Consider the following 114,302-nt stretch of genomic DNA (forward strand, 5'->3'; position numbering starts at 1 on the left):
ACCCCCCCCCCCCCGCTCCCCCCCCCCCCCCCCCCCCCCCCCCCCCCCCCCCCCCCCCCCCCCCCCCCCCCCCCCCCCCGCGGTGGGTAGGGGTGGTGTGGTGTTACGGCGCCATCTCGTACGCGCCGGACAGCGCCTCGACGCGCTCCCAGACCCGGGCCGAGCGGGCCTCGTCGACGACCGGGCGGCGGACCGCGCCCAGCGCCCAGAGCTGCTGCTGCTCGGTGGCGGAGTCCTTGCCGTGCAGTTCGACGGCGTGGGCGGAGAAGTCACGGACGAGGACGGCGAACAGCTCGTCCAGCACGTCCTGGTCGAGGCCGGTGAGGCCCGCCTGCTCCAGGATCAACTGGCCGTGCACGACGAGCGCGAAGAGCTGGCCCACGGCGAGCAGGAGGTCGAGGTCGCGGCTCTGCTCCTCGTCGGGCGCGGCCGTCGTGACGAACTCGCACAGGGCGTCGGCCTGCTCACGGAAGCGGGCGACGTTGGGCAGGTGGGCGTACGCGTCGAAGGCGGGACGCCAGTCGTGGAAGCGTACCGAGCCCAGGCCGCGCGCCGGGCCCTGACGGAACAGGAAGTCGTCGTCGGCCGCGTCGAGGCGGGTGGGGACGGGCTCGTACTCGGCCGGGTTCAGCAGGTGGTTGTGCATGAACTTGAGGATCAGGGCGAGGTTGACGTGGACCGTGCCCTCCAGCTTCGGCAGGCCCCGGATCTCGATCGCCGCCTGCGCGAAGTAGTTGTCCTTCTCGAAGCCCTTGGCGGCGATGACGTCCCACATCAGGTCGATGACCTTCTCGCCCTCCGTGGTCACCTTCATCTTCGTCATCGGGTTGAAGAGGAGGTAGCGGCGGTCGTCGGGGCCGGCGGAACGGAAGTAGTCCACGGCACGGTCACTGAACAGCTTCATGCCGACGAGGCGGACGTAGGCGTCGGTCAGCTCGCGGCGCACGTGCGGGAAGGCGGTGACGGGGCGGCCGTAGAGGATGCGGTTGTGGGCGTGGGTGACGGCCTCGTACATCGCGTGCTCGCAGATGCCGATGGAGGCGGTGCAGAGGTTGAACTTGCCGACGTTGACGGTGTTGAGGGCGGCGTCGAAGGCGGCACGGCCGGTGTGCAGGACGTCCTCGGGGGCGACGGGGTAGTCCTCCAGGCGGAACTCGCTGACGTACTTGGAGGAGTCGACGACGTTCTTGACGAGGTGGTACGCCGGGTGGCGGCTGTCGGCCGCGAAGAAGACGTAACCGTCCGGGCCCTCGACGTCGGTGCGGCGGCCGAAGACGGAGACCAGCCCGGCGGCGTTGCCGTTGCCGATGTAGTACTTGGAGCCGGTGGCGCGGAAGCCGCCGGCACCGTCACTGTCCGGCTCCAGCAGCATGTCGGTGGAGTAGATGTCGGCGCCGTGGGCCTTCTCGGAGAGGCCGAAGGCGAACACCTCCCCCTCGGTGAGGAGTTCGGCCGCACGGGCGCGTGCGGCGGCGTTGTCGCTCTGCCAGACGGGGCCGAGGCCGAGGATGGTGACCTGCCAGGCGTACCAGTAGTCGAGCCCGTAGAAACCGAAGATCTCGTTGAGTGCCGCGATCCGGGCCGTGTCCCAGCGCTTGTCCTGCTGCCCGCCGGTCTGCTCCCCGGCGGCGGAGGCGGGGGTGAGGAAGGTCGCGAACAGGCCCTCCTTGGCGGCGAAGTCGAGGAAGTCCGCGAGCCAGGCGCGGGAGCGGTAGTCCTCGATGAGCTTGCGCTTGCCGCGCGCCTCGAACCAGTCGACGGTGGCGCGCAGCAGCCGGCGCGTCTCGGGGTCGAAGTGCGCCGGGTCGTAGGTGCGCGGGTTGAACAGCAGCGGGTCGGCCATGGGTGTCCGCCTTTCCGGAGAGGGGTGTGCGTGAGGGTGGTTCAGCGTTCGGCAGCGAGCCGGCGGAGGGTGTCGAGTACGTCGTCGAGCCAGGCGAGCGTCATCCGCTCGTACGCGATGCCGCCGCGCAGCACCACGTGCTGGAGCTCGCGCCCCGCGTCGGGCGGTCCGGGGGCGTGCGGTGCCTCCGGTCCGGTGAAGTCCCGCCGCTCCCCCGCGAGGTAGTGCGCGAGCCGCTCGGTGTGGACCCGCCGGTACCGCTCGACCTCGCGGATGAGGGCGGCCGGGTCGTCGAAGGCCGCGCCACGGATCTTCACGGCGAGGTCGTGCCGGACGCTCTCGGGTTCGATCGGCTCGTGCAGCCACGCGGAGAGTGCGGCCCGCCCGAGGGGGGCGACGGAGTACTCCTTCTTGTCCGGGCGGCCCTGCTGCGGGACCTCGCGGACGTCGATCCAGCCGTCGCTCTCCATGCGCTTGAGCACGCGGTAGATCTGCTGGTGGGTGGCGGTCCAGAAGTAGCCGATGGACCGCTCGAAGCGCCGGGCCAGCTCGTAGCCGGAGCCCGGTTTCTCCAGCAGGGACACGAGGATCGCGTGGTCGAGCGCCATGCCCCCGATCCTTCTATGCAACTTGTTGCATAGACAAGCGCCACAGGCCGGGTGAGACGCGGCTCACCCCGCTCGCCACCGGGGACGGCAGTGCGGCACGACCGTGAACGCCGACGGCCGGCGAGCCGTACCTTCCACGGCGGCCCGGGCTCGCGAGCCGGGCGCCGCCGGGTCATGGGCTCCGTACGGAAGGACCTCGGGTGTCGATCGGAACGTCTCGTCCGCTCCCGCGCGTGGCGGTGTCGCGCGTCGTGGTGTCGCGCGTGGCCACGGGGCTGGCCGCCGTGCTGGTGGCCGGTGCGCTGCTGCTGCCGAACCGGCTGGAGCGCCTCTCGCCCGGCGCGTTCGCGCGCATACCGGTGGAGGCGATAGCCGGGGCCGCGCTGCTGCTCCTACTGCGGCCCGGGGCCAGGCGGGTGGTGGCGGTGGCGGCCGGTGTGCTCCTGGGGGTACTGACGCTCCTGAACGTCCTCGACATGGGCTTCCACTCCGTGCTCGCGAGGCCCTTCGACCCCGTGCTCGACTGGGTCCTCTTCGACGACGCCGAGGCGTTCCTGCGCGACTCCATCGGCGGGGCCGGCGCGACCGCGGCCGTGATCGGCGCCGGGCTCCTCGTCGTCGTGCTGCTCGTGCTCATGGCCCTGTCGGTCGTCCGGCTGAGCCACGTCGTGGTGCGGCACAGCGCCGTGACGGTCCCGACGACCCTGGTCGCCGGGACCGTCTGGGTCCTGTGCGCGGCGCTCGGCGTGCAGGTCTCGGGCGCGGCGGTCGCCTCCGGGAGCGCGGCGGACGTCGTGCGGAGCCGGGTGCAGCAGGTGCGCGCCGGGATGGCGGACCGGGAGGCGTTCGCCGAGGAGTCCGCCGTGGACGCCTTCCGCGACACGCCGGGCGACCGGCTGCTGACCGGGCTGCGCGGCAAGGACGTGCTGTTCGTCTTCATCGAGAGCTACGGCCGCAACGCGATCGAGGACCCGGAGACGGCGCCGGAGGTCGGCGCGGTGCTCGCGGACGGCTCCCGCCGGCTGCGCGCCGCGGGGTTCTCCTCCCGGAGCGCGTTCCTCACCTCCCCCACGACGGGCGGCGGGAGCTGGCTGGCGCACTCCACCTTCGCGTCGGGGCTGTGGATCGACAACCAGCGGCGCTACCGCGACCTCACCTCCAGCGACCGCCTCACCCTCACCAGCGCCTTCCGGCGGGCGGGCGCCTGGCGGACCGTCGGCATCATGCCGGGCGTCACCCGGGCCTGGCCGGAGGGGCGGTTCTACGGCCTGGACCACGTCCACGACTCACGCCACCTCGGGTACCAGGGCCCCAAGTTCAGTTGGACGCCCGTGCCCGACCAGTACAGCCTGGCGGCGTTCGAGCGCCTGGAGCACGGCAAGGCGGGCCGCGACCCCCTGATGGCCGAGATCATCCTCACGTCCAGCCACAACCCGTGGGCGCCCATCCCCACCATGCTCGGCTGGGACGAGATCGGTGACGGCTCGGTCTACGAGAGGGTCAAGGAGGCGGGCAAGGACCCCAAGGAGGTGTGGAAGGACCCCGCCCGGGTGCGCACCGAGTACCGGCGCTCGATCGAGTACTCGCTGAACAGCCTCATCTCGTACGTGGAGACGTACGGCGACGACGACACCGTGCTGGTCTTCCTCGGCGACCACCAGCCGGTGCCGACCGTCACCCGGGACCGCCACGGCCGGGACGTTCCGGTCACGGTCGTCGCCCGGGACCCCGCCGTGCTGGACCGGATCTCCGGCTGGGGCTGGCAGGAGGGGCTGAAGCCCGGCCCGGACGCCCCGGTGTGGCGGATGGACGCCTTCCGGGACCGCTTCCTGACCGCCTACGGCCCGCGGTGAGCCACCGTGGGAGTGCGGTGGCTCACCGCCTGCCGGACCCGGACGCGCCACAGCCACCGGACGTCCCGGCCGAAGGACCAGACGAGCAGCGCCAGGGCCACCGCGACCGCCGCGTACGCGGGTACGCGCGGAAGGAGGCCCGCGCCCGCCACCAGGAGGACGACGCCCTGCACGGCGGCCACCGTCTTGCGGGCCATGCTCGGCGGCAACGGCCCGTTCAGCCACGGCAGGAACCGGGCGGCCGCGACGAAGACGTACCGCATGGCGCCGATCGCGAGGACCCAGGGGCCCATCGCCCCGGCCACGTGGACGCTCAGTACCAGGATGAGGAAGGCGTCGACCTCCATGTCGAAGCGCGCCCCGAACGCGCTCGCCGTCCCGGTGCGCCGGGCCACCCGCCCGTCGACCGCGTCGAGGGCCAGCGCCACCGCGGTGAGCCCGGCGAGGACCAGGACCGGGGGCCGGCCCACGAAGAGCTCGGCGACCAGCGCCGTCACCCCGCCGACGAGCGTCGTCCGGGCCAGGGTGACCGCGTTGGCGGGGCCGAAGGGCGCAGGACCGGGCCACGACCGGCACAGGGCGCGGGTGAGCACGGCCCAGGTGGCGACCGTGAACGCCAGCCCGGTCAGCCATCCCACGGGCCCCAGTCCCGTCACCGCGCCGAGCAGGAGCAGCAGCACGAGCTGCGCGGCCGCGCCGAGCGCGGGCTCCGGGCGCAACGGACGTGCCGCGGGACGCGCCTGGAGACGTGCGTCGAGACGTGCGTCGGACATGTCGCCCACGGACACGGGAACCCCTCCGGATCAGTGACAGAGTCAAGGGCCGCCGCCCCCTGCCGTGCGCGCGGCCTCGTCACCCTCACAACGTGCACCGACACCCCAGCGTTCAACAGGAGATGCCGATGAACCGCACCGCGCTCGCCTTCTGGCTCCGCTCCCCCGGCCACGGCGAGATACGCGATGTGACACTGCCCGTCCCGACCGCCGACGACGTCGTCGTACGCACCCTCTTCTCCGGCGTGAGCCGGGGGACGGAGAGCCTCGTCTTCCGCGGCGGCGTCCCGGAGAGCCAGCACCGCGCGATGCGGGCGCCGTTCCAGGACGGCGAGTTCCCCGGGCCCGTCAAGTACGGGTACCTCAACGTCGGTCTGGTCGAGGAAGGCCCGCCGCACCTGGCCGGCCGTACCGTCTTCTGCCTCTACCCGCACCAGACCCGGTACGTCGTCCCGGCCGGCGCCGTGACGCCGGTGCCGGACTCCGTGCCCGCCGCGCGGGCGGTGCTGGCCGGGACGGTGGAGACGGCGGTGAACGCCCTGTGGGACGCGGCGCCGCTGGTCGGCGACCGGATCGCGGTCGTGGGGGCGGGGATGATCGGCTGCTCGGTCGCCGCGCTGCTCGCCCGCTTCCCCGGCGTGCGCGTCCAGCTCGTCGACGCCGACCCGGCCCGGGCCCACGTCGCCGCCGCGCTGGGCGTGGACTTCGCGCTGCCCGGGGACGCGCTGGACGGCTGTGACCTGGCCGTCCACGCGAGCGCCACGGAGGCCGGCCTCGTACGCTCCCTGGAACTCCTCGCCCCCGAGGGGACGGTGCTGGAGCTGAGCTGGTACGGGGACCGGCGGGTCAGCCTGCCGCTGGGCGAGGCGTTCCACTCCGGCCGTCTGGTCGTGCGCGGCAGCCAGGTGGGGCGGGTGTCGGAGGTCCGGCGCTCCCGGCGGACCTTCGCCGACCGGCTCGCGCTCTCGCTCGACCTGCTCGCCGACCCCGTCTTCGACGCCCTGGTGACGGGCGAGTGCGCCTTTACGGAACTGCCGTCGGTGCTGCGCGACATCGCGGGCGGTGACCTGCCCGGACTCTGCCACCGGGTGCGGTACGACGGGGCCTGAACGCGCCGGGCCCGCGGGCCGTACTGATCAGCGGGGGCCGCGACCGGCCCCACAGGAGACGTACCGACGGACCGGGAGGTCACAGCCGTTGTTCAGTGTCACAGTCCGCGAGCACCTCATGATCGCCCACAGTTTCCGGGGGGAGGTGTTCGGGCCCGCGCAGCGTCTGCACGGGGCGACGTACCTCGTGGACGCCACCTTCCGCCGCGCCGAGCTGGACGCCGACAACATCGTCGTCGACATCGGGCTGGCCACGAAGGAACTGGGCGCTGTGGTGGCCGAGTTCAACTACCGCAACCTGGACGAGGAGCCGGAGTTCGCGGGCGTCAACACCTCGACGGAGTACCTGGCGAAGGTCATCGCCGACCGGCTGGCCGACCGGGTGCACGCCGGGGCGCTGGGCCAGGGCGCGCGCGGGCTCGCCGGCATCACGGTCACCCTGCACGAGTCGCACATCGCCTGGGCGAGCTACGAGCGGCCCCTGTGACCCCCGGGGTGGCCACGCCCGCGCGGTCGGTACGGATGGTGATGCCCGGCGGCGTGGACGACCCGGCCGCGCCGAGCGGCGGCAACGTCTACGACCGCCGGGTGTGCCGGGACCTGCCGGGCCTCGGCTGGCGGGTCCACGAACACGTCGTGGCGGGCGACTGGCCCCGGCCCGGGGCCGCCGCGCGCACGGAACTGGCCCGGGTCCTGGCCGGGTCGGCGGACGGCGACCTGGTCCTGCTGGACGGGCTCGTCGGCTGCGGTGTGCCCGACGTCGTCGTCCCCGAGGCCGGCCGGCTGCGCCTGGCGGTGCTGGTGCACCTGCCGCTGGGCGACGAGACGGGGCTCGCCCCGGAGCGGGCGGCGGTGCTGGACGCGGCCGAGCGCCGGACGCTGCGGGCGGCGGGCGCGGTCGTCGCGACCAGTCACTGGGCGGCGGGCAGGCTCGTGGAGCACCACGGGCTCGCCCCGGAGCGGGTCCATGTCGCCGTGCCGGGCGCCGACATCGGGCCGCTGGCGCCCGGCGGTGGGGCGGGCGATGAGCCGGGCGGTGGCCCGCGCCTGCTGTGCGTCGCCTCGGTGACCCCGCGCAAGGGGCAGTACGAGCTGGTGGAGGCCCTCGCGACGGTGGCGGATCTGCCGTGGAGCTGCGTGCTCGTGGGCGGCCTGGGCCAGGACCCCGGCTACGTGGCGCGGCTGCGCCAACTGATCGCCCGGCACGGCCTCGACGACCGCGTCCACGTGGCGGGCCCACGGGGCGGGCCGGCGCTCAACGCGAGCTACGCCGGTGCCGACCTCCTGGTGCTCGCCTCGCGCGCCGAGACGTACGGCATGGCCGTGACCGAGGCGCTGGCGCGCGGCGTCCCCGTTGTGGCGACGGCCGTCGGCGGGCTCCCGGAGGCGGTCGGGCGGGCGCCCGACGGCAGCGTGCCGGGCGTCCTCGTACCGCCGGACGACCCGGCGGCGCTCGCCGGGGCGCTGCGGCGCTGGCTGGGCGAGCCCGGCGAGCGGCACCGCGCGAAGGTGGCCGCGCGGCGGCGGCGTACCGCGCTCGCCGGCTGGGAGACGACCACCCGGAGCCTGGCCAGTGCACTGGAACAGCTCCGGCGCGAGCCCGGGGAGGCGGCATGAGCAGCGTCACGGCAACCCCGGGAGACGGCATGAGCAAGGTGACGGCAACCCCGGGAGACGGCATGAACGTGAATGGCGGGCCCGGCTACGCCCCGGAGTGGCTGGCGCTGCGCGAGGCCGCCGACGCCGCCGCCCGCGCGCCGGAACTCCTCGGCCCGCTGCGGTCGTACCTGGCCGGGCGGACACAGCCGGGCGCCGTACTGGTGATCCGCGACCTGGGCTGCGGCACAGGGTCGATGGGGCGCTGGCTGACGCCCCGGCTGGCGGGCCCGCAGCACTGGGTGCTCCACGACCACGACGCGCGTCTGCTGGGGCTGGCCGCCGAGCGGCTGCCACGTACCGGCGGCGACGGCGCACGCGTCACGGTGACGACCCGGCAGGAGGACGTCGCGCGGCTCACCGCGGGCGAGCTCGCCGGTACCGGGCTGGTGACGGCGTCCGCCCTGCTGGACCTGCTCACGCGCGAGGAGGTGGACCGGCTGGCGGCCGCCTGTGCGGGGGCCGGCTGCCCGGTGCTGCTGGCCCTGTCGGTGGTGGGGCGGGTGGAGCTGACCCCGGCCGACCCGCTGGACGGCGCGATCGGCAGCGCGTTCAACGACCACCAGCGCCGCCTGGACCACGGCCGCCGGCTCCTTGGGCCCGACGCGGTCGCGGCGGCCCGCGAACTCTTCGCCGGCCACGGCATGACGGTCCGGGTGCGGCCGAGCCCCTGGCGGCTCGGCGCCGACGAGTCGGCGCTGACGGCCGAGTGGCTGCGGGGCTGGGTGGGCGCGGCCCGTGAGCAGCGGCCGGACCTGGCGCCCCGTGCCACCGCGTATCTGCGGCGCCGTCTGGAGGCGTGCGAGGCGGGCGAGTTGCGGGTGGTGGTGCATCACAGCGATGTGCTGGCCCTGCCGGGACAGGTGGGTGACGCGTCGTGATCGCACGCGTGGTGCGCGGGCGCCTGGGGACGGTGGCGGGTGCGGCCGTCCTCGGGGCGGTGGTGTGGTGGCAGGGCGGCGGTGCCTTCGTGGCCGGGCTGCGCGGCGTCGACGTGTCCACCGTGGTGGCGGCGTTGGGCATCGGCCTGTTCACGACCGTGCTGAGCGCGTGGCGTTGGTGCCTGGTGGCCCGCGCCCTGGGCGTCCGGCTGCCGTTCGGCCGGGCGGTCGCCGACTACTACCGCGCGTTGTTCCTCAACGCGGCGCTGCCCGGCGGTGTCCTCGGTGACGTACACCGCGCGGTACGGCACGGGCGCGCCGAGGGCGACGTCGGCCGGGGGGTGCGCGCGGTGGTCCTGGAGCGGGTCGCGGGCCAGGTGGTGCTGGTCGCGGCCGGTGTGGTGCTGCTGTGCGCGCATCCCTCGCCGCTTCCGGCGGAGGCGGGCCGGGCCGTCACCACCGCGGTGGCGGTCGTGGCGGTCGTGCTGGTCGCGGTGGTCGCCGTGCGGCGGCGCGGCAGGCGGGGTGCCCCGGCGGACGCCCCGCTCGCCGTCGCCCGGCGGGCGCCGCGGACGCCGGCGGGGTGGGACCCGGCGAGCTGGGCCGGGGTTCTGGGGGCGTCCGTCGCCGCGCTGGCGGGGTACCTCGGCATGTTCCTCCTGGCCGCGCGTGCCGCCGGATCGACGGCGCCGGCCGGCGAGTTGCTGCCGTTGATGGTGCTGGCACTGCTCGCCATGGCTCTGCCGCTGAACGTCGGCGGCTGGGGGCCTCGGGAGGGTGTCACCGCGTGGGCCTTCGGCGCGGCGGGCCTGGGCGCGGCCCAGGGGCTGACCGTCGCCGTGGTGTACGGGCTACTTTGCCTCGCCGCGAGCCTGCCCGGTGCCGGTGTGCTCGTGGTGCAGTGGCTCGCCGGGGCGCGGCGGCCGCAGGTCGAGCTCGAAGAGGGTGTCCTCGCCGAGGACGGTGCGCCGCGTCGGCGGGCGGAGCGCGTCGCGCATCAGCGCCGGGCCCGGGAAGCCGAGTCCGGGCACGCCGTCGCCGAGCAGGACGGGGGCCACGGTGACGTAGAGGCGGTGCAGCGCGCCCTCGTGGAGGAAGCGCGACACGGTGACACCGCCGCCCTCCACGAGCACCCGGCCCAGGCCGCGGCGCGCCAGTTCCCGCACCACGTTCCGGGGGGCGAACGCCGCGCGGTCGGGCAGCGTCAGCACGTCGACGCCGTCCGGCTGCCGGGCCGCCCGCCCGCGCACGCCGTCCGCGCCCACCACCCACAGGGTGGGCGCCGCACCGTCGGTGAACACCTGGTGCCCCTGTGGGACGCGGCCGCGCGGGTCCAGGACGACGCGCACCGGGTTGTCGCCCGGGCAGGCGCGGACGGTCAGTCGCGGGTCGTCCGCGACGGCGGTGCCGGCGCCGACGACGACCGCGTCGGCGAGGGCGCGCAGGCGGTGCAGGTGCTCCCGGTCCTCCTCGCCGGTGACGTAGTCGGCGTCACCGGTGCGGCTGGCGATGAAGCCGTCCAGGCTCTGGCCCAACTGCGCGAAGGTGACGTGCGGCCCGGCCAGACACAACGGCAGGTAGCGGTCGGCCAGGGCGTCCGCCTCGGGCGAGCCGTCCCGCCACCGTGCCCGGCCGTCCGCGCCGCGCACGAGCCCGGCGGCCTCGGCGTCCGCGACGGACCGGATGGCGCGCAGCCGCTGCCACGCCTCGGCGGGGCCGATCCCGTGACCGCCCTTCACCGCACGCCCCGCCCGGAGTCGGGGGCCGGCAGGGAAAGGTATGCGGTGAATGAGTCGACCAGGGCGGCCAGCAATTGTCTTCCTTTCTCGGCCGACGCCTTCGAAGGGCGGCCGATCACTCCGGATTCCGTATAGGCCCGCATACCGAGCGACAGCAAATGCTGACGTTCGTCGGCGATCCAGTCGGAGGTCTCATAACCGGTCCGGACCAGTTCCGGATGGTCGTGCAGCAGGATGGAGGTCTCCACTTCGCCCGCATGCATATCGCTGTACGACGGCGTCAGCACACCAGCCCTTTCCCTCGCGGCTTCCCAGTCGGCAGGCCCGGGGAACAGGGCCATTCGCGTGCCACTTCCGGCCGATTCCTGAACCACATTGCGCAGCACATAGTTCCCGCCGTGCCCATTGACCAGAACCAGGTTTTCGATACCGGAGCGGCGCAGCGATCCGGCGATGTCCCGGACGAGGGCGTAAAGGGTCGCGGCGGAAATGCTGACGGTGCCCGGCCAGTCGGCATGCTCGTGCGAGCAGGAGATCGTCACTGGTGGGAGCAGGTGTACGGGGTGTACGGCGGCGACCTCGCGGGCGATCGCGCAGGCGATGACCGTGTCGGTCATCAGGGGGAGAAACGGACCATGCTGCTCGAAACTCCCTATCGGAAGAAGAGCCACCTCGGCCCGACTGTCCGCCACATCCCGTGTTGTCGTGTCCAGCGGCAGCATACCCAATGCCGGTATCCGCGGTCGCGGCACTCCACTCATCTTCCCCGCCCCTTTCCTCTCGTCAGTTTCCCACCCACTGCCGGAGGTTACCCGATACGATCGCGCCATGATAGACACCGATGACGTACTCCGTGACACCACTCGCCGAACGGGCATCGAGCACGTGGTGAATGTGCGGTTGTCCACCGAGTTCGGCGAATTTCTCGCCGCCGGCTATCTGGACCACGACCGGGGCGAGGAGCAAATAGCGTTGGTGTACGGCGATATCAACGCCGACGACGTCCTCACCCGCCTCCATTCCGAGTGCCTGACCGGGGACGCCTTCCGGTCCCGGCACTGCGAGTGCGGGGAGCAGCTCTCCGCCGCGCTGCGCGCCATCGTGAGCGAGGGGCGGGGCGTCCTGGTCTACCTGCGCGGCCACGAGGGCCGGGGCATCGGCCTGTTGGCCAAGCTGCGCGCGATGCGGTTGCAGGCCGAGGGGCTGGACACGGTCGAGGCGAACCTGGCGCTCGGGCTGCCGGACGACGCCCGGGACTACCGGGCGGCGGCGGGGGTCCTGCACGACCTCGGCGTGCGGTCCGTGAGGCTGCTGTCCAACAACCCGCGCAAGCACGACGCGTTGGAACGCCATGGCATCGCGATCAGCGAGCGGGTGCCGCTGCTGATCCCGCCGCGTGACGAGAACCTCTTCTACCAGTGGACGAAGCGGGAACGCCTCGGTCACCACCTGCCGCATCTGCCCGGATGAGACAAGCTCGCTCGCGTTGCGTATTGCCTGACGACGGAACACCACGGATGGCATGTACCGCGCGAGGAGCACCACCGTGCACGATGACGACAGCATCATGAAGTCCTTCCAGCGGGTGCTGGACGACCTGGACGCCGCACGCGCCGAACTCCAGGGGTTCGGTCCCCAGGGGTTCGGTCCCCAGGGGTTCGGTCCCCGCGACGGGCGCGGCGGCGCCCCGCCGCACGTGACCGTCGAACCGTTGTGGGCGCGCGACGCGCCGCACGGCACCACCCCACCGGCGGACGCCCGGCCGGCCGGGACGCCGTTCCGGCGGGGGCGCTGGGCCGGGGTGGGGGTGTGCGGGGCGGGCGCGGTGGGGGGTCTGCTCGTGGTGTCCTCGGTGCTGGCCAACGGCACCCTGGGCCCCGGTGGGCCGGGCGGGTCCGGCACGTCCACGCGGCCGGACCGGCCGGCGCACCAGGACGTCCAGGGGCCCCAGGGTGCCGGCGGCGCCGAACGCGAGGTGCCGAGGCGTACGTACCGCATCCCGCAACCGCACACCGGCGGTTGGTCGCACGGCCACCACGCCATCGAGGTCCGGGCCGTCGCGGCCCGGTTCCAAAACCCAACGGCCGGACCCCGATGACGCCGGCGCCGAACACAACGGCCGCGGCGCACGTACTGGTCCAGCAAGCAGGCCGGAACGGGCGCGAGACTGATGAAGGACGGACGAGATGACCGCAACCTCAACCACCAGCAGCGGACGGACAGGGCGACGGAGCCGGACCCGGAGCGTGGCTCTGCTCACCTGTGCCGCGCTGGCCGCCGGGGGGCTCGCGGCCGCCGGCGCCGGAGTGCTCCAGCCCGGGACGGCGACCGCTTCGAGCCATAGGGAGGCGCCCCTGATATCCGGGCAGCCGCAGTTCGACACCACGGACGTGTACGCGTTCGTCAGCCCCGACCATCCCGACTCGACGACACTGGTGGCGAACTGGCTGCCGTTCCAGGAGCCGGCGGGCGGACCCAACTTCTACACGTTCGCCGAGGACGCGCGCTACGACATCCACATCGACAGCGACGGTGACGCCCAGGACGACCTGCTGTACCGGTTCACGTTCAAGGACCACCGCAAGAACGAGAACACCTTCCTCTACAACACCGGCGCGGTGGAGAGCCTGGACGACCCGGACCTCAACTTCACGCAGACGTACGACATCGAACTGCTGCGGCTGAAGCACGGGAAGCCGGCCGCGCGCCACGAGCTGGCGAAGGGCCTGCCGGTCGCACCGTCGAACGTCGGCAAGGCGTCGATGCCCGACTACCAGAAGCTCCGCGACCAGGCGGTACGCAAGGTCCCCGGCGGACTCAAGGCGTTCGCGGGCCAGGCCGACGACCCGTTCTTCCTCGACCTGCGGGTCTTCGACCTGCTCTACGGCGGCGATCTGTCGGAGGTCGGCAACGACACGCTGAAGGGCTACAACGTCAACACGATCGCCCTCCAGGTGCCCAGCTCCTACCTCCGGGAGTCGGCGGAACAGCCGGTGATCGGCGTCTACGCGACCACCGAGCGCAAGAACGCGCGCGGCGACTGGACGCGGGTGTCCCGGCTCGGCATGCCGCTGGTCAACGAGGTGGTCAACCCCGTGAAGGACAAGGACAGGTTCAACGCCTCGTCGCCGGAGAACGACGGGGACTTCCTGAAGAACGTCACCGAGCCGGAGCTGCCGAAGCTCATCGAGGGCATCTACAAGATCAAGGCCCCGGCGGAGCCGCGCAACGACCTGGTGTCGGTGTTCCTGACCGGGGTCAAGGACCTCAACCAGCAGCCGGGCGGCAAGCCGTCGGAGATGCTGCGCCTGAACACCTCCATCAAGCCGGTGGCCGAGCCGAAGCGGCTGGGTGTGCTGGACGGCGACAACGCGGGCTTCCCCAACGGGCGTCGGCTGACGGACGACGTACTCGACATCGCCCTCCAGGTCGTCGAGGGCGAACTCGTGGGCGCCAAGAACGACTTGGGCGATGCCGTCAATGCCAACGACAAGGAGTTCGGCCGCACCTTCCCGTACGTGGCCCTGCCCGCCGCCGGTTCCGACACCAAGGCGGCGGAGGTGTCCACCAAGGCCGACGCCACCGGGCTGACGGGTGGCGTGTCCTCGCTCACCTCGTCGTGGGACGACAACACGGTGATGTTGGTCTCGGCCGCCTCGGGCGCCGCGTGCGTGCTGCTCGTCGGCCTCGGCAGGGCGATGTGGTCACGCGGCCGCCGTCAGCCCGAACGCCGCTCCTGGCTCGGCTGACACCCCCATGACGGCCCGGCGGCGTCCCCCTTCCCCCACGGCGCTGCCGGGCCTCCCCATCCAGAAGCCGAAGACCGAGGAAGGCACAACGCATGCTCGTACGGAAGCCGCAGTTCGCCCGATGGGACGGGCGGCCTGGGTGGTGGCGGATCGCCGCGGTCGTCGCGGTGGCGCTCGGGCTCACCGCCGGCTCGGTGGCGTCCGGGACCGACGGCGACGCGGGCCGCGCCCAGCGGCGGGCCGTGCCCGCGCTCGCGGCGGGCGTGCCCGTCGAGCGACTGGCGGCCGGGGACCTCGCCCGGGGCGTCTCCGCCTTGCAGCGGCACCTCAAGGCGCAGCCCCGGGACGCCTCCGGGTGGGCGACACTGGGCGCGGCGTACGTCGAGCAGGCGCGGACCACCGGTGATCCGACGCGGTACCCGCAGGCGGACAAGGCGTTCCGGCGTTCGCTGGAGCTGCGTCCCGCGAGCGGGAACGACGCGGCGCTCGCCGGACAGGCTGCCCTGGCCGCCGCACGCCACGACTTCGCCACGGCACTGAGCCTGTCGGACCGGGCGCTGCGGGTGAACCCGTACGGCGAGCGGGCCCTTGCCACCCGGGTCGACGCCCTCGTCGAACTCGGTCGCTACGACGAGGCCTCGCGGGCGGTGGAGCTCGCCGACCGGCGGCGCCCCGGCATCCCGGTCTTCACCCGGTACGCGTACGTCTTGGAGCTGCGCGGTGACGTGCGCGGAGCGCGCCAGGTGCTGCTGCGCGCGCTGGACTCCGCGTTCACCCCCGCCGATGTCGCCCACGTCGCCACTCTGCTCGGCCAACTGGCCTCGTCCCAGGGCGATTTCGACGAGTCCCTGAAGCACTACACGACCGCGCTGCGCGCCGAACCCGGTCACCTGCCGGCCCTGGAGGGGCGAGGGCGCGCCCATGCCGCACGCGGTGACGACACACGCGCGGTGAGCGATCTGGAGGAAGTGGTGCGTCGCCACCCGCTGCCGGGGCAGCTCGCCGCCCTCGGGGAGCTGTACGAGACGCTCGGCCGGCGTGAGCAGGCCGAGGAGCAGTACGCACTCGTCCGGGCCTGGACCCGGCTGGCCCGCGCCAACGGCGTCGCCACCGACCTGGAGTCCGCGCTCGTCGAGGCCGACCACGGCGACGCCGCCGGGGCGCTGACGGCGGCGCGTGCCGAGTGGGCCCGCCGCCGGAGCGTCCACACGGCGGACGCGCTCGCCTGGGCACTGCACGCCAACGGCAAGGACGCGGAGGCCCTGACGTACGCCCGGAAGGCCGCCGCCCTGTCCCCCGGCTACCGCAACGCCTCCTTCCTCTTCCACCGGGGCATGATCGAACGCGCCCTCGGCGACGACGCGGCCGCGCGCCGCGACCTGCGCGCCGCGCTCGACCTGAACCCGGGCTTCTCGCCCACCGGCGCCCGTGCGGCGAAGGCCGCCCTGTCCGGGCTTGAGGGGGAGTCATGAGCCGCCGCACCGCCGCGGGTGCCCTCGCCACACTGGTGACGGGAGCGGCCCTGGCTCTGCTTCCGGCCCAGACGGCCCACGCCCACCCGCTGGGCAACTTCACCGTCAGCCAGTACGACGGTCTCGTCGTCGCTCCCGGCAGGCTGACGGTGGATCATGTGGAGGACCTGGCGGAGATCCCCGCCTCGCAGGAACGCAAGCGTATCGACGCCGACGGGGACGACCGGCTGGCGCCCGCCGAGCTGTCGGCGTGGGGCCGGACGCGGTGTGACACGGCGGCGAGGGGCGCGCGACTGGCGGTCGGGGGCGGTGACGCACGTCCACTGGCCGCCGCGGGAGCGAAGGCGGAGGTGCGTCCTGGACAGGCAGGGCTGCCGACACTGCGCGTGACCTGTGCGTTGACGGCTCCGCTGCCGCGCGAGGAGGGCACACGCCTGCGTTATGAACCGGCGGCCGTGGCGAGCGGCCCGGGGTGGCGGGAGATCACCGCACGTGGCGACCGCATGACGCTCTCGGAGGCCGGTGTGCCGGGCGACTCGGTCTCCGGGCGGCTGACCGCCTATCCGGACGATCTGCTCTCGTCACCGCCCGACTCGCGGTCGGCCGCGTTCACCGTCCGTCCCGGCGGGCCGGCGCTGGCCGGGGGCGAGGAGGGAGCGGCGCCCGCACCGGCGACGGGCGTGCTGCCGCGCGGCGCGGACCGCTGGGCGCAGGCCCTGACCGGGCTGGTGGCCCGGCACGAACTGACGGCGGGCTTCGCCGTACTCGCGCTCGGCGCGTCCCTGCTGCTGGGCGCCATGCACGCGTTGGCCCCGGGGCACGGCAAGACCATGATGGCCGCTGCCGCGGCGGCCGGAGGGCGGAGCTCACGGCGCGACATGCTGGCCCTCGCCTCGTCGGTGACGCTCACCCACACCCTGGGTGTCTTCGTCCTCGGGGCCCTGATCACGGCGGGCTCGGCGGCGGCGCCCTCGGTGGTGTCCTGGCTGGGGATCGCGAGCGGCACGTTGGTCGCGGTGGCGGGCGCGCTGCTGCTGCGCCGGGCGTGGCGCCGACGCCATCACGCCCACGGCCACCACAGTCACACGCACGCACACGACCACAACCACACGCACGCGCACGGCCACTCGCACTCCCACCTGCCTCCCGCTCCCGGCCTGCGCGGTGTGATCCTCCTCGGGCTGGCCGGCGGGCTGGTGCCCAGTCCGTCCGCCGTCGTCGTGCTGATCGGGGCGGCCGCCCTCGGCCAGGCGTGGTTCGGCTTCCTGCTGGTCCTGGCGTACGGGGCCGGGGTGGCGCTCACGCTGGCGGGGGCAGGGTTCGCGGTGGTGCGGTTGCGGGAGACCACGCGGCGCAGGCTGGTGCGCCGGCCGCGGGGGCGGGTCGTGGCACTCGCACACCGGATGGCGCCGCTCACCACGGCCGCCGTCGTCCTGGCGCTCGGGTGCGGTCTGGTGGTCAGAGGGGCCGCGACCGCCCTGGTGTGACGGTGGGCAGCGCCTGTTCGGTCCAGATGGTCTTGCCGTCCCGGGTGTAGCGGGTCCCCCACCGCTCGGTGAGCTGGGCGACCAGGAACAGTCCGCGCCCGCCCTCGTCGGTGCTGCGGGCACGGCGCAGGTGCGGCGAGGTGCTGCTGGTGTCGGACACCTCGCAGATGAGGTGGCGGTCACGGATGAGCCGCAGGGTGATCGGCCCGCCGCCGTAGCGGTAGGCGTTGGTGATCAGCTCGCTGACGATCAGTTCGGTGGTGAAGAGCAGTTCCTCCAGCCCCCACTCGGTGAGTTGCTCCGCCGTCAGGGTACGGGCGCGCGCGGCGGCGGTGGCCTCCACGGGGAGTTCCCAGGTGGCCACCTTCTCCTCCGCGAGGACCCGGGTGCGGGCGACGAGGAGGGCGACGTCGTCGGTGGGGTGGTCGTGCAGCAGGGCGTCGCGCACCGCCCCACAGGTCTCCTCCAGGGTGCGGGCGGGCGTCTTCAGGGCCGCGCACAGGTCGGCGACCCGCTCGTCGACGTCCCGCTCGCCGGCATGGCGTTCGCCCGCCTGGACGAGGCCGTCGGTGTAGAGGGCCAGCAGGGTGCCTTCGTCCAGGTGCAGTTCGGCGGACTCGTACGGCAGCCCGCCCAGGCCCAGCGGCGGGCCGGCGGGGAGGTCGAGCAGGCGCACCTGCCCGTCGGGGGCGACCATCGCCGGTGGTGGGTGGCCGGCGCGGGCGAGGGCGCAGTGCCGGGAGACCGGGTCGTACACCGCGTACAGGCAGGTGGCGCCGACGACTTGGCGGGAGAGGTCGTCGGCCGGTTCCTGTTCGGCGGCCAGCCGGTCGACGAGGTCGTCGAGGTGGGAGAGCACCTCGTCGGGGGTGAGGTCGAGGTTGGCGAGGGTGTGGACGGCGGTGCGCAGCCGGCCCATGGTGGCCGCGGCGTGGATGCCGTGGCCCACCACGTCGCCGACGACGAGGGCGACCCGGAGCCCGGAGAGCGGGATGACGTCGAACCAGTCGCCGCCCACTCCGGCGGTGGCGTCGGCCGGCAGGTAGAGGTGGGCGGCGTCGACCGCCGGGTGCCGGGGCACCGTGTGCGGGAGCAGGCTGCGCTGGAGGGTGAGCGCCGCCTCGTGCTGCTGGGTGTAGCGGCGCGCGTTGTCGACACAGACGGCGGCGCGGGAGGCGAACTCCTCGGCGAGCGTGACGTCGTCGTCCTCGAACGGTTCGGCCCGCTGGGACCGCCACAGGCTCAGCAGGCCGAGGACGAGGCCGCGCGCGACCAACGGGACGACCAGGAGGGAGTGGAGGCCCGTGCCGAGGGCGTGCCGGGCCCGCTCGGGCTCCATGGAGAGCCAGGCGGCCGGGTCGGCCGGCCGCGCTTCGAGGATCGGTTTGCGTTCGGCGAGGCAGCGGGCCTGGACGGTGCCCGGTGGGACGTGGATGGTGCTGCCCTCCGGGCGCATCAGCCCGGCCGCGTCCGGCGGCACGCTGAGGACGGCCGTGCGGAGCAGGGGTCCCACCATGTCCTGGCGGGGCTCCTCGCCGCGGGTGACCGGTTCCAGCAGGTCCACCGAGACGCGGTCGGCGAGGTCCGGTACGGCGGCCCGGGCCAGTTCCCGTGCCGTCTCGGTGATGTCCAGGGTGGTGCCGATGCGGGCGCTGGCCTCGTTGAGCAGGGCGAGCCGGCGGCGGGCCCGGTACCGGTCGGTGACGTCCTCGACGGTCTGGGTCACGCCGAGGATGCGGCCGGAGGGGTCCTGCATGCGGAACGCGGACACGGAGACGACCAGCTCGCGGCCGGGGTCGCTGCGCAGCACGCAGGGCTGTTCGGTGAAGATGGACGACCGGCCGGTCTCCAGGACCTCCCGGAGCTGCCGCTCGACGGTGTCGGTGTCCCGCTGGATCACGAAGTCGCTGGTGCGCATGCCCCGGTGCTGTTCGACCGGGAGTTGGCTGAACCGGGCGATCGCCCGGTTCACCCGAAGGATGGTCAGGTCGGGGGCGTGGACGGACAGGCCGATCGGCGAGCGGCTGAACAGCCCGTCCAGGACCGACCGGTCCGTCTCCCACTGGATCACTTCCTCGGCGGGCGCGCCGACCAGGAACCATTCGCGGCCGGCGCCGTTTCTGACGATCGGGCGCGCCCGGCACCCCACCTCGACGCGCCGGCCGTCGCGGTGGCGGACGGGTACGACGCCGAACCAGCCGAGGCCGTCGCGTACGCACGCGGCCACGGCGTCCATGACGACGTTCCGGTCGCCCGGGTCGACCAGGAACCCGACCGCCGGTCGTCCCAGCGCCTCCTGGGCCGGGTAGCCGAGCAGGGCTTCGGCCCGTTCGCTCCAACCGACGACCGTGCCACGGTCGTCCAGCACGGCCGAGGCGGAGCGCCGCACGGCGAACGGGTCTTCGGGACCCTCGCTGAACGTTGTCACCGGTGTGTCCATCGTTACCACTCTTGCACCTTACGTGCTGGTATGTGCAGGTGGTGGCGGTCGGCGTGGCTCGCCGTGGAGCCGGTCGGGCGCAGGGCTCTGGCGAGGAGGACGGCCACGTCGTCCTGCGCCGCCGCGGGGAGCATGCGGCCGAGGATGCGGTCGCAGATGTCGTCCAGCGGGCGGTCGAGGTGGAGCAGCGAGCGGGCGAGCTGGTCCATGCCCTGGTCGAGGTCCCGGTCGCGGGCCTCGATGAGGCCGTCGGTGTAGAGCACGAGGAGGCTGCCGGGCCCCAGCGGCACGTGCTCGGTGCGGAAGTCCCGTACGCCGGTGCCCAGCGGCGTACCGGGGGGACCGTCGAGGAACGCGATCGTCCCCCGGGCGTCGGCGACGGCCGGGGGCGGGTGGCCGGCCCGGGCGATCAGGCAGTCCCCGGTGGCGGGGTCGTGGATGGCGTAGACGCAGGTGGCCATCTCGTTCTCGCCGAGGTCGGCGACGGCGGCGTCCAGGGAGAGCAGCATCCGGGCCGGGGGGATGTCGTGGCGCGCCAGGGTGCGCACCGCCGTGCGGAGCTGTCCCATGACGGCCGCGGCGTGGATGCCGTGGCCCATGACGTCCCCGATGACGAGCCCGGTCCTGCCGCGCGGGAGGGCGATGGCGTCGAACCAGTCGCCGCCGACCTCGTGGTCGCTGGTGGGCAGGTAGCGGCCGGTGAGTTCCAGGCCGGTCACGTCCGGCAGGGCGTTGTCGGTGAGGCTGCGCTGGAGGGTGAGGGCGGCCTCCCGCTGGCCGGTGTACATGAGCGCGTTGTCGATGTTGAGCGCGGCCCGGGCGACCAGTTCGTCGATGAGCACGCAGTCCTGCTCGTCGAACGGCTCGCGGTCGACGGTGCGTGTCACGATCACGGCGCCGAGCACCTTGCCCCGGGCGACCAGCGGGACCAGCCGGGCGGAGCCGAGCCGGGTGCCGAGGTAGGTGCGGAGCTGATCGGCGCGCGGGTCGCTGATCAGGGCGGGGATGTCGGTCCGGTAGAGGTTCATGGGCTGCCCGTCGGCGATGACCCGCTCATAGACGGATCCGTGGGGCAGCCGGTAGGTGAGCCCGACGGCCAGTTTCTCGGCGGGGGCGGCCGGATCGGTGAAGGCCATCGCGACGCGGCGTACCACCCCGTGGGTGGAGACGGTGGCCTCGTCGGGGTCCAGCACCTCTTCGCGGATGTGTACGTCGGCGGAGTCGGCCAGCCCGGGCACGAAGACGTGGACCACCTCTTCGGCGGTCCGGTGCAGGTCCAGGGTGGTGCCGATGCGTGTGCCGGCCTCGGCCAGCAGGGCGAAGCGGCGGCGTGCCCGCTCGGCCTCGACCTGTGCCTGCTGTCCGTCGGTGATGTCGATCAGGGAGGCGACCACGCCGAGGCGCCGGCCGGTGGTGTCGAGCAGCGGCGCGTACGAGCAGGACCAGGTCCGTTCGTGGCCGGGGTCGGCCGGGGTGTGGCCGGTGCGGCGTACGTCGACGACCGCCTCGCCGCTGTCCAGGACCCGGCGCATCACCGTCTCCAGCGCCGCGGCGTTGATTCCCGGCGCGATCTCGGTGAGCCGTTTGCCGAGGTGGTCGCGGGCGGGGACGCCGTTCATCCGGGCCAGCGCCTCGTTGACCCGGACGAAGCGGAGGTCGGGGCCGAGCAGGGCGAGGCCGATCGGGGACTGGGTGAACAGCCCTTCGAGGGCGGCGAGCGAATCGCGCATGCGCAGAACGGCGGAGGTCTCCACGGCGATGGCGAGGATGCCGGTCCGTCCCTGCCGGTCGGCGGCCGGACAGATCCACATCTCCATCTGTACGAGGTGCCCGTCGCGGTGCCGCACCGGGAGGGTCGCGACGACGGCCTCGCCCGCCAGGACCCTGGCGGCCAGCCGCTCGGCCAGCTCCCAGTTGGGTTCGGGGACCAGCATCGGCTTCGCGTGCCGGCCGACGATCTCCTCCGGCGACCAGCCCACGAGGTCCTGGGCGGCGAGCGACCACTCGACGATGTGGCCGTCGGCGTCGGCCCGCCACAGCGCGATGGGGAGCAGGTCGCGGAGCACTCCCGCGTACCCCACCGCGGTCAGGGGCTGATCCGGTGCGCCACTGGTCGACTCGTGCGTGTCCAAGGCGATGACCTCACCACGGGGGCGTGCCGCTGCTGCTCGCCAGCCTCTCCTGCGATTACGTCCTGCGATCGCGTCCAGCGATTGCGTCCAGCGATTGCGCTCAAATGCTGGTAAATCATCCTATCCGAGGCATCAGCGACCGCGCGTGGTGGCGGGCCTCCGTACCAGGTGGAGCGCGATGGCGGCGACGAGGAGGGTCACACAGGCGGTGAAGGTCAGCCCGGCGCGTTGCAGGCCGAGCCACATCGTCAGCGCCCCCACGCCGACGACGGGCAGCGAGATGCCCGCGTAGGCGACGACGAAGAACGAGGAGACGGTGGCGGCCCGGTGCGCGGCAGGCGCCGCCTCCCCCACGGCGGTCAGCGCGGCACGGAACGCGAGGCCCTGGCCGAGTCCGCCGCAGACCGCGCCGGCCACCATCAGCGGCAGGAGCTTGGCCCACAGCGACGCGCCGACCAGGAGGAGCCCCACCACCAGCACCAGGCACCCGAGCGGCAGGGCGGCCCCGGCCGCCACCCGGCCGGTCAGCGACTGCCCCACGGTCGAGGCGAGGAACACGGAGAACACCACGAGCCCGGACAGGGCCAGATTGGTGATCCCGAGCGTCTGGGCGACGAAGCTCGGCGCGACCGAGGTGAACAGGCCGAGCAGTGAGAACCCGGCGAAGGCGGCGAGCGATGCCGGAGCGAAGACCCCGCGCATCCGCGACGGCACGTACAGCCCCTGCGGCCTCGGCCGGGCCCGCAGCCGCGCCCCGTCGACCGGCTCCGGCAGCAGCAGGACGATGACGCAGGCCACGGCCACCAGCGCGAGGTGGGCCAGGAACGGCAGGGACAGCGGGTGCGGGGCGTACTCGGCGAGCAGCCCGGACAGCAGGGGGCCGCAGCCCAGGCCGCCCATGTTCGCGGCCGTCGCGGCGAAGCCCGCGCGGGACTTGTGCTCCGGCGCGGCCAGCTCCAGCACGGTGACCGTTCCCGCGCCGCTCAGCAGCCCGGCCGAGAAGCCCGACAGCACCCGCCCGGCGAACAGGGCGGGCAGTCCCCCTTCGAGCAGGAAGCACACCGCGCTCGCCGCCGCGAGGCCGAGCGCGTACAGCAGGACGGGGCGCCGTCCGGCCACGTCGGAGTAGTTGCCCACCAGCAGCAGGGTCAGGATCACGCCGACGGCGTAGGTGGCGAACACGACCGTCACCATCAGCTCGGAGAAGCCCAGCTCCTGGCGGTACAGCCCGTACAGCGGGGTGGGGAGTGTCGTACCGGCCATGCCGATGGCGAAGACCGCGGCCGCGGCCGCGTAGCGGGGGCGCCTTGCCGAGTGGGTGCCGCCGTGCCCGGGCTGGGGGGATGTGCGGGTCATGACGATCACACTAGGGAAGCGAACCGGTCCTTCCCCGTAAGCCGGCATGCCCAAAGCGTCCAACAATGGACACGGAGGATGCGCCGTGGGAGAGCACACCGTCAGGGAAGGCACCTTCCGGCACCGTGGGGCCGCGCTGTCCTACGAGGACGTCGGCGAGGGCCCGCTCGCCGTGTACGCGCACGGCGGCTTCGCCGGCCGGGCCGCCGAGGACCGGATGGGCCTGTTCGACTGGGCCCCGGTCGTGGCCGCGGGGCGGCGCCTGGTCCGTTACGACGCCCGCGGGCACGGCCGGTCCACGGGCGAGCCGGTGGACGGTGACTACACCTATCCCTCCCTCGCGGGTGACCTGCTGGCCCTGCTCGGCCATCTGGCCCCCGGCGGGCCGGCCCACGCCATGGGCGCGTCCATGGGGTGCGCGACGGTGCTGCACGCCGCCGTGCGGGCGCCGGAGCGGTTCTCCGGGCTGGTCCTCCTCATCCCGCCCACCGCCTGGGCGACGCGGGAGGCGTACGCGCGCGCCAACCGGGAGGCCGCCGGCACGGTCGAACGGGACGGGGTGGACGCCTGGCTCGCCGCCCGGGCGCGCCGGGCCCGCCCCCCGGTCGTGGCCGACGTCCCCGACGTACCGCCGACCCCCGCCGCGCGGGTGCTGCCGTCCGTACTGCGGGGCCTGGCCCGGTCGGACCTGCCTCCGCCGACGGCGCTCGCCCGGCTGCGCCTGCCGTGCCTGGTCCTGGCCTGGGCGGACGACCCCGGCCACCCCCTGTCGACCGCCGAGACCGCGGCCCGGCTGCTCCACGCGGACCTCCACGTGTCCCGGACCCGAGCCGACGTCCGCACCTGGGGCGAGCGCATCGCGGAGTACCTGTCCCGGCCCCGGCCGTGATCGCGCCCTGACGGCACATCAGCCGCGCCTCGGACAGGACCACTTGCCCGTTCGCCACCCGATGGGCCCAGCACCGCGTGCCGCGAGTGGCGCCCGCCCCTACGGTCGTAGACACTCAGCCGCCCACGGTCAGGGGGCGGCGGAACCGAGCGGAGACGACCTGATGCCCAGTCACCATCCTCGTACCACCGGCGCACTCACCACGACGGCCCTGTGCGCGTCGGCCTTCCTGATCCTCCTCGCCCCGGGCGCCCAGGCCGCCGCTCCCCGCCCGGGCGAGCGCGTGGACTGGGACGCCATCGCCAAGTGCGAGTCGGGCGGCGACTGGGACGCCAACACCGGCAACGGCCATTACGGCGGGCTCCAGTTCAAACAGTCGAGCTGGATCGCGGCGGGCGGCCGCAAGTACGCGCCGCGTGCCGATCTGGCGACGAAGGCGGAGCAGATCGCCACGGCCAGGAAACTCGCGGCGATCCAGGGCATGGGCGCCTGGACGTGCGCCCGGCGCCGCTAGGCCGCCTCCGCCCGGGCGCGGCCGCCCGGGCGCGGCCGCTCAGAAGTTGCCGTAGTTGACCTGCCACGTGGGCAGGCCCATGCGGCGCCACACGGCGACGACACGGTCACGGTCGTCCAGCGAGACCCGTACCGCGAAACGGTCGCGGACGTGCCGGTCGAACAGCTCGGCCTTCACCACGTCGTCGCGCCGGTGGTCACCGGCCGCCCGCATCCACAGCTCGTCGTAGGGCACCTCGTGCCGCCGGAGCCACTCCTCCGTCTTCTCGCGGTGCTCCTCGCCCCGCCCGGAGAGCAGCACGACGACGTCGCCGTCCGCGCGCCGGAAGGAGTGCAGGGCCTGGCGCACCGAGACGTTGAGCAGGTCCTCGTCGCAGCGGGTGAAGTCGTACGGACCCCGGTCCCCCCGCAGCGCGAGGGTGCCGTCGATGTCGCACAGCACCGCCGAGGGCAGCGCCGGGTCCGCGACGTACGGCGCCACGGGCGGCTGGTCGTTGAACCACTCGTCGGTGAGCCGCCACCCGCCCTTGCGGGCCTTGGTGTGCTTGTCGGCGAGCAGCCGGATGATCTCCTCCCCGACGGGCCGCTCCCGCGCCCCGTCGCGCCGTATGCACTCCTCCACCGCGACGCCCGTGAAGTCGTGCACGACGAAGGTCGCCTCGCCGGCGACGGCGGCCTTGATCCGCTTGGGGATGTGCGGGGTGAGGTGGGTGTTGTCGACGACGACGTCGAAGCCGTCGTCGACGGCCGCCCGGACCGCCGCGTCCTGGATCGCGAGCACGGTCTGCTCGTGGGCGCGGGAGTTCCGCTCCCCCGTGGGGATGTCCAGCATGGTGCGCAGGTCGTCGAGGTTGACCCGGCGCATCCGGCCGCCGGACTCCGCCTGGAGCCTGCGCGCCTCGGTCGTCTTGCCCGATGCGGGCAGGCCCGTCATCACGTGTACCACGGGCACGGGTCAGTTCTCCTCGTCGTTCTTGAACGGGTCCGACGCCTCCGGGCGTACGGAACGGTAGGTGGCGAGTTCCGTGGGGCGCCCGTCCAGGCGCAGGAACATGGCGGGGCGGACGGCGGGGTCGGGCAGGGCCTTCGCGGCGCGGGCGAAGGCGGCCCGGTCGCCGGCGAGCGGGGCGAGCGTCCGGTACGCCTCGTCGATGGCCCGCTCCCGGTCCGCCACGTCCTTCTCGATCCGCGCGATCACCTCGCGCACCCAGGCGTCGAACTCGTCCGGCACCTGCTCCAGCAGGGCGTCCAGCGGCCGGCCGCCCGACGCGGCGATGTCCGCCGCCGAGCAGCCGAGCACCTGGGCCACCTGTTTGGCGGGCAGGTGCGCGAAGCGCTGGATGCCGTGGCCGCGCCAGATGTCCCGCTCGGTGACGCCGGTCAGGACCTTGTGGAGGCGTACGTACTCCGCCAGTTTGGCCTTCGCCCGCACACCGGAGGCGAAGCGCAGGACGAAGCCCTCCGCGTCCGTCCCGGTGGCGGTCCGGCCACCGGGCAGGGTGCCGGCCTCCGTCAGCGCCAGCAGCTCGGCGAGCGGCATGGGCGGGTGGAGCGTGACGACCGAGCCGACCGGCCGCCAGGCGGGCGCGGCCTCGGCGAGGGGTATCTCCGTGCCGTCCTTGGCGAAGGCGGCCAGCAGCACCAGGTCCCGGCGGTCGCCGTAGTCGACGACGATACGGTTCTGCGGGTACAGGATCTCGGCGAGGTAGGTCACGCCCGGGGTGAGGGCCGAGGTGTCCTTGCCGTCGAGCCGGCGCTGCGCCCAGGTGGCCTGCGTGCTGATGAACGAGCCCTTGGACGCGACCCGCCACCGGCCCGCGTAGTGGAAGACGACGGCGAGGCTGCCGTCGACCTTGTCGTACACCTCGAAAGGCTCGTCCGGCAGGGCGGGCGCGTACGGCCGGCCCGACTGGTGTTCACCGACGTTGAAGAACTTCGGGAGGGGCAGCGCGACGATCTCGCCGGTGACGTCGTCGGCGACCAGGCCGCGGCAGCGCATGGTGACGCGGTTCCAGTTGCCCTCGTACTGGCACACCCGGGTGTACGTGTAGATGGACAGCGGCAGTTCGGGGTGTGCCTTGCGCGTGACGTGACCGGCGTCGAGTGCCGTGGCCAGTTCACCGGGCGGCAGAAGCTGATGGAGAGTCAGGTAGGCCTGGCTCATGGCTGTGGGTCCCTCCCGTTCGAGATGCCGCATTCTCACCTCTGGGAGGCCCGGGACGACAGCGAATTAGCCCGGCGAAGCCGGCCCCGCCACCGGGCTACGAGCGGCGGCGGGGCTTGCCGCGCTTGCCGCTCCTGCCGCCCTTGGGGGCGCCGGAGCCGCCGCGGGAGCCCTGGCCGGCCGGCTTGCCGGCGGCGGGCTTGCGCCGGCCGGCGCCGTCCTTGTCCGGTCGCTTGGCCCTGGGCTGGGCGGCGCCGTCCTTGTCGGGTCGCTTGGCCTTGGACTGGGCGGCGGGCTGGGGGCGGCCGCGGGTGCTGTTGACGGTCCGCCCGCGGACGATGCCGATGAACTGCTCCACCAGGTCGGTCGTCTCCTCCTCCGGCCACGACAGCGCGACGCGCGACTGGGGGACGTCCGACAGCGGCCGGTAGGTGAGGTCCTTGCGGTGGTGCAGGCGGGCGAGGGACTGCGGGACGACGAGCAGCCCGATGCCGGCCGCCACCAGTTCGATCGCGTCCGCCGTCGTGGCGGGGCGCTCCTTCGCGGGCAGCCCCGGCGGGCGCTCCCAGTCGAGGGTGTCGTCGAGGGGGTGCAGCACGATCTCGTCGGCGAGCTCCCCGGCGGACACCTCCTCGACAGCCGCCACGATGTGGTCCTTGGGGACCACGACCACCGTCGTCTCGGTGTAGAGGGGGATCGCGCTGAGGTCCGTGCGGTCCATCGGCAACCGTACGAGACCCGCGTCGGCGCCGCGGTCCCGCAGCACGCCGGGCGCTTCGGCGGCGGACAGCGGGACGAGGGTCAGCGGGACGTCGGGCAGCCGCTCGTTCCAGATCCGCACCCACTTGCTCGGCGTCACACCCGGGACGTAGGCGAGCCGGAACGAAGGGGACGCGTCGGAGCCTGTCACCCCGCCAGGTTACCGGTCGTGGTCGGCGGTCGTGGTCAGCGGTCGCTCGCACGCTCGATACCCTTGTCGCATGAAGTCGCACCAGACCGCCCAGACGATGAAGCCCGCCACAGCGGCGAAGAAGCTGGGTGTGTACCTCGAGGCCACCCCCGCCGAGTTCCAGGAGGGTGTCGTCTCGCGCAGCGAGCTGAGTGCGCTCCAGGCCGACCCGCCCGAGTGGCTGCGCGAGCTCCGCCGCAACGGCCCGCACCCCCGGCCCGTGGTCGCGGCGAAGCTGGGGGTGTCCATCTCCGGCCTCGCACGGGGCGGCGTCACCGAGCCCCTCACCACCGAGCAGATCGAGGCGCTGAAGGCGGAGAGCCCCGAGTGGCTGGTGCGGGAGCGCGCGGTCCAGGCCGAGGTCCGCAAGGAAGTGGTACGGATCAAGGAGAAGAAGGCGGAGCGGGCCCAGCAGGCGCCCAAGCCGCAGCACTGACGCCGCGGTCGTCCCCCTCCGGGCCCGGCCCGACGGGCGCCGCGTGCGCAGCGGGCCTACGTTGGGTGTGTGGAGGTGTCTCGCCCATGCGGTGAGGGGGACGACCATGCGTGCCCATGACCTGGCTGAGCCGTATCCGTACGTCACGACCGACGACGACGCCATCGACGCGGCCCGGCTGCTGGCCGAGAACTCCTTGCCCGCCCTGCTCGTGCTGGACTCGGACGGTCAGCCGCACGCCATCGTGCCCGGCTCGCAGCTCCTTCGGCAGCTCATCCCCTCCTACGCGGTGGACGACCCGCTGCTGGCCTCCTCCGTCGACGACGGGGTGGGTTCGGAGATCGCCGAGCGGCTGGAGGGCCTCACGGTCGCCGAGTGGGTGCCGCGGCGGCTCTTCCCGCCTCCGTACGTCGGGCCGGACGCCACACCGATGGAGGTCGCGGCGCTCATGGCGCGTACGCACAGTCCCCTGGTCGCGGTGATCGAACGCGAGGGTGAGGGGCGGGTGCGGCTGCTGGGCACCGTGACCGCCGCCCGCCTGATCAGGTACGTCCTGGTCCGGCTGGGGCTCCAGGGTGGGACGCACGCCGGGTCGCAGGGCTGAGTCCCCTCAGGTGAGCGTGGCTCCGCGCCACACCAGCATGGCCACGTCGACGCCCGCCACGACGATCGCCGCGACGAACGGCAGCCCGGCCCGGCGGCGGCCCATGACGGCGCCCGTGACGGCCGTCGCCACGGCCACCGCCACCGCGCCCACCGCCACCGCGACCGGCGCGACGGCGCCCGGGCCGCCCGGTGGCGGTCCGGCGAGGGCGAGGACCACGGTGGCCGCCACCAGCGGGAGGGGGAGCAGCAGCCGTACCCGGGCCGGGCCGAGGCGCTGCGGCCAGCCGTGTACCCCGGTGGCCAGGTCGGAGCCGATGTCCGGCAGGACGTTGCCCAGGTGGGCGCCCACGCCCACGAGCGCGCCCGCGACGACGGCCCACCAGGCGGGCCAGGGACTGCCGGGCAGGCTCAGCGTCACGAAGGCGGGCACGGCGGCGAAGGCGGCCGCGTAGGGCAGCCAGGAGAGCACCGTCGCCTTCACGCCCAGGTTGTACGCCCACGCGGCGGCGACAGCGGCGAGGTGGACGCCGCCCGCGAGGGGGCCGCGGGCCAGGGACAACGGCACCGCGAGCGCCAGGGCCACGGCGGCCGCGGCCCACACGGTGCCCTCCCCGACGGACCCGGACACCACCGGTTTGCGGTACCGCCCGGTTGCCCGGTCCCGTGCGGCGTCGACCGCGTCGTTGCTCCAGCCGACCGAGAGCTGGCCGGCCAGCACGGCGGCGGCGACCAGCAGGCAGGTGCGCCCGTCGTGCCCGGCCGCCGCCGCCAGCACCGTCACCAGTACGGTGACGGCGGCCGCCGGGCCGGGGTGACAGGCCATCAGCAGGCCGCGCGCGGCACCGTGGTGTGCGAGGGCGGGCCGGTCGGTGACGTCCACGGGCCCGAGCGTAGGCGCCGACGGCGCCCAACGGGCGAACCGGCGATACGGCGGCACGGCGGGAGGGCACACATGGGGGACCGATGTCCCCGACGTGGAGCCTTGATGACCCGGATCGCAGCCGTCCACGGAGTCCTGCCGCCGCACCGGCACCCCCAGCGTGCGATCACCGACATGGTGGCCCGGCACTGCCTGCCCGCCGGTGCCGACCGGCGCGTGCTCGACCGGCTGCACGAGGGCGCGCGGGTGGCCGCCCGCCACACCGCGCTGCCGCTGGACCGGTACGGCGAGCTGGACGGCTTCGGCGCGGCCAACGACGCGTTCATCGCGGGCGCCGTGGAGCTGGGCGCCGAGGCGGTCACCGGGGCGCTGCGCGAGGCGGGGCTGTCGCCGCGGGACGTGGACCTGCTGATCTTCACCTCGGTGACCGGCATCGCCGCGCCGTCCGTGGACGCCCGGCTCGTCGGGCGGCTCGGGCTGCGGCCGGATGTCAGGCGGCTGCCGGTGTTCGGCCTGGGGTGTGCCGCCGGGGCGGCCGGGATCGCCCGGCTGCACGACTATCTGCTGGGCCGGCCGGACGACGTCGCCGTGCTGCTCTCCGTCGAGCTGTGCTCGCTGACCCTCCAGCGGGCCGAGACCGCGCCGTCCCAGCTCGTGGCGACGGCGCTGTTCGGCGACGGTGCCGCGGCCGTCGTCGCCTGCGGGGCCCGGCGCGGCGCACGGGCGGACGGCGGCAACGGCAACGGCAACGGCGACAACAACGGCGGTGGCGGTGGCGGGCCCACGGTGGTGGCCAGCCGCAGCAGGCTGTATCCGGACACCGAGCGGCTGCTGGGCTGGGACATCACCGGTTCGGGTTTCCGCGTGGTGCTCGATCCGGCGGTTCCCGAAGTGGTGCGCAAGAACCTCGCCGCCGAGGTCGACGGCTTCCTCACCGACCACGGCCTGGGCCGCCGCGATGTGACGGCCTGGGTGAGCCACGCCGGTGGCCCCAAGGTCCTGGACGCGGTCGCGGAGGCGCTCGACCTGCCGGATGGTGCCCTCGCGGTCAGCCGGAGGTCCCTCGCCGAGATCGGCAACCTCTCGTCGGCCTCCGTGCTGCACGTCCTCCGCGACACCCTGGCGGCGGCCCCGCCCCCGGGAACCGCGGGGGTGCTGCTCGCGATGGGCCCGGGTTTCTGCACCGAACTGGTCCTGCTGCGCTGGTGAGAACGGGGAGAGACACATGATCTGGTACGCCCTGCTGGTGCTGGCCGTCGGCCTGGAGCGGCTCGCCGAACTCGTGGTCGCCCGCCGCAACGCGCGCTGGAGCCTGGCGCGTGGCGCGGTGGAGTCGGGGCGCGGCCACTACCCGGTGATGGTGGTGCTCCACACGGGTCTCCTCGTCGGCTGCGTGGCCGAAGTGTGGGCGCTGGAGCGGCGGTTCGCCCCGGGGCTCGGCTGGGCCATGCTGGGCGTGGTCGTCGTGGCGCAGGGCCTGCGCTGGTGGTGCGTACGGACGCTGGGGCCGCGCTGGAACACCCGCGTGCTGGTGGTGCCCGGCCTGCCGCTGATGTCCGGCGGCCCGTACCGGTGGCTGCGTCACCCCAACTACGTGGCGGTGGTGGCCGAGGGGCTGGCACTGCCGCTGGTCCACGGGGCGTGGCTGACCGCCGCGCTGTTCACGGTCTCCAACGCCGTGCTGCTCACCGTGCGCGTCCGCTGCGAGGAGGCGGCGCTCGGCGGGGCGACGGGCGGCGACGGGGCGCCAGGTGGCGACGGGGTGGCGGGCGGCGACGGGGTGGCGGTGCCGGGCGGGGCCCGGTGATCGACCTGCTGGTGGCGGGCGGCGGGCCCGCCGGGCTGGCCACGGCGATCCACGCCGCACTGCGCGGGATGGAGGCCGTGGTGGTCGAGCCGCGTCCGGGGCCGGTGGACAAGGCGTGCGGCGAGGGGGTCATGCCGGGCGGTGTGCGGTCCCTGGCGGCCCTGGGCATCGGTCCGGCCGGCCGGGAGCTGCGCGGCATCCGGTACGTGGACGGCCGGCACCGCGCCGAGGCCGGTTTCCGTGACGGTACGGGGCTGGGCGTGCGGCGGACCGTGCTGAGCGCCGCGCTGGCCCGGCGCGCCGCCGAACTGGGCGTACGGGTCGTGCCGGGCAGGGTCGGCGAGGTGCGGCAGGGACCGGACACGGTGACCGCGGCGGGGCTGCGCGCCCGGTGGTTCGTCGCGGCGGACGGCCTGCACTCCCCCGTGCGCCGGGCGCTCGGGCTGGAGCTGCCGGACCGGCGGCCCCGGCGGTTCGGGCTGCGGCGGCACTACCGCATGGCGCCGTGGTCGGACTTCGTCGAGGTGCACTGGTCGGGCGGTGGCGAGGCGTACGTGACGCCGGTCGCGGAGGACCTGGTCGGGGTGGCGGTCCTGAGCGGCGCGAGGCGCCCGTACGACGCGCACCTGGATCACTTCCCGGAGCTGGCGGCCCGGCTCGGCGCCGGGGCGGCCGTGAACGCCGTGCGCGGTGCCGGGCCGCTGCGGCAGCGGGTGCGCGGCAGGGTGGCGGGCCGGGTGCTGCTCGTGGGCGACGCGGCCGGATACGTGGACGCGCTCACCGGCGAGGGCGTCTCGCTGGCGCTGGCGTCGGCGGAGGCGGCGGTGCGGTGCCTGGTGGCGGGGCGGCCGGGAGCGTACGAGAGGGCGTGGCGGCGGCTTTCACGCCGGCACCGGCTGCTGACCGAGGCGCTGGTCCGGTTCGGCTGCCGGCGGGACACGGCGCGGCTGGTCGTACCGGCGGCCGCGCGGATGCCGCCGGTGTTCGCGGCGGCCGTGCGGGCGCTCCAGTGACGGGGCCGGTGCCGGGGCCGGTGGTGCACGGCTCTCCCCGTGAGCCCGGCCCGGGCGGATACTTGCCGCATGGACCATCTGCGGGAGCGTCTCGGACGGAGCCTGTTCACCCGCGTCGCGGGTCCCGCCGGGCCGGTCAACCGTGCCCGGATACACGGCACGCCGGGGCCCCGCTGGTTCGGCCCGGAGCGGCCGATCCGTACCGTCCACGGCGACGCCTCGATGTTCATCGGCGGGCTGAGGGCGCTGTTGCTTCAGTCCTTGCACCCCCTGGCGATGGCGGCGGTAGCGGCCCATTCCGGTTACCGCGGCGACCCGTGGGGGCGCCTCCAGCGGACCAGCACGTTCCTGGCCTTCACGACGTACGGCACGGCGGAGGACGCCCAGCGTGCGGTCGACCACGTGCGGGCCGTGCACGCACGCGTGCGGGGGACCACCGCGAGCGGGGAGCCGTACCACGCGGCCGATCCGCACCTGCTGGGGTGGGTGCACGTCGCCGAGGTGGACAGTTTCCTGACCGCCCACCAGCGCTACGGCGCCCATCCGCTGGACGCCGTCGGCTGCGACGCGTACGTCGCCGACACCGCCCGCGTGGCGGCCGCGCTCGGCGTGCCCGACCCGCCGCGCGACCGGGCCGGGCTGGCCGACCGGCTGGCCGCGTACCGCCCGGAGCTGCGCGCCACGCGGGAGGCGCGCGAGGCCGCCCGGTTCATCCTGCTCCACCCGCCGCTGCCCTGGATCGCCCGGGGCCCGTACGCGGTCCTGTGCGCGAACGCGGTGTCCACCCTCCCGCTGTGGGCGCGGCGGCAGCTCGGGCTGCCGCACCTCCCGGGTGTCGAGGAGACGTTCGTGCGGGCGTCGGGGCACGCACTGACCCGGACCATCCGCTGGGCCATGCACCCTCCCCCGCCCACCGCGAACTCGGCCTGAAGCGGCACCGGTCCGGGCCGACTTGCGCAAAATCGCGGTGCGGTGCGGGTGGCCCGCGGCGCAGTGGGCATGCCGGACGGGGACGCCCCTGCGCCACCGTCGCGGAGGGGCACTCGTGGGAAACCCGCTCGACGGGCGATCATCGGCCTGTACTGATCGCACCGGCCGAGTCCTTGACGGACTGACGGACCGACGGACCTGACCGACATGGAGGAATGGACGGATGCCGAACGAGCGCGCGGGGCGGCCGGCGCGGCCGGAGGACCTGATCGACGTGGCCCGGCTGGTGACCGCGTACTACGCCCTGCACCCCGACCCGGCGGAGCCGGCCCAGCGCGTCGCCTTCGGCACGTCCGGGCACCGCGGGTCCTCCCTGGCCGCGGCCTTCAACGAGGACCACATCGCCGCGACGAGCCAGGCCATCTGCGAGTACCGGGCCCGGCAGGGCATCGACGGGCCGCTGTTCCTGGGCGCGGACACCCACGCGCTGTCGGAGCCGGCCCGGGTGACCGCCATCGAGGTCTTCGCGGCCAACGACGTGACGGTCCTGATCGACGCGGCCGACGGCTACACCCCGACCCCGGCGGTGTCGCACGCCATCCTCACCCACAACCGGGGGCGCGACACGGGCCTGGCGGACGGCGTGGTGGTGACCCCCTCGCACAACCCGCCGGCCGACGGCGGGTTCAAGTACAACCCGCCCAACGGCGGTCCCGCCGGTTCGGAGGCGACCGGCTGGATCCAGGAGCGCGCCAACGAGATCATGGCGGGCGGCCTGAAGGACGTACGGCGGCTGCCCTACACGCGGGCGCTGGCCGCCCCGGCCACGGGGCGGTACGACTTCCTCGGCGCGTACGTGCGGGACCTGCCGTCGGTGCTCGACCTCGACGCGGTGCGGGCGGCGGGCGTACGGATCGGGGCGGACCCGCTGGGCGGGGCGTCCGTGGCGTACTGGGGCCGGATCGCCGAGGAGCACCGGCTGGACCTGACGGTGGTCAATCCGGTCACGGATCCCACCTGGCGGTTCATGACGCTGGACTGGGACGGGAAGATCCGGATGGACTGTTCGTCCCCGTACGCGATGGCGTCGCTGATCGAGGGGCGCGACCGGTTCCAGGTCGCCACGGGCAACGACGCGGACGCCGACCGGCACGGCATCGTCACGCCGGACGGCGGGCTGATGAACCCCAACCACTACCTGGCGGCCGCCATCGCCTATCTGTACCGGCACCGTGACGGGTGGCCGGCCGGTGCCGGGGTCGGCAAGACGCTGGTGTCGTCGGGCATGATCGACCGGGTGGCGGCCGACCTGGGCCGACGGCTGGTGGAAGTCCCCGTCGGTTTCAAGTGGTTCGTGGACGGGCTGGCCGACGGCTCGCTGGGCTTCGGCGGTGAGGAGTCCGCCGGTGCCTCGTTCCTGCGCCGGGACGGGTCGGTGTGGACCACGGACAAGGACGGCATCGTCCTGGCGCTGCTCGCCTCCGAGATGCTGGCCGTGACGGGGCGGACGCCCAGCGAGCACTACGCCTCGCTCGCGGCGCGGTTCGGCGAGCCGGCGTACGCCCGGGTCGACGCGCCCGCCACCCGGGAGGAGAAGGCCGTCCTCAGCCGGCTCTCCGCCTCCCAGGTGACGGCCGGCACCCTCGCCGGGGAGCCGGTCACCGCGGTGCTGACGGAGGCGCCCGGCAACGGGGCGGCCATCGGCGGCATCAAGGTGACCACCGACAACGCCTGGTTCGCCGCCCGGCCTTCGGGCACCGAGGACGTCTACAAGGTGTACGCGGAATCCTTCCTCGGCCCCGATCACCTGTCCCGGGTGCAGGAGGAGGCCCGGTCGGTCGTGTCGGCGGCCCTGAACGGCTGAGACCTGCCCATTGGTCCTGTTTTCGACCGGTGATTCGGCCGGTGATTCGGCCGGTGGTTCGCCCGGAACCACCGGCCGAAGTGCCCCAAACACCCGGAAGCGTCCGATTGGTTACCCGGGGTGCTCCGGCAACGCGCGTGGCGCGTCATGCCGGTTGGGGTGCGAGAAAGCCTCTTCTTCACCACGCGACCGGCGCGGAATACCACGTTCCGAATACGGAAGCAACCTCTCCGATACTCCACTTGGCTGGTTATGATCGGCACCCGCACGCGTCACCGAAGCCGGACCGGCCGTCCCCCACGCCCTCTCCCCAGGGCTGTGCCGGTCCCGGTTGCCGGCCTGTCCCCGCTCCCGCTCCCGAGGGCTGATGTCTTCCATAGAACCCGAAGGTCCACGTGTACCGCCGACGCACCGTCGGCGGCGCACCGTGCGCCTCCGTACGCTGCTCATCCTGCTGGCGCTGATTCCCACCCTGGCGATGACCGCCCAGGTCGCCGTGACCGCGGAGCGGCTGCTGGCGCAGTCCGGTCACCTGCGCGACGACGTGGCGGCCGGTGAGCGGATCGGTCTTCCCCTGCACACGCTCATGACCGAGACGCAGGCCGAGCGGACGATGACGGCCGCCCGGTGGGCGGGCTCCCCCGTGTCCGAGACCGCGCTGAGCACCCAGCGCGCCGCCACCGACGCGGCGGCGGACGCCTTCCGCCGGTCGGCGGCCGCCGCCGGGCCGGGGACCGAGGAGACCGACCGCCGCCTCCGGGAGATCGTCGAGGGCCTCGACGACCTGGACACCTACCGGGACCGCGCGGACGCCCGGATCGGCGGCGCCGACAGCATGGTCGCCTTCTACGGCGATCTGATCAGCCAGATGATCCGCTACTTCCAGGACGGCTTCAGCCACACGGAGGACGCGGGGCTCACCCACGAGAGCCGGATCGTCGTCACCATGTTCTCGGCCTCGGAGATGGTGGCCCAGGAGGACACCATCCTGGCGCTGGCGGGCCCCTCCCGGGAGCTGTCCACGCGCCGGTTCGCCGACTTCGTCAACGCGGTCGGCGCCCATCGGCACCTGTACGACCGGTGGGTCGTCCCGTCCATGCCCGTGGAGGAGGGCGACCGCTTCTCGGGGATCGTCGGGTCGGACGCGTGGCAGACCAAGACCCGGATCGAGAACGAGGTCCTGTCCGACCACAAGGACACCGACTCCGGCGTGCGACTGCCCAAGACCATCAGTGGCTGGGCGGCCGCCCACCAGAAGTGGTCGGCCGAGCTGAACGCGCTCAACTCCGACCGCACCCGGGCACTGCTCGATCACGGTGATGTCAGGGCGTCCGAGCTGGAGACGGAGGTCACCTGGCTGATCGCGGGCAGCAGCGGCGCGCTGCTGATCGTCACGGTCGTCATCGTGTTCACCACCCGCTCGGTGCTGCGCCGCCTGCGCGTGCTGCACGAACGTACGGTGACCGTCGCCGAGCGGACGCTGCCGGACGTCGTGGCCCGGCTCCAGCAGGGCCAGCCCGTCGACGCGGAGGCGCTGCCGGTCGTGGCCGGCGAGCAGGACGAGGTGGGGCGGGTCAGCGACGCGTTCGCCCGGGTGGTGGCCGTGTCCGTCGACGGGCACCGGCAGCTCGCGGCCGAGCGCCACGGGTTCGGCATGTTCGCGGCCGGCATCGCCTCGCGGACCGGCAACCTGGTCAGCCGCCAGCTCACGCTGACCGAGGAGCTCCAGGACACCTTCGGCGGCGACGAGGCGCTGCTGGCCCAGCTCATGCGATCCGACCAGTTGACGGTGGGTATGCGGCGACAGATCGAGAACCTGCTCATCCTGGCCGGCGGCGAGATCCCCGACCCGCACACCGAGCCCATGCGCGTCGCCGACCTGCTGCGCGAGGCCGCCGCCGAGGTCGAGGACTTCCGCCGGATCGAACGCCAGGCGCTGGACGAGATCAGCGTGGAACCGCGGGTGATCAGCCAGATCAGCCACCTCCTGGCGGAGCTGCTGGACAACGCCACCCGCTTCTCCCCGCCCCGGTCGAAGGTGGTCATCCGGGCCGAGCTGGTCGCCGACGGCCTGTCGGTCGAGGTCGAGGACCGGGGCCCGCGCGTGACGGCCGCGACGTACGAGGAGATGAACGGCCGCCTGCACTCGGCTCCGCCGTACTCGGTCCTGGCGGAGAACGCGCACCGGCTGGGGCTCTTCGTGGTCGGCCACCTCGCCGACCAGTTGGGGGCCACCGTCACGCTGCGCCGCTCGGTGTACGGCGGCACATCGGCCGTGGTGATCATCCCTCGGACGCTCCTCGTCCCGACCGAGCGCGGGGCCGACCCGGTGGACGCCCCCGCGCCCGCCGCCCCGGCGGTGGACCGGCCCGCGCCCGAACCGCGCCGCTCCGAGGACGACCGGCCCGAACTGGTCCTGCACGTGGCGGACCCGCTGCCGGTCCGTCAGGCCACGCCCGCCGAGCACACACCGCTGCGGCAGGCGCCCGTGAGGCAGGTCCCGGCGCTGCCGGCGGCCCCCGGCGGCGGCGCCCGCCCGGCCCTGCCCGAGCGCGTTCCGCAGACCCACATGGCCGAGCAACTGCGCGAGCCGCGCACGACGGACACAACGCCCCGGCCGGACTCGGCGACGCCCCAGGAGGTGGCGGACGCCTGGGACGACTACGAACAGGGCACCCGGACAGTGGAAATCGAACTCCGACAGGATCAGCCATGACGACGACTTCGAACGACATGATCTACAGCGTTCTGGACAACAACCTGAGCCGCATCGCCGGCATCCAGGGGGCCGTGCTGCTGTCCAACGACGGGATCAAACTCAGCGCGTACCTGCTCGACCGTCCCCAGGCGGAGCGCATCGCCGCGGCGTCCTCCGGCATCGCCTCGACCATGAAGGCGATATCCCGCGAGATCGACGGCGGCCGGGTGATCCGCCAGCTCGTCGAGATGGACGACCGCTACCTGTGCATCGTCGGGTGCGGCGAGGGCAGCACGCTCATCGTCGTGACGTCGCGCAAGGCACGGCTCGGGGAGCTGGGCGGCGAAGCCGTACGGACCGCACAGGCGCTGGGCGAGTGGCTGAGCACACCTGAGCGCGCCCAGACTGCCACCTCCTGATGTCCGACGAACCGCGGCGCGGAAGCCGTCGCCGGACACGGCTGTACGCCCTCACCGACGGGCGTACAGCCGCGCCGCACACCGTGCTCACGATGGACACCACCATCACGGCGGCCGTGACCGAGGAGGCCCACGACGGGCTGCCGAGCGAGTGGCAGGCCGTCCTGAGCATGTGCCCGGCACCGAACGGACGGGCCGTCGCCGAGGTCGCGGCGCGGATGGGGATGCGCCTGACCCCGGTGGCGCTCCTCCTCGGTGAGCTCGCGGACCGCGGGCTGATCCACCACCGGCCGCCCCTGGAGGGAGACCGGACCACCAATGTCCACCTGCTCATGAGAATCAGGGACAACCTTGCCCGGATATGACATCCCTGCCCAGGAAACGGCCCCCGTCAAGATCCTGATCGCCGGGGGGTTCGGCGTCGGCAAGACGACCCTGGTGGAGACCGTCTCCGAGATCGAACCCCTGCGTACCGAGGAGCGGCTGACGGCCGCGGGGGTCGGCGTGGACGACCTCGACGGCATCGAGTCGAAGACGGCCACCACCGTGGCGATGGACTTCGGCCGCATCACCCTCGACGACGCCGGAGTCGTCCTCTACCTGTTCGGCACGCCGGGACAGGAACGTTTCTGGTTCATGTGGGACGAGCTGCTGAACGGGGCGCTCGGCGCGATCGTGCTGGTCGACACCCGTCGTCTGGACCGCAGTTTCCCGGCCGTCGACTTCTTCGAGAGCCGTGGGCTGCCGTTCGTGGTGGGCGCGAACTGCTTCCACGGTGAACAGCTCTACACGGAACGGGAAATCAGGGCCGCCCTGCACCTGCGCGACCCGCGCACGCCCGTCCTCATGCTGGACGCGCGTGCCCGGGCCGACGTGCGTGGCGCGCTGCTCGCGCTCCTGGACACGGTCATCACCAAGGCGCGGACCACGGCGCGCGTCTGAGGCGGCGCCCCGCCGTCCTCAGAGGCCGACGTCCCGGGTGCGGAAGTCGGCGAGCGACTCGCGGCGCACCAGCAGCCGGGCGTGGCCCTCGGTGACGGCGACGACCGGTGGGCGGCCGACGAGGTTGTAGCCGGAGGCCATGGACAGGTGGTAGGCGCCGGCGGCGGGGACGGCGAGGAGGTCGCCGGGGCGGATGTCGCCCGGCAGGTCGACGCCCGCCGCCAGGACGTCGCCCGCCTCGCAGTGCCGTCCCACGACGGTGACCGGGCGGGCGGCGGCCGTCGGCCCGCGGCCGACGAGGCGGGGCGTGTAGCGCACGCCGTACAGGGCGGGCCGTGGGTTGTCGCTCATGCCGCCGTCCACGGCGACGAAGACGTGCTCGCCCGTGCGTTTGACGGCCAGGACCCGGTAGAGCGCGATGCCGGCGGGGCCCACTATGGCGCGGCCGGGTTCGATGAGCAGGCGGGGCACGGGCAGTCTGGCGGCGGCGCAACTGTCGGCCAGCGCGGCGCGGACCGTGCGGGCGAGTGCGGGGATGTCCAGCGCCCGTTCGCCGGGGCGGTAGGCGATGGCGTGGCCGCCGCCGAGGTCCAGTTCGGGCAGGGTGACGCCGTGGGAGTCGCGGAGGCGTGCCATCAGCCCGACCATGCGGCGCACGGCGGTGGCGTACGGCTTGGCCGAGGCGATCTGCGAGCCGAGGTGGCAGTGCAGTCCGGTCAGTTCCAGCCGCGGGTGCCGGTCCAGGACGCGGGCGATGGCGTGCAGGGCCGACCCGTCGCTGATCGCCAGGCCGAACTTCTGGTCCTCGGTGCCGGTCCGGATCTTCTCGTGGCCGCCCGCGCTGATGCCGGGGGCGACCCGGACCATCACCTTCTGGCGGCCGTCCGGGCCCAAGGCGGCCGCCAGGCGGGCGATCTCGGCGGGGCTGTCGATGACGATGCGGCCGACGCCGAGCCGCAGCGCGGTGTCCAGGTCGTGCGGGGACTTGGCGTTGCCGTGCAGCACGATGTTCTCGGGCGGGAAGCCGGCGGTGACGGCGAGCTGGAGTTCACCGGCGGAGCACACGTCGAGGCCGAGGCCCTCGTCGTCGGCCCAGTGCACCATGGCGCGGGAGAGGTACGCCTTGGCGGCGTAGAACACCTCGGCGTCGGGAAAGGCGTGCCGGTAGACCCGGCACCGGGCGCGTACCTCCTCCTCGTCCAGGACGTAGACGGGTGTGTCGAACCGGTCGGCGATCGCCGCGAGCGGGACGCCGCCGACCGACAGGTCGCCGCCGGGCAGCCGCCCGGTCGAGGCGGGCCAGAGGGAGAGGTCGCTCTCGTCGGGCGCCGCCGGTTCGGCGGCGGGGGTGTCCAGGGTGGTCATGGGCGGTCCTTTCAGCCGGCCCGCAGGGACAGCGCGGGTACGGCCGCCTGGCGGGCGGGCTCCCCGAGGCCGGTCGCGGCGGGCGCGGTGAACCGGGGGTTCACGGTGACGGTGGTGACGCCCAGGGGTGCGGTGAGCGTCCGCAGGGCGGGGCGGGCGAGCCGTATCCATGCCTGGTGCGGTCCGAGTGCGGCGGCGAGCCCGTGTTCGGTGGTGAAGCCGACGGCGGTGCGGCCGCCGGGCGGGGTGCGGAACAGCCGTACCGCGTACCCCAGGGGCCCCGGCCGGACGGGGACGTACAGCGGTCCGGCCGGGACGGGTTGCGAAGGCTCCGGATCGTCACCGCACGGGAGCTCTGCCATGGGTTCCTCCTGGAGGATCCTCGATCGGAACGGGCGCCCCGGCGTACGAGGGGAGGCCGCCGGGGCGTGCTGCCGACGGTATGCCCGGCCGGCCCGGCCGGGTGCGCGCGTTGACGCGGTACTGACGCGACGTCGCCGCGCGTTGACGCGGTTCTTGCGGTGGCGCCGGCTTGGCTGTTTCCGGGGGCCGACGTCACCCGCCGGAGCCTCTACCATGGGCGGCTGTGACCGGTACCGGGTGCCATACGGAGCGTCAGCTCACCGCGCAGCTCGCCGGGCTGGGCGTGGAGCGGGGCGGGTTCCTGCTGGTGCACGCCTCGTTACGGGCGGTGGGGCCCGTGGCCGGCGGCGGGGAGGCGGTGCTGCGCGCGGTGCGCGGCGCGCTCGGTCCGGACGGCACGGTGGTGGTCCCGGCGTTCACGGCGCGCAATTCGGACACCTCGGCGGCGTACCGGGAGCGGGTGCGCGGGCTGGGTGCGGCGCGGCGGGCGGCCGTGCGGGCGGCGATGCCGCCGTACGACGCGGCCACGATGCCGTGCGACGCGGGGCTCGGGGCGCTGGCGGAGATCGTACGGACCCGGCCGGGCGCGGTGCGCAGCGCGCACCCGCAGACGTCGTTCGCCGCGCTGGGGCCGCACGCCGAGAAGGTCGTCTCGGACCACCGACCGGACTGCCATCTGGGCGAGGACTCGCCGCTCGCCCGGCTGTACGACCTGCGGGCGCAGATCCTGTTGCTGGGGGCGGGTTACGGCAGTTGCACGGCCTTCCACCTGGGCGAGTACCGGGTGGCGCGGCCGCCGCGCCGCAGGTACCGGTGTGTGGTGCGGGACGGCGGGGTGCGGCGGTGGTGGGAGTACGAGGACGTCGATCTCGACGACGGTGACTTCGCCGCGCTGGGGGCGGATCTGGAGCGGGACGGCGGTGGCGTCGTGCGGACCGGGGTGGTCGGGTCGGCGTGGTGCCGGCTGGTGGGCGTCGCCGAGGCGGTGGACTTCGCGCGGCTGTGGCTGGCGCGCAACCGCTGACCCCGTCCGGGTGGGGTGCGTTCCATACGGGTGACGCGGCCCCGCGGGGACCCGCCCCCAAATGGCGTAGGTTTCCTCATTCGTTCATGGTGGGGCGGTTCGTCACCGGCCGCGGCCGGGCAACTCTTCCGTGACCTGTGGGAGTTGCCCTTGACCGTGGGGGGACTGTGACCGTGCTGCGCGGCCGTGCGTTTCTGATGCTCCTTCTGGTGTCCTTGCTGGGCGCCTCCTTGGCGGGTGCGCCGTCCGCCGCCCCGGCACCCGTGTGGCAGCGGGTCGCGCCGGGGGTCGAGTACCGGTGGTTCGACATCCCCTCCTCGCGCGGCACCGCGCGGGCCCATCTGCTCTCGGTGGACCTGGGCAACGCGCGCGTGTCGGCGGGCCTGCTGTATCCGGGGGTGGTCGCGGCACGCTCCCCGCTGTCGGCGCTCGCCGACGGTGCCGGTGCGGTGGGCGGCGTCAACGGCGACTTCTTCCACCTGTCGGAGAACCAGCACCCGGGCGTGGAGGCGACCGGCGCCCCGGTCGGCCCCGCCGTGGCGGACGGCCGCCCGCTGAAGGCGGCCGTGCCCAACGGGCAGCGGTTCGGCCCCGCCCTGCCGCCCGGCACGAACACCCGCCAGGTGCTGGGCGTCGGCGAGGACGGTCTGGCGCGGATCGGTGAACTGTCGCTGGACGGGACGGTGTCGTCCGAGCAGGTCGAGCTGCCGCTGGGCGGGCTCAACCAGTACGCGCTGCCGGTGGGTTCGGTGGGGGTGTTCACCAAGGACTGGGGCGCCGCGTCACGGGTGCGCGCCACTTGCGGGACCGACACCCAGCGGGACGCGCCGTGCAGTACCGAGACGTACGAGGTGACGGTGCGCGGCGGCCAGGTCGTGGCGGTCGCGGAGACCCCGGGCCGGGGCGCGATCGAGCCGGGCACGGAGGTACTGGTGGGGCGCGAGGCGGGGGCGCGGGAACTGCGGAGGATGGCGGTCGGTGACCGGGTGAAGGTGACGTACGCGCTGGTCGCGGACGGGCAGGTGGTCGCGGACGGTGCGTTCCGCTTCGCGGTGGGGGGTTATCCGGTGCTGCGCGGCGGTGCGCCGCTGAGCGGGATGGACCGGGTGACGCCCGCGGTGCGCACGGCCGCGGGCATCCGCGACGGCGGGACGCGGCTGCTGCTGCTCGCGCTGGACGGCTCGCCGGGGTTCCGCAGCGGGCTGACCGTCGTCGAGGTGGCGGAGGCGATGCGGGACCTGGGCGCGAGTGACGCCGTCAACCTGGACGGCGGGGGCTCTTCCACGCTGGTGGCCCGGCAGAACGGCGCGGCGAAGGTCAGTGTGCTCAACCATCCCAGTGGCGGGCTCCAGCGGGCCGTGCCGAACGGCATCGGGATCTTCGTACGGGGAGAGGAAGCGCCCCAGGGCCGGGGAGCCGGGATCCCTAGGGTTTGAGGCTGCTGACGACGTCGGCCGTGGCGGAGACGCCGTTGTAGATGGTGGGCGCCAGACTCGTGCTGGCGAGGAAGAAGCCGAGCAGGCCGCACACCAGCGCGTGCGAGATCTTGAGCCCACCGTTGCGCAGGAAGATCACCGCCAGGATCAGCAGAAGCAGCACCACGGAGATGGATACGGCCATGTGTCGCCCTCCTCGGCCAGTCGCCGCACCCGGTGTGCGGCATTCGGCGGCCAGTCTGGCGGAGCCCGGGCGCCGTCCGGGCGTACGGCGTGTCGGCCGAACGGGTATTACCCGGCGGTGACCCGTTACTCGCCGTGGGTGCGGAGGAAGCGCGCGAGGCCGGGCAGGTCGTCGGTGCCCAGGTGGTCGACGCGGGCGGCGAGCAGTTCCGCCCAGACGGCGTCGCGGGCGGGGCCGGGGGCGTCCGGGGTGGCCCAGAACCGGACGCGCCGGCCCTCGCGGTGGGCGGCGGTGACGAGCGTGTGCAGCCGGGCCCGTTCGGCGTCGGGGAAGGGGCCGGTGCCCCGCCAGTGGAAGCTGTGGGTCCAGTTGGAGCTGACCAGCGGGATGAGGGAGGCGGGTGCGGCGGTGCCCAGGTCGTCGAGGCGGCCGTCGTAGAAGGCGTACCGGACGGCCTGCGCCTCCATGGGGGCGCGGGCCGCGCGGTCCCCGGAGACGACGGCCGTGACGGCGCCGGTCCGGACCCGGCCGTTGACGCAGCGGCTCAGCATCCGGCGGTGGGCGGCCAGTTGGCGGTGGAGTTCCCGGTACGCGGCGACGCCGTCGGCCTTGATGTCGATGAGCAGTCGCACGGGCCGGTGGTGACCGGCGTACACCGTGCCGTGGTTGGCCCTCACCCGGGCCGCCAGCGGGTTGAGGTAGAGCGAGCGCAGTGTACGCGTGGGGTCGAGCTGTGCCGGCTCGTGGGCGACGAGGAGCTCTCCGTCGACGAGGAAGACATCGGCCTCGACGCTGGTGAAGCCGTGCGACAGGGCGTCGTGCAGGGGCCGCCGGTGCAGGTAGTCGTTGTGCGCGTGGGCCCGTCGGAGGGGCCGCACCGACGCGGTCCGCGCGGCCGCCCGCTGGGCGGGCAGGGTGAGGGTGGTGGCCGCGGTGGCGAGGGTGACGACGGCGGAGCGGCGGGACAGCGGCGCCATGGATGACTCCCGGGGCACACGGGGGCGGAGGGACGGGACCGAGTATGCGGTCCCGTCGCTCCAACCGCCGCACGCGTGCGTGGAGTTGGCTGATACGTCACCCGGGGTTCAGCGGCGGCGGGCCCGTCTCGTGCCGGGGTCGAGGGCGGTGGCGTGCAGGTGTTCCAGCGCGTCGAGGACGACCGTACGGTCGTACCAGGCCAGCCAGCGGCCGACCTGGCGGCTGGTGTGTTCCAGGGCCTTGAGCTGGGCGGCGTGCAGGTCCTGGATGGGCCGCTCGAAATGGGCGGAGACCATCCCGAGGCAGCGCCCGCCGCTGATCAGCGGCACGCTGTGGACCGAGCGGCTGCCCGCCTCCAGGACGGCCCGGCGGGCGTCCTCGGCGAAGACCGGGGCGGTGGCGACGTCCGGGACGGTGACCTGGGCCAGGTCCTTCGCCGCCTGGGAACAGGCCGTGCCCTCCTCGCCGACGAAGTCGAAGAAGTTGACGAAGTCCTCGCTGAGCCCCGCGTGCTTCTCCAGCCACAGTCCGCCCGTCGCGTGGTCCCCGATCTGCACGTTGCCCATGTGCGTGGAGGTGATCGCGAGCGTCTGCGACAGGACCTCGCGCAGCACGGCACTGCGGTGCGCGTGCGAGGCGTCGTCGATGGCCAGCGAGTCGAGGGTGGGGGCCGGGTGCCGGATCCGGCCGGGGAACCACTGGTCCGCGCGGTCGTCGGGCCGCGCCAGCCGGACGATGGCTTCGGCGAGGGTGCGCAGCCTCACGTTGTAGCGCTGCGAGGTGCTCTGCATCAGCGCGAAGGCGGCTTCCGCGTCGGCCAGGAGGTAGCGCTCCCGGAGGATGCCCTGTGCCTCCGCGATCAGGGGACGGTTGCGGGCCTGGGCCCTCAGGTGGCGAACCTGGGCACGCAGCCGTACCAGCTCGTGCCCCGTGCCGTCGGTGTCCCGGGCACCGTCCTTGAACATCTCGGTCATGGGGTCGCGTCTGCCCGCTGCCGTGCAGGTCACACCCCTTCGGGAGCGTGGTCCGTCCATTCGGTCGTCCGGTCGCACCAGCGCTCCAGCAGGACGCGGTCGTGGCCGACGGCGAGGAGGCCCGCCCCCCGGTCGCGGCGGTAGGCCTCGACCACGGCGACCAGGGCGGCGGTCGTCGAGGCGTCGAGCATCGCGGTCATCTCGTCGCAGACGAGCCAGCGCGGCCGCAGCACCAGCGCGCGGGCGAGGCAGGCGCGCTGGAGCTGGCCGTCGCTGACCTCGTGCGGGCGCCGGCCGAGGAGGTCGTCGGTGAGGCCCACCGTGCCGGCCAGTTCGGCGACCCGGTCGGCCGCCTCGTCGCGGCGGCCGGTGGCCCGCAGCGGTTCGGCGATCAGGTCGCGCAGCCGCAGCCGGGGGTCGGCGGACATGCGCGGCTGCTGGAAGACGACGCCGATCGCCGTGCGCAGTTCGCGCGGGGCGCGGTGGCGCCAGGCGCGTACCTCGGTGCCGTCCACGACGACCCGGCCGGCGTCCGGGCGGTGCAGCAGGGCGGCGACCCGGGCGAGGGTCGACTTGCCGCAGCCGCTGGGGCCGAGGAGCCCGACGGCCTCGCCGGGCCGGATGGCCAGGGACACGGAGCGGAAGACGGGGCGGCGCGGGTCGTACCCGGCGGTGATGGCGTCGAGTTCAAGCACGGGCGGGCTCCTCGGCGGCGTGGGCGTGGTGGCAGGCGACACCGTCGGCGAAGCGCGGCGCCGTCCCGCAGGCGGCGCTCGCCCGGGCACAGCGGGCGGCGAAGGCGCAGCCGTCCGGGAGGTCGCCCAGCTCCGGGGGCATGCCGGGGATGGGGGTGAAGTCCCGTTCCGGGAGGGCGGCGAGCAGGCCACGGGCGTAGGGGTGCCGGGGCCCGGGGTCGCCGAAGAAGCGGTCGGCGTCGGCGAGTTCGACGATGCGGCCCGCGTACATCACGGCGACCCGGTCGGCGATCCGCCCGGCGGCCGCCAGGTCGTGGGTGATCATCAGCAGGGCGCGGCCGTCGTCGGCGTGGCGGCGCAGTTCGTCGGCGGTGCGGTCGACGAGGGCGCGGTCGAGGCCGGTGGTCGGCTCGTCGGCGAGCAGCAGCGGGGCGTCGCCGATGAGCGCGAGGGCGGTGGCGGCGCGCTGGGCCTGGCCGCCGGACAGCTCGTGGGGGTAGTGGTCGAGGAGGCCGGCGGGGAAGGAGGCGCGTGCGGCGGCCGCCACCGCCGCCGGGCGCAGCTCCGCCCGGGGCGTGCCGGCCAGTTCGCGCAGCGTCTCCTCCAGTTGGGCGCGCACGGTGCGTACCGGGGTGAGGTGGGCGGCCGGGGACTGCGGGACGAGCCCGATGCGCCGGCCCCGTACCGTGCGGGCGAGGGTGCGCTCGTCGGCCGCGAGGAGGTCCAGCCCGTCGATCACGGCCGTACCGGCGGTCTGGGCGTTGCCGGGCAGGAGGCCGAGCAGCGCGGAGGCGAGGACCGACTTGCCGCAGCCGCTCTCGCCGACGAGGGCCAGGCACTCCCCCGCGGCGAGGTCGAAGCTCGCTCCGGTGACGGCGGCGATGTGGCGGCCGCCGCGCATCCGGAAGCGTACGGACAGGTCCTTCACGGAGAGGACGGGGGCGGGGGCGGGGCTCACAGCATCAGCTCCGATCGGCGGCGCGGGTTGATCCGTTCCCGCCAGGCGCCGGCGAGGCCCGCGATGGCGAGCGTCGGAACGATCAGGAAGAGGCCGGGGAAGAGGGTGGGCCACCAGTCGCCGGCCAGCAGTGAACCGCGTGCCGTCTGCACCAGGTTGCCGAGGCTCGCCTGGTGGGCGGGCAGCCCGAGGCCCAGGAAGGACAGCGCCGACTCGTGCCACATGGCGTGCGGCACCATGAGCACGGCCGCCAGCCCGGCTCGCGGCGCCACGGCCGGCAGCAGGTGGCGGACCGTGACCCGCCACCGCGACGCGCCGCCGGAGATCGCCGCGTCGATGTACGGGCGCGAGCGCAGCGACAGCACCTCGGAGCGGACGATCCGGGCCGTGGACAGCCAGTGGGTGAGCGCGACGGACACGATGACCGGCCACACCCCGGGGCGGAACATCGCCACGACGAAGATGCCGAGCAGCAGGTGCGGTACGGACGAGAAGGTGTCGACGAGCCGCATGACGAGCCGGTCGGTCCAGCCGCCGAAGGCGGCGGCCGCCGCGCCCACGGCCGTACCGATGACGGTGGCGACGAGCGCCGCGACCAGGCCGACGAGGAGCGAGACGCGCAGGCCGTAGACGCAGCGCAGCAGCAGGTCGCGGCCGACGTCGTCGGTGCCGAAGGGGTGCGCGAGCGACGGCGGCCGGAGCTTGAGCGACAGGTCGACGGCCTGCTGGTCGAGCTGGACCAGCGGCGGCACGAGGAGCACGGCGAGGGCGACGGCTCCGACGATGGCCGCGGAGACCGAGACCCGGACGGTGCGGGTGGAGCGGCGGGTGCGCCCGTGGGACTTCCAGGTGAGCTCAGCCATCGAACCCCACCCTGGGGTCGGCGAGTCCGTACAGCAGGTCGGAGAGCAGGTTTCCCAGCAGCACCGCCGCCGTGGCGAGCACGGTCAGCGCGGCGAGCAGCGGGAAGTCGACGGAGGTGGCGGCCTGCACGGTGGCGGCCGCGATACCGGGCCAACTGAAGACCGACTCGACGAGCAGGGCTCCCGTGATGAGTTCGGGCACCCGCGAGCCGATGAGCGTGAGCATCGGCAGCATGCCGGAGCGCAGCGCGTGGCCGAGGAGCACCGTGCGTTCGGCGAGGCCACGCGCGCGTGCGCCCCGCACGGGGTCCTCGTCGAGCGCGTCGGCGACGCCCTGGCGCACGTACAGGAAGAACCAGGGCAGTTGGGAGACGCCCAGGACGAGCGCGGGCAGGACCAGGTGCGAGGCGACCTGTCCGAAGGTGACGGTGTCGCTGGCCGTGTCGGTGAGCCCGCCGGCGGGCAGCACGTCCAGCTCCAGGGCGAACAACCAGATGGCGAGCAGTCCCAGCCAGAAGGCGGGGGCGGCCTCCAGGGTGTACGCGGCGGAGCTGACGCACCGGTCCAGCCAGCCGCCCTGCCGTCGCGCCGCCAGGACGCCGAGGGCCGTGCCGAGCAGGACGGCGACGGCGAAGGCGGTGGCGGCGAGCAGCACGGACCAGCCGATGCGTTCGCCGATGACGTCGGCGACGGGCTGGCGCAGGACGCTGGAGTCGCCGAGGTCGCCGGTGAGGGCGGAGGTCAGCCAGTTCCACCAGCGCGCCACTAGGGGCTGGTCGACGCCCAGGTTGGCGCGGAGCTGGTCGAGGTTCTCCTGCGAGGCAGTGAGCCCGGCGGTGCCGGCGTACGCCTTGACGGGGTCGAACGGGGAGGCCGCGGCGACGGCGAAGACCGCGAAGGTCACCAGGAGGAGGACGGGGACGGCGAACAGGGCCCGCCGTCCCGCCATCCTCCCCATCGCGGCCCAGGGGAGGCGGCGGCCCGTTTTCGCGGCGGTCACTTCTTGGTGCCCCTGGGGATCCAGTTCTCGACGTTCCACCAGGGGCCGGAGGCGAGGCCGTGGTCGTGCGGCTCGACCTGGGTGGAGAGTCCGTCCCACGTGTCGTCGACCACGTACAGGTGGTCGATGTGGGTGAGGAAGGTGTATCCGGGGTTCTTCACCAGTTCGCGCTGGATGGTGTCGTAGGCGGCCTTGCGGGCGGCCTTGTCGTTGGTCTTGCGGCCGTCGTCGAGGGCCTTGTCGACGGCCGGGTTGTCGTACCAGGCCATGTTGTTGAACCCGTCGCCGCCGAGGGAGGACTTCAGCAGCAGGTACTGGTCGAAGTCGGGGTCGCCGGGCGAGCCGCCGCCGGCGAGGACGGCGTCGTGCTTCATGCGCGGCTCGATGACCTCCCAGGTGCCGGCCTGGGTCCTGATGTCGATGCCGGCCTTCTTGGCGTCGGAGGCGTAGGCGAGGGCGTGCTCCTGGCGGAGCTTGTCGCCGGAGAGGTACCAGAGGGGGAAGGAGGCGCGGACGCCGTCCTTGACGCGGATGCCGTCGGGGCCGGGCTTCCAGCCGGCGTCGTCGAGGATCTTCTTCGCCCCGGCGAGGTCGTGGGGGCGCTCGGTGCCCTTGGTGAACCACTCGCTGTCGGTGGGGACGGGGCCGTAGGCGGGCTTTCCGGCGCCTTCGAGGATCTTGTCGACCATGGTCTCGCGGTCGACGGCGATGTCGAGGGCGCGGCGGATCGCGGTGTCGCCGGTGACCTGGTTGTGGGTGGGCAGGGTCACCAGGCGGTAGTCGTAGGTCGTCGCCTCGTACGTCTTCTTCGCGCTGTCGCCCTTGAAGCCCTTGGCGAGGTTGGGGGGCAGGATCGCGCCGTCGAGGTCGCCGGAGCGGAGGCGGGTGGCGCGGACGTCGTCGTCCTTGATGATCGCCATGGTGAACTTCTTCACCTTGGGCGCGCCGCCCCAGTAGTCGGGGTTGGCCTTGAAGCTGATCTTCTCGCCCTTGGACCAGCCGGTGAGGACGTAGGGGCCGGTGCCGATGGGCCTGGTGGTGAAGGGGCCGCTGTTGACGTCCTGCTTCGCCGCGATGTGCTCGGGGGCGATGCCGAGGACGGTGCGCTCGGCGAAGGGCGCGTAGGGGTACTTGAGCGTGAAGACGACGGTGTCGTCGCCGACCGCCTTGACGTCCTTCAGGGCGTCCAGTTCGGTCTTGGAGGCGTTGTTCGTCCTCTTGTCGAGGATGGTGCGGTACGTGAAGACGACGTCCTTGGCCGTGAAGGGCTTGCCGTCGCTGAACTTCACGCCCTTGCGGAGCTTGTACGTGTACGTCAGGCCGTCAGCGCTCACCTCGGGCAGGGCGACCGCGAGGGCGGGCTTGAGCTTCATGTCGCCGTCGAAGGCGAGCAGCCCGTCGAAGATCTTGGAGTTGCCGTCCTTGCCGTAGCCGAGCAGGGGGCTGAGCGACTCGGGCTCGTAGGCGATGCCGACGACCGCGCCGTCCCCACCCGCCTGGCTCTTGCCGCCGGTACCCGGGTTCGAGCAGGCCGCCGCGGTGAGGGCCAGGGTTCCGGCCAGCGTGGCGGCGGCCATGCCGCGTATGGATCGGGCGGTCATGGTTCCACACCCCTCGTGAAGCTAGTGAAGATCCGCTGTTGTTGCGAACGACTCGCAATTAAACAGCATGTAGAGGGGTGGGTTCCTCCTGCGGTCCTTACCGGGTCATGCCCAGATCATGCCGGGGCGGGGAGATCCACCAGGTCGGCGAGGATCTGCTTGTGGTGCCCGGCCGAGCCGAAGGCGATCTGATCGCTTTTCGCCTGCTTCAGGTAGAGATGGGCGGGATGCTCCCAAGTCATTCCGATGCCGCCGTGGAGCTGGACGCACTCCTCGGCGGCGTGCACGGCGGCCCGCGAGCAGTACACCTGGGCGACGGCCACGGCGAGCGGTGCCTCGGGGCTGCCGGTGGCGAGCGCGTCGGCGGCGTTGCGGGCGGCGGCGCGGGCGTTCACCACCTCAAGCCAGAGCTGCGCCATCCGGTGCTTGAGCGCCTGGAAGGAGCCGACCGGCCGGTTGAACTGGTGACGCTCGCGGGTGTGCCGGACGGTCTCCTCCAGGCACCACTCCGCCAGGCCCAACTGCTCGGAGGCGAGCAGCCCGGCGCCCGCGAGGAGCCCCCGGCGCACCGCCTCCCGGGCGACCCCGGCGTCCGCGAGGCGGGTGCCCCCGGTGTCGGCGGTCACGGTGGCGAGCGGGCGGGTCAGGTCCAGCGGGGTCTGCGGTACGACCGTGGCGTCGGCGGCGTCGACCGCGTACAGCCCGTCGGGGCGCACCACGAGCAGGACGTCGGCGCGGGCGGCGTCGGCGACCCCGGTGACGGTGCCGGTGGTCGCCGGCTCGTGACCGGGCCCGGCGGAGAGCGGGACGGCGAGCACGGCGACCGTGCGGCCGGTGGCGAGGTCGGTGAGCAGGTCCCCCGCCCGGGCGGCCAGCAGCGTCTCGGTCGCGACGACGGAGCTGGTGAGGTACGGGACCGGCGTCACCGCGCGGCCCAGCTCCTCCAGCACGACGGCGGCCTCGCGGTGGGAGGCGCCCTGGCCGCCGAGCTTCTCGGGGACGAGGAGCCCGGCCGCCCCCATGTCGGCGGCGAGCGCCTTCCAGAGGGCGGCGTCGTACGGTGTGGCCCGCTCGATCCGGCCGGGCAGGTCCGCCGGGGCGGCGCGGTCGGCGAGCAGGGAGCGCACGGCGGCGCGCAGGTCGCCCTCGGCCTCGGAGTACAGCAGGTCCGGCTCGGCGGGGGTGTGGTCGGTCATCGCGCCAGGTCCTTCCATGCGACGTCCTTGTCGTTGCGCGGCTCGGCGGGCAGTCCGAGGACGCGTTCGGCGACGATGTTGAGCAGCACCTCGCTCGTACCGCCCTCGATGGAGTTGCCCTTGGAGCGGAGGTAGCGGTAACCGGCGTCGCGGCCGGTGAAGTCGACGAGCTCGGGGCGGCGCATCGTCCAGTCCCCGTACAGCAGGCCCTCCTCGCCGAGGAGTTCCACCTCCAGGCCGCTGATCTCCTGGTTGAGGCGGGCGAAGGCGAGCTTCATGCCGCTGCCCTCGGGGCCGGGCTGGCCCGCGACGAGCTGCTGGCGCAGCCGCTCGCCGGTCAGCCGGGCGACCTCGGCGTCCACCCACAGGTCCAGCAGGCGCTGGTGGAGGTCGTGGGTGCGCAGCTCGGGGCGCTCGCGCCAGGTCCGGGAGACGGGCCCGATCATGCCGCCCTCGCGGGGGATACGGGCGCCGCCGATGGCGACGCGCTCGTTGTTGAGCGTGGTCTGGGCGACCTTCCAGCCATCGCCGACCTCGCCGAGGCGGTGGGCGTCGGGGATGCGTACGTCGGTGAGGAAGACCTCGTTGAACTCGGCCTCACCGGTGATCTGCCGCAGCGGCCGCACCTCGACGCCGGGGTCGGTCATGTCGCACAGGAAGTAGGTGATGCCCCGGTGCTTGGGCAGCTCGGGGTCGGTACGGGCGATGAGGATGGCCCAGCGGGCGACATGGGCGCTGGACGTCCACACCTTCTGGCCGTTGACCACCCACGTGTCCCCGTCCCGGACCGCCCGGGTGCCGAGCGCGGCGAGGTCGGAGCCGGCGCCGGGCTCGCTGAACAACTGGCACCACACCTCCTCCCCCACCCACAGCGGGCGCAGGAACCGCTCCTTCTGCTCCTCGGTGCCGTACGCCAGGATCGTCGGGGCGGCCATGCCGAGGCCGATGCCGATGCGGCGCGGGTCGTTGTCCGGGGCGCCGGCGGCTTGCAGCTCCGCGTCGACGACGGCCTGGAGGGAGCGGGGGGCGTCCAGTCCGCCGAGGCCGACGGGGTAGTGGACCCAGGCGAGGCCGGCGTCGAATCGGGCCTTGAGGAAGTCGGTGCGGTCGGTGGTGGCGGGCGGGTGGCTCTTCAGCAACTCCCGCGTACGCTCGCGCAGTTCGACGGCGTCGGTCACTTGGCGGCTCCTTCCGTGCCGGCCGGGAGGACGACCAGGCGGCCCGTGGTGGTGCCGTCCGCGACGCGCTGCACGGCGGCGGCCGCGTCCTCGAAGGCGACCCGGTCGCTGATCAGCGGCTTGATCAGGCCCTTGGCCGCGTACCCGGCCAGGGTGTCGTGGCAGCGGCGGACCGCCTCGGGGTCCTTCTGGTTGTACAGGCCCCAGTGCAGGCCGAGGACCGAGTAGTTCTTGACCAGGGCGTGGTTGAGGGCGGGCGACGGGATGTCGCCGCTCGCGAAGCCGACGACCAGGATGCGGCCCTCGAAGGCCACGCACTTGGCGGACTTGGCGTAGGCGTCGCCGCCGACCGGGTCGTAGATCACGTCGGCGCCCCGGCCGCCGGTGGCCTCCTTGACGGCCGCGACGATGTCGTCACTGCGCCGGTCGATGACCACGTCGCAGCCGAGCTCGCGCGCGACGGCGGCCTTCTCGGCGCCGCCGGCGACCCCGATGACCGTCGCGCCGGCCGCCTTGCCGAGCTGGACGGCCGCGCTGCCGACGCCGCCCGCCGCGGCGTGCACCAGGAGCGTCTCGCCCTCCTTCAGGCCCGCCCGGCGGTGCAGGCCGAACCAGCCGGTCTGGTAGCCGATGTGCAGGGCGGCGGCCTCGGCGTCGTCGAGCGCGTCGGGCGCGGGCAGGACCGTCGCCGCGTCGGCGACGGCGTACTCGGCGAGACCGCCGTACGGCAGGGCGGGCGTGGCGATCACGCGCCGGCCGTCCTCGGTCTCGCCGCAGATCTCCACGCCGGGGGTGAAGGGCAGCGGCGGGCGCACCTGGTAGTGGCCCCGGCACAGCAGCGCGTCGGGGAAGTTGATGTTCGCGGCCCGGACCCTCAGCAGGACCTGCCCGTCGCCGGGCATGGGCCGGTCCACCTCTTCGCGCCGCATCACCTCGCCCGGCTCGCCGTTCCGGTGTACTCGCCATGCCTGCATCGAGGGCCTCCACAAAGAGTCGGGCAGTACCGCGCTGGTCGACCGCGCTGGGTCGCGCTCGTCCGCATACTAAGCGGTCGCTTGCCTCGGAGGGAACAGCCTCGCGAGCCTTGCCTCACTGGTTGAACGCTGTCCCACCCGTATCCGTATGGATCGGCGGTCCGCACTCCTCCGTGCGGCCCCACCTCGGGCAGGGAGGGCAATTCCATGGCCGGCGATGTCACCGCGCTTTTCCAGGCGTCCACCGCACACAGTCCCTCGATCGCCATGCTCGACCGGGCGGGCGCCGGGGGCGGCGGGGGCGGAGGCGGAGGCGGGGCATCCGCCCGGATCACCGACTTCTGCATCCCCTGCAACCCCTACTTCCCCACACCCGCGATGTTCGAGCGGCTCGGCGGGCGCCTCAGGGAGATCCTCACGTACTACCCGAGCGGCGCCGACACCATCACCGCCGAGCTGTGCCGGACCCTGGGGCTCAACCCGCAGACCGTCGCCATGGGCAACGGCTCCACCGAGCTGATCACATGGATCGACCACCTGCTCGTCCGCGAGTCGCTCGCCGTGCCCGTGCCGACCTTCGGCCGGTGGACCGACCAGCCCATGGAGACCGGCAAGCGCGTCGACATGATGCTGCTGCCCGAGGCGCACGGCTTCCGGCTCGACCCGGACGCCTTCGTCCGGTTCATCCGGGCCAGACGTTCCCGTACGGCGGTCATCTGCAACCCCAACAACCCGGACGGCGGCCTGCTCACCAAGGAGCAGGTGCTGGCGCTGTGCGACACCCTCCAGGACCTCGACCTGGTGGTGGTCGACGAATCGTTCCTGGAGTTCTCCGACGCGGCCGCCGCCACGACCGTCGTCGAGGAGGCGGTGCTGCGGCCCCATGTGGTCGTGCTGCGCAGCCTCGGCAAGAACTTCGGTCTGCACGGCGTGCGGTTCGGCTACCTCGTCGCCAACCCCGCGCTCGCCGGGCGCATCCGCTCGATGCTGCCGAAGTGGAATCTCAACTCCTTCGCCGAGGCGGTGGTGTTCATGCTCAAGGAGCACCGCCAGGAGTACGAGGAGAGCCTGCGCCGCTCCCGGCACGACCGGCAGGAGATGACCGCCCGGCTCTCCGCGCTGCCCGGGCTGACCGTGTACCCCTCCCAGGGCAACTTCCTGTACGTGAGGCTGCCCGTGGGCGTGGACGGGGCCGTGCTGCGCGACCGGCTGCTGACCGAGCACGGGGTCCTGGTGCGCGAGTGCGGCAACAAGGTGGGCAGCTCCAGCCGGTTCCTGCGGCTGGTCGTGCGCCCGCCGCACGAGGTGCGGCAGTTGGTCGGGGCGTTGGAGCGGGTGCTGTACGGCGGGCCGGTGCAGCCGGCTCCGGTGCCGGGCGCGGGCGGCGGCCCGCAGGGGCTGCAACTGGTCCCCGCCTCCATGCCGGTGCCCTCCGCCCCCGCCGTGCCCGCCGCCGTGACGGCCCCTGGAGCCGTGCCCGCCGCCCGGGCCGCCGCGCCCGCCGCCCGGGCGGCCGTGCCGGTGGCCGGGCCCATGGCCATGGCCCGGGGGTACACCTCCTCCGGCACGGCGGCGGTCGACCGGCTCGTCAGCGGCTGAACACCTCGAACGCCACGGCCGGGCGCCCGCCGAACCGGTCGGCCGCCCGCTGGGCGTTGGCGGTGAGGAAGGTGCGGCAGTACTCCTCCGGGTCCTGGTCGGTCAGCGCCTCGATGTAGGCCCGGTGCTCCAGCAGCGACTGTATGGCGCGCTCCATGCCGGGCGTCGCGTCGACGGCGTGCGTCGGCGTGGACGACCCCGCGACGGCCACCCAGCGCACGCCGTTCCAGGGTTCGAGGCCCTGCTCGACGAGCTCGGGGAAGATCCAGCGGTTCCCGGCGTCACCGGCCGCGTCGAGGGTGGCGCGGCCGACGGCGACGTGGTCGGGGGTGTTCCAGGCGATCCCGCCCCAGGTGTCACGGTGGTTCAGCGTGATGACGAGTTCGGGCCGGTGGCGCCGGATCGCGGCCGCGATGTCACGGCGCAGGCCGAGACCGTACTCGATGACGCCGTCGCGGTGATCGAGGAACTCCACCTCGGACACGCCGACGACCGCCGCGCTGGCCCGCTGCTCCCGCTCGCGCAGCGGCCCGCACGTGGCGGGGTCGATGCCGTCGATGCCCGCCTCGCCCCGGGTGGCCAGCACGTAGGCGACCTCACGGCCGCCGTCCGTCCAGGAGGCGATGGCGGCGGAGCACCCGTATTCGAGGTCGTCGGGGTGGGCGACGACGGCGAGCGCGCGCTGCCAGTCGTCGGGCATCGGCTGGAGCTGGTCGTTCACATGATCGGTCATGGCGGCAGGATACGGTCGTGATCGCGACCGGGGCGTGATGTCCCGGGAGTTCGTCGGGGCGGCTCCGTCAAGCGTGAGGTGCCCCCGCCCACACCATGGGGCGTGCGGGCGGGGGCCGGTTCAGCGCGCGGGCGGGCCGGTCAGCCGGTCGGTCCGGTGGAGAAGCCGTCCGCCGACCTGACCCGCTCGCGGATCCACACCCCGGCCTGCTTCAGCGAGCCGGTACCGGCCCAGGGGCCGTTGCTGGCGCAGGTGCCGGTCTTGAAGACGGCACCGGAGCGGTGGTCGTCGGAGAAGTTCCAGTTGACCCAGCTCACCTTCTTCTTCGCCATGAGGTCCAGATAGCGCTGCGCCATGGTGAAGTCGTTGGCGCCTTCGCCCGCGTAGTCCTGGGTGCCGAACTCGGTGACGAAGACGGGGAGCTTGTCCGCCGCCCTGGAGAGGGTGTTCAGGTACTCGTCGCGGTGGGAGGCGGCGTAGAAGTGGAAGGTGTACATGATGTTGGAGGCCCGCACCGGGTTGTTCACGACCTCCTTCTCGTCAGCACCCTCCGACACCCCGAACGACGACCACGCGCGCGTGCCGACGAGGATGGGACTGCGCGGGTCCTGGGCGCGGATGACGGGGATGAGCTCCTCGGCGTAGCTCCTGATGCGCGACCAGCTCACGCCGCTGGGCTCGTTGGCGATCTCGTACAGCAGGTTCTTCTTGGCGCCGTGGCGCCGGGCGATCTCGGTGAAGAAGGTCTTGGCGCGGCTCAGGTTGTGGTGGGGGTCACCGGGGCTGAGCATGTGCCAGTCGACGATCGCGTACATGCCGCGTGAGGTGGCCTTGTCGATGATGGAGTGCACCAGGTCGGTGTAGCCGCGCGGATCGGTCTCGTAGCCGCCCTCCTGGATGTACATCGAGATGCGCAGGACGTCGGCGCTCCAGTCCGTGGCCAGGGCGTTGAGCGAGCCGTCGGTGACGCACTGGCGGTACCACTGGAGGCCGTGCGTCGACATGCCGCGCAGTTGGACGGGTGTGCCGTGCTCGTTGCAGAGCCTGGTGCCGCAGACCGTGAGCCTGCCGTTGGCGGCGACCGGTGTGGCGACGGTGGGGCCGGGTGAGGTGTTCACCGTTCCACGATCGGCGCCGACGGCGGCGGGGAGGCTGAGCGCGGTGAGGGTGGTGAGGGCGAGGAGGAGCGCGGCGAGGAGCGTGCCGGCGCTGCCGAGGGGACGTGTCCGGATCCGTGCCGGTCTCATGTGGGGGTCTCCGATGCGTTGACGGGAGTCGAGACTGGAAGGAAACTTTCCTAACTGATGGATAGCAGGGCGGAGTTAAGACTTGCAAGGTTCATGACAAGGTGTGGTGACCACGGGAGCGGTTGGCGTGTGCCGGCCCCGACCACGCGTGAACCGGCCCCGACCACGAGGGCGGCGACACCTTCCACGACTTCGGCGCTCCTGACCGGGAGCCGGTGCGGCGGCCGTTCGGGGGGACGGCATACTGACCGACCGGGCGCGATCACTTCCGACATGCTAGGAGCAGCCATGGTTGACCGGATCGCCACCGAGAAGACGACCTTCAGGCCGGTCTTCGAGGTGGGGTCGTCCTTCATGGAGCAGGCGCGGGGCATCGAGGCGAGGTTCCAGCACGCGATCGCCCCGGCGACGGTGGACTTCGACTTCGGTGAGATCAGCCGGGCGGCGAGCGGTATCCCCGACGGCTCGACGGTGAAGATCATCCGGGGCTGGGGGCTCCAGGAGACCGCCCCCGTCAGCGTGATGATCCTGTCCCTCCGGGAGGCCGTACGCCAGGCCCTTCCGGAGCCGTTCGAGAACACCGCCTTCTGGGAGAAGGTCGAAGGGGCGCTCACCGACGCCTTCGTGGGCCTGTACGAGCAGACGGGCACCCACCTCTCCTTCTACCGGGAGGAGCCGGACAACACCAGCTACTACTACAACCTGCTGTTCGCCCTCCAGGACGAGGAGACCGGGGACCGGGTCTACGCCGTCGCCCTCTGCGCCAATGTGACGGTCGCTCTGAGCCCGGAGAAGGTGCGGAACCTGACGGTCGGCGACACAGCCCCGTACACGATCCGCGTCAACGCCATCACCGTGCGGCGCGGCGCACCGTCCACGGGCTGACGGCGGCGCCCTTGGCCCACCGGGCCGCCGTGCCTACGCGCTCGTCGCGGGGCGCGGCGTCCCGGCGGGCCCCGTGGGATCGGTGGGAGTGGTGGGCCCGGTGCTCCCGGTGCTCCCGGTGGGAGCGGTGACGCGATCGGGGAGGCGGTTGCCGACGCTCCGGTACGTGAGCGGCAGCCCGGCCAGCCGTTCGGGGAGCAGGCAGTTCTTGCCGTCCACGACCACGGCGGGCGGCGCCATCCTGGCGGCCATCAGGGACCAGTCGGTCTCGATGGTCTCCGGCCACTCGGTGAGGACGACCGCCGCCCGCGCGCCCTGGAGGGCGGTGCGCAGGTCCGTGCACGGCCTCGTGCCCGGGAACAGTTGCCGCAGGTGTTCGGGGTCGGTGGCCGGGTCCCAGATGCGGACGGCGGCCGCCTCGGCGACCAGTTGGGGGACGAGGGCACGGCTGGGCGCCGCCCGCATGTCGTCGCTCCACGGCTCGTAGCGGGCTCCGAGGACCGCGATCTCGCACCCGGCGAGCTGCTCGCCCAGCTCTTCGCGGAGCATCTCGCGCACGAGCGCGGGCTGCGTGCGGTTGACGGCGATGGTGGCGTCGAGCAGGGGTGTCGGGATACCGCGCTCGGCCGCCCAGTGCGCCAGTGCCGCCGTGTCCTTGGGGAGGCACGAGTCGCCGAAGCCGAGGCCCGGCTGGAGGAAGGCGTGACCGATGCGGGGGTCGAGTCCCGCGCCCTGCATCACCTTGTCGATGTCGAGGTCCGGTGCGGCGCACAGTCGCGCGAACTCGTTGGCGAAGCTGATCTTCATCGCCAGGAAGGCGTTGCCGGCGTACTTGATCATTTCGGCGGTGTCGGGCGTGGTCACCACCCAGGGGCACGTCAGCTCGCCGTAGAGCTGGTGCAGCAGCGGCAGGGTGCCGTGCGACCAGAGCCCGACCACGGTCCGGGAGGGGGTGGTCCAGTCGTCCAGGGCGCTGCCCTGGTTGAGGAACTCCGGGTTGTAGGCGTAGCGCTCGCGCATCTGGGGGTGGGCCTGGAGGAGCCGGGCGCTGGTGCCGGGCGGGACGGTGGACTTGAGCACCACGGCCGGTGGCGGCAGCAGGGCCGCCACCTCCGCCAGGGCCGCCGTCACTTGTGACAGGTCCGCCGCCCCGCTCGCGTCGGGGGGTGTGCCCACAGTGATCAGGACCACCTCGAAGGGCTCTCTGAGGTGCGTGTGGGCCAGGTCGGAGGCGAAGGTCAGCCGCCCGGTCTCCCTGGCCAGCGTCAGTTCCTCCTGGAGTCCGGGCTCGGACACCGGTGTGCGGCCCGCCGCCAGTGCGGCCAGCCGGGCCGGGTCGCGCTCGATGCCCGTCACATGATGCCCCTGCCGGGCGAGGGCGACTGCCCCGGTCACTCCGACATAGCCCTGCCCAACGATGGCGACCCGCACGTGACTCTCCCGACACCCCGGCGACACCAGCAGACCTGCTGCCGCTCCGTACGCGGAAACGCCAGCTTGCGGCCCCCGGCGCCGCCGGGCCACCGGTACCGGCCGGACGGGTGACGGTCAGCCCCTGGTGTCGGCGAACCAGGCGAATCCGTCCCCGTCCCGGTCCATCTCCCCGCCCCGGTCCCTCTCCCCCGCCGGGTCCGTCTTACCGCCACCGGCCGGGGCGGCTCCACCGGCCGGGGCGGCTCCACCGGCCGGGGCGGCTCCACCGGCCGGGGCCGGCGTGTTCGGCAGCAGGAGTTCGACCCGTACGGTCCCCTTCTCGCGCTGCTGGGCGACGAACTCGTCGATCTGGGTGCGGCAGGCGTGGTCCAGGTGGGTCATGGCCGTCAGGTCCAGGCGGATGCGGGGCGCTCCGGCGGCGGCCCGGGCTTCGAGGGCCGCCAGCGCCTCCAGCAACTGCGGGAGCCTGACGAAGGTGGCGCTCCCCGTGATGGTCAGCTTCGCCGTGTCCCCGTCGGATGTCTCCCGCAGGGTCGTCCGCGACATGCGGAGCACCGCCAGCAGGGTCGCCGCCGCCAGGCCGATCAGCACGCCCTCCAGCAGCGCCGTACCGAAGATGGCGAGCGTGGTGACCGCCATGACCACGGCCTCACCCCGGTCCTGTTTCCAGAGCAGGCGGAACTGTTCCGGGGCGAACAGCTTCCACCCGCTGTGCACGAGGACGCCCGCGAGGACGGTGATGGGAATGAGGGCGAGCAGGCCCGGCAGCAGGAGCGCGAAGGCGAGCAGCCACAGGCCGTGCAGCGTACGGGAGAGCCGGGTGCGCGCTCCGGCCTGGACGTTGGCGGAGCTGCGGGCGACGACGGCGGTGACGGGCAGGGCGCCGAGGGCGCCGCAGACGGTGTTGCCGAGGCCCTGGGAGAACAGTTCGACGTTGTAGCGGGTGCGCGGGCCGGTGTGCATACGGTCCACGGCGGCCGCGGTGAACAGGCTCTCCGCCGACGCGATCACGGTGAAGGTGAGGATGGTGGCGAGGACCGCCGGGTCCGCGAGCCCGGCCAGCTCCTCCGACCCGGGCAGGTGGATCGAGCCCAGTAGGTCGCCGACCTGGAGGGTGTTGATGCCGACGCCCGGGAGCGCGGCGACGCCCATGCCGAGGACGACCGCGACGAGCGCGGCCGGCGCCCGGTTCACCGGTCCCGGCACCTTCTTCCAGACGAAGCTGAGTACGACGGTCACGGTCCCGAGCGCGGCGGCGATGAGCGCGTCCGGCCTGCCGAAGGTTGCGGCGAGCAGCCCCGGCAGCCCGAGCAGGTTCTCGACCGGTGTGCCCGGCGCCTTGGCGTCGGCCAGGACGTAGGACTGCCCGATCATCAGGGGCAGGCCGATCCCGGCGAGCATGCCCTGGATGACCGCGACCGAGATGGCCTGGAACATACGGCCGAGCCGGATCAGCGCGAGGGCGATCTGGAGCAGACCGCTGACCAGGACGATGGTGCCGAGCATGGCCAGTCCGTGCTCCAGCACGGCTTCGGCGACGAGGGCGGCCAGACCGGCCGCGGGGCCGCTGACCTGGAGCGCGCTGCCGCGCATGAGGCCGACGACGAGCCCGCCCACGATGCCGGAGACGATGCCCAGCTCGGGCGGGGCGCCGGAGGCCACGGCGACCCCGATGCACAGCGGCAGGGCCACCAGGAAGACGACGAACGAGGCGGTGACCTCCGTACCGAGGTGCGCGCCGCGCAGTTCGGCGGCGAGCGACGGGACGGCCGTGGAGGGTGCGGGGACGGTGGACCGGCTGGTCAGCGGGGAGCGGGCGCCGGACCGGCCGGTGGGGCGGGCGTGCCGGGCGCGCTGCCGGGGCGGCGGGGAGGGGGACGGTGTGGGGGACGGCATGGGGGCGTACTCCTTGCGCGGGCCGGAACGGGACCGGCATCGACAACCGTGAGCGGGCCGGGCGGGGTCAGTGGGGCGCGAAGTCGCCGTCCTCGCCCAGCTCGTGGAGTACGCCGGTGTCGATGCGGTAGTACCAGCCGTGGAGCCGCAGTTCGTCGTCGTCCAGCAGGCGGCGGACGACGGGGTAGGTGCCCAGCCATCGGATCCGGCAGGTCTCGCAGGTGCCGATCATCATGCTGACCGCCCGCGGTGAGGAGGCCGACCGGGTGGTGGGCCTGGAGGTGGGGGCGGACGACTATCTGGCGAAACCTTTCAGCATGCGGGAGCTCATCGCTCGCATCCGCGCCGTCACCCGCCGCACGCGCGCCACGGCCGGCCACCTGCCGGTCGGCGCGGGCGCACCGGGCGCCCTGCCGGGTGCCGCCGCCGAAGGCGCCGAACGGGACGGCGGGCCGTCCCGCCTGGGCGCCCTGGTGGTGGACCGGCGCACCCGGCAGGCATGGGTGCGGGACGCCCTGGTGGCGCTGACGCCCAAGGAGTTCGACCTGCTGGCACTGCTGGCCGAGGACCCGGGCGCGGTGTACTCGCGCCAGCAGATCCTGGACGAGGTGTGGGACCCGCACTTCCACGGCCCCACCAAGACCCTCGACGTCCATGTGGCGGCGCTGCGGCGCAAACTGGGTGATCCGGCATGGATCCACACGGTACGGGGAGTGGGGTTCCGCCTCGTCGTCCCGGCGTCGCGAAGCTGACGGGCGGGGCGCCGCAGTGACCCGACGCCTGCTCCTGAGCTACGTGACCGTGGCCCTGCTGGTTCTGCTGTGCCTGGAAGTGCCTTTGGGCATCGTCTACGGCAGGGCCGAGCAACAACGCGCCACCCAGGCCGCCGAGGACGAGGCCGAGTCCCTCGCCGCCTACGCGGCCGTGTCCCTCGCGGGCGGCCGGACGGCGGCCCTGGAGGACCGGGTGGCGCACTGTGCCGCGCGTATCGGCGGAGAGGTGACCGTTTTCGACGCGGACGGCCGGCTCACCGCCTCCTCCGGTCCCCTGACGCCCGCCCTGGCACGGGAGTTGGCCGCCCGCGACGAGGTGCGGTCCGCGTTGCGGGGGCGGGCGGCCATCGGCGTACGCACCGGGCCGGTGGGCGAGGGGGTGCGGGGGCTCGCCGCCGCGGCCCCGGTGCCGCTCGGGTCCTCCCGGTTCGGGGCCGTGCGCGTCACGCTCCCCACCGAGGCGGTGCACCGGCGGGTCCACGGCGTGTGGCTCACCCTGGCGATGGTGGGGCTGCTGGCGCTGACGGCCGTGGCGGCGGTGGCGTTCTGGCTGGCCCGCTGGACGAGCCGGCCCGTTCTCGAGCTGGAGCGGGCCACCGCCCGGCTGGCCGAGGGCGACCTGTCGGTACGGGCCATTCTGGCCACGTCGACCGGCCCGCCGGAGGTGCGGAGGCTCGCGGTCACCTTCAACGAGACCGCCGCGCGCCTGGAGCAGTTGCTGGAATCGCAGCGCGCCTTCGCCGGTGAGGCCTCCCACCAGCTCAAGACGCCGCTGGCCGCGCTCCGGCTGCGCCTGGACAACCTGGAGCCCGATGTGGCGGCCCACGCCAGGAGCGGGCTGACGGCGGCGATGACCGAGACGGAACGGCTGGCCCGCATGGTGGAGGGGCTGCTGGCGATGGCCCGGCTGGACGAGAAGGCCGTCATGCGGGTGCCCGTCGACCTCGACCGGATCGCCGTCGACCGCGTACAGACCTGGGCGCCGGTGTTCGAGGAGCGCGGCTGCCGGCTGGCGCTGGGCGTCGAGCACGCCGGGCAGGCGCTCGCCGTGCCGGGCGCCGTGGAACAGATCCTGGACAACCTGCTCTCCAACGCCCTCCGCGTCTCACGGCCCGGCTCCGTGGTGCTGCTGGACCGGCGGCTCCCCCGCCCGGCACGCCGGGGCCCGCGCGAACACCGCCCGCCGTGGGCCGAGCTGCATGTGATCGACGAAGGCCCCGGGATGCCTCCCGAGCAGCGTGAGCGCGCCTTCGACCGGTTCTGGCGCGCGCCCGGTTCGACCGAGGGGGGCAGCGGCCTCGGCCTGTCCCTGGTGCAGCGGCTCGCGGTCGCCAGTGGTGGGCACGCCGCGCTGGAGGAGGCCCCTCGGGGCGGCATCGACGCCGTGGTGCGGCTGCCCTCGGTACCGTCACCACGGGGTCCCGGCTCGGCTCCCGGGCGGGCCGAGTCGCCGAGGCAGTGGCCGGCCCGGAGGACCGTCCCCGTGCCCCGCCTCCGCGGCAGGCCGCACCCACGCGGCACGCCCCGCCCGTGAGAGGGGCTCAGTCCCCGTGGCGTGCCGTCGGCAGGTGCACCACGACCAGGGCGAACGCCGCCAGCACGACGTAACGCAGCGCCGAGTCCAGTCCGTTCCAGTCGGAGGACTGCCACATGGCGAACCACTCACCGCCGATGCCGAAGAAGCCGAGCCCGAACAGCAGCAGCACCATCACCAGCCCGGCGCTGCTCGCCCGGCGGGCCCGGTCGTAGCTCCTCCGCCGCAGCCCCACCGCCCAGAGCCAGGTGGCGAAGGTGAGCAGGGCCGCCGTGAGGACCTCCCAGACGATGATGGCGAGGTACGCCGCGTTCTGGAGGGCCGGTGAGGTGACCGCCCGCCACATCAGTTGCGGGTCCTTGAAGGTGGTGTCCATGGCCAGGACGTGCTGGACGAACTGCTGGTTGGTCCCGAAGTCGGTGATGTTGCCGAAGGCCACCAGGACCATGGACAGCGCGACGGTCCCCGTCAGGGCGGCCGCCGCGACGGGCAGGGTGCCCAGCCGGAGAAACCGGTCCACCGGAGTACCGGTGCGCTGACTGCTCACTGCCACGTCGAATTCCCCTCGTCCGTCACGTCGTTGTGCGCAACCTCTCCGCGCTCGTTCTCATCATCCCTCCTGCGACAGGTCAACACAGCAGTGGGGAAAGAACGATGAACCAGACGACGCCACCGGTCGGCGGCACGGGAACGCACGCGGGCGGCGGGCCGAGCCGTCGTCGCCTGCTGGGCGCCGGTGCGGCCGCCGCCCTCTCCGGAGCACTGCTCACGGGTGTCGCCGGCACCCGCGCGTCGGGTGCGGGTGCCGGCGCGGCGCCCGGCACGGCCGCGGGCGCGGGCGCGGCGGGCAAGGCACCGGGCGCGCCCCGCCCGGCGGACTGGGCGGCGCTGGGCAAGGGGCTGGACGGGACGCTGGTACGGCCGGGGGACCGTGACTACGACGTGGCGCGCACGCTGTTCAACCCCCGGTTCGACGCCGTGCGCCCGGCCGGTATCGCCTACTGCGCACGGCCCGAGGACGTCCGCGAGTGCCTGGAGTTCGCCCGCGCGCACAAGGTGCCGGTCGCGGTACGCAGCGGCGGCCACTCCTACGCGGGCTGGTCCTCCGGGCCGGGCCTGATCGTCGACGTACAGCGGATGGCGTCCGTCTCGCTGGCGGGTGGCACCGCGACGATCGGCGCGGGGGCGAAACTCATCGACGTCTACGACCGGTTGACCGCCCGTGGCCGCACCGTACCGGCCGGGTCCTGCCCCACCGTGGGCGTGGCCGGTCTGGCCCTGGGCGGCGGCATCGGCGTCGTCAGCCGGGCCTACGGCCTGACCAGCGACAGCATCACCGGCGCCCGGATCGTGACCGCCGACGGCCGGATACGGGACGTCGACGCCAAGCGGGACCCGGATCTGTTCTGGGCGCTGCGCGGCGGCGGCAACGCGCAGTTCGGTGTGGTCACCGAGCTGCGGATGCGGACCCACGCGGCACCGGAATGCACCACGTTCTTCCTCCGCTGGCCCTGGTCGCGTGCCGCCGCCGTGGTGCGCGAGTGGCAGCGCTGGGCCCCCACCGCGCCGGACGGGATCTGGGCCAACCTGCACCTGGCGGCCCCGGTGGGCGGCCGGCCCGGATCGGTGCGGGTGGGCGGGCTGGCCCTCACGGGCCGGCGTGACCTGGAGAACCGGCTCGACCGGCTGGCCGGCGCCATCGGCGCGGCGCCCACGTCGGAGGCCATCCGTACCCGCCCGTTCATGGACGCGATGAAGGTCATGGGCGGGGTGTCCGGCTGGTCCATCGCGCAGGCCCACCAGAAGGGGACGCTGCCGGGCCGTACGCCGCAGGGCCGGGTGGCGCGCGAGTCCTACGCCGCGCGCTCCGACTTCTACACGCGCCCCGTGCCGGCCGCCGGTGTCAAGGCGCTGATCGCCCGGGTGGAACAGCTCGCGCGACTCAGCGGAGGCGGGGCGGGCAGCATCGCCCTGGACGCGATGGGCGGCGCGGTGAACCGGGTACGGCCGGCCGACACGGCGTTCGTCCACCGCGACGCGCTCTTCCTGGCCCAGTACATCGTGTCCTGGCCGGACCGCGCCCCGGCGGCCACCGTGGCCCGCCACCGGGCCTGGCTGGACGGCACGCACGACGTGATGCGGCCGTGGGCGAGCGGCCGGGCGTACCAGAACTACACCGATCCGGCGCTGCGGGACTGGCGCCGTGCCTATTACGGCGCCAACATCGACCGCCTGGTGAAGGTGAAGGCGGCCTACGACCCGGGACGCCTCTTCCGTCACGCCCACGCCTTCTGAGCCTTCCGCGCCGCGCCTCGCGAGGCCCTCCGGGGCGGGCGGCCCTCACCGGTTCGTCCCGTCCCGGAGGGCGGATGTCAGTGGCGGGTGTCACGCTGATGCCGTAAGCGATCGACGTGACACCCGCGAAACGAGGAAGTGCCGTGATCACCACCGACTTCGCTCCCGGCTCCCCCTGTTGGCTCGACCTCGGCGCGCCGGACATTCCGGCGGCGGCCGACTTCTACCGCTCGGTGTTCGGCTGGGAGTTCCAGCCGTTCAGCCCCGAGGAGGAGGAGTACGGCGCCTTCAGGCTGAACGGCAAGACGGTCGCCGGGCTCGGGAAGCTCACCGAGAAGGGCGCGCGTTCGGCCTGGATGATCTACTTCCAGACGCCCGACGCCGATGCCACGACCGAGGCCGTGCAGCGCTCGGGCGGCACGGTGCGGGTCGCCCCGATGGACGCCGACGGCGAGGGCCGGATGGCCCAGTACACCGACCCCCAGGGGGGCCAGTTCGCGGTGTGGCAGCCGGGTTCGTACAAGGGCGTGGAGGCGGTGGACGGGCCGGGCAGCCTGGGCTGGATCGAGCTGTACACGACGGACGCGGCGGCCGCCAAGGAGTTCTACGGGAATCTGTTCGGCTGGGAGACCCAGGACATGGAGCTGCCGGGCGGGGGCGGGACGTATTCGCTGATCACGCCGTCCGGTCTGCCTCCGGAGCGGATGCACGGCGGCCTGATGCAGCTCCCGGCCGACGCGCTCACCCTGACCGGCGGCCGCGCCTACTGGCACCCCGTCTTCGGCTCCAGCGACTGCGACGCGACCGTCGCCACGGTGAGGGAGAAGGGCGGCACCATCCAGATGGGCCCGGAGGACGCGCCCGGTGTCGGGCGGCTCGCGGTCTGCGTCGACCCGGCGGGCGCGGACTTCGTGGTGCTCACCCCCGCCGAGGGGTGACCCGGGGGGACCCGATGAGTGACGCCGCGGTGCTCACCGGCCCGCCCCTCCGTCCACGGCCTCCGCACCGCTCGGGCAGACGCCCTCGAAGCGGGCGCTGAGCCGTTGGTGGACGAGGCGGGCGACATCCGCCAGCGTCAGGCCGCTGCCCATGAGTTCGGCGGGCGAGATGAGCAGGTCGAAGCGGCTGCGGACGGCCACGAGCAGTTCGGCGCCCATGAGGGAGTCCAACCCGTAGTCCTCCAGTCGGCGTCGGGGGTCCAGTTCGTCGCTGCTCATGTGCAGCACGTCGGCGAGGAGGGTCGCGAGCATCGAGGCGACGGCGGCCTCGGCGTCGTCCGGCGCCATCTGGGCGAGTTCCCGCAGTACGTCGGCGTGGGACCGGCCGTCGTCGTCGCCGGCGTCCGGCACCAAGTGCTGGAAGCGCGGGCCGGCGAGCAGCGGGAGCAGGCCCTTGGCGCGGGCCCAGTCGCAGCGCTCGACACCCGAGACGGCGGTGCCGTCGGCCGGCAGCAGGGACCCGGCCGCCGTGAACGCCTCCCGTGGTGTGAGCGAGACCATGCCCATGCGGGCCAGTGACCGCCCCAGGTCGTGGCGCGCCACGTAGCCCGTCTCCGCGATGGCGCCCCACGCGATCGCCGTGGCGGGCAGGCCGGCCGCGCGGCGGTGCCGGGCGAGCGCTTCCAGGTAGGCGTTGCCCGCCGCGTACGGCGCCTGCCCGATGTTGCCGATGGAGACGACGACCGAGGAGTAGGCGAGGAACAGGTCCAGCGGCCGGTCGCGGGTGAGCCGGTCCAGCAGGGCGGCGCCGGTCGTCTTGGGGGCCAGGACGGCGCTCACGCGCGGGTCGTCGAGCTCGGCCAGCGGCGCGTCGTCCAGGTGCATGGCGCAGTGCACCACCCCGCGCAGCGGCCGGCCGGTGGCGTCGATGTCCCGGATGAGCCGCCGCACGGCCTCCGGGTCGGTGACGTCGGCCGCGTACGCGGTGGCTGTGACGCCCTGTTCGGCGAGGTGTGCCAGCACGGCGGCCGCTTCGGGGGCCCGGTCGCCGCGCCGGCTGACCAGTGCCAGGTGGGTGGCGCCGAGGTCGGCCAGTTGGCTCGCGGTGGCGGCGCCGAAGCCCCCGAGGCCGCCGGTGACCAGGTAGGTGCCGGACGGGTCGAGGCCGGGCGCCCGGGTGTCGCCCGCGGTCACCGGTACCGGTTCGTCCAGGGGGTCGAAGGTGACGACGACCTTGCCGAGGTGGCGGGAGTGCTGGAGGAGGCGGAAGGCCTCGTCGACGCGTGCGGCCGGGTAGCCGTTGTGCGGCAGCGGCCGGTACGTGCCCGCCGCCACCCGCTCGGCCACCTCGGCGAACAGCCCGGCGTTGCCGGGAGCTCCGGGCGGCAGGGTGTTGAGGTCGACGCCGAAGAAGGCGATGTTGTGGTCGAAGGGGCGCAGTGACAGGGGCTTGTTCTCGAAGATGTCCCGTTTGCCGAGTTCGATGAAGCGCCCGCCCGGCCGCAGCAGTTCCAGGCTGCGGGCGATGGCCTCGCCGGCGAGGGAGTTGACCACGACGTCGACTCCGGCGCCGTCGGTGATGCGGCGCACCTGGGGCGCGAACTCCAGGCTGCGGGAGTCCAGGACGTGCTCGACGCCCAGGGTGCGCAGCCAGTCCCGTTTGGCCTCGGTGCCCGCGGTGGCGATCACCCTGGCGCCGGCGGAGCGGGCGTACTGGAGGGTGGCGAGGCCGATGCCGCCCGCTCCGCCGTGGACGAGGACCGTCTCGCCGGGGGCGAGGCGGGCGAGCCGGTGGAGGCTGTGGTGGACGGTGGCGTGGACGACGGGGAGGGTCGCGGCCTCCGCGAAGCCCATCGCGTCGGGGACGCGGCCGAGGGCGTTCTCGGAGGCGAGGGTGTGCGAGGCGAGCGAGGCGGGGGCGAGCCCGAACACCCGGTCCCCCACGGCCCACCGGGTCACGCCGGGACCGACCTCGGTGACGACCCCGGCGCACTCCAGCCCCGGCCCCTGGGCGGTGGGGGTGCCTTCGACGGCTTCCTGGGGCAGCAGCCCGTTCGCGACCAGGGTGTCGCGGTAGTTGAGCCCCACCGCGCGGACGGCGACGGTCACCTGTCCGGTCCCGGGCCGTGGCGTACTGGTGCGCTCCCAGGTCAGGCGGTAGTGAAGCCCCGGGTCGCACACGCGCAGCCGGAACACGCCGTTGGGCGTGGGCTGTGGCGTGAGCTCCGGCCGGACGTGCGTCTCGCGCGGTACGAAGCGGCCGTTGCGGGTGAGCACGATCTCGTCCTCGTCGCCGGGCGCGAGCAGTTCGGCGGCCAGGCGCCGGGCGTCCGCTTCCGGTTCGCCGCAGCGCTCCAGGCTGACCCGCCGGATGCCGAGGCGGGGCTGCTCGTTGGCGAGGGAGCGGGCCAGGCCCCAGACGGCGGCGTCACCGGGGTGGGCGGGGTTCTCCGGGGCGGGGAACAGCCCGCTGGGCCGGGTGACCAGCCACAGCCGGACGGTGACGCCTTCGGGCAGGCCGTTGCGGCAGACGGTGGCCACCGCACGCAGCAGGGCACTTCTGCGGGTGGCCTGTGCGGTGAGGCGGGCCGGGTCGGTCTCCGGTTCGGCGAACAGGACGGCGAGGGTCACGTCCTGGGCGCCGGCCGCCAGGAGGCGGGCCAGGGCGTCGCCGACGGCGTCGCTGCTGACGGCGTCGGCGTCGGCGGTGGTGGCATCGGCGGTGACGGTCGTGATGGTCGTGACGTCGGCCGGGCCCCCGGCGGCCTCCCGCAGCCGGTCGGCGACCGCCCGGCCCACGGCGCCCTCCTCCTCGCTCTCGACGGCGACGACCCAGGCGGTGTGCACCTCCGGGGCGGGCAGCGGCGCCGGGGCGGCGGGATGGTCGTCGGCGGGCGTGGCGGCAAGGAGCACGGAGTAGCCGTCCCGTGCGGGCTGCCGGTCGTCGCCGGTCCGGACGACGTCGGTGAAGCCGCACTCCTCCAGCAGCGGTGGCCACTGGTCCCGGCCGAGCAGGATCGAGTGCGGGCGCAGGTGCCGGTCGTCGCGGTGCCAGAAGCTGTCCAGGGTGCCGAAGATGCCGCTGAGCTGCTCGGCGTCGTGGGGTTCCAGAGCCAGCAGGAGCCCGCCCGGGGCCAGGAGGGTCCGGACCCGGCGCAGGGCGGCGGCCACATCGGTGGTGGTGTGCAGGGCGTGGGCGGCCACGACGAGGTCGAAGGCTCCCTCGGCGAAACCCTGCGCGTGCGGCTCGGCGTTGAGGTCGAGCGTGCGGTAGTCGACGAAGTCGTAGGCGCCGAAGCGGTGTTCGGCACGGGTGAGGAAGGCCGCCGAGACGTCCGTGTACGTGTAGTGGGTGCGCTCGGGCGGCAGGAGCGGCAGCAGAGCGGCCGTGGCGCCCCCGGTGCCCGCGCCGACCTCCAGGACCCGCAGCGGCCGGTCCGCCGGCCAGGCGTCGACCAGCCCGCGCACCAGCGCCTGGGCGATGCGGTTGAGGAACCGGGACACCGGCGCGAGGTCGTAGAGCTGTTCGTAGGTGGCACCGTCGGAGGCGACCAGCTCCATGGGGTCCCTGGCGCCACGCAGGACGGCGTCCAAGTGGCGTGCCCGCCTGGCGAAAAGGGCGGCCTCGGCGCAGAAGGCCGGGTGGTCGGCCACGATGCCCCGCAGCAGTTCCGGGGCCCGGGAGGTTTCGGTCGTCAGGCGCCACCGCCCGTCCGGGAGGGACGTCAGCAGACCGTGCCGCTCCATCAGGGGCAGCATCAGCCCGATCAGATTCCGGTGGGACTCTCCCAGTCCGCCTCCGCCCTCCGTGAGCGTCCCCGTGTCGAAGGCCGCGTCCGGGTCGGGCAGGAAACCGCGCAGTACCTCGGCCCAGGTGTGGGCGGCGGTTTCCTTCAGCGCGGTCACGAACCGCTCGTAGGGCACCTCGCGCCAGGCCGTGAGCAGCGCGGTGATCCGCTCGGCCGCCGCCGCCGCGACGCGGGAGGGCGCGGGCGGCGGCGGGCAGGGCACCGGCGGGGGGCTGTCGGGGCGGGGGGCGGCGCGCAGCACGGTCTGCCGGAGCATGACCGGCGCCGGCTCGGCCTCGGTGAGGCGCCGGAGCCGGCATCCCTCCAACTCCACGGTGACGGTGCCGTCGTCGTCGGTGAGGAGGATGTCCCAGCACACCTCGGCCGCGCTGCGGGACCGTTCCCGTACGTGCACCAGGCCCGTGGCGGAGGGCGTGCCCCAGACGCGTACGGCGCCGATCGCCGAGGGCAGGTAGGCGGCGTTCGTGGCCGGGTCGTCGTGCAGCAGGGGCGCGCCGGCCTGCAAGGCGCCGTCCAGCAGGGCGGGGTGCGCTTCGTAGGGGGCCGGCGCGGGGCCGCCGTCCTCGTGCCGGTAGGTGGCCAGCACTTCGCCGGCGCCCGCCCGGAGGCCGGTGAGCACCTGGAACGCGGGCCCGTAGGCGAGGCCCGCGCGCTCGCACGTGCGGTAGTGGTCGGGGCCGCTGACGGCGCGCGGGCACCGGGCGCGTACGGCGTCGGCGTCCAGGGGCCCGGGGCGGGTGCCGAGCAGGGCGCGCACCCGGGCCCGTACGTGCTCGCGCGGTTCGTCGCCGCGGGCGTCGGTGCTGGTGACGGTGAGCACTCCGTCGTCCGGTGTCACCGCCACCTGCGTACGCAGGGACTCCGGATCGGGCCAGGGCACCGCGAGGGGCCGGTGGATCTGAACGTAGGTGACCTCGGCCGGGGCGCCGAGGGTGCGCCGGCCCGCTGCCAGGGCCATCTCGACGTACCCGGTGGCGGGCATGACGACGGTCCCGCGCACGCGGTGGCCGGCGAGCCAGGGGACGAGGGCCGGGTCCACCGGGCCGGACCACAGGGGCTGCGGCGCGGGGACCCGCTCGCCCAGCAGCGGGTGGTCGATCCGGCCGTCGCCGCCGGTGCGCAGCACCCAGTCCTCGGGGGCGCCGTGCCAGTGGTGTTCGCGCTGCCAGGGGTACGCGGGCAGGTCGGCCGGCCGGGCCGGACGCGGGAAGTGGCGGTCCCACTCCACCGGGGCGCCCGCCGCCAGCAGCGCCGCCAGCGCGGTCGCCATGGCGGCCACGCCGTCGGCGTCCCGGCGCAGCGTCGGCACATACGCCGTGGGGGCGTTGCGGCGCAGGTAGGGGCGCAGTACCGGGTGCGGGCCGATTTCGAGGAGGATGCCGGCGCCGTCGGTGAGCGCGCGGTCGACGGCGCGGGCGAAGCGTACGGGTTCGCGGACGTTGCGCCACCAGTAGTCCGCGGTCAGTTCCTCGCCGGGCACGGGGGCGCCGGTGACGGTGGAGATCATCGGCACCCGGGTCGCGGTGGGCGCCAGGCCGGTGAGGGCGCGGGCGAGCGGTTCACGCAGCGGGTCCATGGCGCGGCTGTGGAAGGCGTAGTCCAGGCCGAGGTCGCGGAAGAAGACCTGGCGGGCGTCGAGTTCCTCGCCGAGGGCGGCGAGCGCGTCGGGGTCTCCGGCGACGGTGACGTCCCGGGCACTGTTGATGCCGGCGATCTCCAGCCGTCCCTCGTACGCGGCGAGGGCCTCGCGCGCGTCCTCCTCGCCGAGGCCCACGGCGGCCATGCGGCCGCTGCCCGCGGTGGCGGCCTGGGCGCGGCTGCGCTCGGCGATCACTCGGGCGGCGGAGGGCAGGTCCAGCGCTCCGGCGGCGTGGGCGGCGGCCACCTCGCCGACGCTGTGCCCGATGACGGTGGCGGGGCGCACGCCGCGCTCGGCCAGCAGGGCGACCAGGGCGGCCTGGACGGTGAAGAGCATCGGCTGCGCGATCTCCGTGCGCTGCCACTGGGTCGGCTCGCCGGTCTCCAGCCGCTTGGCGACGGACCACCCGAGGTGGGGCGCGAGTGCGGTGTCCACCTCGTCGACGGCCCTTCGGAAGACCGGCTCGTGCGCCATCAGGTCGGCGGCCATGCCGGGCCACTGGGAGCCGTTGCCGGAGAAGACGAACGCCACCGTGCCGGTGCCGTGCGCCTCACCGACCGCGCCGGCGCCTGCCGCCGGGGCTTCCGCCGGGGCCTCCGCGGGGACGTCCTCACCGTCGCCGGGGAAGAGCGCCGTGAGCCGCTCCGCCGCCTCGCGTGGCCCGCTCGCCAGGACGACGGCGCGGTGCGGGTGCGCCTCGCGCCGCAGGCACGTGGTGTGGGCCAGGTCGTGGAACTCCCCCGGCTCGGCGGTGGCGAGGCGTTCCGCCACCCGGGCCGCCGCGTCGCGCAGCGCCCGCGCGGACCGTGCGGAGACCAGCACCGGCAGCGGCCGTTCGCCGCCCGGTCCCGGGTCCTGCCGGGGCAGCGGGGCCGGGACGGGCGGCGGGGTGAGGATGACGTGCGCGTTGGCGCCGCCGAAGCCGAAGGAGTTGACGCCCACGGCGGACCGCTCGGTCACCGTCACGGGGAGGGGTTCGACGGCCGGGGCCAGCCCCAGGCCCGGGAAGTCGATGTCCGGGTGGAGCGGCGCGGCGTGCAGGGAGGCGGGCACGCGCCCGTGGCGGAGGACGAGCAGCGCCTTGAACAGCCCGGCCATGCCGGACGCGGGCTCCAGGTGCCCGAGGTTCGACTTCACCGAGCCCAGCGGCAGCGCACCGCCGGTGCGGCGCCGTCCCAGCGCCCGGCCGACGGCGCGGGCCTCGACGGGGTCGCCGGCCGGGGTGCCGGTGCCGTGCGCCTCGAAGTACACGAGGTCGTCGGGGTCCACTCCCGCCTCCGCGTAGACGGAGCGCAGCAGTTCCTCCTGTGCCACCGCGCTGGGCAGGGCCACGCCCTGCGTCCTGCCGTCGCAGTTGCTGCCCGAGCCCCGGATCACCGCGTGGACGCGGTCACCGTCGGCCAGCGCGTCGGCCAGGCGCTTGAGGACCACCACTCCCCCGCCCTCGGCGCGTACGAAACCGTCGGCGTCGGCGGAGAACGCGGCGCACCGCCCGCGCCGCGACAGCATCGCGGCCTGCGAGAAACCCACGTAACCCAGGGGGTTGATCAGGACATTGACGCCACCGGCCAGGACGGTACGGCCGCCGCCCTCGGTGAGGAAGCGGCATGCCCGGTCCAGCGCCACCAGGGAGGAGGAGCAGGCCGTGTCGATCGCCATGCTCGGCCCGCGTACGTCGAGGAAATGCGACAGGCGATTGGCCGCGAGGGCGGACGCGGCACCGAGCATGGTGTACGGATTCACGTCGTCGGTCAGGGTCAATTGCAGCGTGCCATAGGAATGGTCGGACATTCCGATGAATACGCCGGTGTCCGATCCCGCCAGACACGACGCCGGAATTCCCGCGTCGTCCACGGCCTCGACGGCCATTTCCAGCAGCAGCCGGTGCTGGGGGTCCATCTGCGCCGCTTCCCGGGGCGAGATGCCGAAATAGGCCGCGTCGAATCCGGCCACGTCGGAGAGGAAACCGCCCGCCGCCGTGTACGCCTTTCCCGGCCGTGGCGTGACCGGATCGACGAACCGCCGGACGTCGAAACGGTCGTCCGGCGCCTCTCGGACCAGGTCACGCCCCTCGTCCAGGGCGTTCCAGAGCCCTCTCAGGTCATTGATGTCGCCCGGCAGCCGGCATCCGACACCGATCACAGCGACGGCACCTTCGCAATCGCGGGTGTCAGTCCATCCCATGAGCGCGCCCTCCCTAGGAGTCAATGGCCGTGGAGGCATCACCATCCCCGGATCTGCAACCTACGGCCGCTGACGGAAGGCGTTCGGCGCACACGCCGGACTCACCCGTATGCGGGTCCCATGGAATTCCCCTCCTCTTCCCGGGACACCAGCCGGGACAATTCCACCCGGGAGCGCACCCCGAGGAGCGCGAAGACGTTGCGCAAGTGGTGGTCGACGGTACGGGGGCTTATGGAGAGCCGCAGCGCCACTTCGCGGTTGGTCGCCCCCTCGGCGACGCACCGGGCGATCCGGAGCTGTTGCGGGGTGAGACACGCCAGCGGACCGGCCGCTTCGCGTTCGGCGGCCGCGCCGGTGGCCCGGAGTTCGGCCCGGGCCTGGTCGGCCCACACCGTGGCGCCGGCGCGTTCGAAGGCGTAGAGGGCGTCCTTGAGGCGGCCCCTCGCCTCGCGGGGCCGTCGCCTGCGGCGCAGCCACTTGCCGTACAGCAGCAGGGTGCGGGCGCGCTCGAAGTCGCCGCCCGCCCGCTCGTGCCGGGTGAGGGCGTACGCGTAGAGCGCTTCGGCCTCCCCCGGCGGGGCCAGCAGGGCGCGGCAGCGGGCGAGCTGCGCCGGGGCCTGCGGGTCGGCGCCCCGGTCGGCCCAGCGGGCGAACTCCTCGACGGCGGTGCCGGTGTCGGCGCCCGGCTCCCCGGCGAGCACGGTGGCCTCGACGAAGCAGGGCGCCATGAGCATCCGTACGGCGAAGTGGCCGCGCCGGTGCCCGGGCCGCACCAGGGGGCCCAGCCGGGCGGCGGCGTCCAGGGCCAGGCCCCGGCCCAGGTCGGCCCGGGCGCGGGCCCATTCGGCGAGGGTGGCGGCCTGGGCGAGTCCGTGGCGGCCGGCGATGGCCAGGGCCGCGTCGGTGTGCGCGGTGAGCGCCGTGCCGTCGCCCTCGATGGAGGCGACCAGGGCGAGGACGGCGTGGTGGTGGGCGACCACATTGCGCTGGCCCGCGTGGTGCGCGGCGCGCAGGCCCTCCTCGGCGTGGGCGCGTGCGCGCGCGTGCCGCCCGGCGCGCAGTTCGGCGTACGCGAGGTGTTCGAGGGCCTGCGGGACGAGGGAGGCCATGTCGTGGGCGCGGGCCGCGGCCAGCGCCCGGGCGTTGAGGTGGCACGCGGCGGCGATGTCGCCGAGCACGAGGGCCGCGACTCCGGCGCGCAGCAGCCGCACCGGGTCGTCGTCGCCGCCGGCCCGTTCGAGCAGGCGCCACAGCGGCCCGCGCGCCTCGCCGAACCGGCCACCCAGCGCGGCCACCATCCCGGCCCGGAAGTCATCGTGGCCGGGGGCCACCGTGCTGCGGCCAGGGGAGACCGGGCGCTCGCCGGGGACCGCCGTGCTGCGGCCAGGGGACACCGGGCGCTCGCCGGGGGCCGCCGGGCGCTCGCCGAGGGCGGCCAGGCAGGACGGGACGTCGCCCGCCGCCCACGCCGCCTCCATGGCGCCGAACCGGGCGCCCCAGGCGCCCTCCGGGTCGTGCGGCTGGAGCAGGGCGGCCGCCAGCAGCAGCGCCTCGTGGGCGTCGCCGACGGGGCCGTCGCGCAACGCGAGGGTGCCACAGACGAGTTCGACGCTGCCCCGAAGCCCCTGGTGCGCGGCCGCGCCCTCCCGGGCCGCCGCGAGCAGTTCCCGCGCCCGGCGCGGACGGCCGCCGAGCCTGGCGTACTCGGCGGCGGCCGTGAGCCGGGCCGCGCGGGCGCCGGCCGTGGCGGTGAGGTCGGCCGCCCGGGCCAGGGCCAGGGACCGCTGGAGGGGCCGGGCCCGTACGTCCGGGGCGGCCGCGGCGGACGCGAGCCGGTCGGCGAGCCGCGTGTCTGGGCCGTCGGCGGCCAGGGCCCGGTGCGACAGGTGGGCCAACCGGTGGCGGTCGCCGTCGAGAACGGCCGCCAGCAGCGTGTGCGCCGCGCGCCGGCGGGAGAGCGGGGCGCCGAGCCGGACGGCGCGGCGCACGAGCGGGTCGTCGAAGCGGATGCGGTTCCCCGCGGCCCGGGCCACCCCGGCGGTCTCGGCCGCGTCCAGGGCGGCCGGGTCGAGGCCCGCGGCGCGGGCGGCCCGCAGCACCAGGGCGGCGTCGGCACCCGCGCCGTCCGGGTGCTGCTCGTGGGCCGCGGCCACCAGTAACAGCAGGTCGCGGGTGGCGGCGGGCAGTTCGGCCAGCCGGCCGCCCACGACCCGCATCAGGGCGGGGCCGTCGGCGAGCGGCCTGGGCAGCGGGGCGTGCCCGGCGAGCTGGGCCGCCGGGAGCCGGTCGACGAGGGTGGTGAGGAGGGCGGGGTTGCCCTCGGCCGCGTACAGCAGCTCCTCTCGTACGAGGGGATCGGCGGCGCCGCCGGTCAGCTCGTCCAGCAGTGCGCCGGTGGCATGTTCGGCGAGCGGGGCGAGGCGCAGGGCCGGCAGGCCGGCGAAGTCGGGGGCGCCGGCCCGGTGGGCGGCCACCGACAGCAACAGGCCGACGGCCGGTACGGACTCGACGCGGCGCGCCGCGAAGCCCAGGGCGGCGCGTGAGCGCGGGTCCCACAGGTGCGCGTCGTCGACGCAGACGAGGAGGGGCTGCCCGTGCGTGCTCGTGCGCCGCAGCAGGTCGAGGAGGCCGGTGGGCGGCAGGCCGGTGCGGAGGACGGCGGCGGGCGGGGTGGCCGGCTCGGGGGCGCTGCTGAGGAGGGCGTGCACACCGCTGTGGTCGAGGTGGCGCTCGGCGGGAGCGGCGCGGGTGTGCAGGACGGGTCCGGCGTCGAAGTCCCCTGCCGCCCGGTCCAGGAGGGCGCTGCGTCCCAGCCCCGGCTCCCCGGCGACCAGCAGCACTCCCGACCGGCCGGACCGCAGGCGTTCCGACAGGGCGGCCACGGCGGCCAGTTCGCCGTCGCGGCCGAACAGTCGCGGCGGTCTCCCGGTGGTGGTGTTCGTGGTCACACCCGTCACGTTACTTGCGCGTAACGGCCGTCGGAAGCTTTGCGTCCGCCGCCTGTACGCGTGGCCACCGACCCCTGTGACGTGGGGAAACGGCCCGTGAGAGGCCATGTCGGTGGGCCCTGTCCCAGGGACGGCGCGGCAACTTTGTGCGCGCGCACAACGCACCCGGGTGGTGACGGCCGCGCCGGGGCACGGCCGTCACGCGGCGGGTGGGCTCAGGAGGTGTGCGGGCAGTTGCCGCGGTACTCCTCGATGGTGAGGCTGGGCCGTGGGATCGGGCACAGGAACTGCTCGTAGCGGGTGTCGTTGTCGATGAACCGCTTGAGCCACGAGACGCTGTACTTGGCGATGGTGGTGTCCGAGGTGTTCGGCGTGAAGTGGGACGCGTTGTTGAGCTCCAGGTACGCCTTGTCCAGCGTGGCCGGCAGCGACTCGTAGAACGGCTCGGAGTGCGAGGAGACCGGTGCCACCGTGTCGCCGTCGGCGCCGACGATCAGCGTGGGGGTCCTGAGTTCGGGCCACGTCTTGTCGGTGTTCCACCCGGTGAGCGGGATCGCGGCCTGGAGGGAGGGCCGGCTCTTGGCCGCCTCCAGTGAACCGCCGCCGCCCATCGAGTGCCCCATGACGCCGAGTCTGGTGCTGTCGATCCGGTTCCTGACCGTACTGCGCTGGGTCAGGTGGTCGAGGGCGGCGAGGAGTTGGCGGCCCCGGCTGTCGGGCTGGTCGAGGGTGGTGAGCGTGTCGATGGTGATGACGACGAACCCCTGGGAGGCGAGCCGGGGGCCCAGCCAGGCGATGGACGACTGGGTGCCGGTGAAGCCGGGCGAGATCGCCACCGCGCCGAACGTACCGTCGCTGGTGGTGGTCGGGTAGTAGATGGTGCCGCCGCCGAAGCCGACGGCGCTCAGCGAGGAGACCGTGGTCTGCGATATCGCGTACGGCCCGCGTACCGCCTCGATGCTCGCCGTGGTGGGGGCGGGGCCCCGCTCGTAGGGGTTGTCCGCCGCCTGGGCGCCCGCGGGCATGGCGGTGGCGAGCCCGGCGACGGCCAGGAAGGCGACCAGGGCCGCCGTGAGCGGCCGGCGGCGGCGCGGCGCGGGGGCAGGGGCCGCCGTCGGGGCGCCTGTGGGAGTGGTGGCGGTGGGGGCCGAGGTGGCGGCGGGGGCGGCGGAGGCGGTGGAGGCGGTGGCGGTGCTGTGGGGGGCGGTGCTGTGGGGGGCGGTGCTGTGGGGGGCGGTGCTGTGGGGGGCGGTTCTGCGGTGCTGCTGCGGCTGCTGCACGACGGAGTCGTCCTCTCGGTCGTGGGCGGGTGCCTTCCGGTGCGGCCGGTCGGCATCGCCGTGGTGGATGGGGGGTGCCACTGTCGCGGCGACCGGGACGGCGGGGCATCGGTGTAATCACCGGTCTCGGCACCGCACCCTCGCGCGGAGGGCGGCTTGGCCGGATCCGCACCGCGGACGATGTGCTGCCGCCGTCCGGCGCCTACGGTGCCCCTCAGTCGCCGGAACCAATGGGGAGGGCAGTCGGTTGATCGAAGAGGTGAGGGCCGATCACTGGACGGACCGTGAGACGGACCCGGGGCTGTCCGTTCCGGGCGGGGCACCGGCCCGCGTCCCCGCCACGGCGGAACCGTGGGAGCAGGACGCCGACGCGCTCCGGCCGGCCGGCCGCGACCCGCTGTCCTCCCTCACGGCACCCGCTCGCTGGTGCTGCTGACCGGGCCGAGGCGCCGTTGACCTCCGGTGCCATGACCCGCTGGTCAACGGCGGTTTCCCGGTCCGGGGCGCGACGGGCAACGGGAAACCCGTCGACCCGGGTGCGTGCCGGGGACACGCTGAAGTCGTCAGCACGCCGCAAGACCCACCAAGGGGGAAACGTGCGCAAGTTCAAGGCCATGAGGACCGCAGCGGCTCTCGTGCTCGCCGTCGGGACGATGACCACCGTCACCGCGACCCAGGCCCAGGCGGCAGAGGCCGCCGCCGTCCACGGGTGCAACTCCGGGTACGTGTGCCTGTACCCGGGTGCGGGCTGGAACAACGACCGCCCGACCCACACGTACTACACGTACGGGGCCCACAACCTCCGGAACATGTACGGGACGTACCGCATCTTCAACAACCAGACCGGCGGCGCCACCGTGCGGACCTGCACCGGGTACAACGGCACCGGCTGCCAGGGCTACCTGCCGGCCGGCTACTACATCGACAAGGACATGACGCCGATCAACTCGATCACGCTCCAGCCGTAACCCGGCGCCGTGGCAGGTTTCCGGAGCCGCCGGCCGCGCGGCTCCGGAAGTCCTGTTTCCGCCACACCGGACGAACGCCTTGGCCCGCCGTCCGACCCCCGCTGTAGCCTGGACGCCTGTCATCTCACAATCTGGGCGCACCTTGCCACGGGGGATGCTTTGGGGGATCCGGACCGCGGACGGAAGACCGACCGTCCGCAGGAGTTGCCCGACCAGGACACCGCTGCCTCCTTCCCGGCGCGGTTGAGACACCTCCGGCTGCTACGGGGCCTGTCACTGGCCGACCTGGCCCGTCGGACGCACTACAGCAAGGGCTATCTGAGCAAGATCGAGACCGGCGCGAAACGCGTCACCGTCGACGTCGCACGCCGCTGTGACCAGGTGCTGTGCGCGGAGGGTGAGCTGCTGCGGCTGGTGCGGGAGGCGCCGGCGCCGCACGCCCCGGCGGCCGGGCAGCCGGACGGCGCCTGCCCCTACCGGGGCCTGTCGGCGTTCACCCCGCAGGACGCGGGGTGGTTCTTCGGCCGGGAACGGGCGACGGCCGCGCTGGTCGAGCGGGTCTTCGAACGCGTCGGCGGGGGACCGCTGTTGCTGGTCGCCCCCTCGGGCGCCGGCAAGTCGTCGCTGCTCAACGCCGGTCTCGTACCGGCGCTGAGGCGCAGGGGCGGCTTTCCGATGCCGGGCGCCGACGAGTGGCCGGTGGTGGTGTTCACGCCCACCGCGCATCCGCTGGAGGAGCTGCTGGAGTGCACGGCGAAGGCCCTGGGCAGTGATCTCGGCCTCGGTACGCGGGCGTTGCGCGACCGGCCCGAAACGCTGCTCGAAGCCGTGCGCCGCCTGTCGGACGACCGTCCGCCGGAGGGCCGCCGCCTCCCGGACGAACGGGAGGCGGACGACCGGCACCGGGACGAGCGGGAGGCGGTCGACCGGCACCGGGACGAGCGGGAGGCGGTCGACCGGCACCGGGACGAGCGGCGAGCGCCGCCCGTGCGCCCGGTGCTGGTCGTCGACCAGTTCGAGGAGCTGTTCACCCTCTGCTCCGACGAGGACGAGCGACGGGCCTTCGTACGGGTACTCACCGCCGTGACGACGCCCCGGCCGGAGACGTCCGGGTACGACGCCGCCGTCGTGGTCATCGGCGTCCGGGCGGACTTCACCGGGAACTGCCTGGACCTGCCCGAGCTGGCCTCCGTCTTCACCGACGGGCTCTTCGTCCTGCCCCCGATGTCCGTGGCGGAGCTGCGCGAGTCGATCACGCGCCCGGCCGAGCTCGCGGGGGTCGCCCTGGAACCGGGCCTGGTCCAACTGCTCGTGCGGGACGCGGGCTTGCGCGACGGGGCGGGGGCGACGGAACCGGGCGCCGCGCCGGAGCACGCCCCGTCCGGTGCCCTGCCCCTCGTGTCCCACGCGCTGATGGCCACCTGGCAGCGGCGGGAGGGCGCCACGCTGACCGTTGCCGGGTACGAGGCGACCGGAGGGATCCGGGGGGCCGTCGCGCGTACGGCGGAGGACGTGTTCGCCCGCCTCTACCCGGCCGAGCAGAGGACGATTCGCCGCCTCCTGGTGCGGCTCGTCCATGTCGCCGACGGCACCGGGGCGACACGGCGCCGGATGAGCCGGACCGCCCTGCTGGGGCGGCCGGAGGACGGGGACGGCGGCGCTGCCGCGCTCGACGCCTTCGTACGGGCGCGGCTGATCACCATGGACAGCGACACCGTCGAGATCACCCACGAGGCGCTGCTGCACGCCTGGCCCCGGCTGCGCGGCTGGATCCACGCCGACCGGGCGGGGCTGCTGATCCACCAGCAACTGACGCAGGCCGCCGAGGCGTGGGAGCGCGAGGGCCACGACCCGTCCGCCCTCTACCGCGGCACCCGGCTCGCCACCGTGCGGTCGTGGGCCGACGAGCTGGACGGCACCAGCCGGCTCGGCCCCCGCGAGGCGGCCTTCCTGCGGGCGAGCCAGGCGGAGGAGGACGGCCGGACCGAGCAGGCGAGGCGTCAGGTGCGGTGGCAGCAGCGGATGCTGGCCACGCTCGTCGTCCTGCTGCTCCTGGCGCTGGGCGCCGGAGGCGTGGCGTACCAGCAGCGCGCGGGCGCCCTCGACCAGGAGCGCGCCGCCCGCTCGCAGGCGCTCGCCGTGCGGTCCACGTCCCTGGCCGCCGGCCAGCCCGAGGCGTCCATGCTGCTCGCCGAGGAGGCGTACCGCACGCAGGCGACGACCGAGGCGCGCGGGGCCCTGCTGAGCACCCAGTCGCAGCCCTTCTCCGCCCGGCTCGGCGGGCACGGTGGCCCGGTCAACGCGGTGGCGTTCGCGCCGGGCGGCGGGCTGCTGGCGTCGGCGGGTTCGGACGGGACGGTGCGACTGTGGCGCGTCGCCGAGCGCCGGGCGACCACGACGTTCACCGTCCGCGGCCGGGTGCGCGCGGTCGCCTTCAGCCCGGACGGGCGGAGGCTCGCGGCGACCTCCACGGAGGCGCCGGTACGGCTCTGGGACACGGCCGCCCGGCGTGCGGGGGCGGCGGTGCTGCCCGCCCACACGACGGGCGCGCGTGCCGTGGCGTTCGCCCCGCGCGGGCGGACGCTGGCCGTCGCGGCGGCCGACGGCACGGTCCGGCTGTGGGACGTCACCGGTGACCGGCCCCGGGCCGTGGCGTCCCTCACCGGTCACGACGGGCGGGTCAACGCCCTGGCGTACGCCCCGGACGGCCGGACGCTCGTGTCGGCCGGCGCCGACCGGACCGTACGGCTGTGGGACCCGGCCGAGGGGCGCGCGCTCGCCGTCCTGGTGGGACACACCGACGAGGTGCTGGGGGCGGCGTTCGCCCCGGACGGGCGGACGGTCGCCACCGGGGGCGTGGACCGGACGGTCCGGCTGTGGGACACCGGGCTGCGCCGCTCGGTGGGGACGCTGACCGGGCACAGCGACGACGTCAACGCCGTCGCCTACACCCCGGACGGCACGATGGTGGTCAGCGCGGGCGGCGACGGGGCGACCCGGCTGTGGGACGTGCGCAGCGGCCGGCCCACCGCGACGCTCACCGGGCACACCGACTACGTGCTGGGGGTCGCGCTGGACGCGCGCGGCACGGTGCTGGCCACGGCCGGGTTCGACCAGTCCGTGGTGCTGTGGGACCTGCGCGGCTCGGTGCTGACACCACGTCCGTTCACCGAGATCTGGCAGACCGCGTACAGCCCGGACGGGCGGCTGCTCGCCACCGCCGACGCCGACCACACGGTGCGGCTGTGGGACGTGGCGGGGCGCCGGGTCCTGGCGACGTTCACCGGCCACCGGGAGATGGTGTTCTCGGTCGCCTTCTCCCCCGACGGGCGCACGCTGGCGTCGGCGGGTTCCGACGGGACGGTACGCCTGTGGGACGTGGCCGCGCGCCGCCCGTCCGCCACGCTCACGGGCACCAACGGGGACGTGTTCTCCGTGGCGTTCGCCCCGGACGGGCGGACACTGGCGTCGGCGGGATCCGATCGCACGGTACGGCTGTGGGACGTGGCCGCGCGCCGCCCGCTGGCCGCGCTGAAGGGCCACAACGACTTCGCCAACGATGTGGCGTTCAGCCCCGACGGGCGCACCCTGGCGAGCGCCGGCGACGACCTCACCGTACGGCTGTGGGACGTGGCCGCGCGCCGCCCGCTGGCCACGCTCGCCGGCCACACGGGCGCCGTGCGGGGCGTGGCGTTCGGCCCGGACGGGCGGATGCTCGCGAGCTGCGGCAACGACGGGACCGTACGGCTGTGGGACGCCCGGCTGCGCCGGTCCATGGGGTCACTGACCGGCCACACCGGCTCCGCTCGCGGCCTCGCGTTCTCCCCCGACGGGCGGACCCTGGCGAGCAGCGGCAACGACCGTACGGTACGCCTGTGGGACGTGCCGGGGCGGCGCTTGTGGGCCGCGCTGACGGGTCATACGAACGCGGTGTGGGGCATCGCGTTCTCCCACGACGGGCGGACGGTGGCCAGCAGCAGCAACGACGGCACGGTACGGCTGTGGAACCTGGACGTCGGCGCCCGGCTGACGGAGATCTGCCGGGTCCGGCAGCTCATCGCCCCCAGGCAGCGCGAGACGCTCATGCCGGGCCTGCCCGTCTCCCCGGACCGCGCCTGTGCCGGTCGTCAGGGTTCCCGGTGATCCGGTCACCGGGCTCAGGGCCGGTAGCGCAGCGGGTGGTCGGCGGGGACCTCGGTGAGCACGAGGCGGTGGCCGTCCGGGTCGGCGATCCACATCTCGATCAGGCCCCAGGGCTCCTTCACCGGCGGCCGCAGCACCCTCACGCCGCGCCCGGACAGCTCGTCGTGGGCGGCGGCGCAGTCGGCGACCTGCAGCCAGAGTTGGAGCGTGGCCGTCGGGGGTTCCTCCGAGCGGCCGGACACCTCCAGGAAGCCACCGCCGAGGAAGTAGACCGTCCCGCGCTCCGGTCCGGTACCGAACTCGCGGTAGACGGCGAGGCCCAGGGTCTCGCCGTAGAAGACGCGGGAGGCGTGCGGGTCGCTGGGGCGCAGGAGGACCCTGCTGCTCAGTACGTGCACCATGGCGGGACCTTACGCCAGGTCGGCGCCGTCCTCCCGCCGCGGCGGCTCCGGTAGGGGCGGCCTGCCGCCGGGTGCCTGGTGGTAGTGGATGTTGCCGCCCTGGACCGCGAAGAGCGTGGCGCTGTCGCGGGCGGTGTTGGTCTGCACCCAGACCCGGCGCTCGTCCGGCAGCCCGTCGCGTACGCGCTCGACGAGGCCGCGCAGATCCTCCTCCGCGTCGGGGTGCTCCTCCAGCAGGACGACCAGCCGGCGGCGCCATACGGGGACCAGTTCCTCGCGGACCCGGTCCTCCTCGGCGGGGTCGGCCCGCTCGACGAGCACGGCGTCCTCGTCGAGCTGGGCGGCGACCACGGCTCCCCGGTTCTCGTCGTCCCGCCCGAACAGCCTGACGATCCCGCCCCGCGCGCCCTGCCACGCGTCGGTGGCCATGGCGCCGATCAGCGCGGTGGCCCCGGCACCCGCGAGCGCCATCAGTGGTTCAGCCAGCATCCGTCCCCCTGCCTCTCATGTCGTCGGTCCGGGCGTACGGGGTGAACTCCCCGCCGTGGTCCCGAGGTTAGTGCCCCTGGCCGGCGTCGAGCAGGCGTTCGTGTTCGTCGGCGGTCACCTGCACGCCCGAGGACGGGAGGAGTTGCGGGATGCCGTCGACGACGGGGTACAGGCGGCGGAGGCGGGGATTGTAGAGGGCGCCGTCGGCCGGGAGGAGGGTGAGCGGGCCCTTGTCGAGGGGGCAGACCAGGATCTGCAGCAGGGGGTCATCGGGGTTCATGGCTCGGCCTTCTCGGTTTCTGGGTGGAGGGGATGGAGAGCGCGAGGAGTACGGACACCGCCAGGGACGCCCCCGCCACCAGCAGGAGGCGGCGCAGCGGGTCCCCGGGCAGCGACTCGCCGAACGCGAGGGTGCCGAGGGTGGCGGTGTACAGGCACGAGGTCGTCGTACAGACGGGGACGACCAGGGACGCCCGGCAGCGCTGCAACGCCGTCTGCGACAGGACCAGCCCGCCGGCGCCCGTGATCAGCAGCAGGTACGGGTACGGGGTCGCCGCCAGCGAGAGGGCCGAGTCGAGCGGCGCGTCGGGGGCGAGGCGCGCGGAGATGCCCTTGATGGCCAGCGAACTCACCCCGTAGACCAGGCCGACGGCGACCGCGTACGCGATCCCGGCCGGCGGCGCGGCGTGCCGGCGGCGGGCCGCGCGGCGCTCGGCGGTGGCGTACAGCCAGAAGCCGGCGAGCAGTGAGACACCGCTGAGGGCGAGGACGGACACGGTGGACGCCCTGTCGCCGACCGCGTCCGCGCCCTGGCGCAGGGAGGCGACCACCATCAGCAGCGCGGCCAGGATGCCGGCCGTGGCGTACCGCTCACGTGGTGACAGGCGCTCGCCGAGGACCACGGAGGACAGCAGGAGCAGCAGGACGAGACCGGAGACGAACAGCCCTTGCGCGGCCGCCATCGGCAGGGTCCGGTACACCACGAGCTGGGCGCCGAAACCGGCCGCCAGGGCCAGGGAGCCGCCGATCCACAGCGGGCTGCCGAGCAGCAGCCGCACCAGGCGCAGGGGGCGGCGGACGCTGAGGGACGGGATGCCGGACAGGGCGCGTTTCTCCAGGACGAACCCGGAGCTGTAGAGGACGTTCGCGGACAGTGCGGCCGCCACGCCCCACCACATGGTGTGCGTCACCGGGCGCGCCGGGCGTGGGCCAGCAGGATCGAGGCCGCGCCGGGCACCGCGCAGGCGAGCCGGTCCAGGGGGCGCAGCGCGCGCGGTACGCCGTGGAAGGGGGCTCCGGCGACGCGGACGACCTCGAACCCGGACGCGGTGAGGAACTCCATGAGGGCGCGGGCGGTGTAGAGGCGCAGGTGGCCGACCACCTCCGTGCCGGGGCGGCCGTGGATGGCGCGCAGGCTGACCTCGGAGAACACCGGCTGGACGCCGGCGAGGAGGAGCGCCCGGTTGTACCAGGCGGCCAGGTTGGGGGTGGAGAGCATCAGGTGGCCGCCGGGGGCGAGGACGCGACGCAGTTCGTCGAGTGCGCTGTCCGGGTCGACGAGGTGCTCGACGACCTCGCTGAACAGGACGGCGTCCGCCGCCCCGTCCGCGAACGGCAGTCCTCCGTCGCCGAGTTCGCCGCGCACGACCGTGCCGATGCGGGGTGCCGCCCGGCGCAGGGCGTCCTGTGACCAGTCAACGCCCACGATCCGGTGGCCGGGAAGGAGGGAGGCGGCGACGGCCGCCGCGGTGCCGTCCCCGCAGCCGACGTCCAGGACCGTGGCGCCGGTCCGGCCGCGCAGGGCGTGGCGCAGCATGAGCGCCTGGCGGCGGCTGCGGGCGTCTCCGGAGGCGACGGGGACGGCGGGGTTCTCGTAGAAGTCCCGCAGACTTCCCGGGGGCCGGACGGTGGTCATACGGTCCCGCCGGTCGCGTCGAGGTGCCGGGCGAACAGGTCGCGCAGCCGGGTGCCGTCGTCGGGGCCGAGCAGTGCGGCGGACCAGCGCAGCGCGAGGTGGAGCCGGCCGCCGGTGCTGGCCGTGGTGACCGTCAGCCCGCGCGGCATGCGCGCCGGGGCGGAGAACCAGACGGCCCGGGCTGTGCCGGCCCCTTCGCCGAAGTCGAGGGGGTAGGGAATCCGGCCGATGTTGCTGAGCAGTGTGGTGGACGTCCAGGGGGCCAGGGCGCGGCGGGCGGTGCGCGCCATCACGGAGCGGACGGCCACCGGGACGACGGGCGCGGTGAGTAGGGCGGCGCCCCGGCCGAGCTGGGGGCGGCGCAGGGCCTTGAGGGCTCGGGTGCGGGCGGCGGTCAGGCGGAGCAGGTCCGTTGTGGGGAGGGCCAGTTCGGCGGGGGTGAAGGGCACTTCGACGAGGCGGGTGCCATTGCCGATGGGCATGTCCATTCCGCGGGGCCGGTCGTCCACGGGCATGGTGATCCGCAGCGGGCGGGGTGGCCCGCCGCGCCCGTCGTTCCACTGGGCGATCATCCGGGCGGTGGCCACCATGAGCTGGTCGTTGACGGTGTACGCGGCTCCCTTGGGCCGCTGGGGCACGCCCAGTTCGGCGACCAGCATGCCGTTGGCGTGCCCGGGGCCGGGGGTGCCGCGGGCGACCCTCGCCACCGGGGCGAAGCCGGTGGCGAACCCGGTGCCGCCGGCCTCGGTGCGCAGGCCGCGTGGCGCTCCGCCGGCCGGCGGGCGTACCGGAGGGGCCTGGGGCGCGTTGTCCCGGCCGCCGTAGAGTTCGGCGGCGGTCGCCAGGACCCGGAGGCAGGCGGGGCCGTCGAGCGCCGTGTGGTTGACGGTGAGCAGCAGGACGCGGTCGATGATCTCCAGCCGTACCGGTGGGGACGCGGTGAGGGGTGGCGCCTGGGTCAGCGCCCGCCGCCTCGCGCGTTCCAGCGCCCCGGGGCCGCTGTCGGGTACGGACACGACCTCGGCGCCGGGGTCGGGCCCGTCGGTGAGTTCCCATTCGTACCGGCGGCGGTACCAGGGCCCGGGCGCCTCACGCATCAGGATGCGCGGGTGGCGCCGCAGGGCCTCGGTGAACGCGGTGCGCAGCCGTGCGGCGTCGGGTCGGCCGGGCAGGTGCACCTCGATGTGGACGGTCTCCGGTTCCTGTGGGGTGAGGCAGTGCCGGGTCACCTCGTCGACCGTGGAGAACGGCACCCGGACGAGCGGCTCGCGGCCGGTGCGGCCGCCCTGCCGGGCGGGGTGGTGCAGTGCCGTCATCGGCCGGTCCCTCCTTCTGGGGGCTGTGGTGCGGCACGTCGCCGCCGTGGCAGCGGGGTGGTGTCCGGTGCGGGCTGCTGAACCGCTGGGCTCGCGGCCGTCTCCCGGGTGGGACGGGTGGTCACCACGGCCGCCGCCAGCGCCGTCACGGCGAGGAACTGGGCCACCGGCCCGAACGCCCCTTGGTGCGCCGACGGCAGGACGCCCGCCTCCCACGCGGCGACGATCCCCGCCCCGGCCATCGCGGCCAGTGCCACCGGCACCAGCAGCGAGCGGCGCAGGTGTGCGACGACGGCCAGTACGGGCACGACGAGCGCCGCCCATCCGGCGACCAGCGTGACGATCGCCGTGAGCGCCACCACGCCCAGCACGGCCCCGGGTGCCGGAACCGGCTCCGTCTCCGGGTCGGCGCGCCTGCCGCGCCCGAGGACCAGTACCAGGCCCACCAGCAGCAGGACGCCCACGACGCCGCCGATGAGCCCGGCGACGTACCACCGGGCCGGGGCGAACTCCAGCCGGACGGTGCCGCCTTCGCCCTCCGGGATCAGGAAGCCCTGCTGCCAGCCGTCGATCCGTACCGGGGTCAGCTCCCGCCCGTCGAGGGTGGCGTGCCAGCCGTCGTTGTGGTTCTCGAACATCTGGAGGTACGAGGCCGGGCCGGTGCCCACCTCCACGGTGCGCCGGTCGCCGGACCAGTCGCCGGCGGTCAGCGGGCGCCGGTCCGCCACCGTGGTGGGCGCGGGCGCGCTGCCACGGGTGAGGCTGAGGTCGGTGATGGCGAGGGGACCCGTGTCGCCCGCCTCGACCCGGTGGGTGCCGGCGGCGAGCCGCACGGTGCCGCCGCGTTCGGCGCCGGCGCAGAGGCTGACGTCGACCGGGCGTCGCTCCGTCAGGTCGCGCACCAGGCCGCGGGCGCTGGTCGCGTGCAGGGTGCCGTCGATGGACAGCACCGGCCCCTGGCCGCAGGGCAGTTCGAACGTGGCGTCCCGGTCCGGTCGCGGCACCCGGAACTCCTCCAGGGCCGGGAGGTACACCTCGCTCAGCCCGACGGGCAGTTGCAGCCGGTCGTCGGCGACCGGGTTGTGCAGGGTCAGCGGCGCCGTGCGCGAGATGGTGATGTCGAGCCGGTCGGTGGTGATCGGCTGGAAGCGGGCGAGGCCGTTGTCGTCCACGGACGCGGTCGCCGCGCCGTCCGGTGAGCTGATCTCCACCTGCTGGGCGCGGGTGGACAGGCCCCCGGCCGGGGCGAACACGATCTCCGAGACCGCCCTCTTGCCCGGCCACCGCAGGTGGATCACCGCGCGGTCCCCGGCGATCCAGGCGGTGGTGAGGTCGCCGTCGACGAGGTTGCGCGGGCTGAGGGAGGAGCCGAGCCGGGCCGTCGAGTCGGCGGTGGCGGTGAGCTTGCCGCGCTGTTCGGGCGCCAGCCGGTACAGCAGCTCGTCCAGCTCGTCCCCCGGCACGGGCAGCGCGGTCGCCCGCAGCGTGTACGCGCCGGCGGTGCGGGTCAGGAACTGCCGGTGCAGTCCGGCCTCGGCGGACGCCGGTGACAGGCCGCCGGGGTCGCTGCCCCGGTGCAGGGAGTAGACCTCCTCGGGCGCGCCGTCCTCGCCCGAGGCGTCCTCGGGGAGCGCCAGCAGCCGGGTGACCGTGACGCCGGGGATGTCGACCGACGTGAAGCCCGCCCCGATCAGCCCGGGCCGGCCCTGCTGGGCACCCTCGATGGTGATCTTCAGGGAGCCGGTCTCCCCCGCCGGTACCCGCACGGTCTGCGGCGTGCCGTCCGGCCGGAGGGGGCTGACCTCGCTGCCCCGGTCGGTCTCGACGCGTACGGAGGTGGCCGCCGCGCGCAGCCCGCCGGAGGGCAGCGGGGTCAGCCGGACGGAGCCGGGCAGGGTCAGTTGCCGCTCGAAGTCGATCCGCAGCCACTGTCCGACCGGGGACTCGGCGCTGCCCTCGGTCCAGGCGGTGTCGGGGTTGCCGTCGAACGCGTTCACCGGGTCGTACTGCGGGAGGTGGAACAGCCAGTTGCCGCTGCTCGACGCGGTGACCGACGCCGCGCCGCGCAGCACGGCCGTCGTCTGGTGGCGGACGTCGTCGCGGGGCAGGATCTGGCGGGGCGGGCGGCCGGGGTCCTGCGCGCTGCCGGACGGGTTCCGCTCGGTCGCCGTATAGGTGTACGAGGTGTTGGTGTTGACGAGCCCGAACCGGGTGTCGGCGCGCCGCAGTCCGTCCGCCACGGCCCGTACGGGCGGGGTGCCCAGTCCCGGGGTCGCGTCACCGGCGAGCACGGCGGGCCGGTCGCGCGTCCGGGGGTCGGCGGACAGCCGCAGCAGGGCCTCCGGGCCGCCGCTGACGACGGCCGTGTCCGCGACGGGCTTGAGGGCGGCCTGTCCCGGCCGCTCGGTGGACCCGGGCGGCTCGTAGATCTCCACGGCCTGCTGGCGGGGGTAGAGCCCTTCGATCTGGACGGGGGTGTCGTCGGGGATCCGCCCGCCGGTGAGGACCGGTCCGAATCCGGTCACGCGCCGGTACCCGGAGGATTCGAGGGTGCGCTTGACGGTCTGGGGCGGGACGTAGCCGATCTGGTCGGGGTCGAGGTCGTTGCGTACGACGACGTAGTGGAGCCCGGCCCTGCTCAGGTAGTCGCTCAGGCCCGGCACTTCGCCGCCGGACAGCAGGGCCTGCTCCACGGCGTCGAGCGCCCGCCGGTTGCCGGGCGTGCCGAACGGTACGTAGTCGCGCTGCGCCCAGGGCGAGTCGGCGAGGACGTCCAGGGGCTGGTCGATGGTGGTGCCCCAGGTGTGGATTCCGTGGGCGGTCGCGGGGACGACGAGGGCGCGGGTGGTGGGCGACTTCTCCTTCAGCCAGCCGGCCGCTCGCTCCCAGTGGGTGGGCAGCTCCCGGAAGGCGCCCGGCTGGAGGATGCCGCCGTTGACGTACGGCAGGACCAGGCCGGGCAGGACGAGTGCGGCCGCGACGAGGGGGACGTACGGCCGCAGCCGTGGCCTGCCGACGGCCGCGGTGAGGTGGGCGAGCCCGAGCGCGAGGGCGAGCGCCAGGCCGGGCTGGAACTTGTAGATGTTCCGGAACGGTACGAGCCAGCCGTTCAGCCAGTCCTGCACGGTGCCGTGGAAGAGGCCGCCGAGCGGCCCGCCGTACCCGGCCAGGGTCACCAGGGCGACCGACAGGACCACGAGCAGCAGCCAGCGCCGTTCCGGTATGTCACGGCGGGCGAGGCCCGCGAGCCCGAGCGCGGCGGCGAACGCCGAGCCGAGCACCGTGAGGACCGAGGTCGCCACCGTCCAGCCGGCGGGCAGCCACGCCTCGCCGAAGTGCAGGTACGCCACCCAGTTGCCCGCCCCGCGCAGGAGTTCGGTGGCGGACATGGTGGCCGTGGTGGTCTCGGACTGCTCGACGTACGGCAGGAAGTTCTCGCCGTGCAGGCCCAGCAGGAGCAGCGGGACCACCCACCAGGCGGTGGCGAGCAGGACACCGGGGATCCACCAGGTGAGCAGCGTCCGGCGCCGTGGGCCGGCGGGCCGGCTGAGCAGGTACAGGCCGACGGGCAGGAGGGAGGCGAGCGTCGACGCCGCGTTCACCCCGCCCATGAAGGGGATCAGCAGCGCGGAGCGCAGGGCCGCCGCCCTGGCGGGGGTGCGGGGGTCGGTGAGCGGCAGGAGCACCCAGGGCAGCATCGCGCCGGGCAGCGCGGCGGCGGACGTGGAGCCGATGACGACGGTGAAGACCGGCCACAGCGCGTATCCCACGGCGGCGAGCAGCCGGGTGCGGGCGGTGCCGACGTCCAGTCGTTCGGCGAGCCGCAGCGCGCCCCAGAAGGCGGCCGTCACGATGATCGACAGCCACAGCCGTTCGGCGAGCCACACCGGTAGCCGCACCAGGTCCGTCAGCGCGTAGAACGGCAGCATCGGGAAGGCGTAGCCGACGTACTGGTCGAAGATCCCGCCGAACCCGGCGCGGCTGTGCCACAGTTCGCCGAGGTCGCTGAGGAAGCGTACGGGGTCGAGGGCGACGCCGAGCTTGGTGTCGAACGTCATCCGGCCCGGCGCGGCGGCCAGCAGGGCCAGCAGGGCGGTTGCCCAAAAGCCCCACAGCCAGCGTCGTGACCGGGGCCCGCCGGCCGGTTCGGGGCCGGGCGGCGCTCCGGGCGCCGGTGTGCGGGGAGGTGCCGGGATCGTGGTGGTCATGGGCACCGCCGGAGGATGAGGAGGAGGTTCCAGGTGGCGAACTCGCGCAGTAACGGCACTCTGGTGATCAGGCCGGGCAGGAACGGCCAGTAGCGTGCGCGGGCGGACACCACGGTCACGTCGTCACGGGCCCTGACCTGGCGCAGCGTCGCGCCGACGTGGACGGGGAAGAGGTTCTTGCCGAGGACGTGCTTCGCCGGCCGCCCGGTGCGCCGCTCGTAGCGGCGGCGCGCCCGGTCGGCGCCCAGGTAGTGCCAGGGCGCCCATTCGTGACCGCCCCAGGGCGAGAGCCAGTTGGTGAAGGACACGTAGATCAGTCCGCCGGGGCGCGTGACGCGGATCAGCTCGCTGAGGAAGGTCCGCGGGTCCTCCACGTGCTCCAGCACGTTGGAGCAGAAGCAGATGTCGGCCGCGCCGTCGGCCAGCGGCAGCAGGTACCCGTCGGCGACGACGGCGCCTTCGGGCGGCCGGGACGCCGTCAGCTCGGCCAGGTCGGGTTCGAAGAGGTAGCCGTGGGCGCCACGTCTGCGGAACTCCTCGGTGAAGTGGCCGCCTCCGCCGCCCACGTCGACGACGACCCGCCCGGCGAGCGGCTCGTACCGCTCCACCTGGTTCGCCGCGTCGCGGGCGAGCAGTTCGTAGAAGCCCCGCGGGTCGGACGGTTCGCGCAGAAAGCCGCGGAAGAGGGCCACGGAGCGGCGGAGGGAGGGGTCCTTGAGGGGCGCGGGGGGCTTGGGCGGGGAGGGGGCGTTCATCGGCTCATCCCCGGCGCGGTGCGGTGGAGGCGGTGGAGATGACCGGTCCGGTCGGGGCCGTCGGGGCGACCGGGGGCGGTGCCGTCTGCGGCAGGCCGCCGGGGGGCGTCTGCGGCGGGCCGCCGGGCGCGGAGACGTCGCCGTGGCCGTGGCCGCCGGTGGCGGGCGCTGCGGCGCGGTCGCGGGCGGTCGTGGTGGGCGGCTTGGCGCCGTCGTGCGGGGTGGCGGGGGGCTGGGCTCCGTCGCGGGCGGCGGCGGGCGGCTTGGCGCCGTCGCGGGCGGCGGTCCGGTGGCGGGCGACCGCCTCCAGCGCGACGGACCTGAAGCGGCGCACGGTCGTGGCCCACCGGTAGCGCTCGGCGCGTACGGCCGCGGCCCTGCCCATGGCCGCGCGCCGATCGTGGTCCAGTGCCAGCGCGCACCAGGCCGCCGCGAAGGCGCTCTCGCCGCGCACCAGTTCCCCGGTGACGCCGTCGTCGACGGAGTCCCGCAGACCCGGTACGTCGAAGCCGAGCGACGGTGTGCCGCGGGTCGCCGCCTCGGTGACGACGAGGCCCCAGCCCTCGACGGCGGAGGGGTGCAGCAGCAGCCAGGAGGCGCACAGCAGCCGGTGCTTGTCCTCGTCCGACACCCGGCCGGTGAAGACGACGCCGGGGCCGGCGAGGGCTTCGAGCCGCCGGCGCTCGGGACCGTCGCCGACGATCACCAACTCGCCCCCGGTGACCGGCCGTACGCGTTCCCACAGCCGCAGCAGCAGGTCGATGCGCTTGTACTCGACCAGGCGGCCGACCGCCAGGAACAGCGGCTGCGACGAGCGCGGCATCCGGTGCCCGGGGGCCTCCACCCCGTTGTGCACGACGCGGATGCGGGCGGGGTCGACGCCCAGCGCGCCGAGCGCCGACGCGGTCGACTCCGACACGGCGACCAGCAGGTTGTCGCGCTGGGCACCGGACAGCGCCCAGCGTTCCAGCCGCCGTCCGATGCCGGCGGCGGGACGGGGGTAGCGCATGCCCCACAGCTCGGTGTGCACGTGGTTGACCAGGCAGAGGGTGGGTCCCCGGTGCCAGAGCGGGGCCAGGTAGGGCAGGCCGTTGCACACCTCGACCAGCAGGTCGCAGTCGCCCACCTGGCGGGTGAACGCGCTGGGCGCCCGGAGGAAGTGGCCGAGGTCGCCACCCGCCGAGACGACCCGGTAGTCGCGGTACGCGGCCGGGCCCCCGCACAGCAGGGTGACCTCGTGGCCCAGGGCCGTCAGGCCCTCCGCGAGCCGGTCGACGAGGAGTTCCGAGCCGCCCGCGGCGGGGTTGCCGAGGTCGCGGCGGGAGAGGAAGACGATACGGCGAGGGGGGCGGACAGCGCCCTGGGGCGACCACGCGCCGCGGGGAACGGCGGTGGTCAGCGTGGGGGGTACGTGCTGGGGCATACGAGCTCCAACTCGTTCGGGTCGGGAACCGGATGACGGTGCTCCGGGCCGGAGAGCGGTCACCGGCGCCGGTGGGGGGATGGAGCAGGTCATGGAACGCCCGGGATGACGGATGTGGTGGTGCGGTGGGTTGGTCAGTGTTCGCCAAGCCCGGCGGTGCGGCTACTCACCGGGATGACAAATTTCACCCCGCCCGCACATGACAGTTCGTCACATTGCGCGCACTTCACCGGAGCCGTGCCCGGCCCGGCCGCGCACGCGGCCTCCCCGGACGAGCAGCACCGTGCCCGCCGCCGCCAGCAGGGTGCCGAGGACGGCCGCGCCCAGCGGCACGGTCTCCCCCAGCAGCCGAAGCTTCCGGTTGTCCGCGGAGGCCAGCGCCACCTGCGTCCGCTGGGTGGCCGGGGTGAACTCCATGCGCCGGCTGTCCAGCAGCACCACGGCGTCCTTGGTGGACCCGGGCGCCCGCAGCACCTTCCGCGGCCCGATCGCCGCGTTCAGGATCCGCCCGGTCCGCCGGTCGACGACGAGTTCGATGCCGTGGTTGGCGTACCACTCCTCGGCGAGCACCTGCGGCCGGCCCGGCTGCCCGACGAGCCGGCCGGGGACCAGCCGGGTACCCGTCTTCGCCGGTTCGACGCGGCCGGTGAAGCGGTAGCCCTCGTACCCATGGACCTTCTGCGTCCCATCGAAGCGGAGGGTCACGGTGGAGCCGAGCGTGCCGTCCCACCAGCGGTAGGACCGCCTCTCCACATCGAAGGGGAACTTCAAGTAGGCCTCGCCATCGAATGTCGGGGTCTCCTCGCAGCAGTGCACCGGTTCGTTGGTGCGCCGGTCGGTGACCCAGCGCTCCAGGGTCCACTGGAGCGAGTCGTGCGTGGCGGCGGCGGGCAGCGTGTCGTCGGTGTCCACCGAGGTGGAGACGTCCCAGACGGCCCGGCCGCTGCGGACGCTGTCGGCCACGTCGCCGCGTACCTGGCGGGTGATGGTCAGCGGGGTGCCGGTCACGGTCGCGATCCGGCGGGTGTCGAAGTAACTGCCCGTACCGGTGAAGACGGTGACGGTGTCGACGTCGATGGGATTCACCTTGGCGCGCGGCTGGACGTACCAGACCAGTAACGGCGCCAGGACCAGCAGGAACACGCCGGTCCCGAGCAGGATCAGCGACAGGGGGGAAGCGGTGCGACGCATTGCGGACACTCCGTGGGGGCCTGGGCGGGGTTGCGCGGCGTGTACGTGCACTCCGTATGGGACTCCGAGTGGGACTCCGTATGGGCCGGGAACCGTAGGGGTCCCCTTGACGGACTGTCAATGCACTGGTGCGATGGGTTCGTCGCCGTCCGGGGTGACGGACTCGTGGTGGGGTCCCAGCGTCAGAAAGGCTGACCCGACCATGCCCAGACTGCTCGCCGCCGCCCTGACCGTGGCGGTCGCCGCGGCTCTCGCCGTGGGCGCGGCCCTCGCCGTCGTGGCCCTGCTCAACACCACCCCGGAACAGCCCAATGTGCCACTGATCAGCCATGAGACGGCTCTGCCCCGGGGGTGAGGCGAGTTGACCGGAGTGGACACGCGGGCACCGGCCGCCGAGCGGTCGGCCTGGGCGGACCTGCCGCGCCGGCAGGTGCGCGAGTTCGCCGACCGCGCCATGGCGGAAGTGCCCGCGCTGGCGCAGGAGATCCTGGACACGATCTGCCGTGAGCATCCCCGGATGCCGCTGCTCGTGGACGAGTCCGGCGAGCTGGTCGCCCTGGTGGGCATCCGGCGGGCCCTGGAGGAGTTCCTCCAGCACCTGGTGCGCGGTTCCGGCAGCCCGCAGCTCCATCTGGAGGTCTTCCAGGACTTCGGGCGCGGGGAGGGCCAGCAGGGCCGCACCCTCGACTCCCTCCAAGCCGTCTACCGGCTCGGGGTGCGTCTCGCCTGGCGACGGCTGGCGGAAATCGGCCATGAGGCCCAAATTCCGCCCCCCGCGATGTACGACCTCGCCGAGGCGGGCTTCGCCTTCCTCGACGGCCTGGTGGACCAGACGGTACGTGGCTACGCCGAGGCGGCCGCCCGGCAGGCGGGCGAACGGCTGCGGTTGCAGCGCAAACTGACGCAGGCGCTGCTCGGTGAGCGCCGCAGCGAGCGGTCCCGGCCGCTGGAGGAGTACGCCGCCCACGCGGCCCGGATCGGCTGGACGCTGCCCCAGCGGGTGGCCGTGGGGGTGCTGCTTCGCCCGGCCCGGGAGTGCGTGGCACCGGCCGTGGGGCCGGAGGTGCTGCTCGACATGGAGAGCGAACAGCCGCTGCTCTTCGTGCCGGACCCGGCGGTGCCCGGCCGCCGCGAGCAGTTGCACCGGGCGCTGCGGGGGTGGACGGGGGCGATCGGCCCGGCCGTCCCGCTGGCGGACGCGGCGGCCTCGCTGCGCTGGGCGACGGAGGCGATGGGCCTCATCGAGCGCGGCCTGCTGCCGTCGGGCGAGCTCCTGCACTGCACGGAACACATCGACGCGCTCGTCCTGCTGCCGCCCGAGGAGCTGATCGAGGCGCTGGCCGACCGGTGCCTCGCCCCGCTCGCCGACCGCGGCCCCACCCAGCGCCGCCGCCTCGCCGAGACGCTGCTGGCATGGCTGGAGACCCGGGGCGGCGCCCCGGAGGTCGCCGCGCGGCTCGGGGTGCACCCGCAGACGGTGCGGTACCGGATGCGGCAGATCAAGGCCCTGTGGGGCGACGAGGTGGAGGACCCGGACCGCCGCTTCGAACTGGAACTGGCCCTCCGCGCGCTGCGATTACAAGGTCGGATCGCTCTGCCCGGCCGGTGAGCGCCCCACCGTTCCGCGCCGGCGTGGCCCGGTCCACCGGGCCGTCGCGTGGCCGGCCGCCCCGGCATGACCGGTGACCAACGGCACGGCGCCGAAGCGCACCGCACGGCGGTCCCGGCTGCGACCGACCGGGGACCGACCGGCCCTCCGCGGGCCGGGTCCGGCGCCGTGCCGGCGCCGGCGCCCGTCAGGTCTGGCGCAGCGGCTCGTACGCCTCGGCCGCCAGGCCGAACGTCCAGGCCACGCCCTCCCTCGCGGTCCGTGTTGCCGGGGGCACGCGAAGCCAGTAGGTGCGGCTGGTGCCGTCCGGTTCCGGTGTGGAGTTGACCACCTCCACCATCGCCACGTCCTCGTCGTCCGGCAACGGTATCCGCCACAGCACGCCCGTCTCGTCCCGGTGCACCGGCTCCGCCCCCGACTCGCCGAGGTAGCGGTCGTAGCCGAAGTGCTCCAGCATCACGCGGCGCAGCTCGGCGTTCTCCTCCTCGCGGATCCGCTCCGGCGTCAGCGCGGCGAGCTCCGCCAGGAAGTCGCCCGGCACCGGCATGCCGCGCCAGGCGTGGAGCGCGAAGCCGTCCGGGAAGGCGAGGGCCGGGCCGTCCGCCCGGTCGAGGCGGCCCGCCTCGTCCCGGTGCAGTTCCACCGGACGCTCGCAGATCACCGCCAGGTGTTCGTAGGGCCACCACCATCCGGCCGTGCGGGCCACCGCGGCCGGGCCGTCCAGCGCCGAGCCCTCGCCCGGGTCGAACGCGCAGAGCCAGGCGGCGTCGTGCTGCCCCAGGACGGCGTCGAGGAGCAGCAGCCGGACCGCGGCCTCCTCGTCGCGTCCGTCGGCCAGCTCCTCGACGATGCCCGCCCGGATCCGTGCCGACAGCGCCTGTGTGGTCTCCCACAGCCTGGCGCCCGTCAGGGCCCAGCGCCGCCCCCACCCCTGGGGGCCCAGCCGCTCGTGCAGCCTGCCGCGCTCGGCCGCCCACGGTCTGCTGCGCACCTCCTCCCGCACACTGCGCCCCCGTGCCCCGGGCGCCGTCCCGCCGTCGCCCGAACGCAACAGCCGCACCGCTTCCCTGGGCGACGCCGCCCACACGATCCGCTCCGGCTCCGCCAGCCCGGCACCGCGGTAGGCCAGGCGCACTCCCGCCTCGGCCTCCGCCCGCCGCGCGGGCTCCGTGGCCGTCGCGACGGCCCGCCAGAACTCCGTGTCCCCACTCCGGTCCGTCATCGCGTCCCCTCCCCTGCTTCCCTGCTCGTGTCCTCGATTGCCCGCACTGCCGTCGCTCGACATGCCGTTGTCCGACAACGCCCTTGCCCGCACTGCCGTCGCCCGGCGGTCAGTCCGCGACGAGCCGTACCGCTCCCGGCACGTACTCGCGCTGCCGCACCACCCGGAACCAGCCCTTCGGCAGCGGGATGGGGGCGTGCTCCTCGTGCACCACGCGTCCACCGTCCGGCAGGTGAAGCAGCATCGGGCCGAACACACCGGGCTCGCGCACCAGCCGGCCGGGGCCGATCACGGCGTGCGCGTGTCCGGTCACCTCGCCGAGCGCCAGGACCATCCGGCCCCGGCCGTCGCGCGGTTCGCCCGGCGCGTCCACGGCATGCGGCGGCACCGCCGATTCCGCGAGCGGCACGATCAGCACGTCTCCCTGTCGGTACATACGTGTCCCCTCCTCCGTCGGCGCACGGTGCGCCGAGCTGTCTCCGACGGTAGGGGCGGGGTCTGACAACGCCCCCGGTGCGGCGCCGGGCGCCGCCCCGGCAGGGGTGTTGTCAGTGCCGCTTGCTACAACTTGCAGCACATCGGACTGCGACGGGCGAGGAGCGGCAGAGGCATGAGCTACGCGGAACACCTACGGGAGTCGTACGGACTACCCGTGTTCGACTTCCCTCTGCGCGAGGACGACGACGGCACGGTGGAGCTCCCGGCGGCCGACGCCGTCGCCTGGCGCGTCTCCACCGAGGTCTATGACAGCGAGGAGGGCTGGCCGGAGGCGTTCGCCCGGTTCTGCGCCGCCGTCGACACCACGCGGGTCCGCGCCCTCGTGACCGGCGCCTGTGAGGAGGCGTACGACGACGAAGGCGGCGTCAAGCCGGCGATCGACACCCTGGTCGACGCCCGAACGAAGTTCCCCGCCCTGCGTGCCCTGTTCATAGGCGACATGGAGTCGGAGGAGTGCGAGATCTCCTGGATCCACCAGGACGATGTCACGCGGCTCCTGGAGGCCTTCCCCGAACTGGAGGAGTTCGGGGCGCGCGGCGGTACCGGGCTGGTCTTCCGGGCCGTCACCCACCGGCGGCTGCGCTCGCTCACGCTGGAGACCGGTGGCATGCCGGCTCACGTGGTGCGCGGGGTCGCCGCCAGCGACCTGCCCGCCCTGGAACGCCTCGACCTGTGGCTCGGCACGGACGGCTACGGGGGCGACAGCGAGATCTCCGACGTGGCGCCCATCCTGGACGGCGCCCGGCTGCCGAGCCTCCGCCACCTGGGCCTGCGCAACTGCGACTACCAGGACGAGATCGCGGCCGCCGTGGCCTCCGCGCCGGTGGTCGCCCGGCTGGAGTCCCTCGACCTGTCCATGGGCGTCCTCACCGAGGAGGGCGGGACCGCGCTGCTGGAGGGCCAGCCCCTCACTCACCTCAAGAGCCTCGACCTGCACCACAACTACTTGGGCGCGCCGATGAGGGAGCGCTTCCAGGAGACCCTGGGAAGCGCCGGCGTGACGCTCGACCTCGACCGCGGCCACGCCGACGAGGACGAGTGGGACGGCCGTGTCTGGCGCTACGTGGCCGTCGGCGAGTAGCGGACGACGCCCATGACTCAGCCACCCCCGGCCCGGTTCGCGGTCGTCGGCAATCCGGAGAACCGCCGCGTGGGCCTGTTCGCCGACGCCGTGCGGGCCGCCGGGCTGCCCGCTCCCCGCGTCGTGCCCTGGACGGCCGTGCTGCGCGACGGCGGCGCGGTGTTCGCCGCCGACGAGGTCGTACGGCTCGACTCGCCCGGGGAGAACGCCGAGGTCGACCGGCTCCTGCGGGACGTGGACGATCCGACCCGGGTCGAGGGCGGTGCCCGTTGGTACGCGCGGTTCACCGCCGCCGTCGGGACGCTGCGCGGTGGCGTCCGGCTGGACGATGCCGCCGAGGTGGCCGTCCTGTTCGACAAGCGGCGCTGCCACCGGGTCCTGCTCGACGCGGGCGTGCCGGTCCCCGAGTCGCCCACGTCGGGCGCCGGTACGCCGGTTCGCGGCTGGGACGACGTACGGGCCCTGATGGCCGCGCACGGCATGCGGCGCGTGTTCGTCAAGCCCGCGCACGGTTCGTCCGCGTCCGGGATCGTGGCCCTGGAGACGGGCGCGCCGGGCCGGTTGCGGGCCACCACGTCCGTGGAGGCCGTGGACGGCCGGCTCCACAACTCGCTGCGCGTGCGCCGGGTCAGCGACGAGCGGGAGGTCGCCGCGCTGGTCGACGCCCTGGCGCCGGACGGGCTGCACATCGAGCGGTGGTGGCCGAAGGCGAGCCTGGGCGGGGGCCGCCGGGCGGACCTGCGGATCGTCGTCGTCGACGGCCGGGCCACCCACGCCGTCGTCCGTACCAGCCACGCGCCGATGACCAACCTCCACCTCGGCGGGGCGCGCGGGGACCTCGCCGCCGCGACCGAGGCCATGGGCGGGCGCTGGGCGGCTGCCCTGGACGTCTGCGAACGGGCGGCGGCCTGCTTCCCCGGCACCCTGTGCGTCGGGGTCGACCTCCTCCCCTCCACCGGCTGGCGGCGGTTCGCCGTCGCCGAGGTCAACGCCTTCGGCGACCTGCTGCCGGGTCTCACCGGCCTGCCGGGCAGCGGCGCCGAGGGCCTCGACACCTATGCCACCCAGGTCGCCGCCGTACTGCGGCGGCGTTCACCGCACACCGCACCACCCCTGAGGAACCACCGTGCAACCGCTTGAGGCCGGCACCGCCCGGCTCCCCGCCCCGACCGCGGGCCCCTCCCCGGCCCCGGGCTCCGCCCCTGCCCCCGACATGAACCAGGTCGTCGGCCGTGACGACCTGCTGCTCGTCACCCTCGACACCCTCCGGTACGACGTGGCCGCCGACCTGGCCGCCGCCGGGCGCATCCCGCACCTGGCCCGCCATCTCCCCGGCGGCGCCTGGGAGAAGCGGCACGCGCCGGGCAGTTTCACCTACGCCTCCCACCAGGCGATGTTCGCCGGGTTCCTCCCGACGCCCGCCGGCCCCGGCCCGCACGCCCGGCTGTTCGCCGCGCGCTTCGCGGGCAGCGAGACCACCGCCGGGGACACGTACGTCTTCGACACACCCGACCTGGTCTCGGCGCTCGCGGCCGAGGGCTACCGGACGGTGTGCGTCGGCGGCGTCGGGTTCTTCAACAAGCGGGGCGCGCTGGGCGACGTCCTGCCGGGGATGTTCCAGGAGAGCCACTGGGAGCCCGCGTTCGGCGTGGCGTCGCCCACGTCCTTCGAGGCACAGGTGGAGCGGGCCGAGCAGGTGGTCGCCGCGCTGCCGGCCGAGCGCCGGCTGTTCCTCTTCCTCAACGCGTCCGCGCTGCACCAGCCCAACTGGTTCCACCTGCCCGGCGCCACCCGTGAGGACGGGGACAGCCCGGCCAGCCACGCCGCCGCGCTGGAGTACATCGACCGTCACATCGGCCGGCTCTTCGCCGCGATGAGTTCCCGGCGCCGCTGCTTCGCCATCGTCTGCTCCGACCACGGCACCACCTACGGCGACGACGGCTACACCGGTCACCGCCTCGCCCACGAGGCCGTGTGGACGGTTCCGTACGCCCACTTCTTCCTGGAGCCGTCCGCATGACCAGCACCAGCCCCCGCCCGTACGGCAGTTACGTCTACGCCTACCCCCACAAGACCGCCTACCGCCCGCTGCCCGGCGGGCCCGCGCTGCGGGACCTGTGGCGGGGCGAACGCAAGGACGCCCTCTCGCTCTACCTGCACATACCGTTCTGCGAGGTCCGCTGCGGCTTCTGCAACCTCTTCACCCGGATCGGCGCCCCCGACGGGCTCACCGGCCGGTACCTGGACGCGCTGGACCGGCAGGCCACCGCCGTCCGCGACGCCCTCGGCGACACCCCGACCAAGGCCACGGGCCCGGTGCGCTTCGCCAACGCCGCCTTCGGGGGCGGCACCCCGACGTTCCTGACCGCCGACGAGCTGGAGCGGCTCTGCGACATCGCCGAGAAACGCATGGGCGCCGACCTGCGCGCCATCCCGCTCTCCGTCGAGACCTCACCCGCAACGGCCACCGCCGACCGGCTCGCCGTCCTCGCCGAGCGCGGCACGACCCGGCTCAGCATCGGTGTGCAGAGCTTCGTCGACGAGGAGGCGCGGGCGGCGGTGCGCCCGCAGCGGCGCGCGGACGTGGAAGCCGCCCTCACCAGAATCCGGGACACCACCGTCCCCGTCCTCAACATCGACCTGATCTACGGCATCGACGGCCAGACCCCCGCCACCTGGCGCGCCTCCCTGGACGCCGCGCTCGCCTGGCGGCCGGAGGAGCTGTACCTCTACCCGCTGTACGTGCGCCCCCTGACCGGTCTGGCCCGGCGGACCGCCCACACCGACCGGGAGTGGGACGAGCAGCGGCTGGACCTCTACCGGCGGGGGCGCGACCACCTGCTCGCCCAGGGCTACGAGCAGGTGTCGATGCGCATGTTCCGGCGCGCCGGCGCGCCCGCCCAGGGACCGGACGACCACGCCTGCCAGACGGACGGCATGATCGGCCTGGGCTGCGGCGCCCGCTCCTACACCTCCACCCTCCACTACTCCTTCGACTACGCGGTCGACATGGGCGAGATACGGGCCATCATCGACGACTACACCGGCACCGAGGACTTCGGCCGGGCGGTGCACGGCCGCTTCATGGACGGGGACGAGGCACGCCGCCGGCACCTCCTGCAATCCCTGCTCCAGGCGCGGGGCATGCCGGTGGGCGACTACCGTTCCCGGTTCGGGTCGGACCCGTACGACGACTTCGGCGCCGAGCTCGCCGCGTTCACCGGCCGGGGCTGGCTCGACGACACCGTGCCGGGGCTGCTGCGGCTGTCCCCGGAGGGGCTCGCCCATTCCGACGCGCTGGGCCCGGAGCTGTTCTCACCCGCCGTCAGGGCCGCGATGGCCTCGTACGAACCGAAGTAGGCGCCCACCGTGGACCTGACGCTCCTCTACCGGGGCCCCCTCGCCTCGTGCGACTACGACTGCCCCTACTGTCCCTTCGCCAAGCGGCGCGACAGCCCCGGCCGGCTCCGGGCCGACCGGGCGGCGCTGGAACGCTTCACGGGCTGGGCCACGGCACAGACCGGCGACCGCCTCTCGGTGCTGTTCACGCCCTGGGGCGAAGGGCTCGTGCGCTCCTGGTACCGGCGGGCCCTGGTGGAGCTGTCGCACACCCCGCACGTCGACCGGGTCGCGATCCAGACCAACCTGAGCTGCCGCACCGACTGGCTGGCCGACGCCGACCGGGACACCGTGGCGCTGTGGTGCACGTACCATCCGGGCCAGACGCCGTACGACCGCTTCCTGGCCAAGACGCGGGACCTCGCGGAGCGTGGCGTCCGTTTCAGTGTCGGCGTCGTCGGCCTGCCCGCCCATCTGGCGGACGCCCGGCGGCTGCGCGCCGCGCTGCCGGGGCACGTCTACCTGTGGGTGAACGCCGCCGAGGGCCACACGTACGCCGACGAGGAGGCGGAGACCTGGACGGCGCTCGACCCGCTCTTCCCGTACAGCCGGCATCCGCACCGGTCGGCCGGACTGCCCTGCCGGACGGGCGAGTCGGTCCTGTCGGTCGACGGTGACGGCACGGTCCGCCGCTGCCATTTCGTCCGCGCCGAGCTGGGCAACCTCTACGACGGCTCGTACCGCGCCGCTCTCGCGCCGCGCCCCTGTCCGCTGGCCCGCTGCGACTGCCACATCGGCTACGTCCACCTGGAGACCCTGCCCCTGTACGACGTGTTCGCGGGCGGAGTCCTCGAACGTGTCCCCGCGCACCTGCCCCCGCCGGTTCACCCGGGACGCCGCTGACCTGCGGCGTGCACGTACGCGGCCTTGATGCCGGCCCAGCGGGCCGCCTGCTCCTCGGTGAGCGTGCCGCGCAGTTCGGCGAGCTTGAGCAGGTCGGCCTCGGCCCCGGCGGTGAGGGTCCGCGCCTCGGCCGTGTAGTGGTCGTCGATCAGGGCGGCCACCTCGGCCTCGTCCATCACGGGGGACACCCGGGCGGCGATCCTGTTCATGGTGCGGTACGAGCCCTGGAGCCGGAAGGGCGGCTCGGTGCGCGTGGTGTCGCTCCGGGCGGCGGACGCGATGTACGCCGCGTTGACGGCGAGGACGGTTGCGCGGACGGTGAGCAGGTGGCGCAGCACCGCGAGGACGCGGTCGAGTTCGGCCGGCGGGCAGGGGTGGGTGAGCCGGTCGGGGCGGGCCTCCGGGTCGCCCGCGGCGAGCCGGAGCAGGACGTCGAGGTCGGCGCGGTCGCGTGCGGCGAGGGGTGCGAGGTCGGGGTGGGAGGTGAGGGCGTTCTCGATGAAGCTGAGCGCGAAGGCGTCCTCCTTGCCGGTCAGGACGTCGCCGAGGTTCCACACGTCGGCACGGTTGGCCAGCATGTCGGGGATGCGGAAGCGCTGCCCGGATTCCGTGTAGGGGTTTCCCGCCATGCAGACCGCGAAGCGCTTGCCGCGCAGGTCGTGGCCGTTCAGGGAGCGGGTGGCGTCGCACAGCGGGATGAACCTCTGGAGGAGTTCGGGAGAGGTGTGCTGGATGTCGTCCAGGTACAGCATGACGTTGTTGCCGGCCGACAGCGCGAAGTCGATCTTCTCCAGCTCCTTGCGGGCGGTGGCGTCCGGGGCCTGCGCCGGGTCGAGGGAGGTGACGGTGTGGCCGAGGGCCGGGCCGTCGACCTTCACCAGGAGCAGGCCGAGGCGGTCGGCGACGTACTCGACGAGGGTCGTCTTGCCGTAGCCGGGCGGGGAGAGCAGGAGCAGCAGTCCGCTGTGGTCGGTCCGCTTGTCGTCCCCGGCGGCGCCGAGCTGCTTGGCGAGGTTGTCGCCGATGAGCGGCAGGTACACCTCGTCGACGAGGCGGCCGCGTACGAAGGAGGCCATGACGCGCGGCCGGTACTCGTCGAGCCGCAGGCGGCGGCGTTCGGCGGCGACCAGGGCGGTCCGGTGCCGCTGGTAGGCGCGGAAGCCCGGCACGGCGTGGCGGGCGAAGTCGCCGGTGCGGGCCAGGAACTCGTCGAGTCTGAGCGGCAGGCTGCCCCGCTCGATCCTGGGGTGACTGCCGAGCAGGCCGTCGACGGTGGCCGTCAGGGGCCCCTCGGCGTCGTGCCGTTCGAGGTCCGGGCACACCTCGATCGCCACGGCTTCGGCGAGGTCACCGGCGTCGACGTGGTCGCCGGAGGCGGCGGCGTACGGCACGAGCCAGCCCTCCACCAGCCGCCGTGCGGCCGCGGTGTCCCCGGCGCCGAGCCGGTCGCGTACGTCGTCGGCGTACGGCGAGGAGCCCACTGAGCGGTGGAACTTCTCCAGCAGGGTGCGGGCCGCCGGGCCGGCCACGAAGGACTCGCCGGTCGCCAGCTCCTCGACGAGGTACTCGGCCGCGGCGGCCGTCGGTGCTCCGGCGTCGGCGAGCACGCGGTGCAGCGCGTCGAGCCCGGGTGCCGTACCGAAGGTGTCGCGCGCGCGTACCAGGGACGCGGCCTCCCGGGCCCATGCCCGCCGTTGCCCGGGTGTGGTCCCGTGGGCCCAGAAGAGCTGGGCGGCGGCGCGGTCGGCGGACGGGTACCGTGCCAGGCCCGCCCGCCTGCGCAGGCGCAGCAGTACGGCGAGGACGGCCGCCGCGTCGTGGTCGTGGACGCCCCGCTCGTACCCCTCGTCGTACGCGGCTTCGGCGGCCCGCCGGGCCAGCTCGGGCAGGTCCGCCTCCGCCGGCTCCTCGGCGCCGTGTTCGGCCAGGAGCCTGGCGGCGAGGTATTCCGCCCGGTAGACGTCGGCGTTCTCGGAGGGCACGAGCCGGTCCCAGTGGTCGCGGGTGTCCGCGAAGTGCGGGTCGGTGACCGGGCGCCGGTAGTCCGTGCCGGTCAGCGCGAGTGCCATCCCGCCGTCCGCGTGCGGTACGAGCGTGAGCTCCGGTGCCTGGGTGTTGACGGCGAAGCGGTGCGCGCCGAGCCGGATGGTGCCGCCGCCGTCCGCGTACAGCTCGGTGCGGTCCCGCAGCGCGCGGGCGGCCTCCTGGCGCGCGGCCTTCAGCCGGCCCTCCAGTTCCCCGGCCCGTACCGGGTCGCCGAGTTCGCGCAGTTCGCCGGCGGTGCGGCGGACCTTGACGGCCATCGGGTCGGAGGCGAAGCAGGTGGTGACCGCGTCGAGGCTGTCCAGGCCTGCCGCCCGCCGGGCGATCGTCTCCAGGGCTCGGGCGGCCGACTCGGCAAGGCGTTCGGCGCGCCGGGCCCGGGCGTCCTGGAGGGCCTGTTTGCGGGCCGAGAAGGCATCGTGGACCTCGCCGCGCCGGTCGGTGATCCGGCCGAGGAAGTCGTCGTGGCCGGCGAACCGGGACTCCAGGGTGTCCAGCCGGACCAGCAGGGGCGCGAGTCGCGCGTCGCAGGCTTCCGGGGTGTCCGCCGCCGCGAGTGCGCCGGTGACCGCCTGGCCGAGGAGGGCGAACTCGGCCGCGAACTCGGCGCGCCCCTCCTGGTCGAGGAGTTCGCGGCGGCGGGCGGCGAGGGTCGCCCGGGCGCGGTTGAGCCCGCCCATGACCTCGGCGATCCGCTCCAGGATCTCGGTGCGTACGGTGGCGTCGGCGATGTCGAGGCCGGTGACGACCTCGGTGAGGGTCTGGAGGCCGGAGAGGTGCTCGTCCAGCCGCTCGGTGAGGGGCGCCGCCTCGGCGGCCGTGGTGATCGCCCCGGCGTCGGCGGTGAGCCGCTCGATGTCCGTGTGGTGGCCGGTGAAGGCGTCTTCGCGCCGGAGGAAGTCCACGGCCCGACGCGCGGTGGCGGCGATGTGGCCCGCGGCCTCCTCGGCGAGCGCGTCGACGGCCTCCGTGTCCGCGTACCGCGTCTCCTTCAGGGTGAGCAGACGCCCCTGTGCCCGGCGCAGTCCGGTGATGCGTTCGATCCATTCGGCGGCGGTGGCCGGGGCCTCTGCGCGCACGCGCCGGACCAGGCGCTGGAGCTCCTCGGCCGCCTCCGTGAGCGCCTCTTGCGCCTGCCGGGTCAGGGACCGTACGGACGCGAACTCCTCCAGCGCCTGTTCGGCGGTGGCCCTCAGCTCCCGCAGTGGGGTGCGCAGGTCGCCGGTGTCCGCGTCGCCGAGCCAGTGGAAGCGGTCGGCGGTGCGGGTGCAGGCGGTGACCAGTGCCTGGTACCACTCACCGGTGGCGGTGGTCCCGGTGGCCTGGCGGGCGATGGCGAGGCAGTCGGAGATGCCGCGCACCAGGTCGGCGTTGCCGATCCGGGCGAGGGGCCCGTCGGCCACGGGGACGGTGTGGGTGTCGGAGACGTACGGCGTCCGCCACACCTGCACCGGGTGGACCCGTGCCGGCTCACCGGACTCCGGCCGCAGCAGGACGAGGGTGCCGTCGTCGAGGAGGGCGTGGCCGTGACAGGTCAGCGGGGTGGCCGCCTCCTTGCGGATGAGGTGGTACGGGAGGAGGAGGGTGTGCCCCCCGGTCCGGGCGCGGAACACGAACAGCACGTCCTCGCCGTTGGGCGAGCGGACGGCGCGCTCGAACTCCAGCCCCTCGGTGTCCGCCGTGTCGAAGGTCTTCACCGCGCCGGTCGCGAGGCAGTAGCCGCCGGGGAAGACGATGCCCTGGTCGTCCGGCAGCCGGCGGCACGCCTGTCCGATGCCGTCGAGCCGGACGACGGACCGGGTGAGCGTGTTGAGGACCAGATGGCGCGGGGTGTCCTCTTTGTACGGCCGGACACGCAGGAGGACCAGCGGGCCGACCACCGCGTACGCCACCTCGGCGTCGGCGAGCGACTGGAGCGGCTCGTCGACCGGCTCGCTGTGGACGCCGTCGGCGGATTCCGTGTCGTTCTCGGTCTTCACGGTCAGCGTGCCGCCGGCCGTGGAGACGAAGGCGGTTCCGTCGGCGACGGCGATGTGCGGGTGCCGTCCCAGCACGTGGTCGTCCCGGGTCGTCACGGTCCAGGGGAAGTCGTACGGGGCGGGGAAGACGTGGTCGCGCTCGCCCCGCGCGTCCAGGAACCGCACTTCGCCGGAGGGGGCGAGGGACCAGCGAAGGACGCGGATGTCCTCGGCCTGCTCCCCGGTGCGGAACACCGCGAGCAGCCTGTCGTCGACCGTGCGGAGGCGGAGGAGCCGCGCACCCTGGAAGTAGCGGTGCAGGGCGGCGTGTTCGCGTAGGAAGGCGGGGTCGTCGAGCAGGCCGGGCACCGCGTCGTCCGGGAGCCGGTTCAGGTCGCGGTCGTAGAGGGCGAAGACGTGCGGGTCCGGGGCCTCGTGGCCGACCAGCAGCGCGTCGCCGACGGCGACGACGTCGCGGGGTACGGCGTGGTGCTCCGTGTGGACGCGCTCGGTGCCGAGGAGGGCGAGGTCCGTGGAGCCGAAGGCCGCGACACGGGCGGTGTTGAGGGCCTCGGCCCGCCGGGCCAGTTCGCCGGCCTGCGCGCCGAGGCGGTCGCGCAGCACCTCGTACGTACCGGCGTCCATCCCCGTGGTGTCCATGGGTCCCGCTCCCTCGTGCGTGTGATCGGTATTCCTCCGGAGCTGCCGCCCCCCGCGCGGCAGCTCCGGAAACTGTGGAACCGGGCGGTCAGCCCTTGGCCGTGCCGTTCAGCCCGGCCAGTTCGGCCACCGGCATGTCGGCCAGGCCCAACTGCCGTGCCTTTCCGATGAGTTCGTCGAGCTGCCCCGACCCGGCGGGCATGAGCTTCATCAGCAGGGCGGACACGGTCAGGTTCTGTACGTCGGCGGTGGTGACCGACCCGAGTGCCCTCGTCAGGTCCTCGGTGAAGGAGGCGGAGCCGTCCAGCCACGGCCCGGCCAGCGCCTGGGCGGTCCGGGAGCTGTCGATGAACCCGTCGACGCTCTTGCCCAGGGAGACGGCCCCGACGATCCGGTCGAAGAAGGCCGACTCGCCGCCGACGATGTCGATGTCGGCGTTCTCCAGGCCGGTGGCGAGTACGGTGGCCTGCGCCTCGGCGACCTGCCGCTGGACGTCCAGCCCGGCGAGCCGGATGTCCTTCTCGGCCTCCAGGCGCAGCCGGAACTCCTCGTGCGTGCGCGACGCCTCGTCCAGTGCCGCCATGGCCGCCGCCTTCTCGGTGAGCCCGGCCGCCTCCGCCTTAAGCTTCTCGCCGATCGCGGTGGCCTCGGCGAGGGCCTTCTCCCGGGTGCCCGTCGCCTCGGCGCGCAGCCGTGCTTCGGTGGCCTCCGCCTCGGCGCGGCCGGCCTTCTCGATGGCGTCGGCCTCCTTCTCCCGTACCTGGACGGCGGCCAGGCCCTCGGCCGCGGCTTCGGCTTGGATGCCCTCGGCGAGGCGGACCTTGGCGCGGGCGTCCATGTCGGCGGCCTTGTGGCGTGCCTCGGCCAGCGTGAGTTCCTCGGCGGCGCGGTGGACCGCGGCCTGCTCGGCGGCCTCGGCGGCCTTGATGTCCTTGACGAGCTGTTCCTGCGCCGCCGCCTCGGCCGCGATGATCACGGCCTGCCGCTTGCGCTCGGCCTCCTCGACCGCGCGGAGCCTCTTGATGGACTCCTCCTGTTCGGCGACCGTACGGTCCACCGCCACCCGCTCGCGGATGACCTCGGCGATCTCACGGCGCTCCGCCTCGACCTCCTTCTCGGCGGAGATGCGCGTCAGCTCGGTCTCCCGGTCGCGGGCGATGACCTCCAGCAGCCGGTCCTTCTCGATGCGCTCGTTCTCGACGGCGATGACCCGCTCGCGGTTCTTCTGGGCGACGGCCACCTCGCGGGCCTGGTTCTCCCGCTGGATGCCGAGCTGTTCCTCGGTCTTCAAGAAGGCGCTCTGCGCGCGCAGCCGCTCCTCCTCCGCGACCCGGGCGGTCTCGGCCTCCTCCCGGGCCCGTACGGTCTCGATCTCGCGCTTCTGCTTGATCTCCGCGTCGGCCTGGCGGCGCTCCAGCTCCAGGATGGCCTCGCGGGCGTCGACGTTCTGCCGGGTGATCTCCTTCTCCTCCGTGCGCCGGAACTCGTTGGTGCGCACGTGCTCGACGGCCGTCAGCTCGGTGATCTTCCGGATGCCCTGGGCGTCGAGGATGTTGGAGGCGTCCAACTGCGCGAGCGGCGTCTGCTCCAGGTGGTCGATCGCCGCGTCCTCCAGGCTGTAGCCGTTCAGGTCGGTGCCGATGACCTGGATGATCCGGTCCCGGAACTCGTCGCGCTTGGTGTAGAGGTCGGTGAAGTCGAGCTGCTTGCCCACCGTCTTCAGGGCCTCGGAGAACTTGGCGTTGAACAGCTCCTGGAGGGTGGCCTGGTCACTGGCACGGGCGGTGCCGATGGCCTGGGCGACCTTGATGACGTCCTCGACGGTCTTGTTGACGCGGACGAAGAAGGAGATGCGGATGTCGGCGCGGATGTTGTCGCGGCAGATCAGGCCGTCCCGGCCCGTCCTGCTGATGTCGATGGTCTTCACCGAGATGTCCATGGTCTCGGCCTTGTGCAGGACGGGCAGGACGACCTGGCCGGTGAAGGTGACGTCGACCTTGCGCATCTTGGACACGATCAGGGCCTTGCCCTGTTCCACCTTGCGGAACAGCCGGCTGATCACCAACAGCATGGCGACGGCGATGAGGAGGACAACGGCGACGAGCACGCCGATGCCCCAAGTGATGGCATCCATGAGCGATTCCCCGGATCGAAGGGTGGGAGCGGACGTGGTGGGGGCGGCGGTCAGCCGCGGGGGTCGAGCGCCTTGTCGAAGGGCGCGACCCAGAAGAACTCGCCGGCGTCGTCGTAGGCGTACAGCAGCCCCGTGCTGCCGAGTGCCAGCCGGTCCCCCTCGTTCTGACGGACCTGTACGACGGCGGTGGAACCGTCCCGCGCGGCGACTTCGGCCTGGCCGAACCCGGCGTCCACCCGTCCCGTGCGGATGGTGCAGGTCAGGCCGACGAAGTCGTGCCGGGACGGCCCGGGTTGCCCGGGGAACAGCCTGGCCAGGGGGCGTACGAGCACGCGGGTCGGACGCCAGGCGGCGGCCGGGGCGGCGATCAGCAGGACGGCGTCCAGCAGGTGGACCACGGCATCGGGCCAGCCCGTGCGGGCGAGCAGCACGGAGCCGGTGGTACCGAGGAACCAGGAGAGGGCGATCAGCAGCGAGGCCGACACCGAGACGGGCACGCCGCCCAGGCTCAGCGCGTCGGCGTCCACGTCCCCGTCGAAGGTGTCGTGGTCGGCGGCACCGAGCAGCACCAGCAGCCAGAAGCCCACGACGACCACGAGGGCGGCGGTGAACAGCACGGCGGGGAACGTCGTGACGGCATGCAGAAACTCGGCCATGACTCTTCCCTCGCTCTCCCTGGTACGGAACAGCCGCTTCCCGATTCCGGCATCGAGCGGGAACGCCCGGCTGCGGCGGCCTCATCGTGGCAGTGCGGCACGCGTGTTCGCATTGCCGTGCACCGGCAATCTTCACGCGCTCTTGATGCCGGTGGCCGCCCCGCCCGCCGTGCATGGCACTCTTGACGCCCACGCGTCAGGAAGTCGTCAGCGACGCGTCAGGAACGGGGAGGGTTCGTGGTGGAGCAGGGCGCGGCCGAGATATATCTGGAGGGGTATGCCCGGATCCTCGCCGGTGCCTGCGCCACCGGCAGGCGGCTGACCCGGGACGAGCTGGAGGCGCTGCGCCTCCGGGGCGAGCGGGCGGCCGAGGCCGGTCTGGGGCTGCGTTTCCTGGTGCGTGCCCATCTGTCCGCCGCCCAGGACGTACGGGAGGGCCTGCGGGGCGGCGCCGCCGACCATCTGCTCGCGGCGGTGGAGCAGGCGGTGGACGCCTTCGCCGAAGGCCACGAGCGGGCACAGCGGCTGGCGATCCGCCGGCAGGAGGCGGCGCGGCGGGAGTTCATCGACGATCTCCTGCACGGCCGGGGTGATGCCGGCCGGCTCGCCGAACGCGCCGAGCGGTTCGGCTTGTTGCTGTCCCGGGCGCACGCGGTCGCGGTGGCGCACGGCCCGGAGCCGTACGACGACGGCTACGCGGTCACCCGGGGCATCGAGTCGTCCCTCGTGGCCCGTTTCGGGGACCGTCACATCCTGCTGACCACCAAGAACGGCCGCCTCATCTGTATCGCGCCGGGCGACCAGGCAGACGTTCTGGGCTTCTTCGCCAAGCAGGCGTACGCGGCGACCGACGGCGGTCGTGTCGCCATCGGGCGCCCGCACCCCGGCGTGGGCGGTGTCGTGCACTCCTACGAGGAGGCGCTCAACGCCCTCGACCTGGCCGTCCGCATGGACCTCGACGAGCCGGTGCTGCACGCCGCGGACCTCCTGGTCTACCCGGTGCTCACCCGCGACCGGCAGGCCATGGCCGACCTGGTCGTCAGCGTGCTGGGCCCGCTGCGGCAGGCCCGGGGCGGCGCGAGGCCGCTCATCGACACCCTCACCACGTACTTCGACACCGGCTGCGTGGCCGCCGAGGCCGCCCGGCGCCTGTCCCTGAGCGTGCGGGCGCTGACGTACCGGCTGGAGCGCATCCACAAGCTGACCGGGGCCGACCCGGGTGACGCCGTCCACCGCTACACGCTCCAGACCGCCGTCATCGGGGCCCGCCTGCTGGGCTGGCCGGACCAGGAGCTGTGACCGTTCCTCACCAGCGGACGCGGGCGGCGACGGGCAGGTGGTCGCTGCCGGTGGCGGGAAGGGTACGGATGTCGACGACGGTCGCGGAGCGGGCCATGACCTGGTCGATCCGGGCCAGCGGCAGCGCGGCCGGCCAACTGAAGGCGAAGGCGGGCGGGGCGGGCCGCAGCCGGGACGTGACGGGGGCGAGGCCACGGTCGTCGACGGTGGCGTTGAGGTCGCCCAGCAGGATCACCGTGCGGGGTCGCTCCGCGGCGATCGCCTCGCCGAGCAGCGCGGCGCTCGCGTCCCGGGCCGCGGAGCCGAAGCCGGTCGTGGGGCCGAGGCGTACGGACGGCAGGTGGGCGACGTGCACCGCGGCCTCGCCGTGCGGGGTGACCGCGGTGGCGCGCAGCCCGCGGTTCCAGTCGGCACCGAATCCCGGGGGCCTGATGTCCAGGGGCCGTACGTCGACGAGCGGGTACACCGACCACAGTCCGACCGTGCCGTGCACCGCGTGGTGCGGATAGCCGGCCGCCAGTGCCGCCCGGTACGACGGAAGGGCGGACGGGGTCAGCTCCTGGAGGGCGATCATCTGCGGCCGGGCCTCCACCAGGGCCCGCGCGGTGCCCCCGGGGTCGGGGTTCTCGTCGCTGACGTTGTGCTGGACGACGGTGATGTCGTACTCCGGCGCCTCGCCCGCCGTCAGCGCGCCGCCGAACCGGCCCAGCCACACGGCGCTCACCAGGGTCAGAGCCAGCAGGGCCGTCGCGGAGCGCCGTACCAGCGCGACGACGAGCAGGACCGGCACGGTCAGCCCCAGCCACGGTAGGAACGTCTCGGCAAGGCTGCCCAACCGCCCGACGGCGTTGGGCACCGCGCCGGGGAAGGCCAGCAGGCAGGCGACCGCCACGGCGGCCG

89 protein-coding genes and 3 pseudogenes (1 of these 92 cut by a window edge) are annotated in these 114,302 nt (G+C 74.1%); 42 read left to right on the plus strand and 50 right to left on the minus strand.

Going from position 1 to position 114,302, the window contains the following annotated elements:
- Positions 1–103: 103 nt before the first annotated feature.
- Together ACZ46W_RS00020 and ACZ46W_RS00025 are read right to left on the minus strand one after the other, a co-directional pair.
- Entirely contained in the window at positions 104–1,843 is a 1,740-nt protein-coding gene (locus ACZ46W_RS00020) for an acyl-CoA dehydrogenase family protein (RefSeq protein WP_468328772.1), read from the minus strand.
- 41 nt (positions 1,844–1,884) lie between these two features.
- Positions 1,885–2,451, minus strand: a complete 567-nt coding sequence (locus tag ACZ46W_RS00025) for a PadR family transcriptional regulator (protein WP_468328775.1) — start codon at positions 2,449–2,451, stop codon at positions 1,885–1,887.
- Between the two features lie 233 nt (positions 2,452–2,684).
- On the opposite strand from ACZ46W_RS00025, the gene ACZ46W_RS00030 reads away from it, so the two are divergent.
- Entirely contained in the window at positions 2,685–4,304 is a 1,620-nt protein-coding gene (locus ACZ46W_RS00030) for an alkaline phosphatase family protein (protein WP_468328778.1), read from the plus strand.
- Here the strand turns inward: ACZ46W_RS00030 and ACZ46W_RS00035 are convergent.
- Complete coding sequence (locus ACZ46W_RS00035) at positions 4,289–5,077, minus strand: CDP-alcohol phosphatidyltransferase family protein (protein WP_468328781.1); 789 nt, start codon at positions 5,075–5,077, stop codon at positions 4,289–4,291. The two genes, ACZ46W_RS00030 and ACZ46W_RS00035, sit on opposite strands and share 16 nt — an antisense overlap.
- Before the next feature lie 128 nt (positions 5,078–5,205).
- Between ACZ46W_RS00035 and ACZ46W_RS00040 the strand changes: the two genes are divergently transcribed.
- From ACZ46W_RS00040 to ACZ46W_RS00060, 5 genes and pseudogenes are all read left to right on the plus strand, one after another.
- Positions 5,206–6,186, plus strand: coding sequence for a zinc-dependent alcohol dehydrogenase (locus ACZ46W_RS00040; RefSeq protein ID WP_468328784.1), 981 nt, complete (start codon positions 5,206–5,208; stop codon positions 6,184–6,186).
- 88 nt (positions 6,187–6,274) lie between these two features.
- The gene (locus tag ACZ46W_RS00045; protein WP_468328787.1) at positions 6,275–6,673 is read left to right on the plus strand and encodes a 6-pyruvoyl trahydropterin synthase family protein; all 399 of its coding nucleotides are present in this window, start codon (positions 6,275–6,277) and stop codon (positions 6,671–6,673) included.
- 35 nt (positions 6,674–6,708) lie between these two features.
- The gene (locus ACZ46W_RS00050; RefSeq protein ID WP_468332295.1) at positions 6,709–7,803 is read left to right on the plus strand and encodes a glycosyltransferase family 4 protein; all 1,095 of its coding nucleotides are present in this window, start codon (positions 6,709–6,711) and stop codon (positions 7,801–7,803) included.
- Positions 7,804–7,865: 62 nt separating this feature from the next.
- On the plus strand, positions 7,866–8,723 hold the full coding sequence (locus ACZ46W_RS00055; protein WP_468332298.1) for a class I SAM-dependent methyltransferase: 858 nt from the start codon (positions 7,866–7,868) through the stop codon (positions 8,721–8,723).
- A gap of 89 nt (positions 8,724–8,812) precedes the next feature.
- Positions 8,813–9,526 (plus strand): annotated as a pseudogene (locus ACZ46W_RS00060) (lysylphosphatidylglycerol synthase transmembrane domain-containing protein); the annotation flags it as partial.
- Positions 9,527–9,574: 48 nt separating this feature from the next.
- Here ACZ46W_RS00060 and ACZ46W_RS00065 read toward each other — a convergent pair.
- Positions 9,575–10,462: a RibD family protein gene (locus ACZ46W_RS00065; RefSeq protein ID WP_468328790.1), complete on the minus strand. Its 888-nt coding sequence runs from the start codon at positions 10,460–10,462 to the stop codon at positions 9,575–9,577.
- Positions 10,459–11,223, minus strand: a complete 765-nt coding sequence (locus ACZ46W_RS00070) for a creatininase family protein (RefSeq protein ID WP_468328793.1) — start codon at positions 11,221–11,223, stop codon at positions 10,459–10,461. The genes ACZ46W_RS00065 and ACZ46W_RS00070 overlap by 4 nt, the downstream gene beginning before the upstream one ends.
- Positions 11,224–11,290: 67 nt before the next feature.
- Between ACZ46W_RS00070 and ribA the strand changes: the two genes are divergently transcribed.
- From ribA to ACZ46W_RS00095, 5 genes are all read left to right on the plus strand, one after another.
- Positions 11,291–11,932 (plus strand): GTP cyclohydrolase II, encoded by a 642-nt coding sequence (gene ribA, locus ACZ46W_RS00075; protein WP_468328796.1) that lies wholly within the window; start codon positions 11,291–11,293, stop codon positions 11,930–11,932.
- A 76-nt stretch (positions 11,933–12,008) separates the two neighbouring features.
- Positions 12,009–12,560 (plus strand): hypothetical protein, encoded by a 552-nt coding sequence (locus ACZ46W_RS00080; RefSeq protein ID WP_468328799.1) that lies wholly within the window; start codon positions 12,009–12,011, stop codon positions 12,558–12,560.
- Between the two features lie 88 nt (positions 12,561–12,648).
- Positions 12,649–14,211: a DUF4331 domain-containing protein gene (locus tag ACZ46W_RS00085; protein WP_468328802.1), complete on the plus strand. Its 1,563-nt coding sequence runs from the start codon at positions 12,649–12,651 to the stop codon at positions 14,209–14,211.
- 92 nt (positions 14,212–14,303) lie between these two features.
- Positions 14,304–15,683 carry a tetratricopeptide repeat protein gene (locus tag ACZ46W_RS00090; protein WP_468328805.1) on the plus strand — a complete coding sequence of 460 codons (1,380 nt, stop codon included), beginning with the start codon at positions 14,304–14,306 and terminating at the stop codon, positions 15,681–15,683.
- Positions 15,680–17,170, plus strand: a complete 1,491-nt coding sequence (locus ACZ46W_RS00095) for an urease accessory protein UreH domain-containing protein (protein WP_468328808.1) — start codon at positions 15,680–15,682, stop codon at positions 17,168–17,170. Before ACZ46W_RS00090 ends, ACZ46W_RS00095 begins: the two co-directional genes overlap by 4 nt.
- Here ACZ46W_RS00095 and ACZ46W_RS00100 read toward each other — a convergent pair.
- From ACZ46W_RS00100 to ACZ46W_RS00110, 3 genes are all read right to left on the minus strand, one after another.
- Positions 17,142–19,610 (minus strand): SpoIIE family protein phosphatase, encoded by a 2,469-nt coding sequence (locus tag ACZ46W_RS00100; protein ID WP_468328811.1) that lies wholly within the window; start codon positions 19,608–19,610, stop codon positions 17,142–17,144. The two genes, ACZ46W_RS00095 and ACZ46W_RS00100, sit on opposite strands and share 29 nt — an antisense overlap.
- Positions 19,611–19,612: 2 nt before the next feature.
- Positions 19,613–21,742, minus strand: coding sequence for a SpoIIE family protein phosphatase (locus ACZ46W_RS00105; RefSeq protein WP_468328814.1), 2,130 nt, complete (start codon positions 21,740–21,742; stop codon positions 19,613–19,615).
- A gap of 132 nt (positions 21,743–21,874) precedes the next feature.
- Positions 21,875–23,098 carry an MFS transporter gene (locus ACZ46W_RS00110; RefSeq protein ID WP_468328817.1) on the minus strand — a complete coding sequence of 408 codons (1,224 nt, stop codon included), beginning with the start codon at positions 23,096–23,098 and terminating at the stop codon, positions 21,875–21,877.
- A gap of 85 nt (positions 23,099–23,183) precedes the next feature.
- On the opposite strand from ACZ46W_RS00110, the gene ACZ46W_RS00115 reads away from it, so the two are divergent.
- Positions 23,184–23,987 (plus strand): alpha/beta fold hydrolase, encoded by an 804-nt coding sequence (locus ACZ46W_RS00115; protein ID WP_468328820.1) that lies wholly within the window; start codon positions 23,184–23,186, stop codon positions 23,985–23,987.
- 163 nt (positions 23,988–24,150) lie between these two features.
- Complete coding sequence (locus ACZ46W_RS00120) at positions 24,151–24,501, plus strand: transglycosylase family protein (protein WP_468328823.1); 351 nt, start codon at positions 24,151–24,153, stop codon at positions 24,499–24,501.
- A 39-nt stretch (positions 24,502–24,540) separates the two neighbouring features.
- Here the strand turns inward: ACZ46W_RS00120 and ACZ46W_RS00125 are convergent, their stop codons facing one another.
- From ACZ46W_RS00125 to ACZ46W_RS00135, 3 genes are all read right to left on the minus strand, one after another.
- A complete protein-coding gene (locus ACZ46W_RS00125; protein WP_468328826.1) occupies positions 24,541–25,452 on the minus strand; it encodes a phosphatase domain-containing protein in 912 nt (303 codons plus the stop codon).
- A 3-nt stretch (positions 25,453–25,455) separates the two neighbouring features.
- Positions 25,456–26,664 carry a T4 RnlA family RNA ligase gene (locus ACZ46W_RS00130; RefSeq protein ID WP_468328829.1) on the minus strand — a complete coding sequence of 403 codons (1,209 nt, stop codon included), beginning with the start codon at positions 26,662–26,664 and terminating at the stop codon, positions 25,456–25,458.
- A 97-nt stretch (positions 26,665–26,761) separates the two neighbouring features.
- Positions 26,762–27,574, minus strand: coding sequence for a LysR family substrate-binding domain-containing protein (locus ACZ46W_RS00135; RefSeq protein ID WP_468328831.1), 813 nt, complete (start codon positions 27,572–27,574; stop codon positions 26,762–26,764).
- Positions 27,575–27,644: 70 nt separating this feature from the next.
- Between ACZ46W_RS00135 and ACZ46W_RS00140 the strand changes: the two genes are divergently transcribed.
- Together ACZ46W_RS00140 and ACZ46W_RS00145 are read left to right on the plus strand one after the other, a co-directional pair.
- Positions 27,645–28,049: a DUF5997 family protein gene (locus ACZ46W_RS00140; RefSeq protein WP_468328834.1), complete on the plus strand. Its 405-nt coding sequence runs from the start codon at positions 27,645–27,647 to the stop codon at positions 28,047–28,049.
- 106 nt (positions 28,050–28,155) lie between these two features.
- A complete protein-coding gene (locus tag ACZ46W_RS00145) occupies positions 28,156–28,653 on the plus strand; it encodes a CBS domain-containing protein (protein ID WP_468328837.1) in 498 nt (165 codons plus the stop codon).
- A gap of 6 nt (positions 28,654–28,659) precedes the next feature.
- Here the strand turns inward: ACZ46W_RS00145 and ACZ46W_RS00150 are convergent, their stop codons facing one another.
- A complete protein-coding gene (locus ACZ46W_RS00150) occupies positions 28,660–29,535 on the minus strand; it encodes a UbiA family prenyltransferase (RefSeq protein ID WP_468328840.1) in 876 nt (291 codons plus the stop codon).
- A gap of 105 nt (positions 29,536–29,640) precedes the next feature.
- Here ACZ46W_RS00150 and ACZ46W_RS00155 point away from each other — a divergent pair, with 105 nt between their 5' ends.
- The 9 genes from ACZ46W_RS00155 to ACZ46W_RS00195 all read left to right on the plus strand — a co-directional run bounded on the left by ACZ46W_RS00155 (position 29,641) and on the right by ACZ46W_RS00195 (position 39,208).
- Complete coding sequence (locus ACZ46W_RS00155) at positions 29,641–30,744, plus strand: type III polyketide synthase (RefSeq protein WP_468328843.1); 1,104 nt, start codon at positions 29,641–29,643, stop codon at positions 30,742–30,744.
- A 16-nt stretch (positions 30,745–30,760) separates the two neighbouring features.
- Positions 30,761–31,342: an isoprenylcysteine carboxyl methyltransferase family protein gene (locus ACZ46W_RS00160; RefSeq protein ID WP_468328846.1), complete on the plus strand. Its 582-nt coding sequence runs from the start codon at positions 30,761–30,763 to the stop codon at positions 31,340–31,342.
- The gene (locus tag ACZ46W_RS00165) at positions 31,339–32,355 is read left to right on the plus strand and encodes an NAD(P)/FAD-dependent oxidoreductase (protein WP_468328849.1); all 1,017 of its coding nucleotides are present in this window, start codon (positions 31,339–31,341) and stop codon (positions 32,353–32,355) included. Before ACZ46W_RS00160 ends, ACZ46W_RS00165 begins: the two co-directional genes overlap by 4 nt.
- Positions 32,356–32,424: 69 nt before the next feature.
- The gene (locus ACZ46W_RS00170) at positions 32,425–33,285 is read left to right on the plus strand and encodes an oxygenase MpaB family protein (protein ID WP_468328852.1); all 861 of its coding nucleotides are present in this window, start codon (positions 32,425–32,427) and stop codon (positions 33,283–33,285) included.
- A gap of 223 nt (positions 33,286–33,508) precedes the next feature.
- A complete protein-coding gene (gene pgm / locus ACZ46W_RS00175; RefSeq protein WP_468328855.1) occupies positions 33,509–35,149 on the plus strand; it encodes a phosphoglucomutase (alpha-D-glucose-1,6-bisphosphate-dependent) in 1,641 nt (546 codons plus the stop codon).
- Between the two features lie 427 nt (positions 35,150–35,576).
- Positions 35,577–37,865: a sensor histidine kinase gene (locus ACZ46W_RS00180; protein ID WP_468328858.1), complete on the plus strand. Its 2,289-nt coding sequence runs from the start codon at positions 35,577–35,579 to the stop codon at positions 37,863–37,865.
- Complete coding sequence (locus ACZ46W_RS00185) at positions 37,862–38,266, plus strand: roadblock/LC7 domain-containing protein (protein WP_468328861.1); 405 nt, start codon at positions 37,862–37,864, stop codon at positions 38,264–38,266. The genes ACZ46W_RS00180 and ACZ46W_RS00185 overlap by 4 nt, the downstream gene beginning before the upstream one ends.
- Positions 38,266–38,631, plus strand: coding sequence for a DUF742 domain-containing protein (locus ACZ46W_RS00190; protein ID WP_468328864.1), 366 nt, complete (start codon positions 38,266–38,268; stop codon positions 38,629–38,631). Before ACZ46W_RS00185 ends, ACZ46W_RS00190 begins: the two co-directional genes overlap by 1 nt.
- Positions 38,618–39,208 (plus strand): GTP-binding protein, encoded by a 591-nt coding sequence (locus ACZ46W_RS00195; protein WP_468328867.1) that lies wholly within the window; start codon positions 38,618–38,620, stop codon positions 39,206–39,208. Before ACZ46W_RS00190 ends, ACZ46W_RS00195 begins: the two co-directional genes overlap by 14 nt.
- A gap of 18 nt (positions 39,209–39,226) precedes the next feature.
- Here the strand turns inward: ACZ46W_RS00195 and lysA are convergent, their stop codons facing one another.
- Positions 39,227–40,573, minus strand: coding sequence for a diaminopimelate decarboxylase (lysA, locus tag ACZ46W_RS00200; protein ID WP_468328870.1), 1,347 nt, complete (start codon positions 40,571–40,573; stop codon positions 39,227–39,229).
- An 11-nt stretch (positions 40,574–40,584) separates the two neighbouring features.
- On the minus strand, positions 40,585–40,935 hold the full coding sequence (locus tag ACZ46W_RS00205; RefSeq protein WP_468328873.1) for an SAV_915 family protein: 351 nt from the start codon (positions 40,933–40,935) through the stop codon (positions 40,585–40,587).
- 224 nt (positions 40,936–41,159) lie between these two features.
- Here ACZ46W_RS00205 and ACZ46W_RS00210 point away from each other — a divergent pair, with 224 nt between their 5' ends.
- Together ACZ46W_RS00210 and ACZ46W_RS00215 are read left to right on the plus strand one after the other, a co-directional pair.
- Complete coding sequence (locus tag ACZ46W_RS00210; protein ID WP_468328876.1) at positions 41,160–41,960, plus strand: AAC(3) family N-acetyltransferase; 801 nt, start codon at positions 41,160–41,162, stop codon at positions 41,958–41,960.
- A gap of 197 nt (positions 41,961–42,157) precedes the next feature.
- Positions 42,158–43,396: a phosphodiester glycosidase family protein gene (locus ACZ46W_RS00215; protein ID WP_468332301.1), complete on the plus strand. Its 1,239-nt coding sequence runs from the start codon at positions 42,158–42,160 to the stop codon at positions 43,394–43,396.
- Here ACZ46W_RS00215 and ACZ46W_RS00220 read toward each other — a convergent pair.
- The 11 genes from ACZ46W_RS00220 to ACZ46W_RS00270 all read right to left on the minus strand — a co-directional run bounded on the left by ACZ46W_RS00220 (position 43,386) and on the right by ACZ46W_RS00270 (position 53,997).
- Positions 43,386–43,580 (minus strand): hypothetical protein, encoded by a 195-nt coding sequence (locus tag ACZ46W_RS00220; RefSeq protein WP_073759056.1) that lies wholly within the window; start codon positions 43,578–43,580, stop codon positions 43,386–43,388. The two genes, ACZ46W_RS00215 and ACZ46W_RS00220, sit on opposite strands and share 11 nt — an antisense overlap.
- A gap of 125 nt (positions 43,581–43,705) precedes the next feature.
- Positions 43,706–44,557, minus strand: coding sequence for a phosphatidylinositol-specific phospholipase C/glycerophosphodiester phosphodiesterase family protein (locus tag ACZ46W_RS00225; protein ID WP_468328880.1), 852 nt, complete (start codon positions 44,555–44,557; stop codon positions 43,706–43,708).
- Between the two features lie 108 nt (positions 44,558–44,665).
- The gene (locus tag ACZ46W_RS00230; RefSeq protein WP_468328883.1) at positions 44,666–45,532 is read right to left on the minus strand and encodes a GAF domain-containing protein; all 867 of its coding nucleotides are present in this window, start codon (positions 45,530–45,532) and stop codon (positions 44,666–44,668) included.
- Positions 45,533–45,561: 29 nt separating this feature from the next.
- A complete protein-coding gene (locus ACZ46W_RS00235) occupies positions 45,562–46,227 on the minus strand; it encodes an ABC transporter ATP-binding protein (protein WP_468328886.1) in 666 nt (221 codons plus the stop codon).
- Entirely contained in the window at positions 46,220–47,128 is a 909-nt protein-coding gene (locus ACZ46W_RS00240; protein WP_468332304.1) for an ABC transporter ATP-binding protein, read from the minus strand. Before ACZ46W_RS00240 ends, ACZ46W_RS00235 begins: the two co-directional genes overlap by 8 nt.
- Before the next feature lie 53 nt (positions 47,129–47,181).
- Positions 47,182–48,048: an ABC transporter permease gene (locus ACZ46W_RS00245; protein ID WP_468328889.1), complete on the minus strand. Its 867-nt coding sequence runs from the start codon at positions 48,046–48,048 to the stop codon at positions 47,182–47,184.
- Positions 48,041–49,006 carry an ABC transporter permease gene (locus ACZ46W_RS00250; protein ID WP_468332307.1) on the minus strand — a complete coding sequence of 322 codons (966 nt, stop codon included), beginning with the start codon at positions 49,004–49,006 and terminating at the stop codon, positions 48,041–48,043. Before ACZ46W_RS00250 ends, ACZ46W_RS00245 begins: the two co-directional genes overlap by 8 nt.
- A 38-nt stretch (positions 49,007–49,044) precedes the next feature.
- Positions 49,045–50,649, minus strand: coding sequence for an ABC transporter substrate-binding protein (locus ACZ46W_RS00255; protein WP_468328892.1), 1,605 nt, complete (start codon positions 50,647–50,649; stop codon positions 49,045–49,047).
- A 116-nt stretch (positions 50,650–50,765) separates the two neighbouring features.
- Positions 50,766–51,845: an acyl-CoA dehydrogenase family protein gene (locus ACZ46W_RS00260; protein WP_468328895.1), complete on the minus strand. Its 1,080-nt coding sequence runs from the start codon at positions 51,843–51,845 to the stop codon at positions 50,766–50,768.
- Positions 51,842–53,023: an acyl-CoA dehydrogenase family protein gene (locus ACZ46W_RS00265; RefSeq protein WP_468328898.1), complete on the minus strand. Its 1,182-nt coding sequence runs from the start codon at positions 53,021–53,023 to the stop codon at positions 51,842–51,844. The genes ACZ46W_RS00260 and ACZ46W_RS00265 overlap by 4 nt, the downstream gene beginning before the upstream one ends.
- Positions 53,020–53,997: an NADPH:quinone oxidoreductase family protein gene (locus ACZ46W_RS00270; RefSeq protein ID WP_468328901.1), complete on the minus strand. Its 978-nt coding sequence runs from the start codon at positions 53,995–53,997 to the stop codon at positions 53,020–53,022. Before ACZ46W_RS00270 ends, ACZ46W_RS00265 begins: the two co-directional genes overlap by 4 nt.
- A 207-nt stretch (positions 53,998–54,204) precedes the next feature.
- Between ACZ46W_RS00270 and ACZ46W_RS00275 the strand changes: the two genes are divergently transcribed.
- Complete coding sequence (locus tag ACZ46W_RS00275) at positions 54,205–55,596, plus strand: pyridoxal phosphate-dependent aminotransferase (RefSeq protein WP_468328904.1); 1,392 nt, start codon at positions 54,205–54,207, stop codon at positions 55,594–55,596.
- Here the strand turns inward: ACZ46W_RS00275 and ACZ46W_RS00280 are convergent.
- Positions 55,586–56,329 carry a PIG-L deacetylase family protein gene (locus tag ACZ46W_RS00280; protein ID WP_468328907.1) on the minus strand — a complete coding sequence of 248 codons (744 nt, stop codon included), beginning with the start codon at positions 56,327–56,329 and terminating at the stop codon, positions 55,586–55,588. The two genes, ACZ46W_RS00275 and ACZ46W_RS00280, sit on opposite strands and share 11 nt — an antisense overlap.
- A 140-nt stretch (positions 56,330–56,469) precedes the next feature.
- On the minus strand, positions 56,470–57,576 hold the full coding sequence (locus ACZ46W_RS00285) for a glycoside hydrolase family 5 protein (RefSeq protein WP_468328910.1): 1,107 nt from the start codon (positions 57,574–57,576) through the stop codon (positions 56,470–56,472).
- A 288-nt stretch (positions 57,577–57,864) separates the two neighbouring features.
- Between ACZ46W_RS00285 and ACZ46W_RS00290 the strand changes: the two genes are divergently transcribed.
- A complete protein-coding gene (locus ACZ46W_RS00290; RefSeq protein ID WP_468328913.1) occupies positions 57,865–58,461 on the plus strand; it encodes a Type-2Aa cytolytic delta-endotoxin in 597 nt (198 codons plus the stop codon).
- Positions 58,462–58,494: 33 nt separating this feature from the next.
- Here ACZ46W_RS00290 and ACZ46W_RS00295 read toward each other — a convergent pair whose 3' ends face one another.
- The 3 genes from ACZ46W_RS00295 to ACZ46W_RS00305 form a co-directional block, all read right to left on the minus strand.
- Complete coding sequence (locus tag ACZ46W_RS00295; protein ID WP_468328915.1) at positions 58,495–59,892, minus strand: UDP-glucose dehydrogenase family protein; 1,398 nt, start codon at positions 59,890–59,892, stop codon at positions 58,495–58,497.
- Between the two features lie 117 nt (positions 59,893–60,009).
- Positions 60,010–61,791: a SulP family inorganic anion transporter gene (locus ACZ46W_RS00300; RefSeq protein ID WP_468328918.1), complete on the minus strand. Its 1,782-nt coding sequence runs from the start codon at positions 61,789–61,791 to the stop codon at positions 60,010–60,012.
- Between the two features lie 67 nt (positions 61,792–61,858).
- Positions 61,859–62,026, minus strand: coding sequence for a hypothetical protein (locus ACZ46W_RS00305; RefSeq protein ID WP_468328921.1), 168 nt, complete (start codon positions 62,024–62,026; stop codon positions 61,859–61,861).
- Between ACZ46W_RS00305 and ACZ46W_RS00310 the strand changes: the two are divergent.
- Positions 61,995–62,543, plus strand: a pseudogene (locus ACZ46W_RS00310) (winged helix-turn-helix domain-containing protein); the annotation flags it as partial. The gene ACZ46W_RS00305 and the pseudogene ACZ46W_RS00310 sit on opposite strands and share 32 nt — an antisense overlap.
- Positions 62,544–62,559: 16 nt before the next feature.
- A complete protein-coding gene (locus ACZ46W_RS00315) occupies positions 62,560–64,098 on the plus strand; it encodes a sensor histidine kinase (RefSeq protein ID WP_468328923.1) in 1,539 nt (512 codons plus the stop codon).
- 7 nt (positions 64,099–64,105) lie between these two features.
- On the opposite strand, the gene ACZ46W_RS00320 is transcribed toward ACZ46W_RS00315, so the two are convergent.
- The gene (locus ACZ46W_RS00320) at positions 64,106–64,651 is read right to left on the minus strand and encodes a DUF2165 domain-containing protein (protein WP_468328926.1); all 546 of its coding nucleotides are present in this window, start codon (positions 64,649–64,651) and stop codon (positions 64,106–64,108) included.
- A gap of 101 nt (positions 64,652–64,752) precedes the next feature.
- Here ACZ46W_RS00320 and ACZ46W_RS00325 point away from each other — a divergent pair, with 101 nt between their 5' ends.
- Positions 64,753–66,393, plus strand: coding sequence for an FAD-binding oxidoreductase (locus tag ACZ46W_RS00325; protein ID WP_468328929.1), 1,641 nt, complete (start codon positions 64,753–64,755; stop codon positions 66,391–66,393).
- 143 nt (positions 66,394–66,536) lie between these two features.
- Entirely contained in the window at positions 66,537–67,331 is a 795-nt protein-coding gene (locus ACZ46W_RS00330) for a VOC family protein (RefSeq protein ID WP_468328932.1), read from the plus strand.
- A gap of 33 nt (positions 67,332–67,364) precedes the next feature.
- On the opposite strand, the gene ACZ46W_RS00335 is transcribed toward ACZ46W_RS00330, so the two are convergent.
- The 3 genes from ACZ46W_RS00335 to bdeA all read right to left on the minus strand — a co-directional run bounded on the left by ACZ46W_RS00335 (position 67,365) and on the right by bdeA (position 78,975).
- Positions 67,365–74,921 (minus strand): SDR family NAD(P)-dependent oxidoreductase, encoded by a 7,557-nt coding sequence (locus tag ACZ46W_RS00335; protein ID WP_468328935.1) that lies wholly within the window; start codon positions 74,919–74,921, stop codon positions 67,365–67,367.
- A gap of 143 nt (positions 74,922–75,064) precedes the next feature.
- The gene (locus ACZ46W_RS00340; protein ID WP_468328938.1) at positions 75,065–77,920 is read right to left on the minus strand and encodes a helix-turn-helix transcriptional regulator; all 2,856 of its coding nucleotides are present in this window, start codon (positions 77,918–77,920) and stop codon (positions 75,065–75,067) included.
- Positions 77,921–78,126: 206 nt separating this feature from the next.
- Entirely contained in the window at positions 78,127–78,975 is an 849-nt protein-coding gene (bdeA, locus tag ACZ46W_RS00345; protein ID WP_468332310.1) for a bis(hydroxyethyl) terephthalate hydrolase, read from the minus strand.
- An 812-nt stretch (positions 78,976–79,787) separates the two neighbouring features.
- Between bdeA and ACZ46W_RS00350 the strand changes: the two genes are divergently transcribed.
- Both ACZ46W_RS00350 and ACZ46W_RS00355 read left to right on the plus strand, forming a co-directional pair.
- The gene (locus ACZ46W_RS00350) at positions 79,788–80,159 is read left to right on the plus strand and encodes a hypothetical protein (RefSeq protein ID WP_468328941.1); all 372 of its coding nucleotides are present in this window, start codon (positions 79,788–79,790) and stop codon (positions 80,157–80,159) included.
- 159 nt (positions 80,160–80,318) lie between these two features.
- Complete coding sequence (locus ACZ46W_RS00355; protein WP_468328944.1) at positions 80,319–84,302, plus strand: nSTAND1 domain-containing NTPase; 3,984 nt, start codon at positions 80,319–80,321, stop codon at positions 84,300–84,302.
- A 14-nt stretch (positions 84,303–84,316) separates the two neighbouring features.
- Here the strand turns inward: ACZ46W_RS00355 and ACZ46W_RS00360 are convergent, their stop codons facing one another.
- The 10 genes and pseudogenes from ACZ46W_RS00360 to pgfA all read right to left on the minus strand — a co-directional run bounded on the left by ACZ46W_RS00360 (position 84,317) and on the right by pgfA (position 96,000).
- On the minus strand, positions 84,317–84,703 hold the full coding sequence (locus ACZ46W_RS00360; RefSeq protein WP_468328947.1) for a VOC family protein: 387 nt from the start codon (positions 84,701–84,703) through the stop codon (positions 84,317–84,319).
- Between the two features lie 9 nt (positions 84,704–84,712).
- Positions 84,713–85,192 carry a hypothetical protein gene (locus tag ACZ46W_RS00365; protein WP_468328950.1) on the minus strand — a complete coding sequence of 160 codons (480 nt, stop codon included), beginning with the start codon at positions 85,190–85,192 and terminating at the stop codon, positions 84,713–84,715.
- Between the two features lie 67 nt (positions 85,193–85,259).
- Positions 85,260–85,472: a Trm112 family protein gene (locus ACZ46W_RS00370; RefSeq protein WP_468328953.1), complete on the minus strand. Its 213-nt coding sequence runs from the start codon at positions 85,470–85,472 to the stop codon at positions 85,260–85,262.
- Positions 85,459–86,370 (minus strand): hypothetical protein, encoded by a 912-nt coding sequence (locus ACZ46W_RS00375; protein ID WP_468332313.1) that lies wholly within the window; start codon positions 86,368–86,370, stop codon positions 85,459–85,461. The genes ACZ46W_RS00370 and ACZ46W_RS00375 overlap by 14 nt, the downstream gene beginning before the upstream one ends.
- An 8-nt stretch (positions 86,371–86,378) precedes the next feature.
- On the minus strand, positions 86,379–87,107 hold the full coding sequence (locus ACZ46W_RS00380) for a class I SAM-dependent methyltransferase (RefSeq protein WP_468328956.1): 729 nt from the start codon (positions 87,105–87,107) through the stop codon (positions 86,379–86,381).
- Entirely contained in the window at positions 87,104–88,423 is a 1,320-nt protein-coding gene (locus tag ACZ46W_RS00385) for a condensation protein (protein WP_468328959.1), read from the minus strand. Before ACZ46W_RS00385 ends, ACZ46W_RS00380 begins: the two co-directional genes overlap by 4 nt.
- On the minus strand, positions 88,420–92,631 hold the full coding sequence (locus ACZ46W_RS00390; protein ID WP_468328962.1) for an alpha-(1->3)-arabinofuranosyltransferase domain-containing protein: 4,212 nt from the start codon (positions 92,629–92,631) through the stop codon (positions 88,420–88,422). The genes ACZ46W_RS00385 and ACZ46W_RS00390 overlap by 4 nt, the downstream gene beginning before the upstream one ends.
- The gene (locus tag ACZ46W_RS00395; RefSeq protein WP_468328965.1) at positions 92,628–93,386 is read right to left on the minus strand and encodes a class I SAM-dependent methyltransferase; all 759 of its coding nucleotides are present in this window, start codon (positions 93,384–93,386) and stop codon (positions 92,628–92,630) included. The genes ACZ46W_RS00390 and ACZ46W_RS00395 overlap by 4 nt, the downstream gene beginning before the upstream one ends.
- A 292-nt stretch (positions 93,387–93,678) precedes the next feature.
- Positions 93,679–94,809: pseudogene (locus tag ACZ46W_RS00400) on the minus strand (glycosyltransferase family 4 protein); the annotation flags it as partial.
- A gap of 210 nt (positions 94,810–95,019) precedes the next feature.
- A complete protein-coding gene (gene pgfA, locus ACZ46W_RS00405; protein ID WP_468328968.1) occupies positions 95,020–96,000 on the minus strand; it encodes a cell envelope lipid trafficking protein PgfA in 981 nt (326 codons plus the stop codon).
- Between the two features lie 202 nt (positions 96,001–96,202).
- On the opposite strand from pgfA, the gene ACZ46W_RS00410 reads away from it, so the two are divergent.
- On the plus strand, positions 96,203–96,355 hold the full coding sequence (locus tag ACZ46W_RS00410; protein ID WP_366125888.1) for a hypothetical protein: 153 nt from the start codon (positions 96,203–96,205) through the stop codon (positions 96,353–96,355).
- Between the two features lie 6 nt (positions 96,356–96,361).
- Positions 96,362–97,609, plus strand: coding sequence for a PucR family transcriptional regulator (locus tag ACZ46W_RS00415; protein WP_468328971.1), 1,248 nt, complete (start codon positions 96,362–96,364; stop codon positions 97,607–97,609).
- 187 nt (positions 97,610–97,796) lie between these two features.
- Here the strand turns inward: ACZ46W_RS00415 and ACZ46W_RS00420 are convergent, their stop codons facing one another.
- Both ACZ46W_RS00420 and ACZ46W_RS00425 read right to left on the minus strand, forming a co-directional pair.
- Positions 97,797–98,831 (minus strand): DUF6745 domain-containing protein, encoded by a 1,035-nt coding sequence (locus ACZ46W_RS00420; protein ID WP_468328974.1) that lies wholly within the window; start codon positions 98,829–98,831, stop codon positions 97,797–97,799.
- A gap of 109 nt (positions 98,832–98,940) precedes the next feature.
- The gene (locus ACZ46W_RS00425; protein WP_468328977.1) at positions 98,941–99,267 is read right to left on the minus strand and encodes a hypothetical protein; all 327 of its coding nucleotides are present in this window, start codon (positions 99,265–99,267) and stop codon (positions 98,941–98,943) included.
- A 174-nt stretch (positions 99,268–99,441) separates the two neighbouring features.
- On the opposite strand from ACZ46W_RS00425, the gene ACZ46W_RS00430 reads away from it, so the two are divergent.
- The 5 genes from ACZ46W_RS00430 to ACZ46W_RS00450 all read left to right on the plus strand — a co-directional run bounded on the left by ACZ46W_RS00430 (position 99,442) and on the right by ACZ46W_RS00450 (position 104,652).
- On the plus strand, positions 99,442–100,410 hold the full coding sequence (locus ACZ46W_RS00430) for an STM4015 family protein (protein WP_468328980.1): 969 nt from the start codon (positions 99,442–99,444) through the stop codon (positions 100,408–100,410).
- A 12-nt stretch (positions 100,411–100,422) separates the two neighbouring features.
- The gene (locus ACZ46W_RS00435; protein ID WP_468328983.1) at positions 100,423–101,550 is read left to right on the plus strand and encodes an STM4014 family protein; all 1,128 of its coding nucleotides are present in this window, start codon (positions 100,423–100,425) and stop codon (positions 101,548–101,550) included.
- A 73-nt stretch (positions 101,551–101,623) separates the two neighbouring features.
- On the plus strand, positions 101,624–102,430 hold the full coding sequence (locus tag ACZ46W_RS00440; protein ID WP_468332316.1) for an STM4013/SEN3800 family hydrolase: 807 nt from the start codon (positions 101,624–101,626) through the stop codon (positions 102,428–102,430).
- Entirely contained in the window at positions 102,427–103,770 is a 1,344-nt protein-coding gene (locus ACZ46W_RS00445) for an STM4012 family radical SAM protein (protein ID WP_468328986.1), read from the plus strand. Before ACZ46W_RS00440 ends, ACZ46W_RS00445 begins: the two co-directional genes overlap by 4 nt.
- A 9-nt stretch (positions 103,771–103,779) precedes the next feature.
- The gene (locus ACZ46W_RS00450) at positions 103,780–104,652 is read left to right on the plus strand and encodes an STM4011 family radical SAM protein (RefSeq protein WP_468328988.1); all 873 of its coding nucleotides are present in this window, start codon (positions 103,780–103,782) and stop codon (positions 104,650–104,652) included.
- On the opposite strand, the gene ACZ46W_RS00455 is transcribed toward ACZ46W_RS00450, so the two are convergent.
- From ACZ46W_RS00455 to ACZ46W_RS00465, 3 genes are all read right to left on the minus strand, one after another.
- Positions 104,634–109,313, minus strand: coding sequence for a DNA repair ATPase (locus ACZ46W_RS00455; RefSeq protein WP_468328990.1), 4,680 nt, complete (start codon positions 109,311–109,313; stop codon positions 104,634–104,636). The genes ACZ46W_RS00450 and ACZ46W_RS00455 overlap by 19 nt on opposite strands.
- 88 nt (positions 109,314–109,401) lie before the next feature.
- Positions 109,402–111,447 (minus strand): flotillin family protein, encoded by a 2,046-nt coding sequence (locus ACZ46W_RS00460; protein ID WP_468328992.1) that lies wholly within the window; start codon positions 111,445–111,447, stop codon positions 109,402–109,404.
- Between the two features lie 50 nt (positions 111,448–111,497).
- Positions 111,498–112,103: a hypothetical protein gene (locus ACZ46W_RS00465; protein ID WP_468328995.1), complete on the minus strand. Its 606-nt coding sequence runs from the start codon at positions 112,101–112,103 to the stop codon at positions 111,498–111,500.
- A 237-nt stretch (positions 112,104–112,340) separates the two neighbouring features.
- Between ACZ46W_RS00465 and ACZ46W_RS00470 the strand changes: the two genes are divergently transcribed.
- A complete protein-coding gene (locus ACZ46W_RS00470) occupies positions 112,341–113,402 on the plus strand; it encodes a PucR family transcriptional regulator (RefSeq protein ID WP_468328997.1) in 1,062 nt (353 codons plus the stop codon).
- Between the two features lie 7 nt (positions 113,403–113,409).
- Here the strand turns inward: ACZ46W_RS00470 and ACZ46W_RS00475 are convergent, their stop codons facing one another.
- Positions 113,410–114,302, minus strand: partial view of an endonuclease/exonuclease/phosphatase family protein gene (locus tag ACZ46W_RS00475; RefSeq protein WP_468329000.1) — the 3' portion only. The gene runs 121 nt beyond the window's last position; the window shows 893 of its 1,014 coding nt (coding positions 122–1,014); its start codon lies off the right edge, out of view; the stop codon is at positions 113,410–113,412.

This window comes from Streptomyces sp. NPDC031064, assembly GCF_055570965.1.

What these genes read in the sequence shown, in the direction of transcription:
- ACZ46W_RS00020 (WP_468328772.1), bottom strand. Translation starts at nt 1,843, where the DNA reads ATGGCCGACCCGCTGCTGTTCAACCCGCGCACCTACGACCCGGCGCAC.
- ACZ46W_RS00025 (WP_468328775.1), bottom strand. Translation starts at nt 2,451, where the DNA reads ATGGCGCTCGACCACGCGATCCTCGTGTCCCTGCTGGAGAAACCGGGC.
- ACZ46W_RS00035 (WP_468328781.1), bottom strand. Translation starts at nt 5,077, where the DNA reads ATGTCCGACGCACGTCTCGACGCACGTCTCCAGGCGCGTCCCGCGGCA.
- ACZ46W_RS00040 (WP_468328784.1), top strand. Translation starts at nt 5,206, where the DNA reads ATGAACCGCACCGCGCTCGCCTTCTGGCTCCGCTCCCCCGGCCACGGC.
- ACZ46W_RS00050 (WP_468332295.1), top strand. Translation starts at nt 6,709, where the DNA reads ATGGTGATGCCCGGCGGCGTGGACGACCCGGCCGCGCCGAGCGGCGGC.
- ACZ46W_RS00055 (WP_468332298.1), top strand. Translation starts at nt 7,866, where the DNA reads ATGAACGTGAATGGCGGGCCCGGCTACGCCCCGGAGTGGCTGGCGCTG.
- ACZ46W_RS00070 (WP_468328793.1), bottom strand. Translation starts at nt 11,223, where the DNA reads ATGAGTGGAGTGCCGCGACCGCGGATACCGGCATTGGGTATGCTGCCG.
- ribA (WP_468328796.1), top strand. Translation starts at nt 11,291, where the DNA reads ATGATAGACACCGATGACGTACTCCGTGACACCACTCGCCGAACGGGC.
- ACZ46W_RS00085 (WP_468328802.1), top strand. Translation starts at nt 12,649, where the DNA reads ATGACCGCAACCTCAACCACCAGCAGCGGACGGACAGGGCGACGGAGC.
- ACZ46W_RS00090 (WP_468328805.1), top strand. Translation starts at nt 14,304, where the DNA reads ATGCTCGTACGGAAGCCGCAGTTCGCCCGATGGGACGGGCGGCCTGGG.
- ACZ46W_RS00095 (WP_468328808.1), top strand. Translation starts at nt 15,680, where the DNA reads ATGAGCCGCCGCACCGCCGCGGGTGCCCTCGCCACACTGGTGACGGGA.
- ACZ46W_RS00100 (WP_468328811.1), bottom strand. Translation starts at nt 19,610, where the DNA reads ATGGACACACCGGTGACAACGTTCAGCGAGGGTCCCGAAGACCCGTTC.
- ACZ46W_RS00110 (WP_468328817.1), bottom strand. Translation starts at nt 23,098, where the DNA reads ATGACCCGCACATCCCCCCAGCCCGGGCACGGCGGCACCCACTCGGCA.
- ACZ46W_RS00120 (WP_468328823.1), top strand. Translation starts at nt 24,151, where the DNA reads ATGCCCAGTCACCATCCTCGTACCACCGGCGCACTCACCACGACGGCC.
- ACZ46W_RS00130 (WP_468328829.1), bottom strand. Translation starts at nt 26,664, where the DNA reads ATGAGCCAGGCCTACCTGACTCTCCATCAGCTTCTGCCGCCCGGTGAA.
- ACZ46W_RS00140 (WP_468328834.1), top strand. Translation starts at nt 27,645, where the DNA reads ATGAAGTCGCACCAGACCGCCCAGACGATGAAGCCCGCCACAGCGGCG.
- ACZ46W_RS00145 (WP_468328837.1), top strand. Translation starts at nt 28,156, where the DNA reads ATGCGTGCCCATGACCTGGCTGAGCCGTATCCGTACGTCACGACCGAC.
- ACZ46W_RS00155 (WP_468328843.1), top strand. Translation starts at nt 29,641, where the DNA reads ATGACCCGGATCGCAGCCGTCCACGGAGTCCTGCCGCCGCACCGGCAC.
- ACZ46W_RS00160 (WP_468328846.1), top strand. Translation starts at nt 30,761, where the DNA reads ATGATCTGGTACGCCCTGCTGGTGCTGGCCGTCGGCCTGGAGCGGCTC.
- ACZ46W_RS00170 (WP_468328852.1), top strand. Translation starts at nt 32,425, where the DNA reads ATGGACCATCTGCGGGAGCGTCTCGGACGGAGCCTGTTCACCCGCGTC.
- pgm (WP_468328855.1), top strand. Translation starts at nt 33,509, where the DNA reads ATGCCGAACGAGCGCGCGGGGCGGCCGGCGCGGCCGGAGGACCTGATC.
- ACZ46W_RS00185 (WP_468328861.1), top strand. Translation starts at nt 37,862, where the DNA reads ATGACGACGACTTCGAACGACATGATCTACAGCGTTCTGGACAACAAC.
- ACZ46W_RS00190 (WP_468328864.1), top strand. Translation starts at nt 38,266, where the DNA reads ATGTCCGACGAACCGCGGCGCGGAAGCCGTCGCCGGACACGGCTGTAC.
- lysA (WP_468328870.1), bottom strand. Translation starts at nt 40,573, where the DNA reads ATGACCACCCTGGACACCCCCGCCGCCGAACCGGCGGCGCCCGACGAG.
- ACZ46W_RS00205 (WP_468328873.1), bottom strand. Translation starts at nt 40,935, where the DNA reads ATGGCAGAGCTCCCGTGCGGTGACGATCCGGAGCCTTCGCAACCCGTC.
- ACZ46W_RS00215 (WP_468332301.1), top strand. Translation starts at nt 42,158, where the DNA reads ATGCTCCTTCTGGTGTCCTTGCTGGGCGCCTCCTTGGCGGGTGCGCCG.
- ACZ46W_RS00220 (WP_073759056.1), bottom strand. Translation starts at nt 43,580, where the DNA reads ATGGCCGTATCCATCTCCGTGGTGCTGCTTCTGCTGATCCTGGCGGTG.
- ACZ46W_RS00225 (WP_468328880.1), bottom strand. Translation starts at nt 44,557, where the DNA reads ATGGCGCCGCTGTCCCGCCGCTCCGCCGTCGTCACCCTCGCCACCGCG.
- ACZ46W_RS00230 (WP_468328883.1), bottom strand. Translation starts at nt 45,532, where the DNA reads ATGACCGAGATGTTCAAGGACGGTGCCCGGGACACCGACGGCACGGGG.
- ACZ46W_RS00240 (WP_468332304.1), bottom strand. Translation starts at nt 47,128, where the DNA reads ATGCGCGGCGGCCGCCACATCGCCGCCGTCACCGGAGCGAGCTTCGAC.
- ACZ46W_RS00245 (WP_468328889.1), bottom strand. Translation starts at nt 48,048, where the DNA reads ATGGCTGAGCTCACCTGGAAGTCCCACGGGCGCACCCGCCGCTCCACC.
- ACZ46W_RS00250 (WP_468332307.1), bottom strand. Translation starts at nt 49,006, where the DNA reads ATGGGGAGGATGGCGGGACGGCGGGCCCTGTTCGCCGTCCCCGTCCTC.
- ACZ46W_RS00255 (WP_468328892.1), bottom strand. Translation starts at nt 50,649, where the DNA reads ATGACCGCCCGATCCATACGCGGCATGGCCGCCGCCACGCTGGCCGGA.
- ACZ46W_RS00260 (WP_468328895.1), bottom strand. Translation starts at nt 51,845, where the DNA reads ATGACCGACCACACCCCCGCCGAGCCGGACCTGCTGTACTCCGAGGCC.
- ACZ46W_RS00270 (WP_468328901.1), bottom strand. Translation starts at nt 53,997, where the DNA reads ATGCAGGCATGGCGAGTACACCGGAACGGCGAGCCGGGCGAGGTGATG.
- ACZ46W_RS00275 (WP_468328904.1), top strand. Translation starts at nt 54,205, where the DNA reads ATGGCCGGCGATGTCACCGCGCTTTTCCAGGCGTCCACCGCACACAGT.
- ACZ46W_RS00280 (WP_468328907.1), bottom strand. Translation starts at nt 56,329, where the DNA reads ATGACCGATCATGTGAACGACCAGCTCCAGCCGATGCCCGACGACTGG.
- ACZ46W_RS00285 (WP_468328910.1), bottom strand. Translation starts at nt 57,576, where the DNA reads ATGAGACCGGCACGGATCCGGACACGTCCCCTCGGCAGCGCCGGCACG.
- ACZ46W_RS00290 (WP_468328913.1), top strand. Translation starts at nt 57,865, where the DNA reads ATGGTTGACCGGATCGCCACCGAGAAGACGACCTTCAGGCCGGTCTTC.
- ACZ46W_RS00300 (WP_468328918.1), bottom strand. Translation starts at nt 61,791, where the DNA reads ATGCCGTCCCCCACACCGTCCCCCTCCCCGCCGCCCCGGCAGCGCGCC.
- ACZ46W_RS00305 (WP_468328921.1), bottom strand. Translation starts at nt 62,026, where the DNA reads ATGATGATCGGCACCTGCGAGACCTGCCGGATCCGATGGCTGGGCACC.
- ACZ46W_RS00325 (WP_468328929.1), top strand. Translation starts at nt 64,753, where the DNA reads ATGAACCAGACGACGCCACCGGTCGGCGGCACGGGAACGCACGCGGGC.
- ACZ46W_RS00360 (WP_468328947.1), bottom strand. Translation starts at nt 84,703, where the DNA reads ATGGTGCACGTACTGAGCAGCAGGGTCCTCCTGCGCCCCAGCGACCCG.
- ACZ46W_RS00365 (WP_468328950.1), bottom strand. Translation starts at nt 85,192, where the DNA reads ATGCTGGCTGAACCACTGATGGCGCTCGCGGGTGCCGGGGCCACCGCG.
- ACZ46W_RS00370 (WP_468328953.1), bottom strand. Translation starts at nt 85,472, where the DNA reads ATGAACCCCGATGACCCCCTGCTGCAGATCCTGGTCTGCCCCCTCGAC.
- ACZ46W_RS00375 (WP_468332313.1), bottom strand. Translation starts at nt 86,370, where the DNA reads ATGTGGTGGGGCGTGGCGGCCGCACTGTCCGCGAACGTCCTCTACAGC.
- ACZ46W_RS00380 (WP_468328956.1), bottom strand. Translation starts at nt 87,107, where the DNA reads ATGACCACCGTCCGGCCCCCGGGAAGTCTGCGGGACTTCTACGAGAAC.
- ACZ46W_RS00385 (WP_468328959.1), bottom strand. Translation starts at nt 88,423, where the DNA reads ATGACGGCACTGCACCACCCCGCCCGGCAGGGCGGCCGCACCGGCCGC.
- ACZ46W_RS00390 (WP_468328962.1), bottom strand. Translation starts at nt 92,631, where the DNA reads ATGACCACCACGATCCCGGCACCTCCCCGCACACCGGCGCCCGGAGCG.
- ACZ46W_RS00395 (WP_468328965.1), bottom strand. Translation starts at nt 93,386, where the DNA reads ATGAACGCCCCCTCCCCGCCCAAGCCCCCCGCGCCCCTCAAGGACCCC.
- pgfA (WP_468328968.1), bottom strand. Translation starts at nt 96,000, where the DNA reads ATGCGTCGCACCGCTTCCCCCCTGTCGCTGATCCTGCTCGGGACCGGC.
- ACZ46W_RS00410 (WP_366125888.1), top strand. Translation starts at nt 96,203, where the DNA reads ATGCCCAGACTGCTCGCCGCCGCCCTGACCGTGGCGGTCGCCGCGGCT.
- ACZ46W_RS00420 (WP_468328974.1), bottom strand. Translation starts at nt 98,831, where the DNA reads ATGACGGACCGGAGTGGGGACACGGAGTTCTGGCGGGCCGTCGCGACG.
- ACZ46W_RS00425 (WP_468328977.1), bottom strand. Translation starts at nt 99,267, where the DNA reads ATGTACCGACAGGGAGACGTGCTGATCGTGCCGCTCGCGGAATCGGCG.
- ACZ46W_RS00430 (WP_468328980.1), top strand. Translation starts at nt 99,442, where the DNA reads ATGAGCTACGCGGAACACCTACGGGAGTCGTACGGACTACCCGTGTTC.
- ACZ46W_RS00435 (WP_468328983.1), top strand. Translation starts at nt 100,423, where the DNA reads ATGACTCAGCCACCCCCGGCCCGGTTCGCGGTCGTCGGCAATCCGGAG.
- ACZ46W_RS00440 (WP_468332316.1), top strand. Translation starts at nt 101,624, where the DNA reads ATGAACCAGGTCGTCGGCCGTGACGACCTGCTGCTCGTCACCCTCGAC.
- ACZ46W_RS00445 (WP_468328986.1), top strand. Translation starts at nt 102,427, where the DNA reads ATGACCAGCACCAGCCCCCGCCCGTACGGCAGTTACGTCTACGCCTAC.
- ACZ46W_RS00455 (WP_468328990.1), bottom strand. Translation starts at nt 109,313, where the DNA reads ATGGACACCACGGGGATGGACGCCGGTACGTACGAGGTGCTGCGCGAC.
- ACZ46W_RS00460 (WP_468328992.1), bottom strand. Translation starts at nt 111,447, where the DNA reads ATGGATGCCATCACTTGGGGCATCGGCGTGCTCGTCGCCGTTGTCCTC.
- ACZ46W_RS00465 (WP_468328995.1), bottom strand. Translation starts at nt 112,103, where the DNA reads ATGGCCGAGTTTCTGCATGCCGTCACGACGTTCCCCGCCGTGCTGTTC.